97 protein-coding genes and 1 tRNA gene are annotated in these 98,346 nt (G+C 66.3%); 29 read left to right on the top strand and 69 right to left on the bottom strand.

What is annotated here, in order from left to right; translation table 11 throughout:
* Positions 1-262 (bottom strand): response regulator (locus ACPYOD_RS04755; RefSeq protein WP_481300674.1); only part of this gene is annotated, 262 nt, incomplete at its 3' end.
* 279 nt (positions 263-541) lie between these two features.
* On the opposite strand from ACPYOD_RS04755, the gene gshB reads away from it, so the two are divergent.
* The gene (gene gshB, locus ACPYOD_RS04760) at positions 542-1,483 is read left to right on the top strand and encodes a glutathione synthase (RefSeq protein ID WP_481300582.1); all 942 of its coding nucleotides are present in this window, start codon (positions 542-544) and stop codon (positions 1,481-1,483) included.
* Positions 1,480-2,340 carry an energy transducer TonB gene (locus ACPYOD_RS04765; RefSeq protein WP_481300583.1) on the top strand — a complete coding sequence of 287 codons (861 nt, stop codon included), beginning with the start codon at positions 1,480-1,482 and terminating at the stop codon, positions 2,338-2,340. The genes gshB and ACPYOD_RS04765 overlap by 4 nt, the downstream gene beginning before the upstream one ends.
* Before the next feature lie 94 nt (positions 2,341-2,434).
* Here the strand turns inward: ACPYOD_RS04765 and ACPYOD_RS04770 are convergent, their stop codons facing one another.
* Positions 2,435-2,758, bottom strand: coding sequence for a hypothetical protein (locus tag ACPYOD_RS04770; protein ID WP_481300584.1), 324 nt, complete (start codon positions 2,756-2,758; stop codon positions 2,435-2,437).
* Positions 2,759-2,850: 92 nt separating this feature from the next.
* Here ACPYOD_RS04770 and ACPYOD_RS04775 point away from each other — a divergent pair, with 92 nt between their 5' ends.
* The 4 genes from ACPYOD_RS04775 (at position 2,851) to ACPYOD_RS04790 (ending at position 6,707) form a co-directional block, all read left to right on the top strand.
* Entirely contained in the window at positions 2,851-3,417 is a 567-nt protein-coding gene (locus tag ACPYOD_RS04775; protein WP_481300585.1) for a YqgE/AlgH family protein, read from the top strand.
* Between the two features lie 14 nt (positions 3,418-3,431).
* A complete protein-coding gene (gene ruvX / locus ACPYOD_RS04780) occupies positions 3,432-3,851 on the top strand; it encodes a Holliday junction resolvase RuvX (RefSeq protein WP_481300586.1) in 420 nt (139 codons plus the stop codon).
* A gap of 66 nt (positions 3,852-3,917) precedes the next feature.
* Positions 3,918-4,844: an aspartate carbamoyltransferase catalytic subunit gene (locus ACPYOD_RS04785; RefSeq protein WP_481300587.1), complete on the top strand. Its 927-nt coding sequence runs from the start codon at positions 3,918-3,920 to the stop codon at positions 4,842-4,844.
* 114 nt (positions 4,845-4,958) lie between these two features.
* On the top strand, positions 4,959-6,707 hold the full coding sequence (locus ACPYOD_RS04790; RefSeq protein WP_481300588.1) for a hypothetical protein: 1,749 nt from the start codon (positions 4,959-4,961) through the stop codon (positions 6,705-6,707).
* Positions 6,708-6,754: 47 nt separating this feature from the next.
* On the opposite strand, the gene ACPYOD_RS04795 is transcribed toward ACPYOD_RS04790, so the two are convergent.
* Positions 6,755-7,237, bottom strand: a complete 483-nt coding sequence (locus ACPYOD_RS04795) for a cytochrome C (RefSeq protein WP_481300589.1) — start codon at positions 7,235-7,237, stop codon at positions 6,755-6,757.
* A 249-nt stretch (positions 7,238-7,486) separates the two neighbouring features.
* Here ACPYOD_RS04795 and ACPYOD_RS04800 point away from each other — a divergent pair, with 249 nt between their 5' ends.
* Entirely contained in the window at positions 7,487-7,852 is a 366-nt protein-coding gene (locus ACPYOD_RS04800) for a BON domain-containing protein (RefSeq protein WP_481300590.1), read from the top strand.
* 160 nt (positions 7,853-8,012) lie between these two features.
* Here the strand turns inward: ACPYOD_RS04800 and ACPYOD_RS04805 are convergent, their stop codons facing one another.
* On the bottom strand, positions 8,013-9,176 hold the full coding sequence (locus tag ACPYOD_RS04805) for a PilT/PilU family type 4a pilus ATPase (RefSeq protein ID WP_481300591.1): 1,164 nt from the start codon (positions 9,174-9,176) through the stop codon (positions 8,013-8,015).
* Positions 9,177-9,409: 233 nt separating this feature from the next.
* Entirely contained in the window at positions 9,410-10,447 is a 1,038-nt protein-coding gene (locus tag ACPYOD_RS04810; RefSeq protein ID WP_481300592.1) for a type IV pilus twitching motility protein PilT, read from the bottom strand.
* A gap of 122 nt (positions 10,448-10,569) precedes the next feature.
* Between ACPYOD_RS04810 and proC the strand changes: the two genes are divergently transcribed.
* The gene (gene proC / locus ACPYOD_RS04815; protein WP_481300593.1) at positions 10,570-11,394 is read left to right on the top strand and encodes a pyrroline-5-carboxylate reductase; all 825 of its coding nucleotides are present in this window, start codon (positions 10,570-10,572) and stop codon (positions 11,392-11,394) included.
* The gene (locus tag ACPYOD_RS04820) at positions 11,391-11,966 is read left to right on the top strand and encodes a YggT family protein (RefSeq protein WP_481300594.1); all 576 of its coding nucleotides are present in this window, start codon (positions 11,391-11,393) and stop codon (positions 11,964-11,966) included. The genes proC and ACPYOD_RS04820 overlap by 4 nt, the downstream gene beginning before the upstream one ends.
* Before the next feature lie 99 nt (positions 11,967-12,065).
* On the opposite strand, the gene ACPYOD_RS04825 is transcribed toward ACPYOD_RS04820, so the two are convergent.
* Both ACPYOD_RS04825 and hrpA read right to left on the bottom strand, forming a co-directional pair.
* The gene (locus ACPYOD_RS04825; RefSeq protein WP_481300675.1) at positions 12,066-14,132 is read right to left on the bottom strand and encodes a RelA/SpoT family protein; all 2,067 of its coding nucleotides are present in this window, start codon (positions 14,130-14,132) and stop codon (positions 12,066-12,068) included.
* A gap of 65 nt (positions 14,133-14,197) precedes the next feature.
* A complete protein-coding gene (gene hrpA, locus ACPYOD_RS04830) occupies positions 14,198-18,121 on the bottom strand; it encodes an ATP-dependent RNA helicase HrpA (protein WP_481300595.1) in 3,924 nt (1,307 codons plus the stop codon).
* A 111-nt stretch (positions 18,122-18,232) separates the two neighbouring features.
* Between hrpA and ACPYOD_RS04835 the strand changes: the two genes are divergently transcribed.
* The 5 genes from ACPYOD_RS04835 (at position 18,233) to ACPYOD_RS04855 (ending at position 27,900) form a co-directional block, all read left to right on the top strand.
* Entirely contained in the window at positions 18,233-18,700 is a 468-nt protein-coding gene (locus ACPYOD_RS04835) for a Dps family protein (RefSeq protein WP_481300596.1), read from the top strand.
* A 228-nt stretch (positions 18,701-18,928) separates the two neighbouring features.
* Entirely contained in the window at positions 18,929-21,529 is a 2,601-nt protein-coding gene (locus tag ACPYOD_RS04840) for a glycosyltransferase (protein ID WP_481300597.1), read from the top strand.
* A gap of 178 nt (positions 21,530-21,707) precedes the next feature.
* Positions 21,708-23,474 (top strand): autotransporter assembly complex protein TamA, encoded by a 1,767-nt coding sequence (locus tag ACPYOD_RS04845; RefSeq protein WP_481300598.1) that lies wholly within the window; start codon positions 21,708-21,710, stop codon positions 23,472-23,474.
* Between the two features lie 11 nt (positions 23,475-23,485).
* A complete protein-coding gene (locus tag ACPYOD_RS04850; protein ID WP_481300599.1) occupies positions 23,486-27,232 on the top strand; it encodes a translocation/assembly module TamB domain-containing protein in 3,747 nt (1,248 codons plus the stop codon).
* Positions 27,233-27,264: 32 nt separating this feature from the next.
* Positions 27,265-27,900 carry a TMEM175 family protein gene (locus ACPYOD_RS04855; RefSeq protein ID WP_481300600.1) on the top strand — a complete coding sequence of 212 codons (636 nt, stop codon included), beginning with the start codon at positions 27,265-27,267 and terminating at the stop codon, positions 27,898-27,900.
* A 20-nt stretch (positions 27,901-27,920) separates the two neighbouring features.
* On the opposite strand, the gene ACPYOD_RS04860 is transcribed toward ACPYOD_RS04855, so the two are convergent.
* From ACPYOD_RS04860 to ACPYOD_RS05095, 48 genes are all read right to left on the bottom strand, one after another.
* The gene (locus ACPYOD_RS04860; RefSeq protein ID WP_481300601.1) at positions 27,921-28,457 is read right to left on the bottom strand and encodes a YaeQ family protein; all 537 of its coding nucleotides are present in this window, start codon (positions 28,455-28,457) and stop codon (positions 27,921-27,923) included.
* Between the two features lie 52 nt (positions 28,458-28,509).
* The gene (locus ACPYOD_RS04865) at positions 28,510-28,917 is read right to left on the bottom strand and encodes a DUF2802 domain-containing protein (protein ID WP_481300602.1); all 408 of its coding nucleotides are present in this window, start codon (positions 28,915-28,917) and stop codon (positions 28,510-28,512) included.
* A gap of 81 nt (positions 28,918-28,998) precedes the next feature.
* Complete coding sequence (locus ACPYOD_RS04870; protein ID WP_481300603.1) at positions 28,999-29,448, bottom strand: chemotaxis protein CheW; 450 nt, start codon at positions 29,446-29,448, stop codon at positions 28,999-29,001.
* Positions 29,445-30,017: a chemotaxis protein CheW gene (locus ACPYOD_RS04875; RefSeq protein WP_481300604.1), complete on the bottom strand. Its 573-nt coding sequence runs from the start codon at positions 30,015-30,017 to the stop codon at positions 29,445-29,447. Before ACPYOD_RS04875 ends, ACPYOD_RS04870 begins: the two co-directional genes overlap by 4 nt.
* Positions 30,017-30,805, bottom strand: a complete 789-nt coding sequence (locus tag ACPYOD_RS04880; RefSeq protein WP_481300605.1) for a ParA family protein — start codon at positions 30,803-30,805, stop codon at positions 30,017-30,019. Before ACPYOD_RS04880 ends, ACPYOD_RS04875 begins: the two co-directional genes overlap by 1 nt.
* The gene (gene motD / locus ACPYOD_RS04885) at positions 30,805-31,800 is read right to left on the bottom strand and encodes a flagellar motor protein MotD (RefSeq protein WP_481300606.1); all 996 of its coding nucleotides are present in this window, start codon (positions 31,798-31,800) and stop codon (positions 30,805-30,807) included. Before motD ends, ACPYOD_RS04880 begins: the two co-directional genes overlap by 1 nt.
* Positions 31,797-32,537, bottom strand: a complete 741-nt coding sequence (locus ACPYOD_RS04890; protein ID WP_481300607.1) for a flagellar motor protein — start codon at positions 32,535-32,537, stop codon at positions 31,797-31,799. Before ACPYOD_RS04890 ends, motD begins: the two co-directional genes overlap by 4 nt.
* A gap of 1 nt (position 32,538) precedes the next feature.
* The gene (locus ACPYOD_RS04895; RefSeq protein ID WP_481300608.1) at positions 32,539-34,581 is read right to left on the bottom strand and encodes a chemotaxis protein CheA; all 2,043 of its coding nucleotides are present in this window, start codon (positions 34,579-34,581) and stop codon (positions 32,539-32,541) included.
* Positions 34,582-34,588: 7 nt separating this feature from the next.
* The gene (locus tag ACPYOD_RS04900; RefSeq protein WP_481300609.1) at positions 34,589-35,230 is read right to left on the bottom strand and encodes a protein phosphatase CheZ; all 642 of its coding nucleotides are present in this window, start codon (positions 35,228-35,230) and stop codon (positions 34,589-34,591) included.
* Between the two features lie 9 nt (positions 35,231-35,239).
* Positions 35,240-35,641 (bottom strand): chemotaxis response regulator CheY, encoded by a 402-nt coding sequence (gene cheY / locus ACPYOD_RS04905; RefSeq protein WP_167025309.1) that lies wholly within the window; start codon positions 35,639-35,641, stop codon positions 35,240-35,242.
* A 31-nt stretch (positions 35,642-35,672) separates the two neighbouring features.
* Entirely contained in the window at positions 35,673-36,404 is a 732-nt protein-coding gene (locus ACPYOD_RS04910; protein ID WP_481300610.1) for an RNA polymerase sigma factor FliA, read from the bottom strand.
* Complete coding sequence (locus ACPYOD_RS04915) at positions 36,401-37,276, bottom strand: P-loop NTPase (protein WP_481300611.1); 876 nt, start codon at positions 37,274-37,276, stop codon at positions 36,401-36,403. Before ACPYOD_RS04915 ends, ACPYOD_RS04910 begins: the two co-directional genes overlap by 4 nt.
* A 48-nt stretch (positions 37,277-37,324) precedes the next feature.
* Positions 37,325-38,656, bottom strand: coding sequence for a flagellar biosynthesis GTPase FlhF (gene flhF, locus ACPYOD_RS04920; RefSeq protein WP_481300612.1), 1,332 nt, complete (start codon positions 38,654-38,656; stop codon positions 37,325-37,327).
* 91 nt (positions 38,657-38,747) lie between these two features.
* The gene (gene flhA / locus ACPYOD_RS04925) at positions 38,748-40,856 is read right to left on the bottom strand and encodes a flagellar biosynthesis protein FlhA (RefSeq protein ID WP_481300613.1); all 2,109 of its coding nucleotides are present in this window, start codon (positions 40,854-40,856) and stop codon (positions 38,748-38,750) included.
* 2 nt (positions 40,857-40,858) lie between these two features.
* The gene (flhB, locus tag ACPYOD_RS04930; protein WP_481300614.1) at positions 40,859-42,001 is read right to left on the bottom strand and encodes a flagellar biosynthesis protein FlhB; all 1,143 of its coding nucleotides are present in this window, start codon (positions 41,999-42,001) and stop codon (positions 40,859-40,861) included.
* The gene (gene fliR / locus ACPYOD_RS04935) at positions 41,998-42,774 is read right to left on the bottom strand and encodes a flagellar biosynthetic protein FliR (protein WP_481300615.1); all 777 of its coding nucleotides are present in this window, start codon (positions 42,772-42,774) and stop codon (positions 41,998-42,000) included. The genes flhB and fliR overlap by 4 nt, the downstream gene beginning before the upstream one ends.
* A complete protein-coding gene (gene fliQ / locus ACPYOD_RS04940; RefSeq protein ID WP_481300616.1) occupies positions 42,774-43,043 on the bottom strand; it encodes a flagellar biosynthesis protein FliQ in 270 nt (89 codons plus the stop codon). The genes fliR and fliQ overlap by 1 nt, the downstream gene beginning before the upstream one ends.
* Positions 43,040-43,801 (bottom strand): flagellar type III secretion system pore protein FliP, encoded by a 762-nt coding sequence (gene fliP / locus ACPYOD_RS04945; protein WP_481300617.1) that lies wholly within the window; start codon positions 43,799-43,801, stop codon positions 43,040-43,042. The genes fliQ and fliP overlap by 4 nt, the downstream gene beginning before the upstream one ends.
* Complete coding sequence (gene fliO / locus ACPYOD_RS04950; RefSeq protein ID WP_481300618.1) at positions 43,798-44,214, bottom strand: flagellar biosynthetic protein FliO; 417 nt, start codon at positions 44,212-44,214, stop codon at positions 43,798-43,800. The genes fliP and fliO overlap by 4 nt, the downstream gene beginning before the upstream one ends.
* A gap of 5 nt (positions 44,215-44,219) precedes the next feature.
* Positions 44,220-44,531: a flagellar motor switch protein FliN gene (fliN, locus tag ACPYOD_RS04955; RefSeq protein WP_481300676.1), complete on the bottom strand. Its 312-nt coding sequence runs from the start codon at positions 44,529-44,531 to the stop codon at positions 44,220-44,222.
* 448 nt (positions 44,532-44,979) lie between these two features.
* A complete protein-coding gene (gene fliM, locus ACPYOD_RS04960) occupies positions 44,980-45,996 on the bottom strand; it encodes a flagellar motor switch protein FliM (RefSeq protein ID WP_481300619.1) in 1,017 nt (338 codons plus the stop codon).
* 13 nt (positions 45,997-46,009) lie between these two features.
* Positions 46,010-46,507 (bottom strand): flagellar basal body-associated FliL family protein, encoded by a 498-nt coding sequence (locus tag ACPYOD_RS04965; RefSeq protein ID WP_481300620.1) that lies wholly within the window; start codon positions 46,505-46,507, stop codon positions 46,010-46,012.
* Positions 46,508-46,715: 208 nt separating this feature from the next.
* Positions 46,716-47,822, bottom strand: coding sequence for a flagellar hook-length control protein FliK (locus ACPYOD_RS04970; protein ID WP_481300621.1), 1,107 nt, complete (start codon positions 47,820-47,822; stop codon positions 46,716-46,718).
* A 52-nt stretch (positions 47,823-47,874) separates the two neighbouring features.
* Positions 47,875-48,309 (bottom strand): flagellar export protein FliJ, encoded by a 435-nt coding sequence (gene fliJ / locus ACPYOD_RS04975; protein ID WP_481300622.1) that lies wholly within the window; start codon positions 48,307-48,309, stop codon positions 47,875-47,877.
* Positions 48,309-49,670: a flagellar protein export ATPase FliI gene (gene fliI / locus ACPYOD_RS04980; RefSeq protein ID WP_481300623.1), complete on the bottom strand. Its 1,362-nt coding sequence runs from the start codon at positions 49,668-49,670 to the stop codon at positions 48,309-48,311. Before fliI ends, fliJ begins: the two co-directional genes overlap by 1 nt.
* Entirely contained in the window at positions 49,667-50,326 is a 660-nt protein-coding gene (locus ACPYOD_RS04985; RefSeq protein WP_481300624.1) for a flagellar assembly protein FliH, read from the bottom strand. Before ACPYOD_RS04985 ends, fliI begins: the two co-directional genes overlap by 4 nt.
* A complete protein-coding gene (fliG, locus tag ACPYOD_RS04990; RefSeq protein ID WP_481300625.1) occupies positions 50,326-51,339 on the bottom strand; it encodes a flagellar motor switch protein FliG in 1,014 nt (337 codons plus the stop codon). Before fliG ends, ACPYOD_RS04985 begins: the two co-directional genes overlap by 1 nt.
* A complete protein-coding gene (gene fliF / locus ACPYOD_RS04995) occupies positions 51,329-53,032 on the bottom strand; it encodes a flagellar basal-body MS-ring/collar protein FliF (RefSeq protein ID WP_481300626.1) in 1,704 nt (567 codons plus the stop codon). Before fliF ends, fliG begins: the two co-directional genes overlap by 11 nt.
* Before the next feature lie 35 nt (positions 53,033-53,067).
* Positions 53,068-53,397: a flagellar hook-basal body complex protein FliE gene (gene fliE, locus ACPYOD_RS05000; RefSeq protein WP_481300627.1), complete on the bottom strand. Its 330-nt coding sequence runs from the start codon at positions 53,395-53,397 to the stop codon at positions 53,068-53,070.
* Between the two features lie 69 nt (positions 53,398-53,466).
* Positions 53,467-54,885, bottom strand: coding sequence for a sigma-54 dependent transcriptional regulator (locus ACPYOD_RS05005; RefSeq protein ID WP_481300628.1), 1,419 nt, complete (start codon positions 54,883-54,885; stop codon positions 53,467-53,469).
* Positions 54,886-55,174: 289 nt separating this feature from the next.
* Positions 55,175-55,756: a PilZ domain-containing protein gene (locus ACPYOD_RS05010; RefSeq protein WP_481300629.1), complete on the bottom strand. Its 582-nt coding sequence runs from the start codon at positions 55,754-55,756 to the stop codon at positions 55,175-55,177.
* Positions 55,757-55,785: 29 nt separating this feature from the next.
* Positions 55,786-56,079: a flagellar protein FliT gene (locus ACPYOD_RS05015; RefSeq protein ID WP_481300630.1), complete on the bottom strand. Its 294-nt coding sequence runs from the start codon at positions 56,077-56,079 to the stop codon at positions 55,786-55,788.
* Complete coding sequence (gene fliS, locus ACPYOD_RS05020; protein ID WP_481300631.1) at positions 56,076-56,492, bottom strand: flagellar export chaperone FliS; 417 nt, start codon at positions 56,490-56,492, stop codon at positions 56,076-56,078. Before fliS ends, ACPYOD_RS05015 begins: the two co-directional genes overlap by 4 nt.
* Positions 56,493-56,518: 26 nt before the next feature.
* On the bottom strand, positions 56,519-57,901 hold the full coding sequence (gene fliD, locus ACPYOD_RS05025) for a flagellar filament capping protein FliD (protein ID WP_481300632.1): 1,383 nt from the start codon (positions 57,899-57,901) through the stop codon (positions 56,519-56,521).
* 136 nt (positions 57,902-58,037) lie between these two features.
* Positions 58,038-59,372, bottom strand: a complete 1,335-nt coding sequence (locus tag ACPYOD_RS05030; protein ID WP_481300633.1) for a flagellin N-terminal helical domain-containing protein — start codon at positions 59,370-59,372, stop codon at positions 58,038-58,040.
* A gap of 319 nt (positions 59,373-59,691) precedes the next feature.
* Entirely contained in the window at positions 59,692-61,029 is a 1,338-nt protein-coding gene (locus ACPYOD_RS05035) for a flagellin N-terminal helical domain-containing protein (protein ID WP_481300634.1), read from the bottom strand.
* Between the two features lie 1,000 nt (positions 61,030-62,029).
* Positions 62,030-63,229, bottom strand: coding sequence for a flagellar hook-associated protein FlgL (flgL, locus tag ACPYOD_RS05040; protein WP_481300635.1), 1,200 nt, complete (start codon positions 63,227-63,229; stop codon positions 62,030-62,032).
* A 2-nt stretch (positions 63,230-63,231) separates the two neighbouring features.
* The gene (gene flgK, locus ACPYOD_RS05045) at positions 63,232-65,106 is read right to left on the bottom strand and encodes a flagellar hook-associated protein FlgK (protein ID WP_481300636.1); all 1,875 of its coding nucleotides are present in this window, start codon (positions 65,104-65,106) and stop codon (positions 63,232-63,234) included.
* Positions 65,107-65,143: 37 nt separating this feature from the next.
* Positions 65,144-66,145 (bottom strand): flagellar assembly peptidoglycan hydrolase FlgJ, encoded by a 1,002-nt coding sequence (gene flgJ, locus ACPYOD_RS05050; RefSeq protein ID WP_481300637.1) that lies wholly within the window; start codon positions 66,143-66,145, stop codon positions 65,144-65,146.
* A 1-nt stretch (position 66,146) separates the two neighbouring features.
* Positions 66,147-67,271, bottom strand: a complete 1,125-nt coding sequence (locus ACPYOD_RS05055) for a flagellar basal body P-ring protein FlgI (RefSeq protein WP_481300638.1) — start codon at positions 67,269-67,271, stop codon at positions 66,147-66,149.
* Positions 67,271-67,951 carry a flagellar basal body L-ring protein FlgH gene (gene flgH / locus ACPYOD_RS05060; protein ID WP_481300639.1) on the bottom strand — a complete coding sequence of 227 codons (681 nt, stop codon included), beginning with the start codon at positions 67,949-67,951 and terminating at the stop codon, positions 67,271-67,273. Before flgH ends, ACPYOD_RS05055 begins: the two co-directional genes overlap by 1 nt.
* Before the next feature lie 8 nt (positions 67,952-67,959).
* Positions 67,960-68,745 carry a flagellar basal-body rod protein FlgG gene (gene flgG, locus ACPYOD_RS05065; protein ID WP_167025235.1) on the bottom strand — a complete coding sequence of 262 codons (786 nt, stop codon included), beginning with the start codon at positions 68,743-68,745 and terminating at the stop codon, positions 67,960-67,962.
* 62 nt (positions 68,746-68,807) lie between these two features.
* Positions 68,808-69,548, bottom strand: coding sequence for a flagellar basal-body rod protein FlgF (gene flgF, locus ACPYOD_RS05070; protein ID WP_481300640.1), 741 nt, complete (start codon positions 69,546-69,548; stop codon positions 68,808-68,810).
* A gap of 11 nt (positions 69,549-69,559) precedes the next feature.
* Positions 69,560-70,786 (bottom strand): flagellar hook protein FlgE, encoded by a 1,227-nt coding sequence (gene flgE / locus ACPYOD_RS05075; RefSeq protein WP_481300641.1) that lies wholly within the window; start codon positions 70,784-70,786, stop codon positions 69,560-69,562.
* A 20-nt stretch (positions 70,787-70,806) separates the two neighbouring features.
* Positions 70,807-71,460: a flagellar hook assembly protein FlgD gene (locus ACPYOD_RS05080; RefSeq protein WP_481300642.1), complete on the bottom strand. Its 654-nt coding sequence runs from the start codon at positions 71,458-71,460 to the stop codon at positions 70,807-70,809.
* 9 nt (positions 71,461-71,469) lie between these two features.
* Positions 71,470-71,883: a flagellar basal body rod protein FlgC gene (gene flgC / locus ACPYOD_RS05085; RefSeq protein WP_481300643.1), complete on the bottom strand. Its 414-nt coding sequence runs from the start codon at positions 71,881-71,883 to the stop codon at positions 71,470-71,472.
* Entirely contained in the window at positions 71,880-72,299 is a 420-nt protein-coding gene (gene flgB, locus ACPYOD_RS05090; protein WP_481300644.1) for a flagellar basal body rod protein FlgB, read from the bottom strand. Before flgB ends, flgC begins: the two co-directional genes overlap by 4 nt.
* A 272-nt stretch (positions 72,300-72,571) precedes the next feature.
* Positions 72,572-73,489 (bottom strand): chemotaxis protein, encoded by a 918-nt coding sequence (locus ACPYOD_RS05095; protein WP_481300645.1) that lies wholly within the window; start codon positions 73,487-73,489, stop codon positions 72,572-72,574.
* Positions 73,490-73,665: 176 nt separating this feature from the next.
* Here ACPYOD_RS05095 and ACPYOD_RS05100 point away from each other — a divergent pair, with 176 nt between their 5' ends.
* The 5 genes from ACPYOD_RS05100 (at position 73,666) to ACPYOD_RS05120 (ending at position 77,844) form a co-directional block, all read left to right on the top strand.
* Entirely contained in the window at positions 73,666-74,973 is a 1,308-nt protein-coding gene (locus ACPYOD_RS05100; protein WP_481300646.1) for a methyl-accepting chemotaxis protein, read from the top strand.
* Entirely contained in the window at positions 74,970-75,668 is a 699-nt protein-coding gene (gene flgA / locus ACPYOD_RS05105; protein WP_481300647.1) for a flagellar basal body P-ring formation chaperone FlgA, read from the top strand. Before ACPYOD_RS05100 ends, flgA begins: the two co-directional genes overlap by 4 nt.
* A 104-nt stretch (positions 75,669-75,772) precedes the next feature.
* Entirely contained in the window at positions 75,773-76,081 is a 309-nt protein-coding gene (gene flgM, locus ACPYOD_RS05110; protein WP_481300648.1) for a flagellar biosynthesis anti-sigma factor FlgM, read from the top strand.
* Complete coding sequence (locus tag ACPYOD_RS05115; RefSeq protein ID WP_481300649.1) at positions 76,078-76,521, top strand: flagella synthesis protein FlgN; 444 nt, start codon at positions 76,078-76,080, stop codon at positions 76,519-76,521. The genes flgM and ACPYOD_RS05115 overlap by 4 nt, the downstream gene beginning before the upstream one ends.
* Before the next feature lie 54 nt (positions 76,522-76,575).
* A complete protein-coding gene (locus ACPYOD_RS05120) occupies positions 76,576-77,844 on the top strand; it encodes an EAL and HDOD domain-containing protein (protein ID WP_481300650.1) in 1,269 nt (422 codons plus the stop codon).
* Between the two features lie 22 nt (positions 77,845-77,866).
* Here the strand turns inward: ACPYOD_RS05120 and ACPYOD_RS05125 are convergent, their stop codons facing one another.
* Positions 77,867-78,706, bottom strand: coding sequence for an oxidoreductase (locus ACPYOD_RS05125; protein WP_481300651.1), 840 nt, complete (start codon positions 78,704-78,706; stop codon positions 77,867-77,869).
* Between the two features lie 167 nt (positions 78,707-78,873).
* On the opposite strand from ACPYOD_RS05125, the gene ACPYOD_RS05130 reads away from it, so the two are divergent.
* Positions 78,874-79,755 (top strand): AraC family transcriptional regulator, encoded by an 882-nt coding sequence (locus tag ACPYOD_RS05130; protein WP_481300652.1) that lies wholly within the window; start codon positions 78,874-78,876, stop codon positions 79,753-79,755.
* A 5-nt stretch (positions 79,756-79,760) separates the two neighbouring features.
* Here ACPYOD_RS05130 and ACPYOD_RS05135 read toward each other — a convergent pair whose 3' ends face one another.
* The 9 genes from ACPYOD_RS05135 to rsmD form a co-directional block, all read right to left on the bottom strand.
* The gene (locus ACPYOD_RS05135; protein ID WP_481300653.1) at positions 79,761-80,168 is read right to left on the bottom strand and encodes a DUF2000 family protein; all 408 of its coding nucleotides are present in this window, start codon (positions 80,166-80,168) and stop codon (positions 79,761-79,763) included.
* A gap of 53 nt (positions 80,169-80,221) precedes the next feature.
* Positions 80,222-81,079: a helix-turn-helix domain-containing protein gene (locus ACPYOD_RS05140; protein WP_481300654.1), complete on the bottom strand. Its 858-nt coding sequence runs from the start codon at positions 81,077-81,079 to the stop codon at positions 80,222-80,224.
* An 11-nt stretch (positions 81,080-81,090) separates the two neighbouring features.
* On the bottom strand, positions 81,091-82,146 hold the full coding sequence (locus tag ACPYOD_RS05145) for a TMEM43 family protein (RefSeq protein WP_481300655.1): 1,056 nt from the start codon (positions 82,144-82,146) through the stop codon (positions 81,091-81,093).
* A gap of 10 nt (positions 82,147-82,156) precedes the next feature.
* Positions 82,157-83,020: an MBL fold metallo-hydrolase gene (locus ACPYOD_RS05150; RefSeq protein ID WP_481300656.1), complete on the bottom strand. Its 864-nt coding sequence runs from the start codon at positions 83,018-83,020 to the stop codon at positions 82,157-82,159.
* Positions 83,021-83,030: 10 nt separating this feature from the next.
* Positions 83,031-84,734 carry a gamma-glutamyltransferase gene (gene ggt, locus ACPYOD_RS05155; protein ID WP_481300657.1) on the bottom strand — a complete coding sequence of 568 codons (1,704 nt, stop codon included), beginning with the start codon at positions 84,732-84,734 and terminating at the stop codon, positions 83,031-83,033.
* 61 nt (positions 84,735-84,795) lie between these two features.
* Positions 84,796-85,050: a YfhL family 4Fe-4S dicluster ferredoxin gene (locus ACPYOD_RS05160; RefSeq protein WP_481300658.1), complete on the bottom strand. Its 255-nt coding sequence runs from the start codon at positions 85,048-85,050 to the stop codon at positions 84,796-84,798.
* A gap of 113 nt (positions 85,051-85,163) precedes the next feature.
* Entirely contained in the window at positions 85,164-85,667 is a 504-nt protein-coding gene (locus tag ACPYOD_RS05165) for a hypothetical protein (RefSeq protein ID WP_481300659.1), read from the bottom strand.
* A 303-nt stretch (positions 85,668-85,970) separates the two neighbouring features.
* Entirely contained in the window at positions 85,971-86,474 is a 504-nt protein-coding gene (coaD, locus tag ACPYOD_RS05170) for a pantetheine-phosphate adenylyltransferase (RefSeq protein WP_481300660.1), read from the bottom strand.
* A 25-nt stretch (positions 86,475-86,499) separates the two neighbouring features.
* Complete coding sequence (gene rsmD, locus ACPYOD_RS05175) at positions 86,500-87,069, bottom strand: 16S rRNA (guanine(966)-N(2))-methyltransferase RsmD (protein ID WP_481300661.1); 570 nt, start codon at positions 87,067-87,069, stop codon at positions 86,500-86,502.
* Positions 87,070-87,130: 61 nt separating this feature from the next.
* Here rsmD and ftsY point away from each other — a divergent pair, with 61 nt between their 5' ends.
* The 5 genes from ftsY to ACPYOD_RS05200 all read left to right on the top strand — a co-directional run bounded on the left by ftsY (position 87,131) and on the right by ACPYOD_RS05200 (position 90,797).
* Positions 87,131-88,270, top strand: a complete 1,140-nt coding sequence (ftsY, locus tag ACPYOD_RS05180) for a signal recognition particle-docking protein FtsY (protein ID WP_481300662.1) — start codon at positions 87,131-87,133, stop codon at positions 88,268-88,270.
* 29 nt (positions 88,271-88,299) lie between these two features.
* On the top strand, positions 88,300-89,337 hold the full coding sequence (locus ACPYOD_RS05185) for an AsmA family protein (RefSeq protein WP_481300663.1): 1,038 nt from the start codon (positions 88,300-88,302) through the stop codon (positions 89,335-89,337).
* On the top strand, positions 89,334-90,380 hold the full coding sequence (mutY, locus tag ACPYOD_RS05190; RefSeq protein ID WP_481300664.1) for an A/G-specific adenine glycosylase: 1,047 nt from the start codon (positions 89,334-89,336) through the stop codon (positions 90,378-90,380). Before ACPYOD_RS05185 ends, mutY begins: the two co-directional genes overlap by 4 nt.
* On the top strand, positions 90,377-90,655 hold the full coding sequence (locus ACPYOD_RS05195) for an oxidative damage protection protein (protein WP_481300665.1): 279 nt from the start codon (positions 90,377-90,379) through the stop codon (positions 90,653-90,655). The genes mutY and ACPYOD_RS05195 overlap by 4 nt, the downstream gene beginning before the upstream one ends.
* A 66-nt stretch (positions 90,656-90,721) precedes the next feature.
* A tRNA-Phe gene (locus ACPYOD_RS05200) sits at positions 90,722-90,797 on the top strand.
* Positions 90,798-90,913: 116 nt separating this feature from the next.
* Here ACPYOD_RS05200 and ACPYOD_RS05205 read toward each other — a convergent pair.
* The gene (locus ACPYOD_RS05205) at positions 90,914-91,300 is read right to left on the bottom strand and encodes a DUF427 domain-containing protein (protein ID WP_481300666.1); all 387 of its coding nucleotides are present in this window, start codon (positions 91,298-91,300) and stop codon (positions 90,914-90,916) included.
* Between the two features lie 124 nt (positions 91,301-91,424).
* Between ACPYOD_RS05205 and ACPYOD_RS05210 the strand changes: the two genes are divergently transcribed.
* Positions 91,425-92,681: a glycoside hydrolase family 27 protein gene (locus ACPYOD_RS05210; RefSeq protein ID WP_481300667.1), complete on the top strand. Its 1,257-nt coding sequence runs from the start codon at positions 91,425-91,427 to the stop codon at positions 92,679-92,681.
* 142 nt (positions 92,682-92,823) lie between these two features.
* On the opposite strand, the gene ACPYOD_RS05215 is transcribed toward ACPYOD_RS05210, so the two are convergent.
* The 3 genes from ACPYOD_RS05215 to ACPYOD_RS05225 form a co-directional block, all read right to left on the bottom strand.
* Positions 92,824-93,063, bottom strand: coding sequence for a hypothetical protein (locus tag ACPYOD_RS05215; protein ID WP_481300668.1), 240 nt, complete (start codon positions 93,061-93,063; stop codon positions 92,824-92,826).
* Entirely contained in the window at positions 93,060-93,248 is a 189-nt protein-coding gene (locus ACPYOD_RS05220) for a DUF3606 domain-containing protein (RefSeq protein ID WP_481300669.1), read from the bottom strand. Before ACPYOD_RS05220 ends, ACPYOD_RS05215 begins: the two co-directional genes overlap by 4 nt.
* A gap of 61 nt (positions 93,249-93,309) precedes the next feature.
* Positions 93,310-93,771 (bottom strand): hypothetical protein, encoded by a 462-nt coding sequence (locus ACPYOD_RS05225; RefSeq protein WP_481300670.1) that lies wholly within the window; start codon positions 93,769-93,771, stop codon positions 93,310-93,312.
* Positions 93,772-93,893: 122 nt separating this feature from the next.
* On the opposite strand from ACPYOD_RS05225, the gene ACPYOD_RS05230 reads away from it, so the two are divergent.
* From ACPYOD_RS05230 to parC, 3 genes are all read left to right on the top strand, one after another.
* A complete protein-coding gene (locus ACPYOD_RS05230) occupies positions 93,894-94,724 on the top strand; it encodes an endonuclease/exonuclease/phosphatase family protein (RefSeq protein WP_481300671.1) in 831 nt (276 codons plus the stop codon).
* 157 nt (positions 94,725-94,881) lie between these two features.
* Positions 94,882-95,919 carry a proline iminopeptidase-family hydrolase gene (locus ACPYOD_RS05235; protein WP_481300672.1) on the top strand — a complete coding sequence of 346 codons (1,038 nt, stop codon included), beginning with the start codon at positions 94,882-94,884 and terminating at the stop codon, positions 95,917-95,919.
* A gap of 98 nt (positions 95,920-96,017) precedes the next feature.
* Positions 96,018-98,258: a DNA topoisomerase IV subunit A gene (gene parC / locus ACPYOD_RS05240; protein WP_481300673.1), complete on the top strand. Its 2,241-nt coding sequence runs from the start codon at positions 96,018-96,020 to the stop codon at positions 98,256-98,258.
* Positions 98,259-98,346: the final 88 nt, after the last annotated feature.

A 98,346-nucleotide genomic window follows, 5' to 3' on the forward strand; every position in this document is an offset into this window, starting at 1 on the left:
GCGCCTTGTCGAACAGGCCGTCCTTCGAGGACAGCATGATCACCGGCGTACCGCGGAACTGGGCGTTGTTCTTGATGAGCGCGCAGGTCTGGTAGCCGTCGAGGCGGGGCATCATGATGTCGACGAAGATGATGTTCGGCTTCTGGTCGGAAATCTTGGCCAGCGCCTCGAAGCCGTCGACGGCGGTGAGGACGTCGCAGCCTTCCTTCTTCAGCAGGGTCTCGGCCGTGCGTCGGATGGTTTTCGAATCGTCGATGACCATGACCCGCAAACCGCTCAGGTCGTTCCCGCGTCCGTTTTCGTTCACTGCGCCCCCGTACCACGAAAAAAAACCGCAAATACCCTCGCAGGATAGCCGGTTTTCGGCCGACTATTCCGTGCGCCAGGTCGTTGTCCGGACCCGAAGGCTCCGGCGGCCCGCTCTTCGGCGTTCCTCCCGATCGCTGTTTAATGGTTGGCCGGGGCGGCGTCAAGATGAATTGTTCTTAAAGAGGGCCAGGTTGACTAGACTTGGCACCTTTCCTGCCTGCGGGATGCCTCCATGCCACTCTCCGTCGCCGTCCTGATGGACCCGATCCGCTCCATCAAGATCGCCAAGGACACCACGTTCGCCCTCCTCCTCGAGGCCTCGCGCCGCGGTTACGCCCTCTTGTACATGGAACAGGGCGACCTGGCCCTGCGGGGCGGCGAGCCCTGGGCCCGGCTGCGCCCCCTCACCGTGAAGGAGGACCCGGCAGGCTGGTTCACCCTGGGCGAAGCCGAATGGCGTCCCCTTGCCGAGGTCGACATCGTCCTGGCGCGGAAGGACCCGCCGGTGGACGCGCAGTTCATCTACGACACCATGGTGCTCGAACGGGCCCAGCGGGCGGGCTGCAAGGTGGTGAACGACCCGCGCTCGCTGCGCGACTGCAACGAAAAACTGTTCGCGCTCGACTTCCCGCAGTGCATCGTGCCCACCCTGGTGTCGCGCGACCGCGGCGAACTGAAAGCGTTCGTGGCCGAACACGGCGAGGCGGTGCTGAAGCCGCTGGACGGCATGGGCGGCCGCGGCATCTTCCGGGTGAAGGCCGGGGACAGCAACCTGAACTCCATGCTGGAGACCCTGCTCGACGGGGGCCGCCACTTCACGATCGCGCAGAAGTACATCCCGGAGATCACGTCCGGCGACAAGCGCATCCTGCTGATCGACGGCGAACCGGTGCCCTACGCGCTGGCGCGCATTCCGCAGGGCGACGAGTTTCGCGGCAACCTGGCCGCCGGCGGCCGCGGCGAGGGCATCCCGCTCTCCGACCGCGATCGCTGGATCGCCGCCCAGGTCGCGCCCGAACTGGTCCGCCGCGGTTTGCGCTTCGTGGGCCTGGACGTCATCGGCGACTACCTGACCGAGATCAACGTCACATCTCCGACGGGCCTCCGCGAACTGGATGCCCGGTTCGGCATTAACATCGCCGGGCTGCTGTTCGACGCAATCGAGGCCCGATGACCACCCGCAACACCGGCGCCGACCTGTTCGGCGCGACCCTGCTGTTCTCGCTGTTGCTGCATGGTGTCGTCATCCTCGGCATCACCTTCGAGGCGGAAAAGCCGCGGCCGAGCGTGCCCACGCTCGACGTCACGCTCGTGGACGTCGCCAACCGCGAGCCGCCCGACAAGGCCGACTTCCTCGCGCAGGCCAGCAACTCGGGCGGCGGCGACAAGGACAAGGCGGCGCGCCCGTCGGAGCCGGTCTCGGGACTGCTCCCCACTCCGCAGCACAGCCTGGCGGCGGAGCCGAAGGAAGCCCAGGCGCCGGCGCCGCGCGAGGCCACGCCCAGCCAGCTCCTCACCACGTCGGGCGAGACGGCCTTTGCGGTGGACACCACGCACGAGCAGACCGAGCGGAAAGAGCGCCCGTTGCCCGAGTCGGACGAGGAAGTGCAGCGCCGCATGGAAATGGCCCGCCTTGCCGCCGAGGTACGCGAACAGTCGCAGGCCTACGCGAAGCGGCCGAAGAAGAAGTTCATTTCCTCGAACACGCGCGAGTACGCCTACGCGGCATACATGAAGGGCTGGGTCGGGCGCGTGGAACGCGTGGGCAACCTCAACTATCCGGACGAGGCGCGGCGCAGGGGCTTGCATGGGGAACTGGTGCTTACCGTCGGGCTGAACCGCGACGGCACGATCAAGAGCATGGACGTCATCAAGAGCTCGGGCCAGAAAGTGCTGGACGAGGCCGCCCAGCGCATCGTCCGCCTCGCGGCGCCGTTCCCGGCCCTACCTGCCGACAAGAACCGGGTGGACGAGCTCTACATCACGCGCACCTGGCAGTTCCTGCCGGGAGATGTGCTGAGGAATTACTGACCTTGTGGGAGCCGGCTATGCCGGCGATCCCGCGGCAGCGGGCCGGTTCACCGCGAGCGGCCATCGCCGCTGAAGCGGCTCCCACACAAAGCTCTTACTTCGGCAGCAGTTGGTCGGCCTCGCTCACATACGCTTTTTCGGCCGTGCGGTCCCACACGCACAGTTCCCGGCCGGGGCGGTTCTTCATGTGCTTCTGCGGGTAACGGCCGGCCAGCACCAGCGCCGTGACCGGCACGCGGTCGTCGTAATGAATGGGGCCACCTACCGGCTTCACGTCCTTCAAGCCGCTGGCGGCCACGCAGGCCTTCATCAGCCGTTGGTCGTAGTCCTTCCACGCACCCGGCGTGGACGCCGCCGCGGTTGTCGCGCAAGCCAGCGCGGCCAACATAAAACCGTTGATAAACATCATGTTGCGCATTGTATTTCTCCTTCTTGTGGCCGCGCACAACGTACGGGCGGCGCGCTGAACCTTCGCATACGACTCATGTTCGTAGCGGCTACAATGCGGCCATGACGACCGCCAACTCATTCGCAGGGCAATTCCTTATCGCGATGCCCTCGCTTGCCGAATCGCCCTTCGCGCGCGGCGTGGCATTCCTGTGCCAGCACGGCGAGGACGGGGCCGTCGGCCTCCTCATCAACCAGATCTCGGAATATCGCCTCGGCGACGTGCTCTCACAGATGAAACTCAACTGCGAGGACCCCGAGATCGCGGACTACCCCGTGCTCATCGGTGGACCAGTACAGCAGGAGCGCGGTTTCGTGCTCCATCGTGAACCGGGCAACTGGGACTCCAGCTATCGCGTGAACGAAGACTGGTCGGTCACCACCTCGCGCGACATCCTCGTGGCCATGGCCGCGGGCGAAGGGCCGCGGCGGGCGGTGGTCACGCTCGGCTACGCAGGATGGGACGCGGGCCAGCTCGAGCAGGAAGTCATGGACAACGCCTGGCTCACCACGCGCGCCGACGAGCACATCGTGTTCGATACCCCCATCGACGAACGCTGGCTTGCCGCAGCCCGCCAGCTGGGCGTGCACGACCCGTCCCAACTGACCGGCTACGCCGGCCACGCCTGAGCCGCCCTGACGCGATGAGCTGCCTGTTCGGTTTCGACGTCGGCACCAAGATCGTCGGCGTCGCCGTCGGCAATCGCCTGACCGGCACGGCGCGCGCGCTTGCCGCGGTGCCAGTGCGCGACGGCGAACCCGACTGGCATGCGCTGGACACGCTGCGCCGCGAATGGCTACCGGCGGAACTGGTCGTGGGCCTCCCCCTCGACAACGACGGGAAGGAGCAACCGATGACCCGTACCGCGCGGCGCTTCGCGGAGCGCATCGCCGAACGCTATGCCCTGCCCGTCGCCTTCACCGACGAACGCATGAGTTCCCAGGAAGCCGCGCGCCGTTTTGCCGCGGCGCGCGCCGCCGGCACGCGCAAGCGTTCCGACGCCAGGTCCATCGACGCGGAAGCGGCGGCGGTCATCCTCGAGTCCTACCTCGTACAGGCATGACCCGAGCGCGCGCCGCCGCTACCATGCCTTGCTCCACGTCGCCCTTCCCTTCGCCTTGAGGCCGTCATGTCACCACGCCTGCGCCACCTGACCACCCTCGAGAACCTCCCGCGCGAAGCCATCGAACGCCTGCTCGACCGGGCCAACAGCATGCGCGAGGCCACCGCCCACGGCACACGCAAGCTCGACCTGCTTGCCGGCCGCACGGTGCTGAACCTGTTCTTCGAGCCGTCCACCCGCACACGCACGTCGTTCGAACTGGCCGCACGCCGCCTCGGCGCAGACGTCGTCAACTTCGATATCGGCTTTTCCTCCACAGCCAAGGGCGAGGAACTGTTCGACACGCTGCATACGCTGGAAGCGATGCACCTGGATACCATCGTCGTGCGGCACAAGGAATCGGGCACGCCCGAATCCCTGGTCCGCCATGCGATGAGCGGTGTCTCCGTGGTGAACGCCGGCGACGGCAACAGGGCGCATCCCACCCAAGGCCTGCTGGACGCGCTCACCATCCGCAACCACCACCCGGATTTCCGCAAGCTGCGCATCGTCATCTGCGGCGACGTGCGCCATTCCCGCGTGGCCCGTTCCGACGTGCATGCGTTCACCGCCCTGGGCGCGCGCGACGTGCGCATTGTGGGGCCGTCCGCCCTCCTCCCTACGGAGGCGGAACTCAGCGGCGTCACCTTCCATGACGACTTCGACGAGGCGATCGAGGGCGCGAACGCGGTCATCATGCTGCGCCTCCAGAAGGAACGCATGGCGGCGACCGATCTCCCGGACGAGGCCGCCTACTTCGAGCGTTACGGCCTCGACTGCCGGCGCCTCGCCAAAGCCGCCAAGGGTTGCCTGGTGATGCATCCCGGCCCCATCAACCGCGGCATCGAAATCGCATCCGACGTGGCGGACGGCGCCCAATCGCGCATCCTCGAGCAGGTCGGCAATGGCGTCTTCGTACGCATGGCGGTCCTGGCCGAGGTCATGGGCCGCTAGGGACACTCCCGCGACGTAGGAAATTGCGCCGGCGCCGTCCCGGCGGCGTCTTTGGGCGGCGCGCTTCCGGCATAATGGTCGAACCAAGGGACCAACCGGACAATGGGATACACAATGCGACCGACGAAGCGACTCATCGCGCTCGGCCTCGCCAGCGTTTTGCTGGCGGCCTGCGGCCACAAGGACAAGGACGCCCCGCTGGCCTTCGTGCCGGCGGACACGCCATACGTTCTGGCGAACCTCGACAAGCTTGACGACGACGCCTACGAGGCGCTGCTTTCCCAGGCCAACGCGGAGCTTCCGGGCGAGGTCGCCCAGATGAAGTCCCTCGCGCAGGACCTCCAGGCCAAGGGCAACGCCGAGGCCTCCCGCCTGCTCGGTGCGTTCGCCGCCGAGTTCGACGGCAAGACGGCCGAGGCAGCGTTGAAGAACATGGGTCTGGACGTAAAGACGGGCTCTGCCATCTACGGCCTGGGCCTCAGCCCCGTCGCCCGCGTGGCGCTCGCCGATCCCGCCGCCTGGGACGCGTTCGTAGGCCGCCTCGAGACCGCCTACGGGAAGAAGCTGGAAACCGCGGACGCCGGTGGCCAGGCCTATCGCCATGTCACCCTTGCGGACTCGGGCGTGCAGTTGATCATCGCCACCGTCGGCAAGCAGGCCGTGGTGTCTCTGCTGCCCGCGGATGCCGCGCAGCCGTCCATCCGCCAGGCGCTCGGCGTCGACCGGCCCGAGAAGAACCTGCAGGACGACGGCCGCCTTGCCGATCTCGCCAAGGACAAGGGGTACAAGGACTACGCGGTCGGCCAGGTCGATCTCGCTCGCCTGCTCCCTCTCGTTGCCGCAGGCAAGGACCCGTTGTTCGCGGCGTACCTGAAGCAGCAGTCCGCCAAGACGGGCGAGCCTGTGCCGGTGCCGGCGCCGAGCTGCGTGCCGGAGGCCACTCGCATCGCTGCGCGCGTTCCCTCGATCAGCTTCGGCTACACCCGCCTGGACATGCACCACCAGGAGCAGCGGGTCGACGTCGCGCTGGCCGACGACATCGCCAAGGCGTTCTCCGGCCTGAAGGTCGAGCTTCCGGGCCTGGGCAGCGACGCCAGCGGTCCGTTCGACATCAGTCTCGCGCTGCCGGTCGAGCAGATCCGCACGTTCTTCACCGCGCAGGCCGACGCCGTCGCCGCCAAGCCGTTCGAATGCCCGGCCTTCGTCGGCATGAACGACAGCTTCGCCAAGCTCGGCTCCACGATGCAGCAGGCCGCCATTCCGCCGTTCGGCGACATTCGTGGCGTGCGCGTCGTGCTGGACTCGTTCAAGCCGGCCGCCGCCGGTCAGCAGATGCCGGCCATCACCGGTCGCGTGCTGCTGGCCACGCGTAACCCCGCGGGCCTGCTCGCCATGGGCCAGGCCATGCTCGGCGGCGACTTCAAGCTCGCCGGCGACGGCAAGCCGGCGCCGCTGCCGCAGAACATCACCGCCATGCTCGGCATGCCGGGCTGGGCCGCCATGAATGGCCAGGCCATCGCGGTAGGCCTCGGCCAGGGTGAGGACGGCAAGCTCGACGAAATGCTGATGGGCGCCATCGGCGATGCCGGCCGCCTCAGCCGTCTGCACCTCAACGGCGACATGTACCGCGCCTGGGTCGACGTCATGGCGGAGAAGGCGCAGGCCTATGCGAGCTCCATGGCCGAAGCTGCAGGTGCCGACGGCGCACCCGACGACCAGGCCACCCAGGCCTCGGCGGCCGAGCGTTCGAAGATGCAGTTCGAAGCCATGAAGGCGCAAGCCGCACGCATCGTCCAGGTATCGGGCGAGGCGCACGTGGAAGAGAAGGGCCTCGTCATGTCCGGTGCCGTCGAGTACAAATAACGTCTGCTTCAAGCCAGAGAAAACGCCCGCATTCGCGGGCGTTTTTTTTATGGTGCCACGCCTGGATAAACCACATGTGGGCCGTTCGGTTTCTGGCCCGGCGGCACATAGGCCGGCGCGGGCGCACCACCCGGCCCAAGCGACCGGACGAACCGGTAGATGTCGCGCAGGTCCTGCTCTTTCATGATGTTGAGCGTAAACGACGGCATCGGCGGCCGCGCATGCAGCGTGTGCGCGTAATTGACCCAGACGTCTTCGCTCATCTCACTGAGCGTCAGGCGCAGGTTCACCGGATACGTCGTGCCCCAGGGACCGCTGAAACCGACGGTATCGCCTTCGAGCCATTCCTTGTCGGGAACCTTGCCTTCGCGCTGCGCGTAGCCGGAGGTATGGCAATCGTTACAGCCACCGAATTGCACAAGGTAGCGGCCGCGCTGCACGGCGGCGTTGTCGGTGGCCATGGCGGACAACGGAACGATCGACGCAACGACGAGACCTGCGAGCAGCGCACGAAAATAATTCGACGACATAAATGTCCGTTTCGGGGAGGGGGAGGACGATCGGGCGGAGCGGGAAGTTCGAGGTGAAAGCGAGCGCGATGAGAACACGCCGCGCCCTTTCCGACCTCCCCACAAAGTGGGATGCGCGATCCTGAACGAATCGAATTTTTCGGCACATATCGTTCACGGATGCGCTGTTTCCATAGTTCCCGCGAACCGGCAGCCACAGCGCGTGGCGCCATCGCCAGACCCATTCAGTGCGAAAACAAGGAGTCACCCATGAACCACGCCAACCTCCGTAAGGCCCTGTTCGCCGCCGCCCTCGTCGCCGGTCTCGGCGCGGCTCCCTTCGCCCAGGTGTATGCGCAGGACTCCGCAGCGGCTTCCTCGAAGAGCGATAACCAGACCGTCGCCGGCAAGGTGGACGACAGCTGGATCACCACCAAGGTGAAGTCGGAATTCGCGACTGCGAAGAACGTCAAGGCCACCGACATTTCGGTGGACACCAAGGACGGCATGGTCACCCTGACCGGCACGGTCGCCACCGCCGGCGAAAAGACCAAGGCCGAGCACCTTGCCAAGGGCGTCAAGGGCGTGAAGAGCGTCGACGCCAGCGGCCTGACCGTGTCGGCTGCCGCCAAGTAACCGTCACCGCAGCGCGGTACGAAAAGGGAGCCTTCGGGCTCCCTTTTTTGTGGGAGCCGCTTCTTGTGGGAGCCGCTTCAGCGGCGATGGATGCTTGCGACAAGCTTGCCGCTGCCGCGGGATCGCCGCTGAAAGCGGCTCCCACAGCGCGTCGGATCATTCAGCGGTGCAGCATCCCGCCAAACGTATCGCGATCGGTGCTCTTGTCGATCTCCACGCCTTCCAGGCCCTGCGACAGCGTGTGCGCGTCGCCACCCTGGGCCAGCTTGATGCGCAGGCGAACTTCGTTCGAGCTGTCCGCATGGCGCAGCGCGTCCTCGTAGGAGATTTCGCCAGCGTGATAGAGCTCCACCAGGCTCTGGTCGAAGGTGCGCATGCCAAGCTGGTTCGAGTCGCGCATCAGTTCCTTCAGCTTGTGGATCTCGCCCTGACGGATGTAGTCCTGCGCGAGCGGTGTGCCGAGCAGTACTTCCACCGCCACGCGGCGCGCCTTGCCGTCCGGCGTGGGAATGAGCTGCTGCGCCACGACGCCCTTCAGGTTGAGGGACAGGTCCATGAAAAGCTGCTGGCGGCGGTCTTCGGGGAAGAAGTGCAGGATGCGGTCCAGCGCCTGGTTGGCATTGTTCGCATGCAGCGTGCACAGGCAGAGGTGACCCGTTTCCGAGAAGTTGATGGCGTGCTCCATCGTCTCGCGGGTGCGCACTTCGCCGATCATGATCACGTCCGGCGCCTGGCGCAGGGTGTTCTTCAGCGCGTTTTCCCAGCTGTCGGTATCGATGCCGAGTTCGCGCTGGGTGATGATGCATCCCTCGTGCTTGTGCACGTACTCGATCGGGTCCTCGATGGTGATGATGTGGCCCGTGGAATTCTGGTTGCGGTAGCCGATCATCGAAGCCAGCGAGGTCGACTTACCGGTACCCGTGCCACCGACGAAGATGATGATGCCGCGCTTGGTCATCGCCAGCTGCTTGATGATCGGCGGCAGGCTCAGTTCCTCGGGCGTGGGAATCTTCGATTCGATCCGGCGCAGCACCATGCCCACACAGTTGCGCTGGTAGAAGCACGAGACGCGGAAACGTCCGATGCCCGAGGCGCTGATCGCGAACTGGCACTCGTGGGTTTTCTCGAATTCCTCGCGCTGGGCCGGCGTCATCACGTTCAGCACCATGTCGCGCGACTGTTGCGCCGACAACGGACTCTGCGTGATGGGCACGATACGCCCCTGCACCTTCATGGAAGGCGCCACGCCGGCGGTGATGAACAGGTCGGAAGCCTGCTTGTGCACCATCAGCTTGAGGAAGGAAGTGAAATCGAAGTCGCTCATGGCCTGCTGTCCCATTGCCGGAAGGTCCGGCGCCCCTGTGGGGCGATCATATACCTGCGCCCGGGCGGGCACAGGGACGGCGTTCACGGTCTTGCGGGAGCCGGCTTTTTGTGGGAGCCGCTTCAGCGGCGATGGGACTTGCGGCGGGCTTGCCCGCTGCCGCGATCGCCGGCACAGCCGGCTCCCACATTTACCGGAGACTCCCCAGTTACCGAGACACCACCGGCACTGTTCTAGCGGAACCCTTCCTTGTTCTTGGCATAGGTGGAGGCTTCCTGCCGCGTGATCAGGCCGCGCTTCACCAGGTCGGCGAGGTTCTGGTCGAGGGTCTGCATGCCGTACTGCTGGCCGGTCTGGATGGACGAGTACATCTGCGCCACCTTGTCCTCGCGGATCAGGTTACGGATGGCCGGGATACCGACCATGATCTCGTGCGCCGCCGTACGGCCACCGCCCACCTTCTTGAGCAGCGACTGCGAGATCACCGCGCGCAGCGACTCGGACAACATGGAGCGGACCATCGGTTTCTCGCCCGCCGGGAATACGTCGATGATGCGGTCGATGGTTTTTGCCGCCGACGAGGTATGCAGGGTGCCGAAGACCAGGTGGCCCGTTTCCGCCGCGGTGAGCGCCAGGCGGATGGTTTCCAGGTCGCGAAGCTCGCCGACCAGGATGTAGTCCGGATCTTCGCGAAGCGCGGAGCGCAGCGCCTCGTTGAAGCCGTGCGTGTCGCGATGGACCTCGCGCTGGTTCACCAGGCACTTCTGCGAGGTGTGCACGAATTCGATGGGGTCTTCTACCGTGAGGATGTGCCCGTACTCGTTCTTGTTCACGTGGTCGACCATGGCCGCCAGCGTGGTCGACTTGCCCGAACCCGTCGGGCCGGTGACCAGGATCAGGCCCTGCGGCTGCTCGATCAGTTCGCGGAAGATCTTCGGCGCGCCGAGGTCCTCCAGGGTGAGCACTTCCGACGGAATGGTACGGAACACACCGCCCGCGCCACGGTTGTGGTTGAACGCATTGACGCGAAAGCGGGCCAGGCCGGGGATTTCGAACGAGAAGTCGACTTCGAGGAATTCCTCATAATCGCGGCGCTGCTTGTCCGACATGATGTCGTAGATCAGCGAATGGACCTGCTTGTGCTCCAGGGCCGGGATATTGATGCGCCGGACGTCGCCGTCGACGCGGATCATCGGCGGCAGACCCGCGGACAGGTGCAGGTCGGAGGCCTTGTTCTTCACGGAGAAGGCAAGGAGTTCGGCGATATCCATTGGGGTCCCCTTTCTTGGTCGGCATAGGTAACCATGCCCGGGGGTTGGCGACAAGGGACACACCCGGCGCATCTCCATATATGCTTCCGCGTTGTGAACGAGGTCGCCTACGGAGTTACCCCATGAACCGGATCGCCTTCATCGGTGGAGGCAATATGGCCACCGCGCTGATCGCCGGCATGATCCGCCACGGCGCCCAGCCCGGCGGCATCGCCGTGGCGGAGCCGCGCGCCGAAGCCCTGCATGAGCTTTCACGCGAATACGGGGTAGCCACGTACACGGACAACCTCGACGCGGCCGAGGGTGCCTCCATCCTCGTCCTGGCGGTGAAACCGCAGATGCTGGCCGAGGTCTGCCGTGGGCTCCGGCCCGCCGTGCAGAAGTACCGTCCCCTGGTCATCTCCATCGCCGCGGGCATCCGTATCCACCAGATGGAACGCTGGCTCGACGCCGCCCTGCCCGTCGTGCGCTGCATGCCGAACACTCCGGCCATGTTCGGCGCCGGCGCCACCGCGCTGTACGCGAACGCCCGGGTCAGCGCGCCGCAACGGGCTGAGGCCCAGCACGTGCTCGACGCCGCCGGGCTCACGGTCTGGGTGCCCGAGGAGGACCAGCTGGACGTCGTCACGGCGCTCTCCGGATCCGGCCCAGCCTATTTCTTCCTCATGGTCGAAGCGCTGGAAAATGCCGCCTTCTCGCACGGCCTGTCCCGCGAGGCCGCCCGGGCCCTGGCCGCGCAGACGGCTTTCGGTGCCGGGCGCATGCTGGTGGAAAGCGGTGAGACAGCGGCCACCCTGCGCCAGAAGGTCACCTCGCCCCACGGCACCACGCAGGCGGCACTGGACAGTTTCCGCGGCGACCATTTCGCCGAAATCGTGGCACGCGCCGTCGACGCGGCACGGCGGCGCGGCATCGAACTTTCCGAAGACATGGAATCCAAGACGTGAATTACCTGACCAATGCCGGCGCGCTGATCCTGCAGTTCGTTTTCGGCGCCATCGTCACCTTGTTCGTGCTGCGCCTGATGGCCGAGGCGTACCGTGCGGATTTCCACAATCCGATCTGCCAGTTCCTCTATCGCTTCACGAATCCCGTGCTGCGGCCGCTGCGCAAGGTCCTGCCGAACGTGCGCCGGGTGAACACGGCCGCGCTGTTGATCGTCCTGGCGCTGGAGTGCCTGAAGATGGTGTTGATGGCGGCGCTGGCCGGCGTCGCTCCCGCCCCGCTGGGCATCCTGGTGGCCGGTGTCGCCGAAACCCTCGACTTCTTCCTGCTGACGTGGATCGTGCTGGTTTTCGTCTGGTCGTTGATGAGCATGCTTTCCACCGACCGTTACCATCCCGTGGCGCGCCTGGTATCCAGCCTGGCGGAGCCGCTCGTGCGGCCGCTTCGTGGGCGCTTGACGATCGGCGGGCTCGATTTCTCGCCTACCGCCGTTTTGTTGGGCCTCTTCCTTGCGCGCATCCTGGTGGTGCAGCCGCTGTCGGATTGGGGCATGAGGCTGCTGCTGGGGGCCTGAGGCCGGATTGCCTTCGCCGCTGAAACGGCTCCCACAGAAGAAGTAGTTCTTTGGGGGCAGAAAGAGGCAGGTCTTGTGTGGGAGCCGCTTCAGCGGCGATTACCGCCCGCCAAGCCGCCGCGCGTCCGTCACGTTCGGAAGTGCACTCAGTCGCCCGAGCAACGTCGACAGCTGCTCATAATCCTTCACGCGTAGGGTGAAGCGCATCTCCACCTCGCCGGTGCGTACGTGCACGCGGCTGGAGGAGGCCACGATGTGCGGCCCCACGTTGTTGATCGTGGTGGCCACGTCCTTCTGCAGGCCCTTGCGGTCATACCCGCGCAGTTCCACGTCCACCTCGTAACTCTGCACGTCCACCCTGCCCCAGCCGACATCGATCACGCGGTCGGGGTCGCGCCGGGCCAGGCGGGCCAGCGACGCGCAGTCCGCGCGGTGCACCGACACGCCACGCCCGCGGGTGATGAAACCGCGCACCGGATCGCCCGGAAGCGGCTGGCAGCAGCGCGCCAGCGTGGTGAGCAGGTTGCCCAGGCCTTCGATCGACAGCGCACCGCGATCATGCTGGGCGGCGCGCGACGCCACCGGATTGCCGGACTGCGTGACCTCGGGTTCCACCGGCTCCTGCAGCGAGCGGGCGACCTGGCCTAACGAGACTTCGCCCAGTGCCACCGTCACGAAGAGTTCGTCCACGTTCTTCAGGCGGAAGTGGGTGGCCAGCTTGGCGAGGTCCACATCGTCGAGGGCCAGCCGGCGCAGTTCCTTTTCCAGCGCTGCCTTGCCCGCCAGGATGTTCGCTTCGTGCGCTTCGCGGCGAAACCATGCGCGCACTTTTTCGCGTGCGCGCGAGGTGTTCAGGTAGCCATGGTGCGTGGAAAGCCAGTCGCGGCTGGGCTCCGACACCTTCGTGGTGAGGATCTCGACGCGATCGCCGCTGCGCGGCTGCGTAGTGAGCGGCACGATGCGCCCGTTGACCTTCGCGCCGCGGCAGCGATGTCCCACTTCGGTGTGGATGTGGTACGCAAAATCGAGCACCGTCGCCCCGCGCGGCATGTCGATGACCTCGCCCTTCGGCGAAAGCACGTACACGCGGTCTTCCATCAGCTCGGTTTCGAAGCCCGCGGCGAGTTCGGCTTCGTCTTCGCCGCGCGGCTCCAGCAGCTTGCGCATCCAGGCAATCTTGGCCTCGAACTCGGCGTCCGCGCCTCCGCCTTCCTTGTATCGCCAGTGCGCTGCCACGCCCAGTTCGTTCGCCCGATGCATCTCGTGCGTGCGGATCTGCACTTCGAGGATCTTGCCTTCCGGTCCGATCACCGCCGTGTGCAGGGAGCGATAGCCGTTGCCCTTGGGCCGGGCCACATAGTCGTCGAATTCGCCGGGCAGGTGCGGCCACAGGCTGTGTACGAGACCCAGGGCGGCGTAGCAATCGGCGACGTTGTCGACGAGGATGCGCACCGCGCGGATATCGTAAAGATCGGAGAACTCCAGCCCCTTCTTCTTCATCTTTTTCCAGATGGAGAAGATGTGCTTCGGACGGCCCGCCAGGTCGGCCCGGATGCCGGCACCATCGAGTACCTCGCGCAGTTCGGCGAGGCTGGTGGCGATGAAGCGCTCGCGGTCGGCACGCCTTTCGTCCAGCAGGCGCGCGATGCGGCGATAGGTGTCCGGCTCCAGGTAACGGAACGCCAGGTCCTCTAGTTCCCACTTCAACTGCCAGATGCCGAGGCGATTGGCCAGGGGTGCGTGAATGTCGGAAGTGAGCTGGGCCAGTTCGCGCCGTTCGTGGTCCGGCAGCGCCATGGCGGTGCGCATGGCTGCGAGTTGCCGCGCGAGCAGGACGAACACCACGCGCAGGTCGCGAATGATCGCCAGCAGGAGCCGGCGCAGGCCTTCGGCACCGCTGCCGGAAGCGTGCTGGGCATGCAGGGCCCACACCTTCTCGGCTTCGCCCTGCCCGTCGACCAGCCGGCGCAGCGAAGGGGCCCAGGTCTTCGCCACCTCGTCGGTGGCCCCGGGAAGGCCGCGTTGCAACGTGAACCAGAGAGCCGATGCGCAGGTTTCGTCGTCGCAGCCGAGCAACCGCAACAGCTCGATGATCGTCTCGCCTTCGGCGCGCGCCGCCACGGTCAACACGGCGCAGGCCTCGCGCGCGCGCTCGGTCTGCGGCATCGCCACATCCTGCCGTCCCCGCGAAGGCGGAGAGCCGGTGACGGTGACGTCGTCGCTCGATCCGCTCATCGCCCGTCCTCCGCCTGCGCCATTTCGAGTGCGCGCGCCAAACGCTTGGCCGACACCGGCTCGGCCGTCTTCAGTTCCTGGGCGAACAGCGATACGCGCCACTCCTCGAGCAGCCATCGCAGTTCCTGCCAGACCGTGTCGTCGAGCGCCGTGCCGTTCGCGTTGAGCAACGCGCGCCAGTACGGCAGCACTTGCAGCATGCGCGACTGGTCGCGCGCCGGGTCCTGGCGCAGGCGCTCGGCGCGCAGACGCATCGCCCGCAGGTAGCGCGGATAATGCGCCAGGCGATCGCGCGGCAGTTCACGCAGGAATCCCGGCTGCAGCAGCGCCGCGAGTTGTTCGCGCAGGTCGTCGTAGCTGGCCTTCGCGAATCCGATCAGCGGCGGTTCCATCCACGGCTTGAGCTCGGCCTGGGCCTCGATGATCGGCTCCGCGAGCTTCTGCCGCGCCACGGCGGCGCCGAACAATTCGCGAGCCAGGTCGGTCCGCAGGGCCTCGAAGTCCGTCTGCGTACGCGCGTCCAGACGACGGTCCGCCAGCAGGTCGGCGAAACCGGCCTCGACGAGGTCGACGCGGAGACCGTCGATGCTTCCGAGCGGCGCGTACTTCAACGACAGCGCGTTGCCGATCGGCAACTGCCGCCTCGCGCGCTTGAATTCCGGCGCGAGGGCCTGCCGCAGCAGCCGCTCCACGCCATGCACGTGGGCCTCGGCGGCTTCGTCGGCGCGCTCGAAGACGCGCAAGGCCACGGCCTCGCCCAGGTCCACCAGCGCCGGATACGCGGTGAGGCCACCTTCCGAACGCACCTCGCGGGGAATCGCTTCGAAGTCCCACGCCACGATGCCTTCGCGGGTGAGTTCCACGTCGGTCTTCCGCGAAAACGCCTCGCGCGCCTTGCCTTCCCATTGGGCGCGGATCGCCTGCAGGTCGCGCCCCTCCGCCACCGTGCGGCCGTTCTCGTCGTGCACGCGGTAGCGCATGAGCAGGTGCGCCGGCAGTTCCGCATCGGCGAACGCCGAAGCTTCTATGTCCACGCCCGTGGTGCGCTTCAGGAACGCCGCCAGCGCGGCGGCGAGGGGTTGGTCGCGCGGCGCCTCCGCTTCCACGAAGGCGCGCGCGAAATCGGGCGCCGGCACGAAGTTGCGGCGCAACGCTTTCGGCAGCGTGCGAATGAGTTCGGCCACCTTGTCCGCCAGCAGGCCACCGACCAGCCATTCGCCGCGCGCCGCGGGCAGCGCGTTGAGGAACGCCAGCGGCACCTGGATGGTGACGCCATCGGCCGGATCGCCGGGTACGAAGCGGTATTCGAGACGGTAGCGGTGTTGCCCGATATCGAGCGAGGCGGGAAACGCCTTGGGATCGAGGCCCGCCCCGGTGTCCATCACGTCCGCCAGCGTCCAGCGCAGGGCCGCCTGCTCGGCCGGTGCCGCCTTGCGGTACCACGCGTCCAGGGCACGGGTGTCGGCGATGCTCTCGGGAAGCTTCCCTTCGAAGAACGCAGCGAGGTCCTCGTCGGAACGGAGCAGGCCGGCACGGCGCTGCTTGGCCTCGATATCGTGCGCCTGCTCGAGCACGCGGGCGTTGGCGCGCACGAAGTCGGCGCGGCTATCCAGGTCGGCCCGAGCCAGCGCCTCGCGCACGAAGATGTCGTGCGCGAGCCTGGGGTCCTGGCGCTGGAAGGTGACCGGGCGGCGCTCCACCAGCACCAGGCCGAAGAGCGTGACCTGTTCGTAGGCCACCACGGTGCCCCGCTTGCGCGACCAGTGCGCGTCGCGCGCCGTGGCGCGAACGAGATGACTGGCCTGGCCCTCGATCCATGCGGGCTCGACCCGGGCGCACATCATGGCCCAGATGCGACCGCCGATATCCAGGATCTGCGCGGCGAAAAGCCATGCCGGCGGAGCCTTCGCCAGCGCCGAGCCCGGGAAGACCTGGAAACGGCGTTCGCGCGTGCCCCGGTAGACGCCTTTCTCGTCCTTGTGCCCGACCTGGGTCGGCAGGCCCGCCAGCAGGCTGCGATGGATGGCCTCGAAGAGTGCGTCGCCGTCGCGCGCGGGGCGTGCCGCGGGACGCGCATCGTCCATCGGCGTAGCGTCGGTCCACCCGATGTCGCGCGCCACCAGCACCAGCTGACGGTGCAGCTCGCGCCATTCGCGCATGCGCATGAAGCTGAGGAAATGCCGTGAGCACCAGTCGCGCAGCTTCGACGAGGTGAGTTCCTCCGCCGCCGAATGATAGGCGCGCCACAGGTTCAGCACGCCCACGAAATCGGATTTCGGATCGGCGAACTGCGCATGCGCGGCATCGGCCTGCCCGCGGGCGTCCGGCGGGCGCTCGCGCGGATCCTGGATGCTGAGGAACGCGACGATGGTGATGAGTTCCGCAAGGCTGCCGATGCGCCGCGCCTCCACCAGCATGCGCGCCAGCTGCACGTCGATGGGCAGCCGCGCGACGGTGCGCCCGACCTCCGTGAGGCGGCGGCCGTCGTCGATGGCACCGATTTCCGCGAGCCGGCGGTAACCGTCGGCAATCATGCGGGGATCCGGCGCCTCGAGGAACGGGAAGTCCTCCACCTCGCCCAGGTCGAGCGCCAGCATGCGCAGGATCACGTTGGCGAGCGACGAGCGCAGCAGCTCCGGGTCCGTGTATTCCGGGCGCAACGCGAAATCGGATTCCTCGTAGAGCCGATAGCAGATACCCGGCCCCACGCGGCCGCAACGGCCCTTTCGCTGGTTGGCCGCGGCCTGGGAGATCGGCTCGATATGCAGGCGCTCGAGCTGGCCGCGCTGGCTGTAACGCTTCACGCGCGCCGTGCCGGAATCGACGACGTAGCGGATGCGCGGCACGGTGAGCGAGGTTTCCGCCACGTTGGTGGCGAGCACGATGCGCCGTTTCGGGCCGGGACGGAAAACGCGGTCCTGTTCGCTCGCCGACAGGCGTGCGTAGAGCGCCAGCACCTCCGTCTCGCGGTACTGCCGCCGCGAAAGCAGCAGGTGCGCATCGCGGATCTCGCGTTCGCCGGGCAGGAAGACCAGCACGTCGCCGCGCGGGTCTTCACGCGTGATCTCGTCCATGGTGTCCGCCACCTGCTGCGCGACGTTGCCCTCGACGCGCTCGCCGGGCGGGCGATAGCGCACTTCGACCGGGTAGGTCCGGCCTTCGACGGTGACCACGGGCGCCCCGCCGAAATGCTCGGCGAAACGCTCGGTGTCGATGGTGGCCGAGGTGACCACGATCTTCAGCTCCGGCCGCCGCGCCGTAAGGCGCTTCAGGTAACCCAGGAGGAAATCGATGTTGAGGCTGCGCTCGTGCGCCTCGTCGATGATGATCGTGTCGTAGGACGAGAGCCAGGGATCCGATTGGGTCTCGGCGAGCAGGATGCCGTCGGTCATGAACTTCACCAGGGCCTGGTCCGAGACTTTCTCGGTGAAGCGCACCTGGAAGCCCACCTTCTCGCCCAGGGGTGTGCCGAGTTCCTCGGCCACGCGGGCGGCGACCGAGCGCGCCGCGAGGCGGCGCGGCTGCGTGCAGCCGATCATGCCCGCCTCGCCACGTCCCGCCGCCAGGCAGAGCTTGGGCAACTGCGTGGTCTTGCCGGAGCCGGTTTCGCCGGCGATCACCACCACCTGGTGTTCCCGGATGAGCTTCACGATGTCGTCCGCCCGCGCCGCGATGGGCAACGAGGCATCGACGGCGACGGCCGGCTTGGCGGCAGCACGCGCGGCGCGCCGGGCCGCCGACGCGGCGATGTCGGTGGCCAGGGCCGCGAGCTTGGCGGCATCCGGCTTGCGCGACAGCGTGCGCCAACGGCCAAGGAGACGGCCGAAGTCGCGGCTGGCGACCTGCGCCAGCGCGTCGCGCAGTTCGCGAAGGCGCGGATCGGAAGCGGCGGGCCGCGAGGGGCTTGTGGAGGTACTCATGGGGACCCCAATAATAGCGTGTGCCTATCGACGGCATCGAAACGTTTCATTTCACGCCGGTCCTACGCAACGTTAGAATTTCATTCCGAGATCGAAAACAGGAGACATCCCATGGCCATTGACATCGGCATCGCCAAGAAAGACAGGGAAGCCGTCGCCAAGCAGCTCGCCCGCCTCCTTGCGGACACCTACTCCCTGTACCTGAAAACGCACAATTTCCACTGGAACGTCACCGGCCCGCAGTTCAACAGCCTGCACGCCATGTTCGAGACCCAGTACAACGCCCTGTGGCTCGCCGCCGACGAAGTGGCCGAGCGCATCCGTATCCTGGACGTCTTCGCCCCGGGTTCCTACAGCCAGTTCGCCAAGCTCACCTCGATCAAGGAAGAGGCCGGCGTGCCGGAGTGGAAGGACATGGTCGCGCAGCTCGTCGAGGGCCATGAAATCGCCGCCGCCACCTCCCGCGACACCATCAAGGCCGCCGAGGCCGTGGGCGACGAGGGCACTGCCGACATGGTCACGGGCCGGCTGAAGGACCACGAAAAGACGGCCTGGATGCTGCGTTCGTTGTTGAAATAAGGGCTTCCTGTGGGAGCCGGCTATGCCGGCGATCCCGCGGCAGCGGGCAAGCTCGCGGCAAGTATCCATCGCCGCTGAAGCGGCTCCCACAGGGAGTGACCCTCCCTCCACGCTGAGTTCAGCCTGACCGGCCTGTATCGTTTGCGTTGAGCAGTAACGTCCCGTTCGTTAAGCTCCCCGGGTTACCTCATCGATACCACTCGGGGGCCGATCGGTCCGGGGACTGTTTTGAGCGCTGCCGCCACGACCGAACGAAGCCATCCGATCCTCGCCGCGCTGATCCTCGCGATCCTCGTGGCGGCCCTGAATTTCGGGCTCTGGCTCGTCGCAAACCTGCCCAACGGCCCTGACGACTGGCACGGCCCGGTGTCGGGCTTCGCGTTCACCGCGTACCAGCGCTACCAGAACCCGATCAAGGGCGACGTTTCCACCGATCCCGAGATCGACAGCGATCTGCGCCTCATCAAGCGCTACTCGCCCCGCATCCGCACCTATTCCATCCTGGAAAACCCCCAGGTCATCCGCCTGGCCGACAAGGAAGGCCTCGATGTGATGGCCGGCGCCCTCATCGACGCACGGCTGGAAAACAACGAGCGCGAGATCGCGGCCCTCATCGCCCAGGCCCATCGCTACCCGAAAACCATCAGCCGCGTGATCGTCGGCAACGAAGTGCTCTTCCGCGGCGACCTGAAGCCCGAGCAGATGATGGCCTACCTCGACCGGGTGCGCGCGGCCGTGCACCAGCCGGTGTCCATCGCCGAACCGTTCCACATCTGGTTGCAGAACCCGGAACTGGCCGACCACGTCGACTTCATCACGGTGCATCTGTTCCCGTACTGGAACGGCATCGAGGCCCGCGCCGGCGTCAACGACTCCATCGAGAGCTACAAGGCGCTGCGCGCGCAGTTCCCGGGCATGCACGTCGCCATCGGCGAGATCGGCTGGCCGTCGAACGGCGACCGCTACAAGTACGCCTATCCCAGCGTCTCCAACGAGGCGATCTTCCTGCGCACGTTCTTCAACCGGGCCAAGGCCAACGGCATCGACGACTACTACGTCCTCGAAGCCATCGACCAGCCGTGGAAGGAAAACCTGGGCGAAGGCCGCACCGGCGCCTACTGGGGCATGTTCAACGCCGACCGCCAGTTGAAGTTCCCGTTCACCGGTCCGGTCACCGAGGACGTGGGCTGGCCGTGGAAGGCGTTCGCCGCTTCCATCCTCGCCTTCTTCCCCATGCTGTGGTTCGGTATCCGCTTCAGCCGCTTCAAGCTGATGGGGCGCCTGTTCTTCATGGCGCTGATCCAGCTGGCCTGCGGCCTGATCGTCTGGTCGGCCACCCTCCCCTTCAATTTCTACCTCGGCCCGTTCGACTGGGCGATGTTGATCCTGCTGTTCCCCGCGCAGATCGCCATCCTCGGCATCCTGCTGATCAACGGCTTCGAGTTCACCGAAGTGCTGTGGCGGCGCAGCTGGGTGCGCCACGCCGGCATGCTGCCGCCCGATCCGGTGGAGAAGCAGCCCTTCGTATCGATCCACCTGGCGTGCCACAACGAGCCGCCCGAGATGGTGCAGATCACCCTCGACTCCCTGGCCGCGCTCGATTACGAGAACTTCGAGGTCCTGGTGCTGGACAACAACACCAAGGACCCGGCGGTGTGGAAGCCGGTGGAGGAATACTGCAAGCAGCTGGGGCCGAAATTCCGGTTCTTCCACCTGGAACCGTGGCCGGGTTACAAGGCCGGCGCGCTCAACTTCGGCCTGACCGCAACGGACGAACGCGCCGAGGTCGTGGCCGTCATCGACGCCGACTACGTGGTGCGCGAGGACTGGCTCGCCACGCTCACCGGCTATTTCCACGATGCGAAGGTGGCCGTGGTGCAGTGCCCGCAGGCGCACCGCGATTTCGAGAAGAACCGTTTCCGCCGCATGACGGCCTGGGAGTACGACGGCTTCTTCCGCATCGGCATGCACCATCGTAACGAGCGCAACGCCATCATCCAGCACGGCACCATGACCATGGTGCGGCGCTCGGCGCTGGAAGGCACCGGCGGCTGGTCGGAATGGACCATCTGCGAGGATGCCGAACTCGGTCTTCGCCTGATGCATGCCGGCTATGAGCTGGTTTACGTCGACGAGCTCATGGGCAAGGGCCTGACGCCCGCCGACTTCAAGGCATACAAGAGCCAGCGCTACCGTTGGGCGTTCGGCGCCATGCAGATCCTCAAGGGCCGCTGGAGCTGGATGACCCGGAAGGGGCCGCTGTCGGCAGGCCAACGCTTCCACTTCCTCACGGGCTGGTTCAGCTGGTTCGCGGACGCCCTGCACTTCGTCTTCACGATGATGGGCCTGCTGTGGACCGCCGGCATGATCTACGCGCCGGAATATTTCAACCTGCCAATGCAGCTGTTCCTGATTCCCGTCATCGGCTTCTTCTTCGCGAAGGCCATCTTCGGCATCGTGCTCTACCGTGCGCGGGTTCCGTGCAGCTGGTACGACACCATCATGGCGTCGGTAGCCAGCATGGGCCTTTCCCACGCCATCGCGCGCGGCATCCTGCATGGCCTGACCCGGGAAAAAACGGCATTCGTGGTCACGGCCAAGAGCCGGCGCATGGGTGGCAGCAGTTTCGCCGCCTTCGCCCCGGTACGTGAGGAAGGCCTCATGGCCATCGCGCTGCTTTGCGCGATCGTGGGCATGGCATTGAACTACGGCACCAGCTACGTCGAGAGCGAGTTGTGGATGTTCATCCTCGCCGCACAGTCGATTCCGTACGTGTCCGCGCTGGTCGGCGCCTGGATCGCGCACCGCGCCGGCGACGAGGCGGGCTGAGGCGTAGCGGCGCATCACGCCGAATCGGCAAGCAAGCGCGGGCGACCGTTCACATTCGTGTATCGACCTCGCGCGCCGCGCGCGGTAAGTTACGCCAAGACCTGACGACAGAGGCTGTCCATCGCCTCGCGCAGCGGCCGTACCCCCGGCCTTGGATCACGAACGGAACGGGACGCTCATGCGCCTTACCAGACGCCATGGACTGCTGCTTCTGCCGTGGTTCCTCCTTCCCACGATCGCCCAGGCGGGCATCGTGCTCCACGTCGACGGCGTGGACGAGAACCTGCGCAACGCTGTCGTCGCCGGCGTCGAACTCGGCCAGTACGCGCAGCGCGACGTCACCGCCGCGCAGGTTCGCCGTCTTTACGAAAAAGCGCCCGACGACGTGCAGGCCGCGCTGCGGCCCTATGGCTACTACGAAGCCACCGCCACAGGCGACCTGAAGCAGGTCGGCACCAACTGGGAAGTCACCTTGCACGTCGTGCCGGGCATTCCTGTGCAGGTGACGTCGGTGCAGATCGAGGTAACCGGCGACGCGGCCAAGGTGCCGGCCGTACGCCGCACGATGCGCGGCGTGGAAAACCTGAAAGACAAGCCGATGAACGACGGCGCCTACGACGGCGCGCGCGATGCGGTCAGCGGTGCCCTCACCGCCACGGGATTCCTCGACGCACGGCTGGTGACACACACCGTTGAAGTGAACCGCGCGGAACACAGCGCGGCCGTGAAGCTGAAATGGGAAGCCGGGCAGCGCTACCGCTACGGGCATGTCCGCTTCAAGAACTCCCAATTCCGCGACGGCTTCCTCGACCGCTACGTGCCGTTCAAGAGCGGCGATTATTTCTCTCAGAATCAGTTGCTCGAGTTGCAGCAGGCATTGAACGGCGCCGATTACTTCGCCGTGGTCAACGTCATTCCGGATACCGACAAGGCGAAGGACGGCACGATCGACATCGACGTGGAACTCGCCCCGGCGAAGCGCACGATCTACACCGGCGGCCCCTTCTTCGGCACCGATACCGGCGCGGGCCTGCGCGGCGGTATCGAGAAGCGCTGGATCAACGACCGCGGGCACAAGTGGAAAAACGAACTGGTGCTGGCGCAGCGCCTGAAAACGCTTTCCACGCTCTACCAGATCCCCATGCCTGGCCCGAACCAGCGCAGTTTCAACTTCGGCGCCAATTTCCGCGATGCCAACACGGTCACGTCGAAATCACGCACCTTGCAGCTCGTCGCCAACGAAACCCGGCTGTGGCACGGCTGGCAACGCACCATCGGCATCAACGCCCTGTCCGGCACCTTCACCGTGGGAAAGCGCGGCGGCGAAGGCGACAACGTGGAAGGCCTCGAGCGCGGGCGGAGTACGCTGCTCTATCCCGAAATCACCCTGGCGCGCAAAAGCGGCGACAACCCCACCTTCGTACGCAAGGGCTGGTCGCTGACCCTCACTGCCCGCAGCACCGCGGGTCCCCTCCTTTCCGACGCCAGCTTCTCGCAGCTGATCGGCGACGTGAAATGGATCCGCTCGTTCTGGGGCAACAATCGCCTGATCCTGCGCGGCAGCGCAGGCAAGATCTGGACAAGCAACTTCAGCGCCTTGCCGCCGCAGCTGCGCTTCTTCGCGGGCGGCGATCGCTCCGTGCGCGGCTACGATTTCGAGAGCATCGGGCCGCGCAATGTCTATGACCGTGTGATCGGTGGCGAAGGGCTCCTTGTCGGCAGTACCGAGGTCGAGCATTACTTCACGCGCAACTGGGGCATGGCCGCCTTCGTCGATGCCGGCAACGCGTTCACCGGCACGGATTACAGCCCTCGCGTGGGTGCTGGCCTCGGCGTACGCTGGCTTTCGCCGGTGGGCATGATTCGTTTCGACGTGGCGGTGCCCGTCGGCGACAAGAACGAGCACGGCATCCACCTGCATGTCGTCATCGGGCCCGACCTATGAGCAGTACCGGCATGAAATGGACGATCCGCGTCGGCGCGACACTGGTCGCCCTGCTGCTCGTCGTCCTGCTCTTCCTCGGATGGCTGCTGGGTACGGCATCGGGGCTGCGTTTCGCGCTGGCGCGCGCACAGGCCTTCACGGACAACGCGATCACCGTGGCCAGGGCGGAAGGCAAGCTCGCGGGGCCGCTCGACCTGGGCGGCGTCAGGTATCGCGACGGCAAGGGCATGGACATCCGCGTCGCCACGGCACACATCGATTTCTCGTTCGCCTCGTTGCTGCGCAAGCGCGCGCACGTCTACGACCTTTCCGCCGACGGCATCGACGTGGCGCTCGGCCCTTCCGAACCGCAGACGCAACCGTCGGATCCGTTCACGCTGAAGCCACCGCTCGACATCGTGCTCGACAAGGTCAAGGTCGGCCGCGTGCGCGTCACGCAGGAAGGCAAGCCGCTGTTCGAATCCCATTCCCTCGACCTCGCCGGCTCCTGGACCGGCGACGGTATCGTGGTGAAATCGCTGGCGCTGCGCGCACCGGACGGACAGGCCGACCTCGGCGGCACGCTCGCCCTGGGCAAGGGCTATCGGGGCGACGGCAAGGCCGCATTCCGCTGGAAGGTCGATGATATCGACTACGCGGGCGACGTCGAAGCTCATAGCGACGGTACCGAGGCCCATGCGATCGTCAGGCTCGCCCTGCCGTTCGTCGCACAGGTCGACGCGAACCTCGTGCAGAGTGGCGACTACGCTTGGAGCGCGAAGATCGACGCACCGCGCTTCGATCCCACGCCCCTGTTGGGCGAAGGCACGCTCGAATCGCTCGGCCTCGCCTTGCAGGGCACCGGCGACCGTTACGGTGCCAACCTCACCGGCGACGTGGATCTCAACGATTACCGCGTGCGGCTCGCACCGATCGATGCCGCCTTCGATCATGAATACAAGCGCCTCACGCTGCGCGAACTGACCGTGGGCTCACCGCAGGTGAAGGGATCGCTCACCGCTAAGGGCACGGTGGATGTCGCCTCGCAACCGGTGTCCGCGGACCTGGCCCTCGCCTGGAAGGATGTCCTGGTGCCTGCGAACGTCGCGGGGCAGGATCTGGCCAGTACCGGGCAACTCGCGTTCAAGGGCAGCGCGGAGGCCTACCACGCCGAAGGCGACGTCGACATCGGCCCCCCGGGGCAGATCGGCAAGTTCGCCCTCGACGTCGACGGAAAGCCCGACCTCATCACCCTGCACAACGTGCAATTGAAGCAGCCCAAGGGCAACCTCGCCGCTAACGGCACGCTGACGCTGCGGCCCGCGCTGGCTTGGAAACTGGACGTCAAGGGCGAGCGATTCGACCCCGGGCAGTTGCTGGCCGACTGGTCCGGCGCACTGGACATCGACCTGGCCACCGAAGGACACATGGAGCACGACGAGCCTCTCGGCACGCTCGACCTGCGGAAGCTCGACGGCAACCTGCGCAAGCGTCCCGTGCGCGGCAGCGGCAAGCTCACGCTGAAGCCGCACGAGGTGATCAACGGCCAACTCGACCTCGCCTCCGGAGGCAGCACGATCCGCCTCGATGCCCGCGGCGACACGTCCAACGACGCCACGCTGAAGCTGGCCATCGCCTCGCTGGGCGACTGGCTTCCCGATGCGGGAGGTCGCGTCGTCGGCGACATCTCGGCCAAGGGCAACCTGCCGAAGCTCGCGGTGAAGGCGAACCTGCGCGGCAACGCCATCGTCTATGCCGACCAGAAGATCGACACGCTCACCGTCGATGCCGACATTCCCGACATCAGCGCGCCAGGCGGCAAGCTCAACGTCATAGGCACCCAATTCGTCAGCGGCGGGCTCGTGTTCGACCGCGTCGTAGTCGCGGCAAGCGGCGACCAGCAGCGCCACCAGTTGAGCGTGGACGCGAAGGGGCGTCCCCTTTCGGCCGACCTGCGCCTTGCCGGTTCGATGAAGAACGGCGCGTGGAATGGCACCCTTTCCGCGCTCGACATCGACTACCAGGGCATACCGCCCTGGCGGTTGCAGAACCCGTCCCAGCTGGCGTGGAACGACGGCGCGGTGAGCGTCGGCGACCTGTGCCTCACGGCTGGCGACCCGGTGCTCTGCGTGGCCGCCAAGCAGGACAAAGCCGGCAACCTCGATGCCAGCTACCGGCTGCGCCGCGTTCCGCTCGCCCTGCTGATGACGGTCGCCGAGGCGTCGAACAGTCCCATGCGCGCCGAAGGCATCATCGAGGGCGACGGCAATGTGCGGCGCACGGCAGCGGGCGCATTGTCCGGACAGGCCAACATCACCTCGGCGCATGGATCGGTGGCCTACGCCGATCGCATGGACCGCCCGCTGGTCGTCTACGACAACCTGTCTGCCAATGCGCAGCTTTCGCCGGGGAACCAGCGCGTGACGCTCCGTGCGTCCCTCAACGACGGCGGCACGCTGGACGGCAACGTATCGGTCAGCGGGGCGCAGCAGGCGCTGGGCGGCAACGTGTCCGTGCACCTCAAGAATCTCTCCGTCATCGAGCTTTTCACCGCCGAACTGGCCGAAGTGAAGGGAGCGCTCGACGCCAATTTCAATCTCGGCGGCACGGTGGCCGCGCCCGCCGTCACCGGCCAGGCCATCGTCGGCGGTTTCGCGGCGGAAGTACCGAGCGCCGGCCTCAAGCTGAAAGACGGCCGGATCAGCATCGACACCACGGACGCGAAAAATTACGCGGTCGACGGCACCGTTCGTTCCGGCGAAGGCGCGTTGTCGATCAAGGGGCATGCGGCTCTCGGCAAGGGAGCCCAGATGCGCCTGGGCATCGAAGGTTCGAAGTTCACCGCGGTGGACATCCCCGCCGCCAAGGCCGTGATCTCCCCGAACCTGACCATCGTCCAGGATGCCAAGGGCATGAACATCGGCGGCAAGGTCGACATCGACATGGCCGACGTCGACGTCGAACGGCTACCGGGCGCGGGTGCCACCAAGGCCTCGCCCGATGTCGTCGTGGTCGACGACAAGCAGCGCGAAGCCGCCGAGGAATCCGCGCCGATCAGTGCCGACATCCGTGTCGACCTCGGGCACAAGGTCCACCTCGTGGGCTTCGGCATCGACGGCCGCATTACCGGCCAGCTCGACGTGCGCGAGCGTCCCGGCCGCGCCACCACGGGCCAGGGCCAGATCGGCGTCGACGGAACCTACAAGGCCTACGGACAGGACCTGCGCATCGAGCAGGGCCAGTTGCTCTTCGCCAGCACGCCCATCGACAACCCCGGCCTCAACATCCGCGCGGCGCGCACGCTCAACCCGAACGCCACCATCGACGAAGGCCAGAAGGTGGGCCTCTACGTGTCAGGCACGGCGCGTCGGCCCATCCTCACCGTGTTCTCCAACCCGGTGATGGAACAGTCCGACGCCCTCTCCTACCTCGTCACCGGCAAGCCGTTGTCACAGGTGAAGGGTGGCGAAGGCAACATGGTCGGAGCTGCCGCGCAGGCGCTAGGTTCCGCCGCGGGCGACCTGCTGGCGAAGAGCGTGGGCTCGAAGATCGGCATAGACGATATCGGCGTCAGCAACAACGACGCACTGGGCGGCACCTCGGCCTTCACCGTGGGCAAGTACCTGTCCCCCCGCCTGTACCTGAGCTACGGCGTCGGTCTCTTCGATCCCGGCCAGGTCATCACCCTCCGCTACCTCTTCAGCCGCCGGTGGAATTTCGAGGCGCAGAACGCCACGGACTTCAGCAGGGCTAGCCTCAATTACCGCTTGGAGCGATGATCGACGGCAACCTTCAGGGGAGGTGTAAGGGCATGTCGCAGGGGCAGGACCAGCAACTCGAACGGCTGACGTTTTTTTCCGACGCCGTATTCGCCATCGCGATCACCTTGCTGGTGATCGAAATCCACGTGCCGCATCCCGCGGACAACAGCAACGAGGCCTGGTTACTGGCGCTCCTCCAGCTGACGCCCCATTTCGTGGGCTTCATCCTCAGCTTCATAGTGGTGGGTGCGCTCTGGGCCGCCCATCATCGCGTCTTCGGGCTGGTCCGCCATTACGATCCGGGCGTCGTATGGCCCAACCTGTTCCTGCTCATGGCCATCGCGTTCATGCCTTTCTCGTCGGCCTTGATGAGTTCGCATCCGACGGACCGTGTACCGGAATGGTTCTATACGGGCACCCTGCTGGTAGCGGGGCTGCTTCAATATCGCCTGGTGAAACGTGTCCTGCGCGCACCCTTCCTCAAGGAAGGCGTGACCGACGAGGTCATCACCGTGCTGCGCCGCCGCGCGCTGGCCCTGCCCGCGATGGCCCTGCTCTCGGGCATCCTCGCCACCTGGTGGCCGGGCCCGAGCAACCTTCCGCTGATGCTCATGCCGCTGATCGTGCTCATGGTCGCGCGCATGACGAAAAACCGCGGCATCGAGCCCGCGCCCGAACCGCAATAAATACGGCGGCCGCGCGCCGCTCAGGCCAGGGTCGTCAACTCGATCGGAACGATCGCATCGCCGCTGATCACCTGCGCGTGGCAGTCCTGCACCATGAACTGGATCTGCATCGTGCGCTGCGTGAGCGCAGCCAGTGCTTCGACCGTAGCGGGTGCGATGTCCACGACGGAAACATTCTTCGTCCGGGCCACGGCGGGGGCCGTCTTCTTCCACCAGACTTCGGCACTGCGGCCGCTGTAGCTGTAGACGATCACCCGCTTGGCGCGGCCGGCGGCACGGCGTATGCGCTGCTCGTCCGGTTGACCGATCTCGATCCACAGATCCACCTCGCCGGTGAGCTCCTTGCGCCAGAGATCCGGTTCGTCGTCGGAGCTCAGGCCCTTGCCGAACACCAGCCCTTCGTCGGCGTTCAACGCGAACGCAAGCACCCGCACCATCATCCGATCGTCCGTCTCCGACGGATGCTGGGCGATTGTCAGGGCGTGCGCCTGGTAGTAGTGCCGGTCCATGTCGCTGACCTGCAGGTCGGCCTTGAAGACCGTGGATTTGAGAGCCATGAGGTGTCGCTTTAACTCGATGCCGGCCGCAAAGCGTACACGAACGGCCGGCCTAGCGCGGCGCGTGCAGCCTGTGCAGGAGTTCCGCCTCCGTCAGGGAAATGCCGCAGGTTTCCGCGATGTTCTGCGGCGTGGCGCCTTGGCGTGCGAGTCGCTGAGCCAGCGCAAGGGCACGGTCGCTGGTCGGGCTTGCCTCGCTCGCGGCATTGACGGTGGGCTGGTGGCGCACCTGGTCTTCGATGTCGCCGAGCCGGTGCTCGAGGCGGCGAAGCATGTTGGCGAGGGCGTCGGCAGGAATGGCCTCGGCGGGTGCGGGTACCGTCGACGGCTCCGTCTGCGCCGTCCGCTCCGTCGCGCGGCCCTCGGGCGTCGGCGCGCCGAGCCGGCGGAACAGGAAGAGGAGGCCGACCAGGTTGAGGACGGCCAGGGCGATCAACACGTATCCGACGGCGGCATTCATGGCGCGAAACTCCCTTGGGTCGCGGCACACGGTAACGCAATTCCAACCGAGGGAGCGACTCCCGTCACCGCCGCGTCCGCTTCATGCGCGGCAGAGCTTCTGTACGTCCACCAGCGCGATGAACCCGTCGTCGCGGGTGATCACGCCGCTAACGGGGTCGTCGCGGCGTTCGGCGCGGCCGGGAGGCGGCGGGGCAACGTCGTCCGCGTCGAAGGTGAGCATGTCGCCAATGACGTCGATGCGCATGCCCACGATGCTGCCGCCATCGTCGAACACGATGACGCGGCGCGCATCCTCCGAGTCCTCGTCGATGGCCGTGTCCAGTCCGAACCGCCGGCGGCCGTCGAGCACCGGTACGATCTGCCCGCGCAGGTTCACGATGCCGAGCACGTCCTCGGGCGCGCCCGGGACCGGGGTGATGTCGCCGGGGCGGATCACTTCGCGCACACTGCCCAGCGACACCGCGTAACGCTGTCCTTTCAGGGAAAAACCGAGCCAGGCGCCCTGCCCGTCGTGTTGGGATGGGGTCATGGGCCCAGCTCCTTTTCCAGCCATTCGATCAACGCCGTGGTGTCGACCACGCCGCACTTGGGTTCGGGGGACATGCCCGCCAGCCACGGACGCGTCGCAGCGCCTAGGCGCCACTGGATCGCATCCGGCAGGAGTTCCACCGGTTCTTCATCCACCACGCAGGCCAGCGCCCAGGTTCGGTCGCGCAGGATCACCAGCGTCATGACCGCGGAACCGCTGAGGTCCGGCGAGAGGATCGCGGCAAGATCCACGACACGGGCTTCCCCGCTGGGATGTCGCCAGCGGCCCAGGCAGATGGGATTGCTGGAACGCGGCGACGTCAACGGAGGCATCGGTATCACGTGCGTCACGTCGGCCATCGGCACGGCCAGCTTCACCCCTGCCGCCACGCACAGCAGATAACGACATGCCGAGTCGCGCGTCGGCGCCGGCGTCGGCATGATGCGCCAAGGCTCGAAAGCGACGACGGTCACTTCCGCAGCCGGCACCTTCGCAGGCGCGACCGCCGGTGTCAGCAGTTCGGCCAGGTAATCCGCGACGATCTGTTCGGCGTCTTGCATGGCACGCATCACGCCGCCGCGTCCGTGACCGCCGCAGCGGGCAGCGCCAGCAGTTCGTCCAGCAACTGGCGATACGCCAGCCCGCCGCGGCGCGCGGCGGGCCAGGAAGCGAGCGGAACGCCCGCCGCGCTTGCCTCGCGAATCTGGGTGTCCGTGGGAATGACCGCCTGGCTCACGTCGTCGCCGTACTGCTCGCGCAGCTGCGCCAGGCAGGCACGCGACGCATGCGTGCGCGCGTCGTACAGCGTCGGCACGATCGTGCGAGGCAAGGGCTTGCCGCGCGACCGCTCGATCATCGACAGGCTGCGCAGCATGCGCTCGAGCCCGGCGAGGGCCAGCGCTTCCGTCTGCGTGGGCACCAGCAGGCGATCGCTCGCCGCCAAGGCATTGACCATCAGCACGCCGAGCGTCGGCGGACAGTCGAGCAGCACATGGTCGAAATCGGGGGCGAGTTCGGCCAGCGCCTGGCTGAGCACCAGGCCCATGCCCGGACGCGTGCCCAGCTGGCGATCGAGCGTGATCATGGCGGCCGATGCCGGCAGTACGCTGAGGCGATCCCATTGCGTCGCGTGCACGAGCGTGCGTACGGGCAACGGATTGCCGCCGACGCCGAAAAGATCGTAAACGCTGCCGTGCGCACCGCCCTCGACGCCGACATAGCCGGACAACGAGGCGTGCGGGTCCATGTCGACCAGCAGCGTGCGCCGGCCCGCTTCGGCAAGCAGGCTGCCGAGCGCCACCGTGGTCGTGGTCTTGCCGACGCCGCCCTTCTGGTTGGAAACCGCCCATACGCGCATCAGTGGGCCTCCGCGGCGGGAGCGAAGCGTGCCGCGCCGGCCGTGGGCGCGGCGAGGCCGTCGGTCGCAGGCGCCGCGGCATCCGGCGCAGCCGGCTTCGCCGCGAGGTCGACGCGATCGGCGTCACTGTAGAAGCGTGCAGGCGCGGCCTTGTCGCTCATCACCACGATGAGCACCCGCCGATTGCGATTGCGCCCGTCTTCCGTGGCGTTGTTCGCGGTGGGGCGGAATTCGCCCCAGCCGATGATGCCGACGCGATGCGGATCGACGCCACTGAGAGTAAGCAAACGCGCGACGGTAGCCGCACGCGCCGCCGACAGTTCCCAGTTGGAGGGGAACGTGGCGGTGGCGATGGGCGTGTTGTCCGTATACCCCTCGATGCGCATCGCATTCGGGAACGGCGCCAGGATGCCGGCGAGCTTGCGCAGCACGTCTTCCGCCGGCCCCTGCAGCCTGGCGACGCCGACCGGGAACAGGATGTCCGTGCGCACCTCGATCTCGAGCCAGTCGCGCGTCTGCCGCACACTTACGAGGCTCTTGTCGATCAGCGGCTTCATCGCCCGCTGCACTTCGTCGGATATCTGGCTGAGGCTCGCATCCTCCGTCTTGCCGATGGAGGTATTCGCCGCCGGCGCCGTGTTGACGCTGGAGCTTTCCTGCCGCACCGGTGCCGCGCCTTCATGTCCGGGCAGCGGCAGGTTGCGCGGCGGGATCGGCACGTCGATCTTCGCGATGGGTGCGGCCGTGGGCGCGCGCGACTGGTTCGGCAACGGTACCTGCGCGGCGGGCGTCGCCTCGCGGATCGGTTCGATCACCTTGCCGGTGCCATTGAAGGCTTCGTTGATGGACTGGGCCATCACGCGGAACTTGGTTTCGTTGACCGCGGACACCGCATACATCACCACGAACAACGCGAGCAGCAGCGTGATGAGGTCCCCATAGGGGATCGCCCAGCGCTCGTGGTTGATGTGCTCCTCTTGGTGACGGCGCTTCACGACAGGAATCCCTGCAACTTGCTCTCGATGTGCCGCGGGTTGTCGCCCTGGGCGATGGAGACCAGGCCCTCGACGAGGATCTCGCGCATCTGCGAACGACGGCGTGCGAGCCCCTTGAGACGAGAGGCCATCGGCAGGGCCAGCAGGTTTGCCAGGCCGATGCCGTAGATGGTGGCGACGAACGCCGCCGCGATGCCGTGGCCGAGCTTGCTCGGCTCAGCCAGGTTCTGCATGACCGACATCAGGCCCATGACGGCGCCGATGATGCCCATGGTGGGTGAATAGGCACCCGCGTTCTCGAAAACCTTGGCCGCCTCGATGTCGGTATGTTCGCGTGCGAACACCTCCACTTCGAGCACGGAGCGCATGGCGTCCGGTTCGGTGCCGTCCACGAGCAGCTGCAACCCCTTGCGAATGAAGGGATCGGTTTCGCGCTCGATGGCGGGCTCCAGGCCCAGCAGGCCCGTGCGCCGGGAAATTTCGCTCCAGCCGACGATGCGGCTGACGAGGTCTTCGGACTCGATATCCGGCGGGCGGTACACCCAGGGCAGCATGCTCCAGGCGCGCTTGAGCACCGCGCCCGGTGTCTGCACGAGCAGCGCCGCGAAAGTACCGACGAAAACGATGATGAACGCGGCCGGATTCCACAAGGCGTCGAGGCTCGACCCCTTGAGGATGGTGCCCAGGATGATGACCACGAAGGCCAGGATCGTGCCGACGACGCTCACGATATCCATATCAGACAGCCATCCTCAGTGTGGGCAGGACCTGGTCGCCATCGTCGGCAAGACCCGCGAGGTCGAGCACGAGGGAGATGCGGCCGTCGCCGGTGATGGTGGCGCCGGCCACGCCCGGCACGTCCTTGAGGAACGGACCGAGGGGCTTGGCCATGACGTCTTCGCGCCCGAGCACTTCGTCAACGAGGCAACCGAGCGTCTGGTGGCCGATCTGCACCACGACGACGTGGCCGCCCTTCCCCGCCGCACCGGCCCAGCGGCCGAGATCGGCGAGCGGCAGCGCACGGTGGCGATGCGACGCGACGATGCGGCCGTCCAGTTCCTGGATCTGGCCGGGCACGAGCTCGAAGACCTCGGCCACGTTCGACAGCGGCAGCGAAAGAAGACGATTGCCCACGCGCACCATCAGCACGCGCAGGATGGCCAGCGTGAGCGGCACGGACAGCCGCACCGTGCTGCCGTGGCCCACGCGCGAGTCGATCGACAACGTGCCGCCGAGTTCGACGATCTTGGTCTTGACCACGTCCATGCCGACGCCACGGCCGGAGATATCCGAGACCTGGCTGGCGGTGGAAAAGCCCGGGCGGAACACGATCTCGTAGCACTCGCGCTCGTCGAGACGGGCAGCCTGTTCCTCGTCCATCAGGCCCTTTTCGACGGCCTTGCGGCGCAGGACCTCCGGATCCATGCCCTTGCCGTCGTCGGTTACCGTGATGACGATGCGGTCGCCGAACTGGCCAGCGGCCAGCCGTACCGTGCCGCCGCGCGGCTTGCCTTCGCGGGCGCGCACGTCTGGCATTTCGATGCCGTGGTCCACGGCATTGCGCAACAGGTGCACCAGCGGATCGGCGAGAGCCTCCACCACGGTGCGATCGATATCGGTGTCCTCGCCTTCCGTGACCAGCTCGATCTCCTTGCCGAGCTGCCGCGCCAGGTCGCGGACGATGCGGGGGAACCGCGAGAACAGCTTGCCCACCGGCTGCATGCGCATGCGCAACACGGCGTTCTGCAAGTCTTCGGCGACGCGTTCGAGTTCGCCGATGGCACGTTCCATCGGATCGTTGGTGCCGCGCGGCGCGAGGCTGGTGAGGCGGTTGCGCACCAGCACGAGCTCGCCTGCCGCATCGACGAGACCGTCGAGGCGATGGGTGTCGACGCGAACGGTGGTGTCGGCCGTAGAGGCCTGCCGTTTCTCGGTCGCCGGAGCGGGCGCGGCCTTAGGCGCGGGAGCCGCCTGCGGAGCCGGAGCCACCGGAGGCGGCGCGGCGACGGCCGCTTCCGCCGTGGCGGCGACGGCGGCCGCACCCGGCGCGGCGGTGCCGTGCAGGCTGTCGAGCAGCGCTTCGAACTCGTCGTCGCTGATGCCGTTGGGGTCTGCCGCGACCGGTGCCGGCGTGGCAGCCACGACCGGCGCCATGGTCTCGGATGCATCCGGCTCGGCCCCGGGTGCCCCGGTACCGTAGAGGGAATCGAGCAGCGCCTCGAACTCGTCGTCGGAAATGGTGCCCGACGAAGCAGGCGCGGGCTCGCGCTCACTGCGCGCGGCGTCGAGCATCGCCTCGAATTCGTCTTCGATGGGATCGTACGGGCGCGACGGCACGGTGCCGGCGGCGGGCGCGGCCACCGGTGCGGTGAGCGCCACCGGAGGCGCCGATACGGCGCGGCCCGGAATGAGCAGGCGATCGAGCAGCGAACGCGGCGCGGCATCGATCGGCATGCCGCCGTCGGCGGCACGCATCATGTCGTTGAGAAGGTCGAGCGACTCCAGCAAGGCGTCCATGAAGCCCGCGTTGAGCACGATGGCTCCGTTGCGCGCCTCGTTCAGGAGATCCTCGGCGCGGTGGCAGAGCTCCACCATCGGATTGAGGCCGAGGAAGCCCGCACCGCCCTTCACGGTGTGGAACGCGCGGAATACCGCGTTCAGCAGTTCGGCGTCTTCCGGCGAAGACTCGAGGTCCACGAGCTGCTCGCCCAGGCTCTCGAGCAGTTCCCGCGCCTCGATCAGGAAGACGTTGAGCAGCTCGTTGTCCAGCTCCACGCTCATAGGGCGCTCAGAAGCCGAATTCGCTGAGGAGGCGATCCACTTCGTCCTGGCTGACCTTGTCGGCGGCCGGCGCCGACCCGCCCGCGAGCGAGCCGGTGAGGCGCACGAGTTCCACCAGCGAGGACTCGACCTTGGCCATGAAGGCCTCCACCTGGGCCACGCGCTGGCCGGAGAGGTCTTGCCACGACTGGGCTTCGACCATCTCGCCGAAGCCGATGTCGCAGCTTTGCGCGAAGTCGCCCACGCGCACGGCGAGCGCCGTGGCATTGGTGGCGAAGGCCGGATCGGCCTGGTCGAGCACCAGCACTTCATCGGCCTGGCGGGCGAGCGCCTGGGCCTGAGGACGCAGCTTTTCGCTGAAGTCGAGTGTGCGATGGGCCGCCTGCGAACTCATTTCAAGCACGTCGCGCAGGTGCTTGCGCGCATCGCTCATGTTGCCCGGCACGCCGTCGTGGGAAATGTCGGCCGCGAGGCGGCGGGCCGACTCGTGCAGGTCGCGCGCGAGGTGGCCGAGCGCCAGGAACAGGTGTTGTTCGCGCGTGCGCAGGAGGTTGTCCAGCGCTTGCTCGAAGGCGGCCGGATCGTCGGCGCCAAGCAGCTCGCGCAGTTCGGGTGCCACGTCGTGGCCGGTGGAAAGCATGGTGTTCATCGTCGTTCCTTAGCCCGCGGCCGCAGCGAGTCGTTCGAAGATCTTGTCGAGTTTTTCCTTCAGCGTGACCGCGGTGAACGGCTTGACGACATAGCCGTTCACGCCGCTCTGCGCGGCGGCGATGATCTGGTCGCGGTTGTTTTCCGCGGTGACCATCAGCACCGGCAGCGACTTCAGGGCCGCGTCGGCGCGAATGGCGCGGAGCAGGTCGATGCCGGTCATGTTCGGCATGTTCCAGTCCGTGACCACGAGGTCGATCGGCTGCGCGCGCAGCAGTGCCAATGCGGCGTTGCCGTCCTCGGCCTCCTGGATCAGGGTGTTGGTGAAACCCAGTTCCACCAGGAGGTTCCTGACGATGCGTCGCATGGTGGAGAAATCGTCCACCACGAGGATCTTCATGTTCTTGTCCAAAACTTATCTCCGCCTTGCTACTGCGCGTTCGTCAATGCTTGTCTTTCCAACCCGACATGCGTGCACGGAGGCGAATGAGGGCCTGGCCGTGGATCTGGCACACCCGCGACTCGCTCACACCCAGCACCGCACCGATTTCCTTCAGGTTGAGTTCTTCATCGTAGTACAGCGACATGACCAGCTTTTCGCGCTCGGGCAGCCCGTCGATCGACTGCGCCAGGGCGTCCCGCAGGCCTTCCTGCTCGAACATGCCTTCCGGACCCGTCGCGTCCGGATCGGCTACGTCGATCGCCGCGCCCTCGTCGCCTTCCGGCGCCGTCAGGCTCAACAACCGCGCGCTCGCCGCGTCCGCCAGGATCTGGTTGTATTCCATGGCGTCGATGCCCAGCCGCTTCATCACCTCGGCGTCTTCGGCGTCGCCACCCGTCTCGTTTTCGATCTGCCGCGTCACCTCCGCCACCTCGCGCAACTTCCGGTGGACGGAGCGCGGGGTCCAGTCCGTCTTGCGCAGTTCGTCCAGCATGGCGCCACGTATGCGGATACCCGCATAGGTTTCGAAGCTGGCCGCGCGAGTCGGCGAGTAATTTCTTGCGGCCTCGAGCAGTCCGATCATTCCGGCCTGCATGAGGTCGTTCGCATCCACGCTTGGCGGCAGCCTGCCCATCAGGTGATAGGCGATACGGCGCACCAGCGGCGCGTGGGTCTTTACCAGTTGATCCGCCGGGATACGCGTGATTTCCAGATATTCGGTCGCGACGCTCACAGTGGCAGCCCTCCTCCCAAGTGGGACCGCTCGGCGAAAAAGCCGATGCGACCCTGTGCCCGGGGTTCGGGTTCACCCCATGTATCGACCGACCTGGCCAGATTCTTGAATCCGACCGCGGACCGGCTGCTCGGCCATGCGTCGACCACGGCCGACTGGCGGCGGATGGCCTGGCGCAGGTATTCGTCGTGCGGAACCATGCCCATGAAATCCAGGGACACGTCGAGGAAGCGATTGGTCACCCGGGACAGCTTCTCGAACAGCTGGCGGCCCTCCTGGGCGTGGCGGACCATGTTCGCCACGATGCGGAAGCGGTTGACGTCGAACTCGCGGCTCATGACCTTGATCAGCGCGTAGGCGTCGGTGAGCGACGCGGGTTCGTCGCAGACCACCACCACCACCTCGTCCGAGGCCGCCGCGAACATCGACACGCTGTCGGAGATGCCGGCGGCGGTATCGACGATCAGGTACTCCGGAGCCAGCGGGTATTCGTCGAACGCCCGGATGACCGCGGCGTGCTCGATGTTCGGCAGCTGCGCCATGCGCCGCGTGCCGGACGTGGCCGGGATCACCTTCAGGCCGTGAGCGGCTTCGAGGATCAGATCCTCGATGCGGCAGTCGCCTTCCAGCATGTGGCCCAGGTGGCGCGTGGGCTGCAGGCCGAGCAGGACGTCGATGTTCGCCATGGCGAGGTCCGCGTCCAGGAGGAGGACGTCACGGCCACCCATCGCGAGCGCCATGCCGAGGTTGACCGCCACCGTGGTCTTGCCGACGCCGCCCTTGCCGCCCGCGATCGCGATGCTGCGGGTGGGACGACGGTCGGCGAGCCAGTTGAGGCCGGCGGCCTGGGTGGAATCGACGTGTGTGCTCATGAAGGAAGTCACTGCCCGTATGTGTTCTGTCTGTGTTCCGTGGGGCCGTCAGGCCAGTGCGGCGGTCGCCGTGCCGAAACGTTCGGCCAGCAAGGCGTCGTCGGGTTCTTCGTTGTGCTGCTTCAGCAGCTGGGCCGCGAAACAGACCAGCTTGCGCGCGTCCGCCGAGGCGATGTCCTCGGGCACGCGCTGCCCGTCCGTCGTGTAGTCCAGCGGCATGCTGTGGCGGATCAGGGCCGAGAGTGCACCACCAATCAACGGCGCCTCGTCGAGCTTGGTGAGGATGGCGCTCTGCGGTGCCAGCGGCGCGTAGGCGCGAATGGCACTGTCGATGGCCTGCGCCTGCGCATTGGCCGCCAGCACAAGGCATACGCGCACGTCGGACGTAGCGCGCAGGGTTTCGAATTGCTGCTGCAGCTTGGGATCGTTGCCGGCCAGGCCGGCGGTATCAACGAGCACGGTGTGCCGGCCGCGCAACTGGAGCAGCACGTTGCGCAGGCTGGTGGCGTCGTGGGCATTGAACACGCGCACGCCAAGCAGGCGGCCGTAATGTTCGAGCTGGGCACCGGCGCCGATGCGGTACTGGTCGGCGCTGATCAGCGCAACGTTCGATGCGCCATGGCGCAGCACGGCGCGCGCGGCGAGCTTGGCGATCGTGGTGGTCTTGCCGACGCCGGTGGTGCCGACAAGCGCCGTGACGCCGCCACCCACCGTGTCGAAGTTGCGGCCGCTCGTGCGGATGTTGCGCGAGAGCAGGCCCAGCGGCAGGTAACGCGCCTGGTCGGGGGTCATGCCGGGCGGCAGCTCGGCGCAGAGCGCGCGGGCCACGTCGCCGTCGATGCCGAGGCGGGTCATCTCGCGCAGTACGCGGGCACGCAGCGGCTGCTCGCGATCCATCTGGTTCCACGCGAGCGTGGAGAGCTGCACCTCGAGCATCTCGCGCAGGTTGTTGATTTCGGCGCGCACGCCGTTCACGGCGGCGTCGTTGTTCGGCACCACGGTGGCGGCACGCACCACGTCGGCGACGCTGGCGGCCAGCGCCGCGCTCGACTGTCGCTGCGGCGCGTTGCCGTTGGCAGGGGCACCCGACTTCGCAGCGCGCTCGACGGCGGCGGCCGTCGCGGCACGAGCCTGGTCGATGCGCGCGGCACGCCCGGCCTCGTCGAGGACGGCGCGCATCGGCGGTTCTTCGCGCTTGGGCTGGTCGAAGCCGAAACCTGCTTCACGCACCAGAGCCTCGTCGTAATCGAGCGCGGCGATGATCTCGATGCCGTCGTCCAGCCGGCGGGTGGAGAGGATCACGGCGTCCGGACCCTGCTCGTCCCTTACCTGGCGCATGGCCTGGCGCATGTCCGGCGCAACGAATCGCTTGATTTTCATCGTTTCTATCCTTCCCTCATCCTGGCGTCCTCATCCCGGAACGCCGCTTGCCTGTTTTTGGTTCGCGCCCAATCGCGCGTCGTCTCTTTGCTTACCGTCCGAGGGCCGTCACCAGCTTGACGCGTCGGTTGTCCGGAACCTCGTTGTACGCAAGTACATGCAGGTTTTGGGCCACATGCCGTGTGAAGCGTGAAAGCCACGGACGAAGCGCCGGCGACACCAGCAACACGGCCGGTTCGCCAGCTGCTTCCTGGCGACGCGCCGCGTCCGCCACGCTCTGCTGCAGGCGATCGGCCAGGCCCGGTTCCACCGCCGCGCCGGCGGGGCCACCGCCTTGCAGCGACTGCAGGAGGATCTGCTCGAGTTCCGGCGCCAAAGTAATGACGGGCACTTCCGTACCGAGACCGGCGATTTCCTGCACGATCTGTCGTCCGAGAGTGACGCGCACCGCGGCGGCGAGGACGCCCGGGTCCTGGCTCTGTCCCGCATGCTCGGCCAGCGATTCCACGATGCCGCGGAAGTTGCGGATGGGCACGCGTTCGGCCAGGAGGTTCTGCAACACCTTGACCACGACACCCAGCGACAGGCGCTTGGGCACCAGGTCTTCCACGAGCTTCGGCGTCTGCTGGGCCAGCCGGTCGAGCAGCTGCTGCACGTCCTGGTGGCCGATGAGTTCGTGCGCGTGGTTCTGCAGGATGTGCGAAAGGTGCGTGGCGATCACGGTGGCCGGATCGACCACGGTGTAGCCCAGCGTCTGCGCGTGCTCGCGCAGGCCTGGCTCGATCCATACCGCGTCGAGCCCGAAGGCCGGATCGCGGGTGGCGATGCCGTTGATCGTGCCGTGCACGCGGCCTGGATCGATCGCGAGCATGCGCTCGGTGTGGATCTCGGCCTCACCCATGGGCACGCCCATCAGCGAGATGCGATAGCCGTGCGGAGCCAGGTCGAGGTTGTCGCGGATGTGCACCGAAGGCACCAGGAAGCCCAGTTCCTGCGACAGCTTGCGGCGCACGGACTTGATGCGGGCCATGAGCTCGCCGCCCTGCGCCTTGTCCACCAGCGGAATGAGGCGGTAGCCGACTTCCAGGCCGATGGTGTCCACCTGCGCCACGTCCTCCCAGGAGAGCTCCAGGCGCTCGGCCGGCGGCGCGGATTCCAGCGCCAGTTCCGTGCCCGGCGCACCGGTACCGGCAGCGACGCCGGCCGCGGCGGCCATCTGGTTCTGGTGCAGCTTCCACGCGGCGAAGCCGGCAATGGCGGCCAGGAGGAGGAACGGCAGGTTCGGCATGCCGGGGATCAGGCCCATCGTGCCGAGGACGGCGGCCGCCACGGCCAGCGCCTTGGGCTGGCCGAAGAGCTGTCCCATCACGTGCTTGCCCATCTCCTGCGACTTCGACACGCGCGTGACGATGACCGCGGTGGCGATGGAGAGCATGAGGCCCGGCACCTGGGCAACGAGACCGTCGCCGATGGTGAGCAGCGTGTACGTGCGCGCGGCCTCCGCGGCCGACAGCCCATGCTGCAGCATGCCGATGAAGAAGCCGCCGATGATGTTGATGGCGAGGATGAGCATGCCGGCGGTGGCATCGCCGCGCACGAATTTGGACGCACCGTCCATCGAGCCGTAGAAATCCGCTTCCTCGCGCACTTCCTGGCGCCGCTCGCGGGCCTGTTCCTGCGTCAACAGGCCGGCGTTGAGGTCGGCGTCGATGGCCATCTGCTTGCCGGGCATGGCGTCCAGGGTGAAGCGGGCCGTCACTTCCGACACGCGGGTGGCACCCTTGGTCACCACCACGAAATTGATGATGGTGAGGATGGCGAACACGACGAAGCCCACGGCGAAGTTGCCGCCGATCACGAATTCGCCGAAGGCCTCGATCACCTTGCCGGCCGCGCCCGGGCCGTTGTGGCCGTGCAGCAGCACCACGCGGGTGGACGCGATGTTCAGCGCCAGGCGAAGCAGCGTGGCGAACAGCACCACGGTCGGGAACGAGGCGAGTTCCAGGGGCCGCATCACGTACATCGTGGCCAGCAGGATCACCAGCGACAGCGCGATGTTGAAGGTGAACAGCAGGTCGAGCACGAACGGCGGCAAGGGCAGCATCATCATGCCGAGCATGATCAGCATCGCCACCGGCGCCGCGATGCCGCGGCGGCCGATCTGGCGGAAGGTGCCCATGAGGGTGGTGCTGGCTGCCATCGTCAGTTGTCCATGCGGTAGGGACCCATGAGATCAGGGTCGATGTCCTGCGTCGGGAGATCGGGCGGGAGGTCGCCCATGGCGATCGCCTGCTTCAGCCGGAACACGTAGGCCAGGATCTGGGCCACGGCGATGTAGAGCGCCGAGGGGATTTCGCGTCCGATTTCCGTCGTGTGATACAAGGCTCGTGCCAACGGAGGCGCTTCGACCACGGGAACTTTCGCGGCCCCCGCCACGTCGCGGATCTGCTGGGCGATCACGTCCGCGCCCTTGGCCACCACGCGCGGCGCGCCCATGCGGTCTTCGTCGTATTTCAGGGCCACCGCGAAATGGGTGGGGTTCGTCACGATGACGTCCGCCGTGGGAACGTCTTCCATCATCCGCCGCCGCGACATCTGGTGCTGCATCTGACGGATTTTCGACTTCAGTTCCGGACTGCCCTCGTTTTCCTTGTGCTCGTCCTTCACTTCCTGCTTGGTCATCTTCATCTTCTTGGTGAAGCTGAACTTCTGCCACGGCGCATCGACGAGGGCGATGGCACCGAGGGCGCAGGCGAAGACGAGCGAGGCGTGGCCGAGGATCCCCAGTGCCTGGGCGATACCGTTCGCCACCGGGCCGGTGCCGGCGGTGTACATCTCCTGGGTGGAGCGCCGCAGGAACCACACCAGCGCGCCACCGATCAGCACGAGCTTCAGAAGCGACTTGCCCAGTTCCACCAGACCGTTCATCGACACCAGGCGGGAAAACCCCTTGATCGGATCGAGGCGGTCGAACTTCGGCACGAGCGCCTGTCCGGAGAAATTGAGCCCGCCCATCAAGGCAGGCGCTGCGATCGCCGCCACCATGGTCACGGCGAACACCGGACCGAGCAGCTTCAGGGCTTCGAGCGCGGCGGTCATCAGGGCATGGCTGAGGCCGTTCGCGGCGAACAGGTCGTCGCGCGAGTAACGCAGGCCCACGTGCATGATGTTCGCGGCGTGCACGGCCATCTGCTCGCGCGAGGCAATGATCGTAGCCACGCCGGACAGCACTACCACGGCCGTGGAAAGATCGCGCGAACGCGGCAGGTCGCCCTTCTCGCGGGCTTCGCGAAGGCGTTTGTCACTAGGGGCTTCGGTGCGGTCTTCCTTATCGGTCTCGCTCACGGCGACGCGCCTCCGACAAGCCCGCGCATGGTTTCCCAGGCGTCGGTCTGCAATGAATCGAACGCACCCGGCAAGGCGCGCAGAGAGAGCCAGACGGCCAGGAGGCCGAGGCAGATGGTGATGGGAAAGCCCACCGCGAAGAGATTCATCGACGGTGCCGAACGGCTGATGGCACCGAAGCCGAGGTTCACCACCAGCGTGGCGGTGAGCGCCGGCAGTGCGACGCGCACGGCACCGGTGAAGAGGTGGGTGGCGAAGCCGAGCACGCCCCACACGCCGTCCGCCCCCACCCCCTGCTCGCTCACGGGCAAGGTGCGGAAGCTGTCGGCCAGCAGCGAAATGAGCTGCAGGTGGCCGTTCATCACCAGGAACAACAGGGTCACCAGCATCGTGTAGAACTGGCTCAGCACCGGCGTGGTGCCGCCCACGCCGGGATTCACGGTTTCCGCGAACCCGAGACTCATCGCCTGCGACACGATGTGGCCACCGAAGGATACGGCTTCGAAAACGAGCTTCAGGATGAAACCGAGCGATGCGCCGACCAGCACCTGCTGGGCCATCGTGGCCACGCCCTGCGCCGACAGCGGACGGATGTCCAGCGGCGCCAACGGAGCCAGCGCCATGGTGAGCAGCAAGGCCAGCCCGATGCGGATGCGCGCCGGGATGGTGGTCGCGCCGAGTACCGGCGCCACGAGCAGCAGCCCCGAGATGCGGGCGAGCGCCCAGCACGCGCTTCCGACCCAGGCTTCGAGCTGGCCGAGGTCGAGCGGCATCAACGCACCGCCTGGGGCAGGTTCTCGATGAGCGTGCGGGTGAATTCCACCAGCGTGCGCAGCATCCAGGGGCCGGTGACGATCATCACGAGGGCCATGGAGATGAGCTTCGGAATGAAGCTCAGCGTCTGTTCGTTGATCTGGGTGGCAGCCTGCACCATGCCGATGATCAAGCCCACCGCCAGCGCCGTGAGGAGCAGCGGCGCGCCGATCAGCATCGCGATGTGCAGGGCCTGCTGGCCGAAGCCGATGACGGATTCCGGCGTCATTGAAAGAAACTCCCGGCCAATGTGCCGAGCAGCAGCGTCCACCCGTCGACCAGCACGAACAGCACGAACAGCATGATCTTGAACGGCAGCGAGATGATCATCGGCGAGACCATCATCATGCCCATCGACATCAGCACGGAGGCCACGACGAGGTCGATGATGAGGAACGGGATGAACAGCAGGAAGCCCATCTGGAAGGCGGTCTTCAGTTCGCTGGTGACGAAGGCGGGCAGCGCGACGCGGTACGGTACGGAGTCCTTGTCGGCATAGGGCTGCTCGCCGGCGAGCTTCGTGAACAGCTGGAGATCGGGCTCACGGGTCTGTTCCAGCATGAAGTGGCGGAACGGTGCGGCGGCCAGCGGCAGGGCGTCCTGCACGCTCATCTGGCCGTCCATGTACGGCTTGATGCCCGCGTCATATGCCTTGTTCAGCACCGGCGTCATCACGAACAGCGTGAGGAACAGCGACAGGCCGAGGATCACCTGGTTCGGCGGCGTGCTGTTCGTGCCCAGCGCCTGACGCAGGAAACCGAGCACGATGATGATGCGGGTGAACGACGTCATCATCAGCAGGATCGCCGGCAATGCCGTCAGCGCCGTCATCAGCGCCAGCATCTGGATCGACAGCGACCAGGTCTGGCCGCCGTTCGCACCGGACTGAACGTTCAGGACGGGAATGCCTTGCGCCGGTTCGGCGGCGAAGCCGATGGCCGGGAGCAGCAGGAGCAGGGGGAAAACCAACCAGGCCCAACGCTTCATGGGCGCTTCCACTGGCTGAGCACGTCGCGGAAACCGCGCAGGACCGGCGGCTGGGCCGCGTCAGGGGAATCGTCATGCACCGGCGTATCCAGCACATGCAGCGTACGCAGGCCGCCGGTCGGCGACGCGCCGACGAGGAGCTGCGTGCCGCCCACTTCGAGCAGCATGATTTTTTCCTTGATGCCCACCGGCATCGATTCGATCACGCGGATCTTGCGGCCGCCCGGGCGCACGCGCGCCTGGGCGCGGCGACTCAGCCAGCCGACGAAGAAGATGAGGGCGACCACGCCGAGCAGGCTGACCAGGACGCGGAACAGTTCCGCGCCGGAATCGACCGCCGGGGCGGCGGCCGGAGCCGCCATCAGGGCGCAGGGAAGGAAGCCGCCCGCGAGGGCGGCGACGGTACGGCGCATGCGGATCACCGCAGCTTGCGGACGCGCTCGGCCGGGCTGATCACGTCGGTCAGCCGGATGCCGAATTTCTCGTTGATGACGACCACTTCGCCGTGGGCGACCAGCGTGCCGTTCACGAAGACGTCGAGGGGTTCGCCGGCGGCGCGGTCGAGTTCGACCACCGAGCCCTGGTTGAGCTGGAGCAGGTTGCGGATGCTGATCTTGGTGCGGCCGACTTCCATGGCCATGGTGACCGGCACGTCGAGGATGACGTCGAGGTTCACCTCACTGCCGAGGCCGATGGAGGACGCCAGGGAGGCGTCGGTGGCGGTTTCCAGTTCTTCGAGGGTGGTAGGTTCGTTCATGTCCGTTCCGAGTGAGACGTTGCTGGGTGCGAAGCCTTAGAAGCAAGCGGCGTGCCACGTCTTCCTGGCTTCGTGGTGGCGTGAAATGTGCGCTGCGTCAGGCACTTGGAACGACCGCTTTCGCACAGGGGCGAAGGTGACGCGGCGGGTCAGACGGAAACCTGACGCTCGACGGCAGTTAGTCACCGTGACGGGTCATTGACGGGTTTGCCGAGATGCCGCTTCGGCGGCGATGGGCGTTCGGGACGAGCTTGCCCGCTCACGCGGGATCGCCGGCATAGCCGGCTCCCACATACTCGCTAACGCAGATTCCTACTGCCCCGATACCTGCCCGGACAGACTCCCGTTGTGGGAGCCGCTTCAGCGGCGATTCCGTCGCGAAGCGACGGTTAGAGAGAGAGCCGGACGTCGAAACCGGCCCTCAGGCCGGCTCGGGAAGCGGCTGGATCGGCACCTGGGTGGCGCGCGGCGCGGTTCGCCGGAGCAGCGACTCGAACTGGATCGCCTTGTTACCGTTCGAATTGGCCATGCGTCCGCGGAAGATCGGTACATCCTCTGCGAAGACGGTGGCCGTCTCCGGCAGGCTGATGGGAATGACGTCGCCTTTGCGCAGGTGCAGGAAGTCGCCGATGGTGAGCCGGGCTTCCGCCAGCATCGAGGTGATTTCCACTTCCGCGTCGAGGATTTCCTCGTGCAGGTTCTGGATCCAGCGCTCGTCGCGCTCCGCGCGATCGCTCTGCACGCCGGCGTCGAGCAGTTCGCGGATCGGCTCCACCATCGAATACGGCAGGGTGAGGTGCACTTCGCCACCGCCGCCGTCCAGTTCGATGTGGAAGCGCGACACCACCACCGTCTCGGTCGGGCTGACGATGTTGGCGAACTGCGGGTTGATCTCCGAATTCATGAATTCGAACTGCATCCTCAGCACCGGTGCCCAGGCCTCGGCCATGGCGCCGAACGCTTCCTGCAGCACGATCTGGATGACGCGATTCTCGGTGGGCGTGAAGTCGCGGCCCTCGATGCGCGCGTGGTAACGCCCGTCGCCACCGAAGAAGTTGTCGATGACGGTGAATACCAGGCGCGGCTCGAACACCATCAGCGCGGTACCGCGCAGCGGCTTGATGCGGATGAGGTTGAGGTTGCTCGGCACCGCCAACGAATGCACGTACTCGTTGAACTTGGTCATCTTCACGCCAAGCACCGAGACCTCGCACGATTTCCGCAGCACGTTGAACAGGTTGGCGCGGAAATAGCGGGCGAAGCGGTCGTTGACCATCTCCAGCGTGGGCAGGCGGCCGCGGACGATGCGGTCCTGCTGGGTGAAATCGTAGTCCAGGATGCCGCCAGGTGGCGGCAACTCGACCTCGGTGTCGACCGCGCCGCCTTCCACGCCCGCGAGCAGGGCGTCGATTTCTTCCTGGGTAAGGATGTCGGTCATGGCTTCGTGCCCGTTACTGCATGATGAAGCTGGTGAAATAAACGGCGTCGACACCAGGGCGGCCGATCTTTTCCTTCAGCACGCGCTGGATCTCCGCCAGTGCCGCAGCCTGGAGCTTCTGCTTGCCTTTCACGTCGGACAGGCTCTTCACGTCCTGCGCCGAGAACAGCATGAGCAGTGCGTTGCGGATTTCCGGATCCGCTTCCCTGGCCGCCGCGATGGCTTCCGGGTCGTGCGACATGACGTTCACGCCGACCTGGAGGAAACGGAGCGCCTCGGCGTCCTGGAAATTGACGACGAACGCCGGATCGAGCTGGAGATAAAGCGCCGGCTTTGCCTTGGCCGCTTCGGCCGCATCGGCGTGACCGCCCTTGCCACCTTTCATCATGACCCAGCCGCCCGCGCCACCCGCGACGAGAACGACGAGCGCGCCGACGAGCAGCAGCTTGCCTTTCTTCTTCTTGGGGGTGCCTTCGGTGCCTTCGGTGGCGTCGTTCGGTGCTGCGGCCATGCGGAAAAAACCTCTTGCGAATGCGTTGATGCGATGGGCTTACAGGTGACGTGCAATCGTCGTGCCAGCTTTAACGTCGGAACTTTGACGTGCTTTGTGTGGGAGCCGCTTCAGCGGCGATGACGGTTTCGCGGCAAGATTGCCCGCTGCCGCGGGATCGCCGCTGAAGCGGCTCCCACAAGAACGATTCCCACGAGAGAGACCGGCATCACGCAACTTCGTCCACGAGGCCACGGGACACGCGCGAGGTCGCCACCGTCTCCACGCCGACCGTGCCTGCATCGCCGGTCTGGCCCGATGCATTCCCGTTGCCGCCCTCCCCACCCTGCTCCGCCTGGCGCTGGCCGACGTCCGCCTGGCCGAGCGAAAGGCCGTGGTGCGCGAGCATGCTGTCGAGCTGCGAGAGCGTCTGCTGCACGGCATGCACGGCGGCCGGATGCTGCGCGATAACGGCCACGTTGACCTTGCCGCCCTCCAGGTTGACACGGACGTCCATGCTGCCCAGTTCTTCGGGATGCAACTTGATCCGTGCTTCCTTCACCTGGCCCGAACCCATCCATGCGATCTGTTCGCCCAGTTCCTGCGCAAACTGGGGCGACGTGGCCGGCTGGGTGGACTGGAACTGCATGACGGGCGCCCCGTCCTGCCCGAGGCCTTGCGTATGAGCGAACGGCATGGGGCCGCCGTTGGCAGCGTCGATCGCCGTGCCGTCGTCCTTCACCGCCTTGGCGTCCGCCTGGGTCGCGAGCAGCGCGTTGAAAGGCGACGCGGCCACCGCAGCAGCCGCCGAGGCCACGCCCGTGGGCAATGCCACGGCGTTCATGCCCAGCGGGGCGCCGGCAGTATCCTTGAGGGCCGCCACCGCGCCCGCGTCGGCAAGGACGTCCGGCAGCGCGCCGGGAAGCGACCCGGCAACACCGAGCACGCCGCCCGTCGCCGCGGCGTCGGCCGTACCGGCGTCCTTTGCCAGGCCAAGCGTCTTGCCCGCGATGCCGGCCACGGTGGGCGGCACGCCAATCAGCGACAGCATCGCGGTGGCGATCGACGTACCGTCGGAAGGCTCGTCGTCTTTCTTCGCCGGCTTGTCGTCGTGTTCGCCGGCGGTCTTCGTGTCGGTCGCCTTTACCGGCGGGGCTTTTTCCTTCGTGGTTTCCTGCTCGGGCTTTCGCGGCGTGCGCGCATCGGCGTGTGCCGCGTCGAGCGCGGCGTCGAAACGCTTCGAAGGCGTTGCGTCGTCCTGCGCATGACCCGCCACGGGCGGCGTCGCCGGAGCGGAAGGACGAGCGACATTGAGCACGAGGGTGGCGTTGTTCATGCGATTTACCCGATTCGAATCATTGTGTTGAATGTGCCTGCGTTCGGACACGTCAGCCTTCGCCACGTGGTGGACGACGGTATTGCGAGCGCTCGTCCGCCTGTTCCTGCTCCCGGCGGTCCTGCGTCTTGCGTTCCTGCTCGCGGTACTTCGATGTCACGGAATCCAGCGCCTTGGCGCGCCCGCGCGCTTCCGTCCACTCCTGGCGAGCGCGATCCAATGCCTTCTCACGGCGTTGCACCTCGCTCAATTGCTGCACGATCGCCATGTCGATCTTCTGCAGGAACTGCTGACGATTGAGTAGCGCGCTCACCCCGATGCCGCCGGGCATCTCGGCGTACTCGTTGCGGTAACGGCGCAATTCGCTGAGCTGGTGCTCCGCATCGGCCAGGGCACGCTGCTGCGTGGCAAGCGCCCGCGTCGCGTCCTCGGCCTTTTCGGCCGCGAGATCCACGACGGGTTGCAGGCGGTCGGCGCGCGACGGCATCAGGCGGCCTGCGACGCTTCGGCGAGGCCGGCTTCGGCCTCCTCGAGATTCACCTGCTCATCGGTTTCCTGCTGGAGGAACGCCGACAGGCGCGGGTACAAGGCGATGGCTTCGTCGGTGCGAGGATCGCTGCCTTTCTGGTACGCGCCCACGGCGATCAGGTCGCGCTGCTGGCGGTAGGCGGAGTAGACCTGCCGGAACCGCTGCGCCGAACGCATGTGTTCCTTGGTCACCACGGCCGGCATCACGCGGCTGATCGAGGCCTCGATGTCGATGGCCGGGTAATGGCCGGCCTCCGCCAGATCGCGCGAAAGGACGATGTGGCCGTCGAGGATCGCTCGCGCCGAATCCGCGATGGGATCGTGGCGATAGTCGTCGCCTTCGGTGAGAACGGTATAGAACGCCGTGATGGAGCCTCGCCCTTCCGCGTCGTTGCCCGCGCGTTCGACCAGCGCAGGCAGCATCGCGAAGACGGACGGCGGATAACCCTTCGTGGCAGGCGGCTCGCCGATGGCGAGGGCGATTTCGCGCTGTGCCTGGGCATAGCGTGTCAGCGAATCCATAAGCAGGAGTACGCGCTTGCCCTGGTCGCGGAAATGTTCCGCGACGGCGGTTGCGACCTGTGCGCCGCGCAGGCGCGACAACGGCGGGGCGTCGGCGGGCGCGGCGATGACGACCGCGCGACGGCGCCCTTCCTCACCCAGCGTGTGATCCACGAATTCCTTCACTTCGCGGCCGCGCTCACCGATCAGGCCGACCACGACCACGTCGGCGTTGGTGAAGCGGGTCATCATGCCCATGAGGGTGGACTTGCCGACACCGGAGCCGGCGAACAAGCCGATGCGCTGGCCGCGCCCGACGGTGAGCAGCGCGTTGATGGCGCGTACGCCGGTGTCGAGCGGCGTGTCGATCGGCTGGCGGAGCATGGGATTGATCGGATCGCGCCGCAAGGGCGCACGCTCGCGCGCCAGCAGCGGGCCCAGCCCGTCGAGCGGCACGCCATCCGAACCGATGACGCGGCCCAGCAGCGAGTCGCCCACGGGGACGCCGGACACGGATGCCACGGGCGTCACGCGTGCGTTCGGCAGCACGCCGTGCATTTCGCCCGTGGGCATCAGCAGGAGGCGTCCGTCCGAAAAACCGACCACTTCGGTTTCGAGTTGTTTGCCGTCGGCGCCGGCGACCATGCAGCGCGCACCCACGGGGGCTTCGCAACCCACGGCTTCGAGGGTGAGCCCCACCACGCGGCGCAACTTGCCTTCGGCCTGCAACGGCCTGACGTGTTCGGCGCTGGCCTTCTGCGCGGCGAGCGCGTCGCGCCAATGCGCGTTGCGCGCCGCGATGTGGCGTTCGACGCTCACGGCGCCCCGGTCTCTTCACCGGCGAATGAATCCCGCCCCTGCAGCACGCTGTCGATCACTGCACAAAGGCGGGTGTGCACGCGTGCGTCGAGCCGCGAATGTTCGCTTTCCAGGCGCACGTCGCCCCGCTCGAGCGCGGGATCGTCGACCACGGTGCCTTCGTGATCGAGCGAGGACCGATGCTCGCGCACGATGGCGGCGTCGGCGGGATGGAGGTGAATCTTCAAATGGCGGCTGGCGGCCGGCAAGGCATCCACCGCCTGGCGCACCGTTTCCACGATCTTCTCCGGCCGTGTGGCCAGTTCGTAGCCAAGCACGCGTTCGGCGATGGTGGTCGCCAACAGCGCGAGGTCGCCAACGACGTCGTTGTCGAGATCGGCGAAGGGTCGCTCCACGGCGGCGAACAGCGCGTCGAGGCGGGCCACCTGCGCGGCCAGTTCTCGCTTCGCCATCGCGCGGCCTTCGTTGAGACCGGCGTTGAAACCCTCTTCACGCGCCTGCCGTTCGATGGCTTCTATCTCGGCCACGGTGGGCCGTTGCGGACCTTCGTCCGGCACCTCCGCCGCATCGCGCACGTCCGCCGCTCCCACGACGGGGAGTTCCCAGCGTTCGAACTGCGAGACGCGTTCCCGCGCGAGGATGGAGGTAAGACTCATCAGACGAACTCTTCGCCGCCACCGGCGAGGTTGATCTGGCCGGCGTCGGCGAGGCGGCGCGCGGTGGCGAGCACTTCCTTCTGGGCCGCATCGACTTCGGAAAGCCGGACCGGACCCTTGACCTCGAGGTCGTCGCGCAGCATGTCGGCGGCGCGCTTGGACATGTTGGCGAAGATCTTCTCGCGGATGGCGCTCTCCGCGCCCTTCAGGGCCGTGATGAGGCGTGCGGACGGCACCTCGCGCAGCAGCGTCTGCATGCTGCGGTCGTCGAGGTCGGCAAGGTCGTCGAAGACGAACATGAGTTCTTCGATGCGCTCGCCCAGGCTGGAGTCGATGCCGCGGATCGAAGCCATGAGCTCGGCTTCGCGCGCTGTTTCCATCGCGTTGAGGATGTCCGCCGCGGCCTTGAGGCCGCCCACGGTCGCGGACTTCAGCTTGGTGGAGTTGCCGGAGAACTGCCGCTCCATGATTTCGTCGAGCTCGTTCAGCGCATGGGGCTGCACGCCATCGAGCGTGGCGATACGCATCACCACGTCGCTGCGCGTGCGCGCCGGCAGGTACCCGATGACCTCGGCGGCCTGGTCGGCCTCGAGGTGCGCCATGACCAGCGCGATGATCTGCGGATGCTCCTGGCCGATCATCTCCGCGATGGCGCGGCTCTCCATCCACTTCAGCGATTCCAGGCCCTTGCTGCTGCGGCCCAGGAGGATGCGGTCGATGAGGCCGCCGGCCTTGTTCTCGCCCAGGGCGTTCACGAGGATGCGGCGGATGTATTCCTCGGTGCCGACGCCGATGGAGGTGTGCTGGCCGACGTCTTCCTGGAGCTTGGTGAGCACCTGGTCCACCTGCTCCTTGCTGACGTTCTTGAGCGCGGCCATGGCCGTGCCCACGGCCTGCACGTCGCGTGCGCCGAGGTGCTTCAGGATGGACGCCGCGTCTTCCTCACCCAGTGTGAGCAGGAGGATCGCCGCCTTCTGTGCGCCCGTGAGGGCCTCTTTCTGCTCAGCTGCCATCTTCGGATACCCAGCTCTTCACGACCTGCGCCACCTGCTTCGGATTTTCGGCGGCCATGCGCTTGGCAAGGCCCACCTTCTGTTCGTAGGCCAGCAGCGCGGGCGAACCGAGCTGGGCCTGGGAGGTGGAGACACGGTCAGGTGTCATGTCGTCGTCGTCCACCATGACCGACACGGTAGGCATCGGTCCGGCGAGCGCCACGTTGTTCATTGCCAGCGGAGCCGGCTTCAGCAGGCCCTTGAGGATCGGGCGCAGCACGAAGAAGCCCACGATCAGGGCGATCATCACGCCCAGGCCCTGCTTGATCAGGTCGAGCATGCCCGGGCGTTCCCAGAACGGCATGCCCTGCGGCGCATCTTCGACGACACTGCCGCGGAACGGTTCGTTGATGACGCTGACGCTGTCGCCGCGATCGGCGCTGAAGCCGACGGCGTTCTTGGTGAGTTCGGTAAGGCGCGATAGCTCTTCCGGCGTGAACGGCACGCTCTTCATCTTGCCGTCTTTGTCGGGCACCTGCTTGTTGTCGACCACGACCGCGACGGACAGGCGCGCCACCTTGCCGGCAGGATCCGTCACATGGCTGACGGTGCGGTCGAGCTCGTAGTTGCGGGTGGCGCTCTGCGTCTGTTGCGTGGGCGTCTGCTGCGCGGTCTGCGTGCTTGCCTGCGCGCCCGGCTTGCCGCCAGCGGCGGGATTGGCCGCCGTGGCATTCGCACCGGTATTGGGCGGCTGGTTGCTGAGCGCGCCCGGCACACCGCCGTTCGTCGCCGGGTCGGTGCGCGTATCGCTGCTGGTCTGCTCGCTGCGCAGGGCCGGATTGTCGTGATTGAAGGTTTCGCTGGCCTTCTCGGTCTGCGAGAAGTCGAGATCGGCGAACACCTGCGCCCTGACCTTGCCCGCGCCGACCAGCGGTGTGAGGAGGTCTTCCACGCGCTGCGTGTAAGTGGCCTCGATGCGGTTGGAAAGACGCAGGCGGCTATCGCCGATGGCCTGGGCGCTGTCGGGATCGCTGACCGTGAGCAGGCTGCCGCCCTGGTCGATGACCGATACCTGGCGCGTGTCGAGACCGGGCACGCTGGCCGCGATGAGGTGGACGATGGCGGCCACCTGGCCCTGGTCGAGTTGACGGCCGGGATACAGCGTGACGACCACCGAGGCGCTGGCGGGCTTGTTGTCGCGAATGAAGGCGGAAGGCTTGGGCAAAGCGAGATGCACGCGCGCCGCGCGCACGGACTGCAGCCCCGCGATGGTGTTCGAAAGATCGCTCTCCAGCATCGACTGGTAGCGGCTGCGCTCGGCCATGTCGCTCATGCCGAAGGGGGAATCCGATGGCGCGATGGCGTTCGCGGCGCTGCCCTGCGGGAGACCCTGGCCGGCGAGCTTCAGGCGGACACCGGCCACGTCGGCGGCGGGCACGAAGATCGAGCTGCCATCGGCACTGAGGGTGTAGGGGGTGTTGCTGGCCTGCAGCGCCTGGGTGACGGCGGCGGCGTCCTTCTGTTCCAGGCCACCGTAGAGCAGCCCGTAGTTCGGCGCGCGCGACCACATCACCGCGGCGATGCCGATGGCGACGGCCGCGGCGATGCCCGCCAGCATGAAAAGCTGACGCATCGCGGGCGTCTGCGCCAGCGACTTCAGCGACTGCATGCGCGACGCTGCGTTATCCGTAGTGGCGACGCCGTTATCTGCCATGGTTCACTCGAATCCTGTCATTGCGCGCATGTCGATCAGATCGACATGTTCATGATTTCTTTGTAGGCATCGACCATCTTGTTGCGCACTTCGGTCATGGCGCGGAACGAGAGATCGGCCTTCTGCCCCTGGATCATGACCTGGGCGAGATCGATGCCCGGGTCGCCGCGTTCGAAGGCCGAAGCCATCTTCGCCGCCTTGGCCTGCGTTTCGGCCACGCCTTCGATGGACTGCTTCAGCAGGTCGCCGAACGCGCCCTTCGCCGCCGGAGCTGCCTCGCCGACGCCACGCAGCGCGGGCATCTCGGTCTGCGCGCTGATGCGGCGCATCTGGAGCAGGAGGCTGTTGACGTCGATCGTGGTCATGACGGTTTTCCAACGCGTTATCGGGTTTGCGACACCCGATGCACGTCCTGTGCCAACGAGCGGCCGCGGTCAGCCGGCCTGCACGGTCTCGGACAGGCCGTACTTGCGAAGCTTTTCCACCAGCGTGGTGCGCTGGACGCGAAGCAGCTTGGCCGCGTGGGCAACCACGCCGTTGGCCGAGTTCAGCGCCTGGCGGATCAGGCCGATCTCGATACCGGCCAGGTGATCCTTGAGGTCCAGGCCACCCTGCGGCAGCACGGACGGGTCGCCTTCGGAGGCGTAGCCGAACGATTCCGTCACTTCCGGCTCGGCTTCCATCATGGCGATGAGCGCGGCACCGGATACTTCTTCCACCGGCAGCACGCCGCGGTACTTCTCCGGAAGGTCGGCGGCACGGACTTCGCTGTGCGGCATGAGGATGGCCATGCGCTCGACCAGGTTGGACAGTTCGCGAACGTTGCCGGGCCAGCCGTGACGGCACAGGGCGCCCATGGCGCTCGGCGAGAAACGGACCGGCGACAGCCCGCGCTGCACGAGACGCTGGTTGAACTCGGAAATGAGTGCCGGCAGGTCTTCCAGGCGCTGGCGCAGCGGCGGCATCTCCAGCGGGAACACGCTGAGGCGGTAGAACAGGTCTTCACGGAAGCTGCCGCGCTCGATGGCACCTTCGAGGTCGCGATGCGTGGCGGCGATGATGCGCACGTCGCAGCGCTGCGGGCGGTTCCCACCGACGCGCTCGAAGACGCGCTCCTGGAGCACGCGGAGCAGCTTCACCTGCATGGGCAGGCTCATGTCGCCGATTTCGTCGAGGAACAGCGTGCCGCCCTCGGCCATCTCGAAGCGGCCCTTGCGGGTGCTGATGGCGCCGGTGAACGCGCCCTTCTCGTGGCCGAAGAGTTCGCTTTCGAGCAGTTCGGCGGGAATGGCGCCGCAGTTGATGGCGACGAACGGCTTGTCGCGGCGCGGCGAACAGTCGTGAATGGTGCGGGCCACGAGTTCCTTGCCGCTGCCCGACTCGCCGAGCACCAGCACGCTGGAATCGAACGGCGCCACCTGGCGGATCAGCGCGTTCACACGCTGCATCGGACCGGACTGGCCGACGAAGCGGCGGCTGGACAGCACCGGCTCCATACGCGACTGCAAGGCGCGCAGGGCTTCGGAAAGGCGCTCGTAGCGCAGGGGCATGTCGATCAGTTCGACGTTGTTGCTGCGGGTGTCGTCGGCGATGAGCGCGGTGGCCAGTGGCGAATCCGCGGCGACCAGCATCGGGAGGCTCCGGCCGTTGCGACCCACCGCGGCCAGGTGGCCTTCCAACTCGTTCTCGTCTTCGGCCGTGCCGACATACACGCCGCGCCAGCCCTCGGTCACTTCGCCAGCCTGCATGCGGTTGGCGAGCACCGGGCGGTAGCCCAGGAAAGCGAGCGCGGAGACCACGCTTTCGGCGCGTGCGGCATCGGATTCGACGACGAGAAACTGGGAAGACTTCAACGGAAATACCTCGCTTATAGGGCGTTGGATCGAAGGGCTCGAGCGGGTCCGCGATGGAATCCCGTCGGCTTCGTTGCAAGGTATCAATCAAGGAGCGTGCCAACGCCGGAATTCCGACGCACGCCAACGGAAATTGACGTGGTGGCGCGGCGTTCGCACGTGTACGGCAAGTGGGGTGGAGGGGTCGCTGCCCTCTGGCAGGGCGTGGGCTTCGCCCGTTCGTGACGTTCGCGTCACCAATGTGACGCGGCACGCCACGCGACGTTCTTACGTCACGTGACGTAAAAGGTCACATCGCCTCGGAGGCACCCTCGGAGGGGCGCGACTGGGCCCGGGCCTCGGCCACCTGGCGCCGGTGCTGGCGGAAGACGAGGCGCTCGATACCGTCGCGAACGGCTTCGGAAAGCCCTTCGAAGCCGATGAACCCCTTGCCGTCGCTGGGGCCGGCAAGGCGTACACCCGGCAGTTCCAGCGGGAGTGCCCGGCAGGCGTCGAAGTGGAGGCGCAGCATGACGGGCTGCCCCACGGGTGGCAGGCCCGCCCAGGGCAGCACCGCGCCCGCTGCGTTGAACCGCATGGAGACGCGCGCCGGCAGGGCCGACTGCGGAAGGAGCAGCCGATTCACGATCTCCATCAATACGTTGAGCTTGGCGTCGAGACGCGCCACTTCGTGCGAGAGCGCGTTGTCGTCCTCGGCGGTGTCGGCCCGTCGCTCCATGAGCGCCGACACGGCCACCAGGACGCTGGCGTTGCGATCGTTGATGAGCGCCAGGGCTGCCGCGTCCGGCCGAGGGGCCGCCTCGCACGTGGTGTGGAAGGCCGCGTCCCAGGTTACGCGTTCGGAGAATGCCTGCCAGGCTTCGTCACCCATGCGCCCTGCCCCTGAAGAAGGTTTACCGCTCAGAACGAACTATACGCGGCCACGGCGCGGCGCACGCGTCGTGACGCGTCCCATGCCACGCCCGCTTCGTCCCGGGCTACGGACACGAGATCCTTGATGAGGCCATCGAGCAGCATGATGGACTTCAGCGATTCCAGCGTTTCCGGTGCCGGACGCATCGTGCCGCGGCGCAGGATCGGCTCGCGTTCGGCTTCCAGGGCGGTGAGGTCGTCCCAGCGGCCTTCGCTGGCGGCCGCGTGCATGGACTCGGTCAGGTCGAGCACCCGGCCAAGGTCGCACCAGGTCTCGGTCATGCCCCGGCTCCGGCGACCTGCCGGGCCTCGACGGGAATGGCCACCCAGCTGTCGCGGATCTGGCCGAGCAACCGGCTCACCTCGTCCAGTGCCTCGCTGTCGCTGTGCAGGTTGGCGTGGAGGAGACGGCGATTCATGTAGTCGTACAGTCCCTCGAGCTGGGCGACGAGTGGCGTGCCCACCTCGTGGTTCAGCGCCGCCTGCAGGGCGCCGACGATCTCGATGGCCTTCGAAATGGCCTCGCCCTTCCCTGCCACGTTGCCCGTCGCGATGCAGCCGCGCGCGAAACGCATGCGCTCCAGCGCGCCGTCCATGAGCATGGTGATCAGCCCGTGCGGATCGGCTGTTTCGACGCCACCCCCCGTGCGGACCTGCTGGTAGGCGCCTGCGCCCTGGGAATATCCGAGTGCCATGAGTGTCTTCTTTCCTGGAACTGCCGTTACTTGTTGGCCGTCAGCGCGTCGAACTGCTGCTGGAGGTAGCTGCTGGTGCCGGCGAGCTTGGTCATCATCGCGTCGAGCGCCGTGTACTGCTTGGTCAGGCGGTCGGTGTAGTCCTGCATCTGCTTGTCGAAATCGGCGGCCTGGTCCTGCAGGTCCTTCGTCTTCTGATTCAGATTGTTCGTGCGCTGGGTGAGAATGCCCGTGCTGGACGTCCAGCTGGTGATCAGCTTGTCCAGCTTCGGCGCGATGCCGCTGTCCCCGCTGAGAAGGTTCTGCGTTTCCCGGGGGTTGTCGGCCAGCACCTTGCTGAGCTTGGTGGTGTCCAGCTTGAGCGTGCCATCGACCTGGAAGGAGACACCGAGGTCGCTCAGCGAGGTCGGGCCGCTGGTGTTGCCGGTGAACTGCGACCCTAGCAGGGTCGAAACCTGGTTCTTGATCGAGTTGACCGTGGCGTCGCCGATGAGTGCGCCTACCTGCTGGTTGGTGGCGTCGTACTTGGTCAGCTGCTTATAGGTCGAGATGAAGGCGTTGTAAGAGGTCACCAGAGAGCCGAGCGCGGTGGAGACGGCGCTGGTGTCGTTGGTGATGGTGACGGTCGTGGGATTGAAGCTGAGGTCGGGGTTTTGGGTGCTGACCTTGGAAAGCGTCAGGGTCACGCCGTCGATCGCCTTCGTGACGACATTGGTCGGACTGCTGGCGGGAAGCTTGTCGATCGTGAACAAGGCGTCCTGCGCCTTGGTCGTCGGCGTATCCGTGGCCGGATCGAAATTCAGCTGGGAGAGCTTGCCATCGCCGCCGCTGGTGACGACCTTGAAAGCGTTGTCCTTGCCGGTGACCGAGGACGTGAGCACCAGGTGCGCGCCGTCGGTGCCGGTGACGATGCTGGCGGTGACGCCGGGATTGTCCTTGGACTTGTTGATGATGTCGCGGATGTTTTCCAGCGAATTTGCGCCGGAGGCGATGTCCACGCTCATCGACTTGTCGCCGATGGAGATCGTGAGGTTGCCGGTGCCGAGCGCGGCCTTGCTATCGGTGAAGGCGAGGGAGGTCGTCTTCTGCGAGGTTGCCAATTGGTTGACGACGATGTTGTAGGTGTTGGGCTGTGCGGTGCTGTCCGCGGCGGCCGAGAGCATCGACGAATCGCCCACGGAGACCTTCGTCGTCGTGAACGCCGTGCCGTCGGTGAGAGCCTTGATCGCGCTCTGCAGACTGGTCAGCGACGACGTGAAATTACCCACCGCCGAAATCTGGGTGGCGTTCGCCTGTGTATCGGCCGCGGCCTTCGCGTCGGGCGCCTTGCGCTTGTTCGCGACAAGGTTGCTGACGATCGATGCGACGTCGATGGAACTGGAACCGAGGTTGACGGGATTCGTGGCCATGAAGCTCTCCTTGAAGACGCCTCACTGCCCCGGGCGCCAATTTGTCGACGGCTGGCGCCCTTGCGAACGCCAGCCGTGACAACTAAGCAATTACCCTGCCAAGACCCGGGGTACCCGGGTCCGGCGGTTACATCTGTTACTGGAGCAGCTTCTGGACGATCTGCTGGCTCTGGTTCGCCTGGGCGAGGACCGAGACGCCGGCCTGCTGCAGGATCTGGGCCGAGGACATGTTGGCCGTTTCCTGGGCGAAATCCGCATCCGTGATGGCCGAACGCGAGGCCGTCAGGTTCTGCGAGATGTTCTGCAGGTTGGAGATCGTGGACTCGAAGCGGTTCTGCACGGCGCCGAGGTCCGAACGGAGGTCGGAGATCGACTGCAGGGCGGCGTCGACGCGGTTGATCGTGTCGTTGGCACCGTCGACCGTGGCGACGCTCGACGTGGCCAGGGTGTCCGTGGCGCTCACGGCGTCGGTGGCGGCAAAGCCGAGGGCGGTCGCTTCGGTACCGGACACGGCGATCGTCTTGGCCGAGGCGATGTTCAGCTTGCCATCGGTACCGACGTAGGCGGAGATGCCTTCGCTGGAATGCGAGTTCACGGCATCCGCGACGTCCTGGGCCGTCTTGAAGTTGCCCGTGATGTCGAACGAGGTACCGCCACCCACCGAGATCTTGAGGTCGCCGGCGGCAAGCGTCTTGCCGGCCGAGTTATCAGTCACGTCGATCGACGTGGCCGTCGTGGCGTTGTTGGCAACCGTGAAATCGCTGCCCAGCTGCGCCTTCAGGAAGGAGACCGCATCCGCCTGGGTGGCGCCCGTGTAGGTGCCCCAGTCGACGCTCTTGCTGCCGTACGTGACCACGCCCTTGGCGGAGGCATTGGCGGCCGTCCAGTCGGTGGCCACGGCTTCGGTGGTGGTCGTACCGAGCTTGCCGCTCAGGTCGACCGAGTCCGTCGCCAGCTGGCCGATCTGGTTGGCCTTCACGCCCTTGTCGAGGCCGACGGTGATGACTTCACCGACGTTGGCGCCAACCTGGAAGCTGAGGTTCTTCGACGAACCGTCGAGGACCTTCATGCCGTTGAAGTTGGTCTGCGTGGCGATACGGGTCACTTCCGACAGACGCTGCTGCACTTCGGCGTCCAGAGCGGCGCGGTCGCTGGAGGAGTTCGACGCGTTGGTCGACTGCACGGCCAGTTCGCGGATGCGCTGCAGGTTGTTCGTGACTTCGTCCAGCGCCGACTCGGTGGTCTGCGAGAGCGAGATACCGTCGTTGGCGTTGCGGACAGCCTGGGTCAGGCCGTTGATCTGGGTGGTGAAGCGGGTCGAAATGGCGAGGCCGGCGGCGTCGTCCTTCGCGCTGTTGATGCGGTTACCCGACGACAGACGCTCGATCGCCGACGACAGCTTCGTCTGCGAGGTGCTCAGGTTACGCTGAGCATTCAGCGACATGATGTTGGTGTTGATGGTCAGAGCCATGGGATTTGATCCTTTGTAAGCGGAACCGAATTGCCGGAGGTTGTGCGGCGTTGTCCGGCGGGGTTCCGTTAGGGAAGCCTTCCGCCTCGGAGAGGTTTACGGCACGCCGGGGAGAAACTTGAGGACTTTTTCTTCCTGTCAACAACTTTCTTGATCAGGGCCTGTAGGCGCGGTGCCCGTGGCTCTGTCGGGAAAGTTATCGGCCGCATCCGGACGGGGTTTAGGCCCAATTTCACATTTCCCTGGGAAGGCGCCGCGGACGAGAAAAGGGAGCCTTTCGGCTCCCTTTCGCGCGTCGCGGCCCAGCGAAAAATTCGGCTCACTCGAGAAGTTTGAGAACCAACTGCTGCGATGCGTTGGCCTGCGCCAGCACGGACATGCCCGACTGCTGGAGGATCATCGCCATGGTCTTCTCCGCGCTCTCCTCGGCCATGTCGGCTTCCCGGATCGCCGTACGCGATTCCGTCAGGTTCCCGCGAATATTGTCGAGGTTGCGGATGGTCGATTCGAGTCGGTTCTGCACGGCGCCAAGCTTCGACCGCGTGGCGCTGACTGTGTCCAGCGTCGAGTCGATGCGCGCGATCAGCGTCTGTGCATCGTCCCTCGTGAGCACCGAACCTTCGGCGAGCGAAGCGGACATATCCAGATCGTAGTTCGCGGCGAAACCCAGCTTCGTCGCCTCGGCGCCCGACACCGTGAGGGCCGAGCGGGCATTGAAGTGGAGCGTGCCGTCCTCGGCCACATATGCGGACAGCCCCGCCTTGGACCCCGCGTTCAATACATCGGCTACCTGCTGCACGCTGCGAAACGAGCCGACCACCTTCACTTGCTCACCGTCGGCATTGGTGAAGCTGAGGTCGCCCTCCTTGAGTTCGAGCCGCCGGTCGTCGATCTTTTCGATCTGGAGGTCCTCGCCCTTGAGGGTCACCTTGAAACCGTCCCCCAACTGCACTTGAAGGAAGTTCCTGGCGTCCTGCGCCTTGCTCCCCGAATAGCCCGACCAGTCCACGTCGACGCCGAAGTAGGGCTTCGTACCGAGTCCCTTGCCGTTGTCGGCGGCCCAGCCCCCAGGCGAGGCCTGCGACTGCATTTGCTTGCCGGCACCGAGGACCGACGAAAGGTCGACCACGCCACTTGCCACGTAACCTACCTGGTCGGCGCGCATTCCCTGATCGATATGCATCTCGATGGTGTCGCCGACGTTGGCACCCACCTGGAAAGAGAGCCTGGCGCCGCTGCCGTCAAGCACCTTCATACCGTTGAAGTTCGTCTGCGTCGCGATACGCGTGATCTCGGCCAACCGCTCCTTCACTTCCTCGTTCAGCGCCCGGCGGTCGTTGGCGGAATTAGAGCCATTGAGCGACTGCAACGCCAGTTGACGGATGCGCTGGAGGTTGTCGGTCATTTCGTCCAGGGCGCCTTCGCTGGTCTGCGCCAGCGATATCCCATTGCTCGCGTTGCGCCGGCCCTGCGCAAGTCCATTGATCTGCGTGGTAAAACGCGTCGATATCGCCAGCCCCGCCGCATCGTCCTTCGCGCTGTTGATCCGCATACCGGAACCCAACCTCTGATAGCTCGTGGCGAGCCGGCCCTGGGTTAGCCCAAGGGACCGCTGCGCGTTGAACGACGCCATGTTGGTATTGATGTGAAACGCCATGTCGATTTCTTCCCTTCTCTCTTGGCGAACACGCCGAAAAACGCGACGGCGCTGCGTGTCCGCGGCTATGTGATTTGCCGTAAGAGGTGATCGACCGGAAGCTGATGCATTTTTGACAGTACGAACTGGAAATCGCGTAGGCGCCGCCATTGGTTGAACGCAGGCGTTCACCCGCAGAATCGCAGCTACACGACGATCAGAAGCGATCTACATACGCCCTATTTCCTCTGCGTAATGCTTTGCCAGTCCGTGGATACCACGGACTCAACCATTCGAGGAAATTTCATGAATATTCGCTCGACACGCAAGGTTATCGCGACCATGGCTTGCCTGCTTGCCATCGGCAGCGCAGCAGCGGACGTCAAACAACACACTCGCACCTCCGAAGAGGAATGGGATTATGAGGTTACCGCTAAGGCAGTGACCTGGACTGTAGAAGCCCACTCAAGAGGAGGATTCTCGCTTCGCATTCCCGAAGCTGATCCCTCTTGCCCTGGAAAGCGCCTAAGGACCCCAGCGGGTTACAACGGACCAGTCACCTCCCTCTTCAACATCTTTTTCACAGCAAGGTCCATGGATGCGGAACTAGCCGTTAGGTATCGTAAGGCTATACGTCAAACGTATGAACCAAGATGCGAAATCCATAGCTTCGCCATAAACGGCAACCCTCCGATTTCAGACGACTGACTTTTCATCGGGAAACGCTGCAGCCATAGGCTCTCACGGGTTCGTGCTCGCCCATCCCGGCACAACAGTGATAGGAGAGGTGTCGGGCCGTGGTCCTCTGAGCGAGTTCGTTCGCTTTGCGAACGCTGTTTGAGCGCAGAGGGCCACGGCCCGGCGCCTCAGTGCCTGACGTTGCGGCGTGCTGGGCCAAACGCGATGGCGAAGCCGAGCCCTTGAGAGCGAGACAAAAGAAAGGGCGGCCTGATGGCCGCCCTAATGTATGTCTGTCGCTAGCACCCATCGCCGCTGAAGCGGCTCCCACAGGGTCCTTTTCTTATTTCAGGTAGTTGAACAGGGTCAGGTTCTGCATCTTCACGTACGCCTGTTGCGCGGCGGTGAGTGCCGTCTGCTGCTGTACGAACTGGCTCGTGGCGCTGGCGTAGTCGAGGTCTTGCAGGTTGGACAGCGTGGTCTTGTACTGCAGCTTCACGTCGTCGCCGATTTCCGACTGCTGGTCGAGCGTGTTCATGCGCGCACCGATCTTCGTGCGCGTATTGAGGAAGCTGGTGGACGCCTGGTCGAGGTTCTGCAGTTGCGCGTTGATCTGGTTGCTCATCGGCGCGCCGCCACCCGGCGCTTCGAAGGCATTGATGATGCCCGCGACCGTGGAGAAGACGTCCTGCGACGACGAAGGCCCCACGGCAAACGTGTCGCCGGCGGCCGGCGTGCCGGTGATGTTGAGCTGCGCGCCCTTGAAGTTGACGGTGCCGGTGTCGCCGGTGTATGTGCCGGTTGCGAGCGGGGGATCCGTGGGAAGAGCGGCGTTGTCGCGGATTTCGTAATCCGTGGCCGTCGTGAACGTGATGGTGTAGTTGCCGCCGTCCCACGCCGACGCATCGGTGACGGAGGTGGAACCGACGACGGCCGTGCCCGTATTGGCCGCGCCCGCGCCGGTGACGAACGTGCCGTTGCCGCCACGGATGGCCATGAAGACATCGGAACCGCTGTCGCCGGTGGCGACCTGGAGGCCTGCCGCGGCCGCCACCATGCGCTGGCTCTGGTCGCCGCCGTAGCTGACCGCGAGGCCGTCGATGGTGAACGGCTGCGTGGTGGTGCGGCTGCCCGCGAAGATGTATTCGCCCTGCCCGTCCCGCGTGTTGCCGAGGGCGACAAGCTGCTTCAGCGTCTGGCGTAGTTCCGTGGCGATCGACTGGCGCGACTCGTCGGTCTGCGTGCCGTTCATGCCTTCCAGTGTGAGCGAACGGATGCGGTCGAGGATGTCGCCCGCCGAGTTCAATGCCTGCTCTTCAACGGAAAGCCGCGTGGTGGCGGACTGGATGTTGCGCGTGTACTGGTCGTTCTGCGCGGCCGCGGAACTGGTATCGACGGCGCGGGCCGCGGCGGCGGGATTGTCCGACGGTGTCTGGATGGCCTTGCCGTTACCGAGCGCCAGCTGGGTCTGCGACAGCGAGTACTGGCGGTCCAGCATCGTGTTGACGGCCTGCTGCTGCCCCCAGGAAGTGGAAATGCGCATGATCAGCCCCGTACCGCGCTGAGGAGGGAATCGAAGATGGTGTTGGCCGCGTTGATGACCTGTGCCGCCGCCGCGTAGGACTGCTGGAAACGCAGGAGGTTGGCCGCTTCTTCGTCCATGTTCACTCCCGAGAGACTCTGCTGGGCCGACGTGGCCTGGTCGAGGATGCTTTGTTGTGCGTCGAGCGCCGTGTTCGCCTGCGCGCCGGCCGTGCCTACTTGCGCGATCAGCTGGCTATAGGACTTGCCCACGGTGGTGACGCCGTTGTCGAGCACGCCCTTGTTGGCGACATCCGCCAGGGCGAGCGCGTTTCCGTTGTCGCCACTGGCGGAACCCGCCGGCTTCACGCTGAAAGTATCGTTAGCGGCAGGCACGCCGGAAAGCTTGAGCGTCCAGCCGTTGCCGGTAATGGTGTCGCCGGCGGCGTAGGTCTGCGGCGGCCCGCCATTGATCGAATAGGTGGTGGGTGAGCTGAAGACGATGTTCGCTGGCGTGTTGAACGCCGGGTCCGCGGGATCGGTAACCGTGAGGTTGCCCAGCGTGGCCTTGCCGGTATTCGCGGCACCCTTGCTGGCAGCCAGCGGGCCGGAAGCCGCGATCTTGTTCGTGTCGCTGATGGCGACGCCCATGGTCGACGCCGCGTTGCGCGTCGGCTGGATCTGGAAGCTGTCGCCCGCCTGGGGCGTGCCCGAGGGCACGGTGATGGCCAGGCCGTCGATGAGGATGGGGTCGGCCGCCGTACCCGTTCCCGTCGACGGCACTGAAACACCTGCGGTGGTCGTGACCGACCACTTCGTGCCGTCGAAGCGCATGAGATAGTCGGACGCGCCGAGCTTGCCGACGTCCGTGACCTTCGCCGTGACCTGCGCGTTGCCCGTGTTGCCGGTGTTGTTGAAGACCGCGGGATCGCCGATGTTGAAGAAGTTGCCACCGGCGTCGCCATTGAGGTCGATGCCCTGCGCGTGCTGCTTGTTGAAGGCATCGGCCAGCGCGATGGCGGAGCGGCCCAGCTGGTTTCGCGCGGGATCGAGCACGTTGGTGCGGAAATCGAAGGTGGCGCCGAGGGAACCTGAGCCAAGCTGGCTGCTGATGACCGAGCCGGTCGGACCGACGATTTCTAGCCGCGAGCTGTCGTACGGATTATTGGCCGTGGCGATCTTGGTCGAGTCCGTGCCATTGACCAGCGGCAGGCCGTTGCCCACCGACACGGTGACCATGTTGTCGCCGCCCTGGCTCACGTTCACGCCGACGATCTGCGACAGCTGCGAGATAGCCTGGTCGCGCGCGTCGAGCAGGTCGTTCGGCGCCGCGCCACCGATGGAGGCACGCGCGATCTGGCCGTTCAGGTCGGCGATGCTCTTCGCCAGGCTGTTGATGCTGTCGACGGAGTTGCTGATCTGCTGGTTGGTCTGCTGGTCGATCTGCTGGAACTGCGACGACAGCGAACGGAACGTGGACACCAGCGAACTGGCCTTACCGAGCAAGGCCTGACGGCTGGCCGTGTCGACCGGCGCGTTGGCCACGTCGCTGACCGCGCCGAAGAAACCGTCGAGCGCCGTCTGCAGGTTGGCCGAACCGCTGACCGCGTTGTTCGCCGCGGCGGTGAGGCCCGCGTATTGCAGGGCGCGGCTCTGGCCGGAATTGGCCGACCACACCGACTGGGTGAGGAACTGGCTGTAGGCGCGCTGGACGCTGACCGCGTCGGCGCCCTGCCCCACGTAGTAGCCGCCGTTGAACTGCGGCGTGCGCGCGTTGAAGTTCGTGACCTGCCGGGTGTAGCCGGCGGTGTTCACGTTGCTGATGTTGTGGCCCACGGTGGCCAGGCCTACCTGTGAGGCAAGCAGTCCGGAGACACCGGTGGAGAGCAGATCGGCCATCGTCGTATTCCCTTCTAATCCCTGGTCGGCGTGCCGGTCACAGGTCCGCGGCGATGTGGCTCAGCGCGGCAAGCGCCTGCTTCATGACCGGACCGTTGGCGATATCGGTGAGCTTCCGTGCGTAGCTGGGGTCCGTGGCGTAACCGCCCTTCACCAGCGCATGCGCGAAGCCGGCCACATCGTCGCCGCGACCCACCGCACTGGCGTAGCGGGGGCTGCTGGAAACCATGTCGGCGTAGTCCTTGAACGAGTCGGCCGGCGTGTCGTAGGCGCGGAAGCTGTCCTTCCGCCGCACCGCCACGCCGTCTTCGTATTCGAGCGTGGGCACGTTCACACGCTTGCCGTCCCAGCTGCTGCCGGCCTTGATGCCGAACATGTTGAAGCTGGACGTGCGTCCCTGCGCCGGCATGTGCTTGCCCCAGCCGGTCTCGAGGGCGGCCTGCGCGAGAAGCGCACGCACGGAGACACCGAGTTTCTTCGCCGCTTCGATGGCGTGCGGCGCGAACTTCTGCACGAAGTCCTCCGGGCCGTCGACGGTGAGTTTGCCCACCGCGCCTGCCACGGCGTCCGCGCCCTCGCCCACCGCACGTCCCGCGCGCCCGAGCATGCGCTCCAGCGAATCCATGAGACCGCTTTCCTGGTCGGACGGCGACGATACGGCGGCCACGGTACTGGCGTCGCCGGTGACGTCAGCGAACGGATCACTGGCATCGGTCGCCTTCACAGGGGCGCCGCCGAGCTGGCGCACGAGCATGTCGGCGATGCCGATGCCCCTGCCCTGCGACAGCGTGAGCGAAAGCTGGTGGTCGAACATGTCGCGATAGGCGTTGCTCGCCTGCGATCCCATGATGTCGTCGCCCAGCGCCGAACTGGCGTCGCGCATCGACTTCAGCATCATCTGCGTGAAGATCGACTCGAACTGCTTGGCCACGGTCGGCAGGGCCGACTTGGAGTCCTTCTGCGCCGCCGCACGCAGCCCGGCGAACGCGGACATGTCCGTGTAGGTGCCAAGCCTCTGGGTATCGACCGGCGCGGCCATGTCAGATCACCACCAGCTCGGCATGCAGTGCGCCGGATTCCTTCAGCGCCTGCAGGATCGAAATGAGGTCGCTCGGCGATGCGCCTACCTGGTTCACCGCGCGGACGATGGCGTCCAGGCTGGTGCCGGGACCGAACTTGAACATGTGGCCGCCTTCCTCGCTCACGGCCACCTGGCTGCTCGGAACGACAGCGGTCTGGCCGCGCGAGAAGGGCGCCGGCTGGCTTACCTGGGGCTGTTCGCTGATCGTGACCTGGATGGAGCCATGGGCTACGGCCGCGGCACCGACCTTTACGTCGGAACCGATCACGACGGTACCGGTGCGCGAGTTCACGATGATCCGCGCGGGTGCGTCGCCGGGCGTGACCTCAAGACCCTGGATGGAGGACAGCCACGACACCCTCTGCGAGGGATCCAGCGGTGCACGCACCGCGACGGAAGCGGAATCGACGGCGTTCGCCGTGCCCGCGCCGAATGCCCCATTCACCGCCTGCGCGATGCGCGCGGCCGTAGTGAAGTCGGCGGTATTGAGGTTGAGCATGATGTCGCCGCCCTTGTCGAACGACGAAGCCACGCTGCGCTCGATGCTCGCACCGCCGGGAATGCGGCCACTGGCGGAAATGTTCACCTGCACGCTGGAACCGCTCTTGCCCTGCGCGCTGACACCGCCGACCACGACGCTGCCCTGGGCGATGGCATAGACCTGGCCGTCGGCACCCTTCAGCGGCGACATCAGCAGTTCACCGCCACGAATGCTCTTGGCGTTGCCGATGGAGGCGACGGTGACATCGATGCGCTGGCCCGGCTTGGCGAACGGCGGCAGCTCGGCGGTGATGGTGACGGCCGCCGCGTTCTTGAGCTGCGGGCGCACGTTCGCCGGCACGTTCACGCCGAACTGCTGGAGCATGTTCTCCAGGCTCTGCGTGGTGAACGGCGCCTGGCTGGTCTGGTCGCCGCTGCCGTCGAGGCCGACGACGAGTCCATAACCGATGAGCTGGTTGCTGCGCACGCCGCCCACCTGCACGAGGTCGCGGATGCGGTCGGCGTGCGCGGGCACGATGGCGCCGAGCGCCAGCACGGCGGCCGACACCTGGAGAACCCGGCGAAAAGAGCGAAAGGCGTTCATCAGAACGGCATCCACTTGGAGTCGAAGAAGCGCGACAGCCAGCCGCGCGTGTTCGCGTCGGCCAGGGTGCCCTTGCCTACATACTCGATACGCGCGTCGGCGACGCGGCTGGACGCCACGATGTTGTCGTTGCCGATGTCCTGCGGCCGGACGATGCCCGAGATGCGCACCAGTTCCTCGCCCTGGTTGATCGTGAGCCACTTCTCGCCGCGCACGACGAGGGCGCCATTGGACAGGCGTTGCGCCACCGTGACGGTGATCTCGCCGGTAAGCTGGTTGCTCTGGCTGGACGTACCGTCGCCGTCGAATGCGTTGTTACTGGAAAGCGAGCTGTCGGCAGCCTTGCCGCCGATGCGCAGGCCCTGTCCGAGCAGCGTGGGCGACGAAATGGTGTTGCCGTTCTTCTTGCTCGTGCTGGTCGCGGCCTTCTTGCTGGCCTGCGTCGCTTCCACGAGCGTGATGGTCAGGATGTCGCCGATGCGGTGCGCGCGCGGATCGGCGAACAATTCCATGGACTGCTGGTCGGCGTAGATGGAACCGGTGGCCTGCGGCTGCGCCGCCGGCTCGACCGGAAGCGTGGCCGCGTACATGGGTTTCGGTGTGGGCGGCACCATCGCGCAGCCGCCGAGCGCGAGGAGCGGCAGCGCGGCGACCAGGATACGAGCGAAGGGACGATTCATGGGGTGTCTCAGGTCTTGTTGGAGATGAACTGCAGCATCTGGTCGGCTGCGGAGATGGCCTTCGAGTTCATCTCGTAGGCGCGTTGCGTCTCGATCATGTTCACCATTTCCTCGACCACGTTGACGTTCGACGTTTCGAGGGAGTTCTGTTCGAGGGTGCCGAGGCCGTTGAGCCCCGCCGTACCCGTCTGCGGCGCGCCGCTGGCGGCCGTCTCCAGGTACATGTTGTCGCCGCGCGGCTCGAGGCCGGCAGGATTCACGAAGTCGGCCAGCTGGATGGTGCCGATCTGCTGCGAGGCGGCGCTGGCCGCGGTGGTGACGCTCACCGTGCCGTCCTTGCCGATGGTGATCGTCTTCGCGTTGGCGGGAATGGTGATGGCGGGCTCGATGGGATAGCCGTCGTTGGTGACGATCTGGCCGTCCTGGTCCTGCTTCAGCGCACCGTCGCGCGTGTAGCCCACGGTACCGTCCGGCATGGTGACCTGGAGGAAGCCGCGGCCTTCGATGCGCACGTCGAGCGGGTTGCCGGTCTGCTGCACGCCGCCGTCGTCGAACATTTTCTGTGTGCCGACCACGCGCACGCCGGTACCGATCATAAAACCGGTGGGCGACTGGGTCTGCTCCGTCGTCTGTGCGCCGGCCTGGCCACGGTTCTGGTAGGACAGGTCCTCGAACTCGGCACGCGAGCGCTTGAAGGCGGTCGTGTTGGTGTTGGCGAGGTTGTTCGACACGACGTCCATGCGCGTCTGCTGCGCATCGAGGCCGGTCTTGGCGATCCAGAGGGACGTGAACATCGTTGACTCCTGCGCGCGGGCGCTTTACGTGCCGGCGACGGAATTGCGTCGCGCGGCGGTGGTTACCCCACCTGTAGCAATTTCGATGCCGACTGGGCGTTTTCGTCGGCGGCCTTGATCGAACGGACCTGCATTTCGAACTCCCGCGAGAGCGAGATCATCTTCACCAGCACATCGGACGGGTTGACGTTGCTGCTTTCCACCGCTCCGGAGACCAGCTTCACGCCCGCGTCGGCGGGCGCCTGGCTACCGTCCCGCATGTGCATCAGGCCGTCGGGGGCATACGTGAGCTGGTCGTTGCCCGGGTTGACCAGCTTGATCCGGTCGGTAGTGGCGACCGTCGCCGGCGATTCGCCGAGCGGCACGATCGAGATCGTGCCGTCCGCGCCGATCTTCACGCTGGACGCCTGCGGGATGGTGATGGGGCCGCCGCCGCCGAGGACGGCGTTGCCCTTCGCGTCCGTCAACAAACCGTCGGCGTCGATGCGCAGGTTGCCGGCACGCGTGTAGCCTTCCGTGCCGTCCGGCGTCTGCACAGCGATCCAGCCGTCGCCCTGCACCGCCACGTCGAGGTCGTTACCGGTCTGCATCTGGTTGCCGGCCGTGGTGTCCCATCCCGTGCCCTGTGCCACGCCGTTGATGCGTGTCTGCAGCCCGTCGCCCTGCACGGGCAGGCTCTGGAATGCCGACAGTTCCGCCTTGAAGCCGATGGTGTTGGCGTTGGCCAGGTTGTGGGCCACTTCGGCCTGCGCACGCATGATCTGCGCGGCACCGGTCATCGCGACGTATACGGAGCGGTCCATGGGCTGCTCGCTTAGTTACGGATGTTGATGATGGTCTGGGTGAGCTTGTCGTCGGTCGAGATGACCTGCGCGTTCGCCTGGTAATTGCGCTGCGCCTTGATCATGTTGACCAGCTGCGCGGTGAGGTCGGCCGTGTTGGAAGCTTCGAGCTGGCCGGCCTGCACGGTGCCCACGTCGCCGGAGTTGGCCACGCCGCGGATGGGCTGGCCCGATTCGGACGACGGCACCCAATTGGTGTCGTTGAGCTGGCGAAGGCCCTGGTTGTTCGCGAACGTGGCGATCGCCAGCTGACCCAGCGGCGTGGACACACCGTTGGAATAGATGGCCGAGACGGTGCCGTCGTTCGCCACGTCGATCTTCGAGAACTTGCCGGCCGCGTAGCCGTCGGTCGGGGCGGCGGTGGTGGCGTAGTTGTCGCCGAACTGGGTGATCTTGCTGACGTCGACCGTCACGTTCATCGGAGCGGCGCCGGGATTGGGCGACACTGCACCGAAGTTGAGCTGACCGTTCGCCGGCGTGACGATGGCGCCGCCGGAACTGAACGCGATGGGCTGCGCCGTGCCGACCTGCGTGCCGTCCATGGTCATGTACGCATTCCACGTGTTCGGATTGGTTGCGTCCTTCACGTAGTAGACGTTGGTGGTGTGGGTCGCGCCCAGCGAGTCGTACGACTGGAACGTGGACAGGTAGTTGTAGGTCTGGTCGTTCGTCGGATCGAACGCGCCGCCGGTCGGTGCCTTTGCGTTGGCCGAGAGGTTCGCGGTCAGCGACACCTTGGTGCTGGCCTTCGCGGGGCTGGAGCCGCTGGTGATCTTGAGATCGGTAAGCGCGCTGATGTCGAAGCCGCCGGCGGCCGACGGCGGATACGCCTGCACGAACTGGCCCGTGGCCGTGACGATGTTGCCCTGGTCGTCCGGATGGAAGTTGCCGGCGCGGGTATACGAGTAGCCGGCGCCGTCGCGGATGGTGAAGAAGCCCGCGCCGCTGAGACCGAAGTCGTAGGAGTTGCCGGTCTGGGTGAGGTTGCCGTCGCTGAACTGCTGGGCGATGTTGGTCAGGCGCACGCCGCTGCCGGCGGCATTGGCGGAGAGGTTCTCGCCCGCTACCGAATAGACCTGCGAGAACTCGGCGCGCGAGCCCTTGAAGCCCACGGTGTTCACGTTGGCGATGTTGTTGGCGGTGACTTCCAGGTCGGAAGACGCCGCGTTGATGCCGCTGAGGGCGATTTCGAATGGCATGGTGGGTTTCCTCGCTGGACTTACAGGATTTGCGCGATCTGGCTGAGCAGGGCGCCGCCGTAGCCGGCCACCTGCAGGTACGTACCGTCGGTGCCCGAGGCACCCACGCCTTCCACCTTTCCGCGAACGAAGGTATCGATCGCGGTTCCGCCGGAAGTTGCGGAGATCTGGTAAACGCCGTCGTTTAGCTGCGTGCCGTCGTCGGACTTGCCGTCCCAGGAGAACTTCACCAGGCCGGCGTCGGGCTGGCCGAGTGACATCGTGCGCACCACGTTGCCCGCCTGGTCCTTCACCTGCACGTTCACGTAGGTGCCAGAGGTGCCGACGTTCACGGCGCCGTCGAGCGTGCCGTCGGCAAGCTTGCCGGCGGAGGACGGCACCAGCACTTCCTTCCCTACGAGCGACGCCGCCCGCACGAACTGGTCGCCGGACAGGTTCGTGGCCAGGGAATCGAACGACTGCTGCAGTTCCTGGGTGGCGGCCACCTGCGAGAACTGCGCCATCTGGGCCACCATCTGGGTGGAATCCATGGGCTTGGTCGGGTCCTGGTTGGTCATCTGCGTGACCATCAGCTTCAGGAAATCGGATTGGCTCAGCGTCTGCTGCTGCAGCTGGCTGGACGACGACTGCTGTTGCTGCGTGGTGGAATTGCCGTTGATGGTATCGACTGCCATGGGAAGCCCTTACTTGCCGAGGTCCAGCGTCTTCTGCATGAGCTGCTTCGCGCTGTTCATGACTTCGACGTTGTTCTGGTAGGAACGCGACGCGGAGATCATGTTGACCAGCTCGTCGACCGGATTGACGTTGCTCGAGTACACGTAGCCATTGGCGTCGGCGAGCGGATTGGACGGCTCGTAGCGCGACTGGATCGGTGCCTGGCTTTCGGTGACGCCCAGCGTGCGCACGCCGGCGTTTTCCATCTGGCCGTTGACCTGCTGCTGCACCGCCGAGAAAAGCGGCTGCTTGGCGTGGTAGGCCGCCGCTTCGCTGCTGGCGAGGCTGTCGGCATTGGCCATGTTGCTGGCGGTGGTGTTGAGGCGCGCGGATTGCGCGGCCATGCCGGAACCGGCGACGTCGAAGATCTTCAGCAGGCTCATGAGGAGGATCCGGTGATGGCCAGGCGCATGGTGTGGATCTGGCCGTTGATGAAGCCGAGCGAGGCCTGGTAGTGGATGGCGTTGGCGGCGAACTGGGCCTGTTCGACCTGTGTGTCGACGGTGTTGCCGTCCATCGTGGGCTGCGTTTCCGCGCGGTAGGCCAGCTTGTCGGCCTGGGCCAGTGCAACGGCGGGATTGCCGCCGATGTGTCCCGGCTCCGTCGCTGCCATCGGCAAGGTGCCGCTTTCGCTGGCACCCGTCGCCGCCTGCATCACCTTGCGGAAGTCGAGGTCGCGCGCGAGGAATCCCGGTGTATCGGCATTGGCGAGGTTGGACGAGATCACCTCGGCACGGCGTTGCCACAGGCCCAGGGCCTGCGCGTGTACGCCGAACAATGCATCGGGTTTGTCGATCATGGGCTCTCTCCCCCTCGTGACCTTGGCGAGGAGTTCGAGCAATTCGCGTGCCATGCCTTGGACATGGGCGTGAAATGGCGTCGTGGCGCCGTTTCAGGGCTTGATGGAGGCGTGGGAAAGGGGCGGCGCCGGAAATCCGACGCGTCGGTGGGTCACGAAACGACGGAGAACCGCCGTGTGTCGGGCACTCTCACGGTGTCGCGAGCACCCATGCGGCTAGCTTGCCCGCTGCCGCGGGATCGCCGCTGAAGCGGCTCCCACACAAGGCCCCGTCAGGCCGGGAGGAGGTCCAGCACCGCGGTGGCCAGGATGTCCGGCTGGAACTTGGCGATGAAGCGGTCGGCGCCCACGCGGGCAACCATCGCCTCGTTGAATACGCCGCTGAGGGAGCTGTGCAGGAGGACCTTGAGATGCCGCAGCTGGGCGTCTTCGCGGATGGCGCGAGTGAGCGCGTAGCCGTCCATCGAGGGCATCTCGATGTCGGAGACGACAAGGGCGATGCGCTCGGCCGGCGGGCCCATCGTCAAGGTGCGCAGGACGTCCAGGCCTTCGCTGCCGTCCTTCGCCACCACGCATTCGAGGTCCATCTTGCGGAACAGGTCGACCAGCTGGGTGCGCGCCACCAGGGAATCGTCCACCACCAGTACACGGCGATTGCTCGCGTGCTGGACCTGGGCCGCCTGCTGCACGCGCTCGGACAATTCCACCGCCTGCGGGTCGACACTGGCCAGCACCTGTTCCACGTCGACGATGGCGAGGAGGTCGCCGTCGAGACGGGTCACCGCGTTCACCCGGGCGCCATAGCCCAGAGCGGGCGGCGGCGCGGCCATCTGCGCGCCGTCGACATGGACGATGCGGTCCACGTCGGAGACCAGGAAACCCTGCACCGAGCGGTTGAACTCGGTGACGATGAGGTGCGCCGTGTCCACAGCGGCCAGCGGCGGGTAGCCCATGGCGGCGGCAAGGTCGATCACGGGGATGGTGTTGCCGCGGTAGTCGAAACTGCCCGCGACCAGCTCGTGCATGCTCGGCATCCGCTCCAGCCGCGGCCGGCGCAGCACTTCGCGCACCTTGAACACATTGATGCCGAAGGCCTGGCGCTCGCCAAGGCGGAACAGCAGCATGGCCACGCGGTTGTGGCCCGCAAGGCGGGTGAAGGTTTCCACGGTATCGAGGAGCGGTCGGGCCATGGGCTGCGAATGGATTCTATGAGATGTCGCGAACCGTATCGGCCGTCACCCCACTTTCTGTAGGAGCCGCCATGGCGGCTCCTACATCACCGATGGCATATGGATTGCATGGCTCAAGAAAGACAGGGCCCTACCGATCTATTGGGCCGACCATCCGTAGAGCGAAAGCGAAAATCATGACCCTCCTCTGGAGCCAGCACGTCCGCCTCCTTGCCCATGCCGCCGCTACCGGCGACACGGCGCGCGTCCGCGCGTTGGCCGCGCAGTATCCCGCCGCCGCAAGCGCGCTGGGCGCGCTGCTGAAGCCCGCGGAGCCACGCACGGTTGCCGCCACCACGATCCAGGCCATCGAACAGCAGGGCATGGCGCTGACCAACGCCCAGGCGCTCGGCGGCACCTTGCAGGAACTCGGCACGGCGGTCGACGGCGCGCGCGACACCGCCGGACGATTGACGGAAGCCAGCGCCAGGATTTCGACGGCCATCGACCAGGCGCACGCGGGCGTGGCCGGCATGGCCGACGCGGGCAACCAGGGGCAGACCACATCGGCCGAACTCGACGGCCAGTTGCGCCTGCTGCGCAGCGCCCTGTCCGGCATGAGCCGCAACCACGCCCAGTTCTCCGAATACTTCACGGCTATCCGCAAGCTCACCGCCACGGTGCAGGACATCGCCCACCAGACGAACCTCGTGGCATTGAACGCTGCCATCGAAGCCGCACGCGCCGGCGAAGCCGGCCGCGGTTTCGCCGTGGTGGCCGACGAGGTGAAGCAGCTTGCCGAGAAGACCACCCAGGCCACCGCCGAAATCGACCAGGTCACCCAGGCCGTGGGCGAATTCTCCGGCCAACTCGACGACGCCGTGCAGACCAGCCTGCGCCGCCTCGAACAGTCGCAGTCCGGCATCGCCGGCATGCAGGCGTCCCTTGGGCGTGTCGACGACGCTGTGCGCGGGGCACGCGGCAGCCTCGACGCGGCGCGCGAAGGCATGGCCACTCTCCAGGGCCGCGTGGCCGCCATCCAGGCCACCCAGTCCACGCTCGGCCGGGTCACGAACGAAGCCCGCCGCCAGGCCGACGCCGCGGCACGCGCCGTGGTCCTCGCCCATCGGCTCAGCCTGTCTCGCCTCGAAACCGAGGGCAACCTCGACGCCGCCAGTCTCAGCCAGATGATCCGGGAAGCCAGCCAGGGCCTGCGCTACGCGCTGGAACTCGCTTCGCGCGATCCGTCCAGCCTCGATCGCCGTTGGCTCGACACCACGCCGATGATGCGCTGCATAGAGAAGCTTCGCGCCCTTCGGCCGGACGGCTCGGCGGACCTCGCCTATTCCGCCGGCGAACGGTTCTCCGTGCTGGCCTCGCAGTACGCGATCACGCTGGGCGAAGGCCGCCATGCCGACGCCAGCCACATGCTGCCGGGCCTGACACGGGAACTGGACGCCATCACGCAGGGCCTGTCCGCTTCGCTGGCCGAGCGCGCCGCGTGATCCGTCGCGCCGTTGCCGTGGCCGGCCTCGCCGGATTGCTCGGCGCCGCGTTTCCCGCGGCGGCCACGCAATCGCTCGAGGCCGTGCGCGCGACAGCGGTGGACTGGTTGCAGCAACACCGCACCCTGCCCGGCGCACGCATGACGGCGGAGGCCGCACCCCTCGACAGTCGTCTGCAGCTCGCCGATTGCACGGCTCCTCTGGAAGCCTCGCTGCCCGGCAACCGCCGCCTCACGGCGCGCGTCAGCATCACGGTCCGTTGTCCGGTGGCCGGCGGCTGGACGGTGCGTGTACCGGTCCAGGTCAAGATGTTCACCAACGTGCTGGTCACCAGCCGGCCATTGGCCCGCGGCGACGGTATCGGCGCCGCCGATGTCCACACCGAGGAACGCGACGTGGCCGGCCTGGCCTATGGTTACGTGGCCGGTCTGGACCAGGTGGAAGGCCGTTCCCTGGCCCGCCCGCTGAGCGCTGGCACGGTGCTTACGCCCGGCATGCTCGCCGGCCGCCAGGCCGTGCGCACAGGCGACGCGGTCAGCATGGAAGCCAGCGTCGAGGGTGTGACGATCCACGCGGACGGCGTGGCCCTGGGGGCGGGCGACGCCGGCAGCCGGATCAAGGTTCGCAATGCCTCGTCGGGCAAGGTGCTCGACGCTGTCGTCAGCGGGCCGGGCACGGTCGCCGTCCTGCCATGAACGAAATCCGAACCCTGTCACATTCCGCGGCCTAGGGCCGGCTAAAGTTCGCCGATGGACCGCCGATAAAGGTCTGACGGAACAAAGCTCCGAGGGATATACCCATGACGACACCGATTAAACCCGGCCTCCAGGCACCCCAGCCCAAGGTCCAGCTGCGCACCCAGAGCCCGGGCGCCGGTTCGGCTGGCCCCGCGCAGGGCGCCGCCACGGTCCGCCCGAGCGACGACAGCGTGAAGATCACCGACTCGGCGAAGGCGCTCGACGCCGCCAGCCGCGGCGAGGGCATCGACACGAAGCGCGTGGAGGAAATCCGCACCCGCCTCGCCGAAGGTACCTACAAGCCCGACGCCCAGGCCATCGCCAGCAAGTTTCTTGCGATGGAAGGCCAGATCGGCGGCGCCAAGGCATGAGCCGGCCGCTGGGCCAGGATTTCGACACGGCACTCGCGGCCGTCATGGGCGATCTCGCCGTTGAGGTCGACGCCCTGCACGCCAGCCTGATCGAGGAGCGCCTCGCGCTCGACCACGGCAACGCCCAGGCGCTCGACGCCGCGGGCCGCGCCAAGGGCCAACTGCTCGATCGTATCGACAAGCTCGACGCCGAGCGGCGCCAGCTCAGCGACGCCGCCGGTGTCGACAGCCTCGCCGACCCACGCTGGGCGCCGACCGTCGAGCGCCTGCGTGAATGCCGCAACCTCAACGAAACGAACGGCCGCATCGTCGGGCAGCGCATGAGCCACGTGCGCCAGGCGCTGGCCGTGCTCTCGGGCGAAGCACCCGGCGGCTCCACCTACGGCCCGAACGGCGTGGCGAAGGTCAAGCTCCGTTCCGCGACGCTTGCACAGGTTTGATCGCGACAAACCAGCGACACTCACCATTCCAGTAGACGGTGCAAGAAGAAGGCAATGGCAGTAACTCCCCAGATGACCGCGGTGAATGACGACGGCATCCTTCCCATCGTCCGCGTGCCTATCCTGGACAGAAAGCAGTCGCTTTTCGCCTACGAATTGCTCTTCCCGCGGCCCATCGGCAGCGATATCGATGCCGCCGCGCTCGCCCACACGCAAGCCACGCTGAGCGCCATCGCCGATGGCAGCCTCAAGCGGCTGGTGCGCGACAACCGCGCCTTCCTGCACATGTCGCGCGAGCTCCTGCTCCAGCATGCCGACATCCTGCGCCATAACGCGCGCCTGGGTGCCACCATCAGCGCCGACGTCGGCACCGACGACCAACTGCTCGAAAAGCTTCGCGAGCTGAAGGGGCACGGCTGCCTCTTCATGCTCGAGGATTTCAACCTCCCCGCCGATCCGGAACACCGCGCCGGCGTGGATGCCCTGCTGCGCATCGTGCAGTTCGCCAAGGTGGCCGTCGACCATCGCCATCCGCTGGCGGCGAAGGCGCACATGGATTACGTGCACGCGTTCGGCGTCAAGGTGATCGTCACGGGGGTCGATACCCACGAAACCTTCGTCGACTACGCCGAACAGGACGTCGACGGCTTTCAGGGCAAGTACCTGCTTCGCCCGGAACGCGTCGACATGCCGCGCCTCACCCCCAGCAGGCTCGGCGTGCTCCGCCTCATGGGCGCCCTGCAGGACCCGGACAACGGCCCCGTCGAACTGGGCAAGATCATTCGCGACGACGCCATCCTCAGCTACAAGTTGCTGGGCTGCGTGAACTCCGCCTACTTCGCCCTGCCCCGCCAGCTGAAATCGGTGGAACAAGCGGCGGTGTTTTTCGGCGTGAACCGCATGCGCAACTGGATCTTCACCATGGCCGTGTCCGGCATGGACGAGCGTCCGCCGGAACTGCTGCGCCTCGCGCTCATCCGTGCGCACATGTGCGAAAAGCTGGCGCGCGCGGTCAGGCCGGAACTCCAGGAAATGGCCTTCACCGCCGGCCTGTTCTCGCTGCTCGACACGCTGATGAACGTATCGATGGCCTACGTGCTGGAGCACCTGCCGCTGGCGATCGAGATCCGCGAAGCGCTGCTCGACGGCACAGGTCCCTTCGCGGCCATCCTCGATCAGATCCGCCACTGGGAACAGGGCGAACTGGGGGGCAGTTCGTCCCTGTCCGAGCAGGACGTGGCCGCGATGGCCACGATCTACGTGGAAGCCGCCAGCTGGGCCGATCACGTCTACGCATTCGCCGACGGCTCGGCCGCCGCTTAGGCGCTGCTGCGGGCGCCCGGCTTTACGCCGGGAAGTCCGTACCCGCCGAGATGTCCTTCACTGCCTCGAAGTTCGCACGCAGCTCGTCGAGCCGGCCGTTAAGGAACTGGTAGGCGTCGGAGCCCAGCGGCAGGCGCAGCGGCGGGTTTTCCATATCGACGGCCTTGATGATCGCCGCCGCGCCACGTGCCGGGTCGCCCGGCTGCGTGCCGGTATACGCCTTGGCCTGGCGACGGCGTTCGCCGGCCGTGGCGTCGTAGTCGTCGATGATCGTCTTCGACTCGATGACGGATCGTCCTGCCCAATCGGTGCGGAAGCGACCCGGCTCGACAATGATCACCTTGATGCCCAGCGGCCCGACTTCCTTCGAGAGCGATTCGGAGAAGCCCTCCACCGCCCACTTCGTCGCGTGGTAGTAACCGGTGGCCGGGAACGCCAGCAGTCCACCCACGGAAGACACGTTCACGATGTGACCGCTCCGGCGCTTGCGCATCGCGGGAAGAACATGCCGCGTGAGCGAGATCAGGCCGAAGACGTTGGTCTCGAACTGACGGCGGATCTCTTCGTCCTCCCCCTCCTCGATCGCCGAGAAATAGCCGTAGCCCGCGTTGTTCACCAGCACGTCGATGCGGCCGAATCGTTCTTGCGCATCGGCGACGGCCTTGCGGATGGCCTCCTCGCTCGTGACGTCCAGCGGCAACGCCAGGGCCGTGTCGGGATGCTTCGCGACGATGTCGCGCAATTGTTCGGGATTCCGGGCGGTAAGCACCGCCCGTTCGCCGCGGGCAAGGACCTGCTCGGCCAGTTCGCGGCCGAAGCCGGTCGAACAACCGGTGATGAACCAGATCGTCGAATCGGACATGAGTGTTTCCTCGGGGACATGGAGAAGCCGCCGTTGGCGGGTGCCCGGAAAGGATGGGCCCGGCGGCCCTCGAGGCCTACCCCGATGCTGCCGGTCTTTTGCACGATCCTGCCAATCTGGCCGCGAGGTCGTTCAGGTGTCGTAGCGGGCGGGTGCATAATGGATGCATGGAAACGTTGCTTGAACGCATGCGCGACATCGTCGAACGGCACGCCGCCCACTTCCGGCAGGAAACGGCGGTTCCGGGCCTCACGCTTTACCGCGTGAACCAGCCCGTGCCGCCATCACATGTCGTTTACCGCCCCAGGATGGTCGTCATCCTGCGCGGCAGCAAGACGATCGCGGCGGGCGATGCGCCCTTTCTTGCCGACATATCCACGTTCCTTCTCGTGACTGTGGATCTTCCGGTGTGCGCGCAGGTGTTCCTCGACCACGAAGGCCGCTCGCACCTCGCGTTCTCTTTGGACATCGACCGCCCCGCGCTGGCCGAAGCCATGGCGAAGACGGCGCCGGACGGACGCGCGCCGGCGACGCCGGCCGGCGTGGCGACAGCGGCGATGACGCCGGCCCTGGTGGAACCGTTCGCCCGCTTGCTCGACCTGCTGGACAAGCCCGGCGACATTCCGTTCATCGCGCCGCTGATCGTGCAGGAGATCTACTACCGGGTGCTCAGCGGCCCCCTCGGCGACGGCCTTCGCCAACTCGCGCTCAGTGGTTCGCACGCAGCGCAGATTGACCGGGCCACGCAGTGGATCAAGGCGAACTACGCGGCACCGATGGCGATCGATACGCTCGCGGAGGCCGCGGGCATGAGCGTCACGTCGTTCCACCGGCATTTCAAGGCGATGACGCTGATGACTCCCGTGCAGTATCGCGCCAGGCTACGGCTGCAGGAGGCGCGGCGACTGCTCCTGGCGGACGCCCGATCGGTAGGCACCGCGGCGGCGACGGTCGGTTACGACAGCCAGTCGCAGTTCACCCGGGACTACAAGCGCATGTTCGGTGCGCCACCCGGCGTCGACGTGGCGCGGGTGGCGGGTGCCTCCTGATGCATTCACTCGTGCAGCGATAGTCCTTTCACCGTCTTTTCGACGGCGTTCTTCGGCCCACGCACCGCGATGCCGACGAAGTTCATTGCATCGACGTCCTCGTCGCGAAAGACGCGGCGATTGTCCGCGTCGTGACCAGTCCCGAACATGGCTTCTACGTAGGGGACGATCGTCAATTCCCGGTCCAGGGCCTTGCGGTGGACCTTGCGCAGTGCATCCACGCCAGCGCCGTAGATCATCATCGGCTGGATCAGCATGCGTCCATACGTCACGCCGGCGGCGTCTTCATACGGCTCGCCCAACGCCTCTGGCGCCGCCGCGGCGACGCCTGTGGCGAGGAACGCCACCACATTGAGTTTCTGCCAGGTCAGGAGGTCGTCGCGAACGACCAGCGCCACTTTCGTATCGAACATCGAAGGGTTCCCATGGAAGGTTACCCACGAGCATCGACGCGATGTCCGCGCGCCTATAGAACGTTTGTGCAAGCCCGCTGGTAGGCGCCGGGAGGCATGCCGAACGCACGGCGAAACCAACGTCCGAGGTGGCTCTGGTCAGCGAAGCCGACAGCGGTCGCCACGTCTGCCGGGGCGCCGCCGCGTGTCAGGCGATCGCGCGCGGCACGCAGCCGTAGGTTGACCAGGTACGCGTGCGGCGACTGGCCGAGCGCCGCCGTGAACTGGCGATGTAGCCGGAACCGGTCCATGCCGGCATGCGCTGCCAGATCGTCGAGGCCGATGTCGTCGGCCATATGCGCATGGAGGTAATCGCGAGCGCGCGTTACGGCGGACCGTTCCGGTGCCGCCCGGCTGGCGCGATGATCCCAGTGATGCGAGAGGTGATCGACCAGACGGTGGAGGCTGATGTCGCGTGCCAGCCGCCCTTCCCTGCCATGGATCGCGGCGAAGGCACGGACGATGGCCTCGCGCAGTCCGTCGTCGTCGGTCAGCGTTTCGCGGAATCGTCCCGACAGCGCGGTGCTTGCCGCCGCCGAACGTCCGTCGAACGCAGCGCGAACCCAGGACTGCGGAAGGTACAGCATGGCGTAGGTGAACCCGCCCTCCGCGATCGCATCGCCATCGTGCACGGCACCAGGCTCGATGAGGATGACGCGGCCGCGGGTGCTCGTGTGCGTCGAGCGATGGCAGCGGAAGCGTTGGAGGCCATCCTGCGTGACGCCGACCAACACCTCGTCGTGCGCGTGGGCGTCGTAAGCGTGGCCTGTGAAATGGGCCTGCACGGTTTCGATGCCGGTATCGGCGTCGCGGCGGATATGGAGCCAGTCATTGGCGCTGCGGGATGGAGCGGGCACGCGTCGAGTATGCATGCTCCTCCCCGTCAGACGGGCGCGGTACGCTGCTGAACCCGCCAGATCGCCAGGCCCGCGCCAAGCACCGCGAAAAGCAGCCACACGCTCGCCGCCATGGCGTCGCCGCCCAGCCACATCACGCCGGCAACGGCGGGGATCACCACGGCTCCGATGCCGATGGCGAACAACACGTCGCGTTGCAGACGGCTGGTCAGGGCGAGCAACCATGCGCCCAGGACAGCCAGCAGGAACGCCGCGAGGCGTATGGGCAGCACCGCTTGCGGCGGCTCGGGCAAGGCGGGCAGCACATCGAGCAGACTGCGCTCGCCGACTTGCACGTCGAAGCCTTCGCCACCGCCATTGCCGCTGCCGGCGGCAGGCACCAGCGTGTCGCCGTCGATGCGGGCGAGCACGGTCATCGCCTGCAACGGTACGGCTTCCCAGCTGATGCGCAGGTCGCCGAGGCGCGGGTTGGCCGGCTTGTTGCTCGTTACCAGCGCATCGCCGAAGCGCTGGAACGTGGCGGCCATGTTTGCCGGCAAGGCCTTTTCGTCGGGCGGAACGGTCACACGGCCGGGGAAGGCGCGCAGGATCGGCTCGGACAGCTTGAAGTTGCCCAGTTTGACCTCGCCGGCCTCGAATTGCCGCCCCTGGATGGGGAATCGACCGGGATTTACGTGACCGGCTGGCTTGGCGAACTCGGACGCATCGATCGGCCGGTCCACCCAATCGAGTTCGTAATGGGTGGTGCCGCCGATGGTGATCTCGCGCCACTGGAACATCTCCACGTGGCGAATGAGGATGGGCGAGTCGGCACGGATGCCGAATTCCGCGTCACGCGGCGCGTCGACGATCTGCGGCATGCCGCTCACCCGGGTCAACGAGCCGTACTGGCCCGCCCCAGGGCGGCCGGCCGCGCCCAGATCGAGCACCGGCGCACCGTGACGCGCCAGCGCCGCGGTGTAATCCATGACGCGGCGTTCGTTCCACGCAATAAGGCCAAGGCCGGCAAGCAGCAACGCCGCTCCGACCAGCCGCGCACCCAGGGCCATCCCCGTCTGCTTCACCCTGTATGTCGACGTCATCCCGCCCCCATCATGCAACCGCCCAGGCATCGACCCCGGCTAATCGTTCAAGGATATCGGCCGGCGAGTAGCGACCTTTACCGTCCCGCACGACGGACGCCACCGCACAGCCGTGGTCATGGGTAAAGAACAGCCGGACGCCTCGTGCCATCTTGTCGTCGAGGAAGGCCTGTTTCTCGTCGATGAGTTTCTCAGGCCAGCGGTCGTAACCCATCGTCACGGGCAGGTGTACCCACGCTCGTCCGGGAATCAGGTCGGCGCAGAAGGCCACGCCGCCGACCTCGGCCAGCATGAGTCCCGGTGTATGCCCCTCGGAGAACTCGAAGCGCACCGCTTCGCCGAGCGAAGACGGCCTGCCCTCCTCCACCAGCTCGAGACGACCACTCTCCTCCAGCAGGCGCACGATGTCCGGAACGAACGAGGCCCGGTCCCGTGGATGCGGGTCGTGCGCGCGCCTCCAATGCGAGGCGCCCACGAGGAAACGCGCGTTCGGGAAGAGCAGGCGTGCCGGTTCGCCATCGGCCCAGGGCGCGAGCAGGCCGCCCGCGTGGTCGAAGTGCAGGTGCGAGAGCACCACGGCGTCGATGTCTTCGTGGCCGAGGCCGGCCTCTGCCAGCGAATCGAGCAGCACGTGACGGTCCTCGACGACGCCATAGCGTTCGCGCATGGCCGGGTCGAAGAATGCACCGATGCCCGTCTCGAACAGGACGTTCCGTCCATCGAGCCCCGTGACGAGGAGGCAACGGCACGCCAGCGGAATGCGGTTCTGCCCGTCGGGTTCGATCCAGCGAGACCACATGGCGCGCGGCGCGTTGCCGAACATCGCGCCGCCGTCCAGTCGCTGCGAATTGCCGATCAATGACCAGAGTTTCACGTCGACTGCCTCACTGCACCTTGCCCAGGCCCGACGGACGGCGCGGATCGCTCGCGGCGTCGAGCTTGTTGGTGCGATGGTCCCACGTCACGACGTTCATGAAGCCCCAGGGCGAGCGGTTGCGCAGCACGTATCCCATGTCGGTGAGGGCCTTGCTGGTGGCGGCGTCGAAAACGCCGGCCTCCACGTCCACGCGGTCAGGCAGATACTGGTGGTGGAAACGTTTCTGCGCCGTGATGTCCGAGGCACTCTTGCCGTCCACGAAGGCGAGGATGCCTTCCAGCACCTGGGTGATGATGGTCGAACCGCCGGGCGAACCGATCACCGCGGTGCGATCGGCGCCGAAGACGAAGCTCGGCGACATCGAGGAAAGCATGCGCTTGCCCGGTTCCGGCGCATTGGCGAGCGCACCGCGCAAGCCGAAGGCGTTCGGCTGGCCGGGAACCAGCGCGAAGTCGTCCATTTCGTCATTGAGCACCACGCCCGTGCCCTTCGCCACGAAGGCCGAGCCGAACTCGAGGTTCACTGTGAGCGTGGAGGCCACCATGTTGCCGTCGGCGTCGATCACCGAGAAGTGCGTGGTGTGCATGCCCGGCTCGGGAGCCATGGCGGCGGGAAGCAGGTCTGAAGGCGTGGCCTTGTCGGGAGAGATCGTGGCGCGCAGACCGTCGGCGTAATGCTTCGACAACAACATGTCGAGTGGCATCTTCACGAAGTCCGGATCGCCCAGGTACTCGTTGTGATCGCGGAACGCACGACGCATCGCTTCGATGGTGAGGTGCGCCGCATGCGCCGCATCGAGCTTCGTCAGGTCGTAGCCGGACAGGATGTTGAGTATCTCGGCGATCGCCACGCCACCCGAGGACGGCGGCGGTGCGGTGACGATGCGATAGCCCTTGTAATCCACGCTGAGAGGCTCGCGTTCCTTCACCTTGTAGGCTTCCAGATCCGCGGCCGTCCAGTTGCCGCCGGCGTCGCGCGACGCCGACACCAGCAGCTTCGCCGTCTCGCCCTTGTAGAAGCCGTCGGCACCGTCGGCGGCGAGACGCTCGAGCGTCTTCGCCAGGTCGGGCTGGCGCAGGGTCCATCCTTCCTGCGGAGCCTTCCCACCCGGAAGGTAGATCGCAGCCGAAGCGGGATAACGCGCCATGACGTCCTTGCGGTCTTCGATGGCTTCGATGAAGCGCTTGTCCGGCTGGTAGCCCTCCTTCGCGATGCGAATGGCGGGCGCCAGCGAGACGGACAGCGGAAGCTTGCCGTAGTGGGATGCCATCCAGGCCAGGCCTGCTGGCTCGCCCGGTATGCCGGCGGAAAGCGGACCGTTCATGGAGACGTCGCGGTTCGGCTTGCCATCCTTGCCGACGTACACCTTCATGTCCACGGCCTTCGGCGCGGTTTCGCGGGCGTCGATGAAGACATCGCGCCGGTCCGAGGCACGATGCAGCAGCGCGAGGAACCCGCCACCGATGCCGGAACTCTGCTGTTCGACCACGGCCAGGGTGGAGGCGACGGCGATGGCGGCATCGAAGGCATTGCCTCCCTTGCCCAGCACCTCGAAACCGGCGTTGGTGGCGAGGTAGTTCGCGCTGGCGATGGCGGCGTGGCCGGGACCCTTCGGGGCCGCGGCCGGCGCGTCGAGGGCGGCGGCCTGGCCGGCACCGACGACGAGGAAGAAACTCGCGGCGAGCACACGCCACGATGGGGCATGGAGCATGGGTTATCTCCGACAGGGGATATCGATTCCCCTGAGATTAACCCATGGCGCCGCCGGATTCTTAGGGTACCTTCGCCATCAGGTGCTCGTACTTGAGCATCAGCTGGTCCCGGGTCTCGACATGGTCGGGGTCGTGCGGGATGCATTCCACCGGGCAGACTTCCACGCATTGCGGGTTGTCGAAGTGCCCCACGCACTCCGTGCAGAGGCTGGGATCGATCACGTAGTACTGCTCGCCCAGCGAGATGGCCTTGTTGGGGCACACGGGCTCGCAGACGTCGCAGTTGACGCAGGTGTCGAGGATCATCAGGGACATGGGGCGATTTTAGCACCTGTAGGCGCGCGCCCTGCGCGCGACCGTTTTTTGCCTCGGCCCACGAAAAAGGGCGCCGAAAGCGGCGCCCCTTCGACCAGCCCTGAAAGGGCCGGTTACATCGCCACGAAGCGGAACGTCGCGCCGCTCGGAGCCACGGCGTCGGCTACGCGCTGCTGGTCGGCCTGGTCGCCGATGAACAGCACGATCACGTTCTTGAACGAGCCGGCGTTCGCGCCCTTGAAGGCCTCGACCATCAGGTCGGCGGTCTTGGCCGATTCCGGGCCACCGAACACGAGCATGTTGCCCGGGGTGACGCCGCGGGCGACGGTGCCCTGCACGTTCTCGAGCTGGCGCGCGCGGCCGTCCTGACCGGCCTGGTCGTCGCCGGCGGGCACGAAGTACGGGAACGGACGGTCGGCCGTCATGCCCTGCATGTTCTTGCGCACGATCTGACCGAAATACTGGCTCCAGGCCTTGGTATCGGACGGATTGGTCGGCTTGGCGACGGCCGCTTCCTGCTGCGTGGCAGCCTGGTCGGTGTCTTCGGACTTGTTGCAGGCCGAGAGGGCCAGGGTGGCGGTCAGGGCCACGGACGCGGCGAGGATGAACTTACGCATGATGATCACCTGTGGTTAAGGACACTCTGAGCCATTCTCGCAGACGCCACCGAGCCTGTCTGTTCGCAGGTCGCAGGGCCGTCGGCGAAGGCAGACTGGCCGTCTGTTGAGCCGATGGACCGAAGACATGCGAACAGACAGGCTCGGCCCTCACGAAAGATTAATATAGACAGGGTGACGTCAGGAAGGGCCGCCAAGGCATCCGTGCCGCTTGGCAAGGGGCCCACCCTTCCCGGCGCGACACAGATGCCTTGGCAGCCCTTCCTGACGTCATGGCGTCTGCGAGAATGGCTCAGAGTGTCCTTAAGTGTTGCGCCAGCGTTGGCGCATGGCCTGCTGCACCGCCGGATGCACGAATCCGGAAATGTCGCCACCAAGGCGACCGATTTCGCGCACGAGCGAGGAAGAGATGAAGCTGTATTGTTCCGCCGGCGTCAGGAACAGCGTCTCGGCCTGGGGTATCAGGTGACGGTTCATGCTGGCGAGCTGGAACTCGTATTCGAAGTCCGAGACCGCGCGAAGGCCGCGCAGGATTACGCCCGCGCCGATTTCGGTCACGAAGTCGGCAAGCAGGCAGTCGAAACCGCGCACTTCCACGTTCGGCAGGTCGGCCAGGGCCAGCCGCGCAAGCGCGATGCGCTCGCCCAGGCTGAAGCCCGGCCCCTTGCTCCGGCTTTCCGCGACGGCGACCACGATCCTGTCGAATAGCGGGGCGGCACGCGACACGAGGTCGGCGTGGCCGTTCGTGATGGGATCGAACGTGCCTGGGTAAACGGCGAGACGCGGATTGGCCGGCGGAGGAGTCATGAGAGGCGGGTCGAGGAAACGCGGGCTAGCTTAACGGATCGGCCGGGGTGCGGCGATAGAGGGCGTAGGCCACTTCCCCGGCGTGACCCTCGCGATGCGGCTGCCACGTGTCGGGCAGCGCGAAGGCGGCGCCGCGCGGCGATTCCACGTAGATCCATGCGCGCGGCGTGAGCCACCCACCCTCCTCCAGCTTCCGGCCAATCGCAGACCATGCGTCCAGCGCGAACGGAGGATCGAGGAAGACCAGGTCGAAGGGCTGTGCATGCCCACCAAGCCAGCGCGCCGCATCGTCGGAGATCACCTCGCCGGTTACCTTCAGCCGGGCAAGATTGGCCCTCAGCGCCGCGGCAAGGCGCGGCTCGCGCTCGACGAAGGTGACCGCGGCGGCGCCTCGCGACAGCGCCTCGAGGCCCAGGGCACCGGTTCCGGCATAAAGGTCGAGGCAACGGGCGCCCTCCACCACGGGCTGGAGCCAGTTGAAGAGGGTTTCACGCACGCGGTCCGTCGTCGGACGAAGCCCGGGAAAGTCGGGCACCTCGATCCGCGAATTGCGCAACGATCCGCCGATGACGCGGATGCGGCCGGAAGCGCTCATCGCTCAGGCTCGGGGGGCGGGGGTGATAGCATTCGCCTATTGTCTTTGAATCCCCCGCGCAATGCTCAAGTTCTGGAAAAAGAAGACCACCGAGCCGGCCGCACCGGAGTCCCCGGTACCGGACGACCGCGTCGACCAGTCGGCCGATCCCGCCTCGGCCGAGGCCGTTGCCGGCATCCCGGAAGCGCTGGCGGAAACCGCCCAGCCCGAACCGGCCGCACCCGAGGTCGAAACCGAGACGGAAGAAACCGCCGTCGTCGAGGCGGCCCGCGAGGCAGAACAGCCCGTGCGCCGCAGCTGGCGCGAGCGGCTGTCCGGCAGCGGCTTCGCGAAGAGCCTCACCTCGCTCTTCGTGCGCCACCCGAAGCTCGACGACGACCTGCTCGACGAACTGGAAACCGCGCTCATCACTGCCGACGTGGGCGTCGAGGCCAGCACCCGCCTGGTCGAAGACCTGCGCAGGCGCATGCACAAACGCGAGTTCGCCGATGCCGGCGCGCTGCTCAAGGCGCTGCGGGCGGAACTGGTCGCCCTTCTCAAACCGGTCGAGCAACAACTCGACGTCGCCACCGCGTCACCCTTCGTGATCCTCACGGTGGGCATCAACGGCGTGGGCAAGACCACCACCATCGGCAAGCTCGCGCGGCGTTACGCCGACGAGGGCCGCAGCGTGATGCTGGCCGCGGGCGACACCTTCCGCGCCGCCGCCGTCGAGCAGCTGAAGACATGGGGCGAGCGGAACAAGGTGCCCGTGGTCTCGCAGGGCCAGGATGCCGACTCCGCCAGCGTCATCTTCGACGCACTCCAGGCCGCGCGCTCGCGCGGCACGCAGGTGCTGATCGCCGACACGGCGGGCCGCCTGCACACCCAGGGTGGCCTGATGGACGAGCTGGGCAAGATCGGCCGTGTCATGAAGAAGCTGGACGCCAGCGCACCGCACGAGGTGCTGATGGTGATCGACGGCACGACCGGGCAGAACGCCATCAGCCAGGTGCGCCAGTTCCGCGATACGGCGGGGGTCACGGGCCTTGTGGTCACCAAGCTCGACGGCACCGCCAAGGGCGGCGTGATGTTCGCGCTCGCGCGCGAGTTCGGCCTGCCCATCCGCTACGTCGGCCTGGGCGAAACCGCCACCGACCTGCGCGTGTTCGATGCCGAAGCCTTCGTGGATGGCCTGCTGCCACCCACCATCGGCGGCTGAGTGAAGGGCCCGATGCACGGACCGCGGCGATGAAACGCCCCCTCCGCATCGGCCTTCTCGCCGCCGGCGCGTTGGTGGCGGTGGTGCTGTTGGCGGCGTTCGTCGCCACCTACGTCATGCTGCAACCGGAGCGGTTCACTTCGCTGCTGCAATCGCGTGCCCGCGCGGCCGGACTCGAACTCACGCTGGCCAGTCCGGCCAGCCCCACCCTCTGGCCGAAGCCCGCGCTGGAACTGGAAGGCCTGACCGTGCGTGCGAACGGCGCGGAATTGCCCCTGCTCGTCGCCTCGCACGGCAAGCTCGTATTGCCCTGGCATGCATTGATGGGCGGCGAAGCGCGCATCTCGCGACTCGAAGTGGATGGTGCGCGCATCGACGTCGACGCGCTCGCGGCTTACCTGGACACCCTGCCCTCGCGTCCCTCCACGGCGGGCGCGATCCTACCCACGGTGGATGCAGGTTTCCGCATCGAGCGCGGCACGCTCCTGCGCGGCAACGAACTGCTGCTGTCCAACGTGGACATCGACGCCGGGCGCCTCGCGAACGGCATGCCGTTCGCGCTCGCGCTGGCGGCCAGCACCGCCGACGGAACAGCCTATTCGGTGGAACTCGAAACGACCCCCTCGCTCTCGCGCGGCGTGCTCACGCTTGCTGACATGGAACTCCGGCTGTCCAGCGAATCACGCTTCGCCGCCACGCTTCGCGGCGGCGCCACATGGCGGGGCGGTGCCGATGTGGGCGCTTCGCTTTCCGGTCGCATCACACGGAATTCGGGCGCACCGTACGGCATCACGCTCAATGTCACGCCGGCGAACCAGCAGGACCCGCTTTACGTCGCCCTTCGCCTCGACGGCGACAACGACCGCACCGATATCCGCATCCCGCCGATAGGCTTCACCGAATGGTGGAGCGGCATCCTGGCAGGCGGGCCGCCTACGCTTCCGCCCGTGCTGGGCACCATCGAAGCGAAGACGCTCGACGTCGGCGGCGTGCACATCAAGGGCCTGCGCATCCAGGCCACGCCGCAGGTGCCGGCCGCCGCCTCATCCACCGCCAGCACACCATGAACGTGTTCGCGCGCGAATTGCTCCGTTGGTACGACCACCACGGGCGCAAGGATCTTCCCTGGCAGCATCCGCGCGACGCGTATCGCGTATGGCTGTCGGAGATCATGCTGCAGCAGACGCAGGTGATCACCGTCATCGGGTACTTCCAGCGCTTCGTGGACACGTTGCCCACGCTGGCATCGCTCGCGGCGGCGCACGAGGACACGGTGCTGGCGCTGTGGTCGGGGCTCGGCTATTACCGCCGCGCCCGCTTCCTGCATCGTGCGGCGCAGCTGTGCGTCGAGCGCCATGGCGGTGAATTGCCGCGCGACCTGGACGCGCTGATGGCCCTGCCCGGCATCGGCCGGTCCACCGCCGGCGCGATCCTCGCACAGGCGTACGGCCTGCGGTTTCCGATCCTCGACGGCAACGTGAAGCGAGTGCTCGCGCGGTATCACGGCATTACCGGTTTCCCCGGCGAAAGCGCGGTCGAAAAGCAACTCTGGCGCCACGCAGACGAGCACACCCCGTCCGAGCGCACCGCGGACTACACGCAAGCGATCATGGACCTGGGCGCCACCGTCTGCGTGCGAACGAAGCCGCTGTGCCTGTTGTGTCCGCACGCGGCCACGTGTATCGCCCATCGCGATGGCCTCACGGCCGCGCTGCCGACGCCGAAACCCGGCAAGAAGATTCCCACCCGCTCGCTGGCCATGCTGCTGTTGCGCGACGCCCATGGCCGCGTGCTGCTCGAAAAGCGCGGACCGCAGGGCGTCTGGTCCGGCCTGTGGAGCCTGCCGGAAGCGGCGGACGCCGATGCCGCCGGCACGGTCGCATCCGGCCTGGCCCGCGTGCGCGAGGCCGATCCACTACCTGCCTTCACCCATGTCTTCAGCCACTACAGGCTGGACGTGTCGCCGATCCTGTTCGACCATGCGGCCCCGCTCGCCGCCGTGGCGGACCGCGAAGACCGCCGCTGGTGCGGCCGCGAGGAACTCGCCTCGCTCGGTCTTCCGGCCCCGGTGCGAACGCTGCTCGCCAACCTTCCGGAGATATCCCCATGACGCGCATGGTTCATTGCGTGAAACTCGGCCGCGAGGCCGAAGGCCTCGATTTCGCGCCCTGGCCTGGCGACCTGGGCAAGCGCATCTACGACGGCGTGTCGAAGGAAGCCTGGGCCCAGTGGCTATCCCACCAGACCATGCTGATCAACGAGATGCGCCTGTCGCCGCTCGACCCGAACACACGCAAGTTCCTGAGCGGCGAGATGGAGAAATATTTCTTCGGCGGCGACGTCGTGCAGCCCGCCGGCTACGTTCCACCCGAAAAGGACGCTTGACGCCGGCGCCCGCACCCGATTTAATACGCGGCTCCACTCGCCGCAACGACCGTTGCAGGCACCCGTGGCTCGGTAGCTCAGTTGGTAGAGCAGGGGATTGAAAATCCCCGTGTCGGCGGTTCGATTCCGTCCCGAGCCACCATTTATTTCAGGGCTTGCATCACTGCAAGCCCTTTTATATTGCGCGACTTAACGTTCCCAGCGGCATCGGCCGTCGCCAGAACGGTACCCTGGCCTCGCTGGGTCTATTCCCGTGTGTCATTCCGCCCCGCCTAAAGTGATGGTGTCGACGCGGTTGGGATAAAACGCGAGATGTCCCGCAATCGCCGCCACGGCATCGAACGGATTCTCATAGGTCCACACCGCATTGAGCGACCGGTCGCCTCCTGCGGGAATCGAGTAGTAATTGCAGTCCCCCTTGTACGGGCAATACGTCGTGTGGTGGGAACGAACCAGCGCCGACATGTCCACGTCTTCCCGTGGGATGTAGTGAACAGGCTGATAGCTCGCTTCACGGAGCACGAGCGCCCGGGTTGAGTCGGCAACGAGCCGACCACCAGCCATGACTCTCACTCGAAGAGACTCGGCCACGATTGAAATCGGATGATCGTCCCCGGGTAGCCGACGAATGCGCTCGATGTTCATGATTCACTCCTCCAATGGAGCCGTGGTCGACATTAACCTTCGCGGCGTGTTCATTGCTACCTGCCTCGCGTAGCGCAGCGTATCGGGTACGATGCGATACCACCCGGCCTTTCGAGAACGCCGCATGACGCCACGCCAGACCGGTCGCCTCTCCGCAGCGCTTTTGGCCGTGCTTTCGAGCTGGAACCTCCTTGCAGCCAGCGCACCGACGAACGTCCCTGCGGAGGATGCCGTTCCCGCGAATGGGCTGGCACGCACGCCCCCGATGGGTTGGAACAGCTGGAATCATTTCGCTGGCCGCATCACTGCGTCCGACGTGCGCGAGATGGCCGACGCGATGGTCGCCAACGGCATGCGCGACGCCGGGTATGTGTACGTCAACATCGACGACACCTGGGAAGGAGAGCGCAGCAAGACCGGCGAGATTCAGACTAATGAGAAATTCGGTGACTTGTCCGCACTGGCGGCGTACGTCCACGCTCGCGGATTGAAGCTGGGCATTTACTCCTCGCCCGGTGCGAAGACATGCGCCGGATTCGTGGGCAGTCATGGCCATGAGGAGCAGGACGCGCGCACGTTCGCAGCGTGGGGTGTCGATTTCCTCAAATACGATTACTGCGGAGCGACCGTTCTTTATCCGGTCACGCGTGAAAACCAGGAGGCGCTATTCCGCCGGATGGGCCATGCGCTGCGCAAGACCGGCCGACCCATCGTGTACAGCCTCTCGCAATCGGGCGACTTCGACATATGGAAGTGGGGGCCGCAGACAGGCGCGAACATGTGGCGCACGACGCCCGATATCAGCGACAACTGGGAATCGATGTCGAAGCGCGGCTTTCGACAACTGGATCTCACCGCCTGGTCGGGACCAGGGCATTGGAACGACCCGGACATGCTCGAGATCGGCAACGGTGGCATGACCGCGGACGAATACCGCACGCAGATGAGCCTGTGGTCCATCCTTCCCGCGCCGCTTCTGGCAGGCAACGATCTACGCACCATGGACGCTGTCACAAAGGACATCCTGCTCAACCGCGAGGTGATCGCTGTGGATCAAGACCCTGCCGGAACTACGGCACGACGGCTGGAAGCGCAGGGCGAGGTCGAAGTGCTCGTACGCGACATGAGAGACGGTTCGGTCGTCGTGGGCTTTTTCAACAGGGGCGAACGGACCGCGAAGGTCAACCTGGCTTGGCAGCGCTTGGGCGAGCGTTTCCGCCAGGGAGTCTCCGCACGCGACCTTTGGCGCCACGCTGCCGTCACGTCCGGCGATGTCTTTACCGGATCGGTGCCTCGGCACGGCGTCGTTTTGCTGCGCGTAGCCCCGGATACCGACGTCCCATCGGGACACCGGGAGGCACACCCTCATTCTCCACACTGAACGCGGTTAATAAGTCGCGTTTGCGGCGAATCAGGCGTCCAATCTCCGCATGAAAAGCGGAGAAAGGCCTACATCTGGCAGGCCGAAGATACCTCGGTCAGGCAGGTAGCGATGCCAATGCTGTTTCCGCGGTTCGCCGGCGCTACTGCGCCGCCGGACGCGCCACCACCATCCAACCGCCGGACAGCGTCTCCTTCAGCACTTCGACACGGCGCATGCGGCCCGTCGTTACCGAGGATGCGGAGGCGAGCGCGAATTCCACTGCCCTGCCTTCGGTGGGAAAGAGATGCTTCGCCCCGCCGGGAAGCAGGACGCGCCAGACGCGTTCGTTCATGCCGGGATAGAAGATGAAGATGCGGAACGGGCGGCCTGCGTCGTTCATCGGCGGCGCCGGCGGCGGAGCTCCGCCCTCACGTCCCACGAATGCTCGCCCACGTTCTTCACCGCGCTGCGCAATGCGAGTTCGCTGACTCCGAGAACACGCGTCCAATAACGGATATCCGATCGAAGTGCCGTGTTCACCCGCGTCAGGTCGGTTGGCGCGGACACGTAGAGCTCGTCGTTCATGGGTGCTGCCTCTTTCGAAGCACCACGGTTACCACGAACATTGTTACGCGGGCGTAACTATTCAGCCTTCGACGTCCCTGCCCCGCGCCGCGTCGCATTCGCGCAGGGCCGCATCGAGCGCCTTCGACTCGCCGGCGTCCACCGGCGCGGCCTCGCCCCGCAGCAGCGCACGTGCATGGTCTTCCATCGCGCGCACGAGCCCATCGCGTGCCGCCTGGCCGCACGGCGTGCGTGGCTTCCACAGCGAAAGGCCCTGCGTCTGGCCGACGAGCCTGTCCACGTAAGGCTGGCGATCCTGCTCCGCGGCAGCCATGGTTTCGCGCACCCTCGTCTGCCACAGGGCGAGTTCGCCGCGCAGGTCGGCCGTGTCCGCCGCGAGCGCCTTCGCATCCGCCTCCCGGGCGCGGTGCGAGGCCGTGAAGGCCAGCATGGCTGTGGTCGCGGAGGCGATGAAAGCAGCCGCCACCACGGCGATGACCGCCTTGCGACCGTTCGACAGTTTCTCGGGCTTGGCTTTTTCCATCGGAGGCAACGGGTTAGTGAGAAAGCAGGATCATCCCATATCCGTGGTGTGTGCACTGCGCGGCAAAAAACCGCTCCGTCCGCCGTTATAGTCCGGTACTTGTCCCCAAGAAGCCGGTGCCCATGACTCGCCTCTCCCGACTCTTCCTCGCCGCCGCCATCACTGCGTTCGCGCTCCCTGCCGCCGCAGCGGAACTTAAGGTAATGACCTTCAACGTCCGCACCATGACCGGCAAGGACGGACCCAACGGCTGGGATTTCCGCCGCGACCTCTTCGCCGACACCATCCGGCAGATGCATCCCGACATCATCGGCACGCAGGAGCTGTACAAGCAGCAGGGCGACGACACCGTGGAGCGCCTGCCGGAGTACGTGTGGTTCGGGCGCGACCGCTACGGCAAGCATGGCGACGAGCACATGGGCATCTTCTATCGCAAGGACACCCTGAAGCTCGTCAAGTCGGGCGACTTCTGGTTTTCCAGCACGCCCGATCAGCCGGGCAGCATGGACTGGGGCAATATCATGCCGCGCATGGTGAACTGGGCGCTGTTCGAACGGCTGTCCGACCACAAGCGCTTCTACCTGCTCGATACCCACCTGCCCTATCGCGATCAGGACGAAGACGTACGCACGCGCTGCGGCAAGCTGCTCGCCACATGGATCGCCAAGCTGCCGAAGGGCGTGCCGGTGATCGTCACCGGCGACTTCAACACCGGTCCGGATGGCGAAGCGCACAAGACGCTCACGGCAACACTGAAGGACGCCTGGGAAACCGCGCCGAAGCGCGAGGGTCCGGCCGAGACGTTCCACAACTTCACCGGCAAGCCGACCAAGCGGATCGACTGGATCCTCTCCAGCGGCGTCACGGCCAAGTCGGTACAGACGATCACGACGTCGAAGGACGGGCGTTATCCGTCGGATCATTTCCCGGTGCAGGCCGATTTCGACCTTTAAAGAATGTGGGAGCCGCTTCAGCGGCGTTGGCTACTTGCGGCAAGCTTGCCCGCTGCCGCGGGATCGCCGCTGAAGCGGCTCCTACATGGCCCCGCGATATCTTGCGCGAAGGACTGCGGCCGTCGATGATGCCGGCACACCTTCCTGGGGAAACGCCATGCGCCGCCTGTACGTTGCCGCCCTGTTCGCCCTCGCCGTCTTCGGCGTGCACGCCGCCACCCCTCCGGCGACCACGCCTGCCTCCTATTTCGACAACACTGGCCGCGATGACGTGCTGTCCGGTGGCCAGAAATCCATCGTCATCGATACGCCAAAGGGTAAGTTCCGAGTGTGGACCAAGCGGGTGGGCAACAATCCCACCATCAAGGTCCTGCTGCTGCACGGCGGCCCGGGCGCCACGCACGAATACTTCGAGGCCTTCGACAGTTATTTCCCCGGCGCGGGCATCGAGTATTACTACTACGACCAGCTCGGTTCGGCCTTCAGCGACAAGCCTGACGATCCGTCGCTCTGGGAAATCCCGCGCTTCGTGGACGAGGTGGAACAGGTGCGCAAGGCACTGCACCTGGACAAGGATAATTTCTTCGTCCTCGGCCATTCCTGGGGCGGCGTGCTGGCGATCGAATACGCATTGAAATATCCGCAGCACCTGAAGGGGCTGATCATCTCGAACATGATGGACAGCATCCCCGCGTACAACGAGTACGCCAGCAAGGTACTGATGCCGTCGATGGACCCGAAGAAGCTCGCCGAGATCAAGCGCCTGGAGGCGGAGCACAAGACCGACGATCCGGCGTACATGGCCATCCTCATGCCCATGCACTACGAGAAGCACATCCTGCGCATGCCGGCCGCGCAGTGGCCGGAGCCGGTGGAACGCGCCTTCGGCCACATCAACCAGCAGATCTACGTGTCGATGCAGGGCCCGAGCGAACTGGGTGCCAGCGGCAAACTCCTGCATTGGGACCGCAGCGAGGCGCTGAAGACCATCAAGGTGCCGACGCTGGTCATCGGGGCGCAGTACGACACCATGGATCCGAAATACATGGCCGCCATGGCGAAGAAGATGCCGGACGCGCGCTTCCTCCTCTGCCCCCAGGGCTCGCATCTGGCGATGTACGACGACCAGAAGACGTACTTCACGGGGCTGATCAAGTTCCTGAAGGACGTGGACGCGGGCAAGCCGCTGAACTGACGAGATTCCGATGGGTGGTCTTCGCTCCTGAGACCGGTTTCTGGCAACATTGTCCGGTTATCGACGCGCAGTGGCGCGCCTGCCGGATGCACAAACCCATGAATTTGCAAGCCAATTACGAACAGATCCCGCTCAAGGAGTACGCCGAGCGGGCCTACCTCGACTACTCGATGTACGTGGTGCTGGACCGCGCCCTGCCCTTCGTGGGCGACGGCCTGAAGCCCGTCCAGCGGCGCATCATCTACGCCATGAGCGAACTCGCCCTGGGGGCCACGGCCAAGCCCAAGAAGTCGGCGCGCACCATCGGCGACGTGATCGGCAAGTTCCATCCGCACGGCGATTCGGCCTGCTACGAGGCCATGGTGCTCATGGCGCAGCCGTTCTCCTACCGCTATCCGCTGGTGGACGGCCACGGCAACTTCGGTTCGCCCGACGATCCGAAGAGCTTCGCGGCCATGCGTTATACGGAATCCCGCCTCACGCCCATCGCCGAGGTGCTGCTTTCCGAACTGGGCCACGGCACTACCGACTGGGTGCCGAACTTCGACGGCACGATGGAAGAACCCTCCTGGCTGCCGGCCCGCGTGCCGCACGTGCTGCTGAACGGCTCGATGGGCATCGCCGTGGGCATGGCCACCGACATCCCGCCGCACAACCTGCGCGAGGTCGCCAGCGCCTGCATCCGCCTGCTCGACGATCCCGACGCCACCATCACCGACCTCTGCGAGCACGTGCACGGGCCGGATTACCCGACCAAGGCCGAGATCATCACGCCGCGCAAGGAAATCGTGGCGATGTACCAGAACGGGGTGGGCTCCGTGCGGGCGCGGGCCGTGTACGAGCGCGATGAAGGCAACATCGTCATCACCGCGCTGCCGCACCAGGTGTCGCCGTCGAAGATCCTCGAGCAGATCGCCGCGCAGATGCGCGCGAAGAAGCTGCCGATGCTGGAAGACCTGCGCGACGAATCCGACCACGAGAACCCGATTCGCCTCGTGCTGGTGCCGCGCTCGAACCGCGTCGACGTGGACGAGATGATGCAACACCTCTTCGCCACGACCGATCTGGAGAAGAGCTTCCGCATCAACCTGAACATGATCGGCCTCGATGGGCGTCCGCAGGTCAAGGATCTGAAAATGATCCTGGGCGAGTGGTTGCGCTTCCGCACCGACACGGTCACCCGCCGGCTCAACCATCGCCTGGGGCGCGTGGAGCGACGCCTGCACATGCTCGAGGCGCTGCGCATCGCATACCTCAACATCGACGAGGTGATCCGTATCGTCCGTACCGAGGAAGAACCGAAGCCGGTGCTGATCGCCCGCTTCCGCCTCGACGAGGAACAGGCCGACTACATCCTGGAGACGAAGCTGCGCCAGTTGGCCCGCCTCGAGGAAATGAAGATCAACGAGGAGCGCGACAAGCTCGAGGAAGAGCGCGCACGCATCAACGTGCTGCTGAAGTCGCCGGCGAAGCTCAAGGGTCTCATCAAGGAAGAACTGCGCAGCGATGCCGAGAAGTACGGCGACGAGCGGCGCGCGCCGCTGATCGAGCGCAGCGTGGCCCAGGCGCTGGACGAAAGCGCGCTGGTCGCGTCCGAGCCGGTCACCGTGGTGCTGTCGCAGAAGGGATGGGTGCGCGCCGGCAAAGGCCATGAGATCGACGGCGAGGCCCTGTCCTATCGGGACGGCGACAGCCTGCTCGCGATTGCGCGCGCGCGCACCACCCAGCAGGTGGCTTTCATCGATTCGACGGGCCGCGCCTATGCCACACCGGCGCACACGCTGCCGTCCGCGCGCGGCAACGGCGAACCGCTCACGGGCCGCTTCAGTCCGCCGGCGGGCGCGCGGTTCGATGCCGTGGTGGCTGCCGACAACGACATCCGCATCGTCCTCGCCACTGACTTCGGCTACGGCTTTGTCACCCGCTTCGAAGCACTCACGGGGCGCCAGAAGGCCGGCAAGCAGATCATCGCGCTCAGCGAAGGCGCGCGCGTGGTCGCGCCGGCCATCACGGCCGATCCGTCGCGTGATCGCATCGTGGTCGTCACGGGCGAAGGCCACCTGCTGATGTTCTCGGTCGCCGAGCTACCCGAGCTCGACAAGGGCAAGGGCAACAAGCTCATCGAGATTCCGAAGGCCAAGCTGGTCTCGGGCGAAGAACGCGTGGTGGGCGTGGCCGTCGTGGCCGAAGGCAAGGGCGAGGTCACGCTCTATGCGGGCCAGCGGAAGCTCACGTTGAAGTGGGCCGACCTGGTGGAGTACGGCGGCAGCCGTGCCACGCGAGGCGGCGTGCTGCCGCGCGGCTTGCGGCGCGTGGAGCGGATCGAGACCACCGGCTAAGAAACCACCTTGCTCGGTGGGAGCCGACCCTGTCGGCGATGGGGGTCGCGGCGAGATCCCATCGCCGACCTGTCTCTTATACACATCT

This window comes from Luteibacter sp. HAY1-4A (assembly GCF_056755355.1).

Excerpts from the sequence above, each read along its gene's own strand:
- flgM (WP_481300648.1), top strand. The coding sequence starts at position 75,773 with ATGACGACACCGATTAAACCCGGCCTCCAGGCACCCCAGCCCAAGGTC.
- flhF (WP_481300612.1), bottom strand. The coding sequence starts at position 38,656 with ATGAAAATCAAGCGATTCGTTGCGCCGGACATGCGCCAGGCCATGCGC.
- ACPYOD_RS05010 (WP_481300629.1), bottom strand. The coding sequence starts at position 55,756 with ATGGGTGACGAAGCCTGGCAGGCATTCTCCGAACGCGTAACCTGGGAC.
- ACPYOD_RS05125 (WP_481300651.1), bottom strand. The coding sequence starts at position 78,706 with ATGTCCGATTCGACGATCTGGTTCATCACCGGTTGTTCGACCGGCTTC.
- flgJ (WP_481300637.1), bottom strand. The coding sequence starts at position 66,145 with ATGGCCGCGCCGGTCGATACCCAGAGGCTTGGCACCTACACGGACATG.
- coaD (WP_481300660.1), bottom strand. The coding sequence starts at position 86,474 with ATGACTCCTCCGCCGGCCAATCCGCGTCTCGCCGTTTACCCAGGCACG.
- ACPYOD_RS04970 (WP_481300621.1), bottom strand. The coding sequence starts at position 47,822 with ATGAACAACGCCACCCTCGTGCTCAATGTCGCTCGTCCTTCCGCTCCG.
- ACPYOD_RS04855 (WP_481300600.1), top strand. The coding sequence starts at position 27,265 with ATGTCGCAGGGGCAGGACCAGCAACTCGAACGGCTGACGTTTTTTTCC.
- fliF (WP_481300626.1), bottom strand. The coding sequence starts at position 53,032 with ATGGCAGATAACGGCGTCGCCACTACGGATAACGCAGCGTCGCGCATG.
- ACPYOD_RS05055 (WP_481300638.1), bottom strand. The coding sequence starts at position 67,271 with ATGAACGCCTTTCGCTCTTTTCGCCGGGTTCTCCAGGTGTCGGCCGCC.
- ACPYOD_RS04775 (WP_481300585.1), top strand. The coding sequence starts at position 2,851 with ATGACGACCGCCAACTCATTCGCAGGGCAATTCCTTATCGCGATGCCC.
- gshB (WP_481300582.1), top strand. The coding sequence starts at position 542 with ATGCCACTCTCCGTCGCCGTCCTGATGGACCCGATCCGCTCCATCAAG.
- ACPYOD_RS04795 (WP_481300589.1), bottom strand. The coding sequence starts at position 7,237 with ATGTCGTCGAATTATTTTCGTGCGCTGCTCGCAGGTCTCGTCGTTGCG.
- ACPYOD_RS04785 (WP_481300587.1), top strand. The coding sequence starts at position 3,918 with ATGTCACCACGCCTGCGCCACCTGACCACCCTCGAGAACCTCCCGCGC.
- ACPYOD_RS05120 (WP_481300650.1), top strand. The coding sequence starts at position 76,576 with ATGGCAGTAACTCCCCAGATGACCGCGGTGAATGACGACGGCATCCTT.
- flgC (WP_481300643.1), bottom strand. The coding sequence starts at position 71,883 with ATGAGCCTGCTGAAGATCTTCGACGTCGCCGGTTCCGGCATGGCCGCG.
- ACPYOD_RS05080 (WP_481300642.1), bottom strand. The coding sequence starts at position 71,460 with ATGGCAGTCGATACCATCAACGGCAATTCCACCACGCAGCAACAGCAG.
- ACPYOD_RS05030 (WP_481300633.1), bottom strand. The coding sequence starts at position 59,372 with ATGGCTCTGACCATCAACACCAACATCATGTCGCTGAATGCTCAGCGT.
- fliO (WP_481300618.1), bottom strand. The coding sequence starts at position 44,214 with ATGCGCCGTACCGTCGCCGCCCTCGCGGGCGGCTTCCTTCCCTGCGCC.
- ACPYOD_RS05100 (WP_481300646.1), top strand. The coding sequence starts at position 73,666 with ATGACCCTCCTCTGGAGCCAGCACGTCCGCCTCCTTGCCCATGCCGCC.
- ftsY (WP_481300662.1), top strand. The coding sequence starts at position 87,131 with ATGCTCAAGTTCTGGAAAAAGAAGACCACCGAGCCGGCCGCACCGGAG.
- flgG (WP_167025235.1), bottom strand. The coding sequence starts at position 68,745 with ATGTTCACGTCCCTCTGGATCGCCAAGACCGGCCTCGATGCGCAGCAG.
- ACPYOD_RS04875 (WP_481300604.1), bottom strand. The coding sequence starts at position 30,017 with ATGCGTGCCATGCAAGACGCCGAACAGATCGTCGCGGATTACCTGGCC.
- fliS (WP_481300631.1), bottom strand. The coding sequence starts at position 56,492 with ATGGCACTCGGATATTCCCAGGGCGCAGGCGCCTACCAGCAGGTCCGC.
- ACPYOD_RS05165 (WP_481300659.1), bottom strand. The coding sequence starts at position 85,667 with ATGCGTAAGTTCATCCTCGCCGCGTCCGTGGCCCTGACCGCCACCCTG.
- ACPYOD_RS05130 (WP_481300652.1), top strand. The coding sequence starts at position 78,874 with ATGGAAACGTTGCTTGAACGCATGCGCGACATCGTCGAACGGCACGCC.
- flhA (WP_481300613.1), bottom strand. The coding sequence starts at position 40,856 with ATGGCAGCCAGCACCACCCTCATGGGCACCTTCCGCCAGATCGGCCGC.
- ACPYOD_RS04880 (WP_481300605.1), bottom strand. The coding sequence starts at position 30,805 with ATGCGCGTATGGGCGGTTTCCAACCAGAAGGGCGGCGTCGGCAAGACC.
- ACPYOD_RS05160 (WP_481300658.1), bottom strand. The coding sequence starts at position 85,050 with ATGTCCCTGATGATCCTCGACACCTGCGTCAACTGCGACGTCTGCGAG.
- mutY (WP_481300664.1), top strand. The coding sequence starts at position 89,334 with ATGAACGTGTTCGCGCGCGAATTGCTCCGTTGGTACGACCACCACGGG.
- ACPYOD_RS05220 (WP_481300669.1), bottom strand. The coding sequence starts at position 93,248 with ATGAACGACGAGCTCTACGTGTCCGCGCCAACCGACCTGACGCGGGTG.
- ACPYOD_RS04805 (WP_481300591.1), bottom strand. The coding sequence starts at position 9,176 with ATGAGCGACTTCGATTTCACTTCCTTCCTCAAGCTGATGGTGCACAAG.
- flgK (WP_481300636.1), bottom strand. The coding sequence starts at position 65,106 with ATGGCCGATCTGCTCTCCACCGGTGTCTCCGGACTGCTTGCCTCACAG.
- fliR (WP_481300615.1), bottom strand. The coding sequence starts at position 42,774 with ATGCCGCTCGACCTCGGCCAGCTCGAAGCCTGGGTCGGAAGCGCGTGC.
- ACPYOD_RS04860 (WP_481300601.1), bottom strand. The coding sequence starts at position 28,457 with ATGGCTCTCAAATCCACGGTCTTCAAGGCCGACCTGCAGGTCAGCGAC.
- ACPYOD_RS04865 (WP_481300602.1), bottom strand. The coding sequence starts at position 28,917 with ATGAATGCCGCCGTCGGATACGTGTTGATCGCCCTGGCCGTCCTCAAC.
- ACPYOD_RS05135 (WP_481300653.1), bottom strand. The coding sequence starts at position 80,168 with ATGTTCGATACGAAAGTGGCGCTGGTCGTTCGCGACGACCTCCTGACC.
- ACPYOD_RS04825 (WP_481300675.1), bottom strand. The coding sequence starts at position 14,132 with ATGCCGCAGACCGAGCGCGCGCGCGAGGCCTGCGCCGTGTTGACCGTG.
- ACPYOD_RS05145 (WP_481300655.1), bottom strand. The coding sequence starts at position 82,146 with ATGACGTCGACATACAGGGTGAAGCAGACGGGGATGGCCCTGGGTGCG.
- ACPYOD_RS05205 (WP_481300666.1), bottom strand. The coding sequence starts at position 91,300 with ATGAACATCGAGCGCATTCGTCGGCTACCCGGGGACGATCATCCGATT.
- ggt (WP_481300657.1), bottom strand. The coding sequence starts at position 84,734 with ATGCTCCATGCCCCATCGTGGCGTGTGCTCGCCGCGAGTTTCTTCCTC.
- proC (WP_481300593.1), top strand. The coding sequence starts at position 10,570 with ATGAACCGGATCGCCTTCATCGGTGGAGGCAATATGGCCACCGCGCTG.
- ACPYOD_RS04835 (WP_481300596.1), top strand. The coding sequence starts at position 18,233 with ATGGCCATTGACATCGGCATCGCCAAGAAAGACAGGGAAGCCGTCGCC.
- fliM (WP_481300619.1), bottom strand. The coding sequence starts at position 45,996 with ATGACCGACATCCTTACCCAGGAAGAAATCGACGCCCTGCTCGCGGGC.
- ACPYOD_RS04985 (WP_481300624.1), bottom strand. The coding sequence starts at position 50,326 with ATGAGTCTTACCTCCATCCTCGCGCGGGAACGCGTCTCGCAGTTCGAA.
- flgB (WP_481300644.1), bottom strand. The coding sequence starts at position 72,299 with ATGATCGACAAACCCGATGCATTGTTCGGCGTACACGCGCAGGCCCTG.
- ACPYOD_RS05115 (WP_481300649.1), top strand. The coding sequence starts at position 76,078 with ATGAGCCGGCCGCTGGGCCAGGATTTCGACACGGCACTCGCGGCCGTC.
- ACPYOD_RS04890 (WP_481300607.1), bottom strand. The coding sequence starts at position 32,537 with ATGGATATCGTGAGCGTCGTCGGCACGATCCTGGCCTTCGTGGTCATC.
- ACPYOD_RS04900 (WP_481300609.1), bottom strand. The coding sequence starts at position 35,230 with ATGAACACCATGCTTTCCACCGGCCACGACGTGGCACCCGAACTGCGC.
- ACPYOD_RS04850 (WP_481300599.1), top strand. The coding sequence starts at position 23,486 with ATGAAATGGACGATCCGCGTCGGCGCGACACTGGTCGCCCTGCTGCTC.
- parC (WP_481300673.1), top strand. The coding sequence starts at position 96,018 with ATGAATTTGCAAGCCAATTACGAACAGATCCCGCTCAAGGAGTACGCC.
- ACPYOD_RS04845 (WP_481300598.1), top strand. The coding sequence starts at position 21,708 with ATGCGCCTTACCAGACGCCATGGACTGCTGCTTCTGCCGTGGTTCCTC.
- ACPYOD_RS04770 (WP_481300584.1), bottom strand. The coding sequence starts at position 2,758 with ATGCGCAACATGATGTTTATCAACGGTTTTATGTTGGCCGCGCTGGCT.
- ACPYOD_RS05210 (WP_481300667.1), top strand. The coding sequence starts at position 91,425 with ATGACGCCACGCCAGACCGGTCGCCTCTCCGCAGCGCTTTTGGCCGTG.
- ACPYOD_RS05035 (WP_481300634.1), bottom strand. The coding sequence starts at position 61,029 with ATGGCGTTTCACATCAATACCAACATGGCGTCGTTCAACGCGCAGCGG.
- ACPYOD_RS05215 (WP_481300668.1), bottom strand. The coding sequence starts at position 93,063 with ATGAACGACGCAGGCCGCCCGTTCCGCATCTTCATCTTCTATCCCGGC.
- ACPYOD_RS05015 (WP_481300630.1), bottom strand. The coding sequence starts at position 56,079 with ATGACCGAGACCTGGTGCGACCTTGGCCGGGTGCTCGACCTGACCGAG.
- ruvX (WP_481300586.1), top strand. The coding sequence starts at position 3,432 with ATGAGCTGCCTGTTCGGTTTCGACGTCGGCACCAAGATCGTCGGCGTC.
- flgL (WP_481300635.1), bottom strand. The coding sequence starts at position 63,229 with ATGCGCATTTCCACTTCCTGGGGGCAGCAGCAGGCCGTCAACACGATG.
- ACPYOD_RS05225 (WP_481300670.1), bottom strand. The coding sequence starts at position 93,771 with ATGGAAAAAGCCAAGCCCGAGAAACTGTCGAACGGTCGCAAGGCGGTC.
- ACPYOD_RS05185 (WP_481300663.1), top strand. The coding sequence starts at position 88,300 with ATGAAACGCCCCCTCCGCATCGGCCTTCTCGCCGCCGGCGCGTTGGTG.
- ACPYOD_RS04790 (WP_481300588.1), top strand. The coding sequence starts at position 4,959 with ATGCGACCGACGAAGCGACTCATCGCGCTCGGCCTCGCCAGCGTTTTG.
- fliP (WP_481300617.1), bottom strand. The coding sequence starts at position 43,801 with ATGAAGCGTTGGGCCTGGTTGGTTTTCCCCCTGCTCCTGCTGCTCCCG.
- ACPYOD_RS05230 (WP_481300671.1), top strand. The coding sequence starts at position 93,894 with ATGACTCGCCTCTCCCGACTCTTCCTCGCCGCCGCCATCACTGCGTTC.
- fliD (WP_481300632.1), bottom strand. The coding sequence starts at position 57,901 with ATGGCCACGAATCCCGTCAACCTCGGTTCCAGTTCCATCGACGTCGCA.
- ACPYOD_RS04965 (WP_481300620.1), bottom strand. The coding sequence starts at position 46,507 with ATGGCCGCAGCACCGAACGACGCCACCGAAGGCACCGAAGGCACCCCC.
- fliJ (WP_481300622.1), bottom strand. The coding sequence starts at position 48,309 with ATGCCGTCGCGCGCCGACCGCCTGCAACCCGTCGTGGATCTCGCGGCC.
- rsmD (WP_481300661.1), bottom strand. The coding sequence starts at position 87,069 with ATGAGCGCTTCCGGCCGCATCCGCGTCATCGGCGGATCGTTGCGCAAT.
- fliE (WP_481300627.1), bottom strand. The coding sequence starts at position 53,397 with ATGACCACGATCGACGTCAACAGCCTCCTGCTCCAGATGCGCCGCATC.
- ACPYOD_RS05140 (WP_481300654.1), bottom strand. The coding sequence starts at position 81,079 with ATGCATACTCGACGCGTGCCCGCTCCATCCCGCAGCGCCAATGACTGG.
- flgE (WP_481300641.1), bottom strand. The coding sequence starts at position 70,786 with ATGCCATTCGAAATCGCCCTCAGCGGCATCAACGCGGCGTCTTCCGAC.
- ACPYOD_RS04810 (WP_481300592.1), bottom strand. The coding sequence starts at position 10,447 with ATGGATATCGCCGAACTCCTTGCCTTCTCCGTGAAGAACAAGGCCTCC.
- flgF (WP_481300640.1), bottom strand. The coding sequence starts at position 69,548 with ATGGACCGCTCCGTATACGTCGCGATGACCGGTGCCGCGCAGATCATG.
- fliQ (WP_481300616.1), bottom strand. The coding sequence starts at position 43,043 with ATGACGCCGGAATCCGTCATCGGCTTCGGCCAGCAGGCCCTGCACATC.
- ACPYOD_RS04765 (WP_481300583.1), top strand. The coding sequence starts at position 1,480 with ATGACCACCCGCAACACCGGCGCCGACCTGTTCGGCGCGACCCTGCTG.
- ACPYOD_RS05235 (WP_481300672.1), top strand. The coding sequence starts at position 94,882 with ATGCGCCGCCTGTACGTTGCCGCCCTGTTCGCCCTCGCCGTCTTCGGC.
- ACPYOD_RS04915 (WP_481300611.1), bottom strand. The coding sequence starts at position 37,276 with ATGAGCACACACGTCGATTCCACCCAGGCCGCCGGCCTCAACTGGCTC.
- ACPYOD_RS04895 (WP_481300608.1), bottom strand. The coding sequence starts at position 34,581 with ATGAGCGTGGAGCTGGACAACGAGCTGCTCAACGTCTTCCTGATCGAG.
- flgH (WP_481300639.1), bottom strand. The coding sequence starts at position 67,951 with ATGAATCGTCCCTTCGCTCGTATCCTGGTCGCCGCGCTGCCGCTCCTC.
- ACPYOD_RS04870 (WP_481300603.1), bottom strand. The coding sequence starts at position 29,448 with ATGACCCCATCCCAACACGACGGGCAGGGCGCCTGGCTCGGTTTTTCC.
- ACPYOD_RS05095 (WP_481300645.1), bottom strand. The coding sequence starts at position 73,489 with ATGGCCCGACCGCTCCTCGATACCGTGGAAACCTTCACCCGCCTTGCG.
- ACPYOD_RS04800 (WP_481300590.1), top strand. The coding sequence starts at position 7,487 with ATGAACCACGCCAACCTCCGTAAGGCCCTGTTCGCCGCCGCCCTCGTC.
- ACPYOD_RS05195 (WP_481300665.1), top strand. The coding sequence starts at position 90,377 with ATGACGCGCATGGTTCATTGCGTGAAACTCGGCCGCGAGGCCGAAGGC.
- fliG (WP_481300625.1), bottom strand. The coding sequence starts at position 51,339 with ATGGCAGCTGAGCAGAAAGAGGCCCTCACGGGCGCACAGAAGGCGGCG.
- hrpA (WP_481300595.1), bottom strand. The coding sequence starts at position 18,121 with ATGAGTACCTCCACAAGCCCCTCGCGGCCCGCCGCTTCCGATCCGCGC.